This is a genomic window from Dawidia cretensis (genome assembly GCF_018598175.1).
Lineage (GTDB): Bacteria > Bacteroidota > Bacteroidia > Cytophagales > Cyclobacteriaceae > Ohtaekwangia > Ohtaekwangia cretensis.
On sequence record NZ_JAHESE010000013.1, the window covers coordinates 1 to 115,343 of the forward strand.

Consider the following 115,343-nt stretch of genomic DNA (forward strand, 5'->3'; position numbering starts at 1 on the left):
AGTCCATTCTTCTGCTTTATCAGCTCTCGCTTTCCGCATCCCCGCCGCTCTTCTAGCGATTGGGGATGCAAATGTAGTCCAGGTTTGATAAGATGCAAAACATGGTGCTGAGATTTTATCCACAATACACTTCCGACAACGGCTAAAGTCTGATTGTAAAGAAGTTACACTCCAGTAAATTTTTTCAATTTTTTGGTCGCTTGTAGAGTGGAACTGTACTACACGGCTCCCCAAACATTAAACTCGCCGCAAACGGTCTCAATTTGTTGGTCGCCTCCACGTATGCCGCAATGGGAACAGCCACTTTACTGCAGCCTTTTATCACGACTTTTGCATCTTTAAAAACCTGCCAATCGATTTGCGCCAGACGCTCCTGGTACAACGATACTTCCAGTGCTTCTACTGAACCAAAAAATACGTGCTTCGCATAGGGTTCTAAAGCAATGGCTAACAACATATACGCCCATGTCGGCACAATCGCATCGACAGAACACGTGACGGCTACATATGCGCCTTCATATTGTTTCCAATCGTGCGTTTTGATGTAATCACGGAAATCCTTTTCCTTCAGGATAAGTCCCTGAAAGAGCTGATCTTTTATGTCGATGAGCGCGCGCGGGCCGGGCTGATAATATTCTTCTAAGTCGAAGGTAATCAGGCCGCTGTTGGCGACGCGGTTTACAATTTGTTCTTGTGCTTCCATAGCGTTGTTAAAACATCAACATCACACCGTTTTGTTCGCCTCCGCGGCAACTTCCTGTTTCACCGGCGTTTTGATCATAAATTCTTTCAGGTAGAACGGCTCGAAGGTCACCAGGTCTTCGGTTCCGTTTCGCTGAAACTTTTCCCACGCCAGTTTGCCGACCGTATCGGCAGTAGGGTGAACATCCGCCAGGAAAAAAGCATTTTTATGTTGGATCACTCCTTGACATTTGGCGGCGCCATTTCCAAAAAACAATACCGGACCTGCTTCCAGTGCCTCGCGAAAGCTTTCTGTATCAATCACTTTGGCTTCGACGGGACCGACTATACCGTATTGCGCATCCAGTAATTGACAGTACACCTCCATGCGGCGCGCATCAATCATCGGACAAAGCAAGGCCTGCAACGTATTGAACGGTCCTGCCGCCCACGCCAACGAGTCCAATGCCCCCACCCCGATCAGCGGAATGTTGAGCGCATAACACAGGCCTTTCGCAGTAGACGTACCGATGCGAAGTCCGGTGTAGGAGCCCGGACCGGAGGAGACCGCCACCGCACTGAGCTGGGCCATTGTGACATCGGCCAGCTGCAATACCTGGTCTATGAGTACGGCCAGCTTCGAGGCGTGCGACTGCTCGCGATACGTCACCGCCGAGGCTAGCAACGTGCCGTCTGCATGCAGCGCCACCGAGCATACATGGGTAGAAGTTTCAAGACTAAGAATGATCGACATTACTTCGGAGAAAGAATTTTCTGGTAGGCCGCCGGATTGTTCAGAAGCTTTTGCGCTTCCAGTACCGCCTTGTCACGTGGCAGCGCATTTAGTGCCTGCCCCTCGTTTTGAGTGTAGTGAAAAGCAATCTGCTCTTCCAGCACCTGCATAATTTCTTTTTTAAAGCGAACAAGATCGGATTTTTTGCCGGTCTCGATCTTGGCGCGTAGCGTCGTTAACGGTCCTTCCAGCTCACTGAAGTAGCGTTCCTTCCGGGCGGTTTCGGCCAGGTGTTTCGCATTTTCTTCCAGCGGCATGTCGTAGACAAACTTAAACTCATTTAACAGAGCCGAAAACTGGGCATAATCATTTTCCGACAATCGGAATGTTTTCAGGTCGGGCATGTGCGGGTTGTACGCGCAATACCGTGACGCAAATTCAAAGACCAGCCCCGAGTTGATCAACGCGGCGGTTACACGCCCAAGGGGGTCGAATTCTACCTCCACGTCCGGGTCGAGTCCCGCGCCGTCGTATACTTTGCGTCCATTGCGGGTGGTGAACTCGCGCTTCAGCGAGTCGGCTACACGCGCTACGGTGCCGTCGTCTTTGCGGTGGGTGTAGTCCAGCGCCTGGATGCAACGGCCGCTGGGGATGTAATACTTGGCGGTCGTCACTTTCAGCTGGGCGTTGTAGGTCAGCGGGCGTGTGGTTTGCACCAGGCCTTTGCCAAAGGTTTTTTTGCCGATCAGTACGGCGCGGTCGTAGTCCTGTAATGAACCGGCCACGATCTCGGATGCCGAGGCGCTGCCGTCGCTTACCAGTACCACCATGGGTATTTCCGTATCCAGGGGATTATTGAGTGTGCGGTAGGTTTTGTTCCAGTCTTCCACTTTGCCTTTGGTGGACACCACTTCCTGTCCACGGGGGACAAAGAGGTTGACGATATTGACCGCTTCATGCAATAAGCCACCGGGGTTCTCGCGCAGGTCGAGAATAATCTTTTTGGCACCCTGTGCCTTGAGGGCGGTCAACGCCTCCCCTACCTCACGGCCGGCGCCCGGCGTAAAGTCATCCAGGCGGATGTACCCGATGCTGGGTTCCAGCATGCCGGTATAGGCCAGGTTGCTGACGGCAATTTTTTCACGGCGAATCTTAAATACCAGGTCGTCTTTCAGGCCATAGCGGTGCACGCGAATTTCTACTTCGGTTTTGGGCTTGCCTTTCATCCATGCGCTTACCTCAGACGTTGTTTTGCCTTTTACCAGGTGGCCGTCGACGGAAACGATCTCGTCGCCCACTTTCACGCCGGCGAGGTAGGCGGGAAAATCTTTATAGGGAAAAGTGATGATTGTTCTTTTATTAATAATGCCGATCAACGCGCCCACGCCGCCGTATTGGCCGGTGGTGGAGATGCGGAACGATTCGATTTCGTCTTCGGGGATGTAGTCGGTGTATGGATCCAGCGACTCGAGCATGCCGTCGATGCCTTTGCGGATCAGCTTTTGAGGCTCTACCTCATCAACATAGTAGGCGTTGACCTCTTTGAAGAGGGTGGCAAAAATATCCAGGCTTTTGGCAACATCAAAGTAACGCTCGGCGGGCTTGCGGAAGGCGACCAGCGCCATCACGGCCGTCGTAAGCAGGATCAACCACGAATATCTTCTCCACATAATCGGTAATATCTGAAATTGTACTGGCTGCTAGCCCAAGCCCGGCCGGCTTGCCGGGTGAATCATCTTTTAAATATACGCAAGGATGGGTGTCGCGGCAACCTCTTCTCGCTAGGGCGGGGAAAGAGCCATTTTGCCCAGTTTTACCAACGTTTGCCGCATTTTTCCCTGCAACTCGGCTGATAGCAGCGGTTGCTTGTGCGTATAAATAAAGGCCACGGATAACCGGGGCGCTGCCGGCAAGAGTTGCTGCTGCAGCCGGTAGGCCTCGCGCATGCGGCGTTTAATGAGGTTGCGGTCAACCGCCCGTTTAAAATTGCGCTTGGAGACAGAGATCAGGACCTGGTGCACCGGGCTTGCCGGGTCGGCCTGTGGCAAAAACAATACCTTGAACGGGAACAAATAAAAAGAGGAACCCTTGTCGAAGAGTTCCTGTATCTGTTTTTCTTTCGAGAGCCGTTCTTCCTTCCGGAATGTAAATTTCCCCATGAGATCAAATTACTCAATCTCTCCCAGGGAGTTTACTGACCCCAAAAGCGATTATTTATGCTTCAATGTCTTCTCGTCAGAAACAGTCAGTTTCTTACGACCTTTCCGGCGGCGTGAAGCCAATACACGACGACCATTGGCAGACGCCATTCTATCACGGAAACCGTGCTTGTTCTTTCTCTTTCTGCGGGAAGGCTGATATGTACGTTTCATAGTATATCCGTTTTTACCTTACTTTTTTAAGGGCTGCAAAGATGGCCACTATTTGTCAAATTTACAACTCGCCACCGCGATTTATGCCTCAACCTGTAATTCAAGCCCAAAAAGGCTGTTCTACAATTCCCGGGGCAGTTTACGCTGTCAATTCTTGTAAGACCTTTTGGGCCTGGGCCTCCTCCAGGCGAGGGCCCCATTGCGACACCACACGCGATGACGCCAGCGATGCCAGCTTACCTGCCTCCGCATAGCTGTGGCCATGCGTAATAGCATATAAAAAGGCTCCCGCGAACATGTCGCCTGCGCCGTTCGTATCGACAGCCGTCACTTTGTACGGTTCGATTTGAATAAATGTATCGCCGTCAAAGATCAGGGCGCCGTTGGCTCCCAGGGTAATCACAAACCGTTTGGCCACACCGCGCAGTTTTTCGCGTGCTTCGTTTACAGAACTGGTGCCGGTAAAGATCATCGCCTCCTCGTCGTTGCAGAACAACAGGTCTACGCTGGCGCCCACGACCTCAGTCATTTGTTGTGAGAAATATTTCACCATGCTCGGGTCGGAGAACGTCAGGGCAACGGGCACTTTGTGACGCTCGGCAATGCGCTTGGCTTCTTTCAGGGCTTCCAGGCCTTGCGGGCTGGGTACCAGGTAGCCTTCCAGGTAAACGTACGAAGAGTTTTTGATGGCGGTTTCGTCCAGGTGTGCCGGTGACAGCAGTGAGCTTACGCCCAGAAAAGTGTTCATGGTGCGTGAGGCATCGGGCGAGGTCATTACCAGGCAGCGACCCGAGTCGCCCGGAGGGCAGGTCTCGTGGCGCATATTCGTATCTACGCCGCTACGGCTCAGCTCATCCAGGAAAAACTTGCCCAGCTCGTCATTGGCAACCAGACATGAATAGAAGCTCTTTCCACCAAACTGGTTAATGGCCGTTACGGTGTTCCCCGCGGAGCCGCCCCCGGTAAGCTTGCTTTTTTTCATGTCAATGGCCTTCATCAGCTCTACCTGGCGTTTTTCATCCACCAGGGTCATGACCCCCTTCTCGATACCGTTCTTTTCAAAAAAGTCGTATTCAACTTCTGTTACAATATCCACAATGGCGTTGCCGATGCCATAAACGTCGTATTTCTTCATGCAGGGAAATTTTGGGCAAGGATACGGAATAGCCGGGGACCAAACAACTTACCCGGTGCACGTTGCGAATCTTAGGGATCCTCCTGGCTTTTATGACAGTATCTCATGAGGGGAGGTAAAAGGAGGATGTCTCCGTGTTGAGTCCGAGTATAGCCCGAGTATAGCCCGGGTTTACTCCGTGCTAAGGGACGGGGATACGACATGCTCATTCGTGTAAGTAAGTAGCCTTTGCCTCGAGGCTGTTTCTGACTGCTTCGGGCAGGGATGTTGTATGGTTGCCCAGGTTATGATTGTTACCGCTGGGCAGTCGGGAGACTGCTGACGCAGGTGCGCCGTACGCTTCGCTGGACGCTAACACCTGCCAGCAACCGTATTCGCAACTTTCATTTTACTATACTCACTATAAGGTTACTATAAGTCAACCATAGCTTTGGTATAAGTATGCTATAGGTATGGTAGTAGCTTTGGTATAAGCTCGCCTACTGTAGGCAGCATACCTTTTCCATACCCTTAGGATGCTGTTAGTATGCTTTAAGTACGCTATTGATACGGGTAATCCCCTCTTTCGACGGTGTGAATGGCTACTTTTTCTGTACGTTCATGCCCAATGTCATCTTGTACCGCCGGGCCCGGTCCGGGTAATCCGTAATAAATCCATCGACGCCCATGCCCTTCAGCGACAGCATGTCCGATGTCTCGTTCACGGTCCAGGGAATGACGCGGATCTTCCGTTTGTGCAGGACGTCCACTTTCTCCTTGGTGATCAATTTGAAGTACGGACTGTAAACAGCCGGGTTAAACCCAAGGTCGGCCAGGTTGGCGTCCACTGACTTTACGTTTTCCACCAACGCCGCCAGGCGGATCTCGGGATGCTTTTTACGCCAGTAGCGTAGCACCCGAAAGTCGAACGACTGGATCACCACCCGCTCCAGCGGAATGTATTCATCCAGCATGTCATAGACCAGGTCGGAATATTCTTCCACCGTGGGGTGAAGTTTTTTATCGCCATCGGGTGAGCTTTTGATCTCGATGTTATAATCGACTTCATACAACGTCACACCTTTAATGTGATCTTCCACCGCAATCAACACATCGCGCAGCAAGGGTTTGGTAACCGATATTTTCTGCTGTTCGGGAAACCGCTCGTTGACTTTCGAGCCGCAATCAAAGCGTGCGACCTGGGCATAGGTCATGTCGTAAATAGCGTAGCGCTTTTCATCCTTCGCTGTAAAGACGTTGCCGGTCGTGTCGAGGCAGATCTCCGACGACATCCACGGTTCGTGCGACAGTACCACCTGGCGGTCTTTGGTAATGACCACGTCCATTTCCAATGTCATCACGCCCGAGTCCAGGGCGGTGATGAAGGCAGGGATGGTATTCTCGGGCTTCAGGCCGCGGGCACCACGGTGACCCTGTACATCAAACTTCGGTGTGTAGATCTGCGCCACCAGCGGAGTGGACGACAACAAGCATGCAAGGAGGAAGTATCTAAGCATGCCGAAAGATAAAAGAAAAAAATACGAACATCCGCGAACAGCGCGAGGACCAGGCAAACCCCTCTAAAACTCCAGCCCGGCCCTGCGCTGTGCGCGGATGTCGTATGTAGTTAACTATCTCAAATTAGTGTGCTGCCTGGCTCATGTCTACTTTGCCTTTGTTAGGCTTCAGGATGAGTACGAACGGCACACATAGCAGGAAGAACACCCCAATGCCGAGGAACACGTCCATGTACGTCAGCAGCGCCGCTTGTTTCATGACCGCGCCTTCCATCGCCCGGGTTGCCATTTGCACGGCTTCACCCGCGCTGGCCCCGTGCGACATAAAGTTGCTTTCCAGGCCCGACATCCGCTGAGCAACGGCGGGGTCATACGGCGACACGTGGGTGATGAGGTCGGCGCGATGCTGTACATTCTGGCGGCTGATGTAGGTACTGATCAGCGCGATGCCAAACGAGCCCCCCAACTGGCGCACCATGCCGGTGAAGGCGGCGCCCTGCCCAATCTCTTTTCCTTTTAGCGACGAAAGCGCCAATGTCGTGGTGGGCACAAACAGGAAGCCCAGGCCCACGCCACGCAACATCAATATCCAGAAGAAGTCACCTTCGCCTGTAAACGGTGTAATAATCGTGTATGCCCACAGGCTGTAACCGAAGAACACCGAAAAACCTGCTGCAATGAGATACTTCTGCGAAAAGCCGCCTTGTATGGCCCTGCCCACGATCGGCATCATCATCGCGGTCGCGATCGAACTTGGCACCAGCATATTTCCCGATTGCAGGGCGGTCCATCCCAGCGAGTTTTGGGTAAACAGCGGGATGACAAACGTCGAGCCGTAAAGGCCAAACCCCAGGATAAACGATAGTACCGTACCGATGGCCAGGTTTTTGTCCTTTAAGACGCGTAAATCCACGGCCGGGTTTTCGGCTGTCAGCTCACGCCAGATGAACATGTATATACCTGAAGCGGCCATGACGGCGAAGATGATGATACTGGTGTCTTCGAACCAATCGTGCTCCTGTCCTTTCTCCAGTACAAGCTGGAGTGAGCCCACCGCCATGATCAAGAAAAGAATGCCCCACCAATCGACCTCGGAGAACGATTTTTTACCACCATAGTTCGGACTCTTGACGTATGACAACGTCAGCAGCGTAGCAATGACCCCAATCGGTATATTGATATAGAAGATATAGGGCCACGAGAAGTTATCGACAATATAGCCTCCCAGCGGGGGCCCGAGCGTTGGGCCGACGATCACGCCCATGCCGTACAGGGCTTGCGCCATGCCACGCTTTTCGGGCGGGTATACTTCGGTGATAATCGTCTGCGACGTTACCAGCAACGCGCCACCGCCGAGGCCTTGTATAAAGCGGAAGAACACAAGCTCCCAGATGGAGGTGGCGTTGCCACAAAGAAAAGACGCCACGGTAAAAATGACGATCGATACCGCAAAGTAATTACGGCGGCCGAACTGCTGTGAGAGCCAGCTCGTCAGCGGTACAACGATAACGTTGGCAATGGCATAGGCAGCGATCACCCAGCTGACGTCCGCGAGAGTGGCGCCGAGGTTACCCCGCATTTCGTTCAGCGCTACGTTGACGATGGTCGTGTCGATAATTTCCAGGAGCGCACACATGATCGCCGTGATGGTGATGATGACGCGGTTGAAACCGTATTCGACCAGTGATTCCTGCTGTAACATAAACTTTTATTAGTCCAGGTGTACGTCTACGATCACGTTCATACCGGCGCGCAACAGGGCTGCCTTTTCGGCTTTCTCCGTCAGCACGATTTTTACCGGCACGCGTTGGACGACTTTTACAAAGTTACCCGAAGCATTGTCGGCCGGCAGCAATGAAAATTTAGCACCGGTCGCAGGCGAGAGAGATTCTACTTTGCCTGAAAACACATCGCCGGGAAAGGCGTCTACCTTGATTTCCACTACCTGGCCGGCCTTCATTTTGTCGAGTTGGGTTTCTTTAAAGTTCGCCACTACCCACTTTTCTTTTTCGGTTACGAGGGCGAACAACGACTGGCCCGCCTGTACGTACTGACCGGGTTGTACGCTTTTGCGCGAGATCACGCCGGTAGCCGGAGCCAGTATATACGAGTATGACAGCTGAAGCCGGGCGAACTGAAGGTCCGCTTTACGTTCTTTCACCACGGTCTGCGCCAGGGCAATGTTGCGATCGCTTACCGTGCTTTGGGCTTTGCGCGCGGAAGTTTCCCGGGAAAGGGCTTCGCGTTGGCGCCTGGCCACGTCAAGTTGTTTCAAGGCCGCGTCTTTCTCGGCTTCTGCCTGCTCATATTGCTGTTGCGTAACCGAGTTGGTTTTGATCAGCTCCTGGTAGCGTTTGAAGTCTTGCTCCGCGCGCCTGGCACGCACTTGTGCAATTTCAATGCTCGCGTCGGCAGCTTCCGTATTCGAGCGTGAGGTCAACACGTTTTCCTGTGATGTAGCATAGCTGGCTTGCGAGGTGGCGAGGCTGGCTTTAGCATTTTCGAGGGCCGCTTCGGCCTGTATTACTTTCAGTGCCAGGTCACGGTCATCCAGTACGACCAGGGTATCGCCTTTTTTGACAATTTGGTTGTCTTCTACCGACAAGCGCGTTACATAGCCGGATACTTTCGGAATGATCGGATTGATGTCCGCTTCAACCTGCGCGTTATCCGTTTCTTCGTGGTGCTGGCCGTGGATATACTTCGTAATGCCAAACGTCGCGGCGGCGATTACCAGGCCCCCGAGCACGATGGCAAATGTTTTATTCTTCTTTTTCTTATTGGTTTCCATAAAGGATAAAGGTATTAGTTCTGATTATTGAAGGTTTCCGACTGATTCCTGAAGCTCGTAGTACGCTATCATGCTTTCTGCGCGTGTCGTTGCATAGTTGATGCGTGCCTGCAACAGCGTCAGGTCGGAGTCGAGATAATCCGACAGGATCACCAGACCCTGATTATATTTATTGTGTGTGATCTGATAGTTTTCTTCGGCCTGCTCGATGGCACGCTCGGTAATGGCAAGTCGTTCCACCGATTCCTGGCATTTCAGAAACTTCTGTCGTATGGTAACTTTTACTTCGTCGGTCGCTGCCTGGCGGGCCGCTTCGGCTTGCGCTTGTTGCGCCCTCGCTTCTTGCATGCCGTGGCTGGCGTGGAAGGCACCCGTCAGACTATATTTAACAGAGACCCCGGCGTTCATCGCGTTGGTGATGTTGGCGACATTGGGAATGTACGCATTTACATAGCCGGCGCTTAACCCTACCGTGGGCAGACGGCTGGCTTTGGCGGCACGGTAACCTGACTCGCCTGCTTTTACCTGGTACTCGGCTGCTTTCAGCTCGCTGCGGTTGGTCAGGCCGGCTTGCAGGTATTCGTTCCACGTGGTAAGCGGCATTTGGCCGAACATGTTTGTTGTGTCAAGCTCCAGTGTGGTGTCGTCGGGTAAGCCGAGTAACACTATGAGGTTATACTCTGCCAGCTGCACGTTGTTGTTCACTTCCGTCAGTGCCAGCTCGATGTTGTTGGCTTGTAACTCTGCTTTGAGCCGGTCGTTGCGCGCCAGCAAACCTTGTTTCTCTTTGTCCTGGAATTCTTTCACGCGCTGTTGTTCACGCTTCAGGCTTTCCTGGATGGTGCGCCGTGTTTCCAGCAGCTCATAGTATTGATAGACGGCCTTCTCGGTGTTCAGCATTACTTTGCTCTTCGCCGTTTGTTCGTCATACTTCGCCGCCTCTTCCAGGTATTCAGACATGAGACGGTTGTTCTTGATGCGGAAGCCGTTAAAGATCGGCATAGACGCCGACGCTTGTAGCAGCGCGATGTCGTGCAGATCTTCGAACATCGCCAGCGGTGAGCTGCCACTGGTTTCTCCATCGGCCGGCTTTGTTTTAATGTCTACGTTGGGAGTAGTGATGTGCAGGTAGGTGCCGCTTACTCCCACTTCGGGCCACACTTTGTCGCTTGCCTGGGCGGCCTTTGCCTGGGCTTGTTTTACTTTGGCCGACGATACGGCCAGTTCCTTGCTATTCGCTACGCCAAGATCGACCGCTTCCCGAAGGGTCAGCTTCCTGACGGACTGCGCCTGCAGGCTTCCTGCGAGTAGCAGCGCTGCCAGGGCCCACGTTATTCTTCTATACATGATAAAATTGGTTCTTGATTTATTTGATCAGGTACCCGGTCAGCAAATCGATCAGGTATTTTCGTGTGCGTTCTTTAAATGTAATGTCGTCTTCCCCCGGCCGGATCCAACGCTTTTTCAAAACAGCATGGGTAGCCTGGTACATCACGCCAAACAAGGTGGCATTCACCATGTCGACATCGGCTTCTTTCCTAAACTCTTTATTCTTTTGGCCGTCTTCCAGCAGCCTGCGCAGCTCCGCGCTGTTCTTATTGATGATCTTTGTGATGCCATCGACCAGTTCGGGCCGTTGTGTATCTGCCAGCTCCCGTTGGATAAAATGATAGCCGCGACAGTTGGTAAAGATCTTTTCCGTGTACATATCTATTACCTGGAGCAGCTTTTCCTTTGAGGGGATATCGGCATTGTTCAGGTTGTTCAGCTTCATGCGCGAGGTGGACACGGTATCTTCCAGTACCGAGAGAAATAAATTCTCCTTCGACTGAAAGTGGTAGTTGATCAGGGCCACGTTCACTCCTGCCTTGCCGGCGATCTCGCGCACGCTCACGGCATCAAAGCCACGCTCCATGAAGAGCTCGGCGGCAGCAGACAGTATTTTTTCGCTGGTCATAATTCGATGTATAAATTCACTCAGACAGGTCCGGGAGGGGTCATAGCCGGCGTCTAAAGTACTCTGGTGTCTTGTAACGGGCACAAAGTTAAACGGTTGTTTAATATTTAAACAAATGTTTAAGTGAAAGAAACTTGGACGGTATAAAAACCGATTCGCCACCGGGTTTCAAACGGTTGTGGACTTCAAAAAAAAATTATACACTTTTGACTTCGGGCGCCCACCGTCGTATCATGGGTAAAATTAATGATGCCAGTTCCGCTACCTACCGAAACCATCCTGCGCGCTGCCCGCGGCAATACGCAGGCGTTTCGCGAGGTTGTGGAGTGGCTTCAGCCTTTTGCCTACTCCGTTGCCTACCGTTTTACGGGGGATGCCGACGATGCTGAGGATATTGTCCAGGAGGCTTTTGTACGGCTATGGCGCCACTTGCCAAACTATAAGCCTGAGATTAAGCTCACCACCTGGCTGTATCGCATTGTCGTCAACCTGTGCTTTGATTTTTTGAAGTCACGCCACCGCCGACAGCAAAAGAACCGGGTTGGACTCGCCGATGGCCACGGCGTAGCCGATCTGAGCTCTCCCGAAAAAGACCTGCAGCAACGCGAGCTGCTGGACGCCATCCACCGGGCATGTGAAACCTTGCCTCCCCGACAACGGGCCGTCTTTATTCTTCGCGACCTCGAAGGGCTCTCTGCCCAAGAAGCGTGCGAAGCATTATCGATGGACCCCGGCACCTTAAAAAGCAATTTGTTTTATGCCCGCCGGCAGATGGGTGAAAAACTGCGAGCCTTGTATCAAGACAACACAAACCACTTCTCACTATGAGCTGTGAAAAATATTTACAGGACATCTATCTCTATGACGAGCTCTCTCCGCAAGCACAGGAGGTTATAGATGAGCACGTGCTTACATGTACGGACTGTCGAACATTGCTGGAGGAAGTACAACAGCAATCGGCGTGGGTGAGACATGCTTCCTTCGCACCTCCGGAAGCCAGGCATCCACAACAGCTTACTGACGCTATCCTTGCCCGCATTGAGCGGCCTGCGCGGCGCGCGACCCTTGTGACAATGCTTTTGGCGCCGATGGATTCGCTCTTTGTGCGGTATTCGCTGGCGGCAGTATCGGTGGGGTTGTTGGTGCTTTTTCTTTCAGAGCAGCAAAATGGTCCTGTCGTCGTTAAAACGATGCGTCGTCCGGCAGCATCGGCCACCCTAAATACAAATGATTTTCTACAGCCGTACACGCAGGAAAAAGAACAACGGCCACCGGCACCTCCTTCGTGGTATCAATGCCTGCGCGACGAGTCTTGTGTCGGTACATTCCTGGAAACTCGTAAACAACGAAAACTTTCTTCTCTATGAAATCCCGAATCAACATTATCATATTAACCCTATTCCTCCTGGCCCTACTTTCTGCTTGCGAGCATGACGTTGCTATGGAGACTACTGTTCATTCCGACGGATCTTTGGACAAAATGATTCACATCACCAGCGGCGGCTCATTTCAAAACATACAGGAGATACATAGAGAATCTGACAAAGCAACTATTATCACAGACAAAGACTCACCTCAAAACATTCTGGGGCTAAGCGTAGCGGATGGGTGGGCTCTAACCGCCCGGAAGACGCCCGTTGATTCCTCCGCAGAGGGCGATCCGAAGACGATTTACACGTTTCTGCGCCACTTCTCTTCTGCGGAAGAAGCGAATGCTGCGCTCGCAACGCCCAGCGATACTTTATTCCGTGTGACGAGCACGTTCGAGAAAAGATTTCGCTGGTTCTATACCTATATTTATTATGCCGATACCTACCATGCGATCAACCGGATGGGCTATCCCGTCACGAACTACACCACTGCAGAAGACTATGCCTTTATCGACCGTCTTCCCGGCGAAGGCAAAAAGATCACACTGGCCGATAGCCTCTACCTCGTGCGGCTCAACGAAAAGCTTTTCGATATCTATGGGGCCCGTGCATTGTATGAGGAGTACTACGACATTAACATCAAGCTGCTGCAACATCACCATGTCGAGCAGCAGTGGTTTGACACTTTACAGGCTCACAAGGAAAGTCTTTATACAGAGGTCATCAACAAGAAAGATATATTCGGAGATTATATGGCACACGTAATCGACAGCCTGGGGATCCCAATATCACATGAAGAAGCATTGAAATGGTTTATTCCCAAGCTCAAGCCGCTGGACGCAAAGTTCACATTCATCTCCGTGGCCAGCAATGCAAAATATCATCATCAAATCAACATGCCCTGGGATATTGTCCGAACCAATGCAGATTCCATATCGGGCAACCAGGTTTTCTGGAACCCGCCTTCCATCAAATTTTTGCTAAAGGATTATACCCTCTATGCCGAGTCGCGTCAGTTGAACTACTGGGCCGTTGCGATCTCCGGGATAGTGATTGCCCTAACGGTCTTCCTCTTCGTCCGGCGCCGACCAACATAATCGGCCACATGCGGCGGCATGCTTATTTACGGTTCTTCGTCCATAAACAAATACCGCTATGACCACACGAAGAACCTTTCTCTCTATGAGTCTTAAAGGAACCGCGGTAGCATCACTGATGCCAATCCTACCCGCACTCGCCGAAGATGCTGCCGCCGTTCCACAAAGCGCCACCAGCCGTAGCACCGCCGATAAATTTAAACCCAGCCTGCGTTATGGCCTCGGGGGTGTCGCCATCGGCAATGCGTTTCGCCCCACCACCGAAATTCAAGCGCAGCAAACACTGGAAGGTGCCTGGGATGCCGGCGTTCGTTACTTCGATACGTCACCCTGGTACGGCCTCGGCCTGAGTGAGCGACGCTTCGGGCACTTTCTACACACAAAAAAACGTGATGAGTATGTATTGTCGACGAAAATCGGCCGGATACTAACCGGGTCTAAGGATGTGCCCAAAACGATGTGGATCGAGCCCTCTCCATTCAAATACGCGTATGACTATAGCGCCGCTGGCACGCGTCGTTCCATTGAAGACAGTCTGCAACGGCTTGGCATCGAGAGCATCGACATTGTCTATATACACGACCTCTCGCCCGACAACGAAGACATGAAAGATAAATGGACAGAATACTTCAAGACCGCCCAAAACGGTGCCATGAAGGAGCTCACCAAGATGCGTGAGGAAGGTCTGATCAAAGCGTGGGGCCTCGGCGTAAATACCATTGATCCAATTTTGAAGACACTGGAAGTAGCAGACCCTGACATCTTCCTGTCGGCTACGCAATATTCGCTCATCTCGCATGAAGATGCTGTGAACCGGTTGTTCCCGGCAGTAGAGAAGAAAGGCGTTTCATTGGTCATGGGCGCGCCGTTGAACTCAGGCTTTCTGGCAGGCATAGATCGCTATAATTACAAAAGTGAAATACCGCCGGGCTTCCGCGAGAAACGCGAGCGGCTCAGTAAGTTGGCCGAACAACACGGCACCGACTTGCGCACCGCCGCCCTGCAGTTTGCCGCTGCCCCATCCGTTGTGGCTGCGGTCATACCGGGCACGCGGTCAGCAATACAGGCCCGGGAGAATGTAGAATCTATGAAAGTGAAGATACCGGCCGAGTTTTGGGCTGCGCTCAAAAAAGAGAAACTTATCGTCGCCAGCGCGCCGGTGCCCAAATAAAAGCGCACAAATAAAAAGGTCTCTGTGTTGAGAGACCCTTTTATATTCAGCTTACTGCTGAAGTGCTAAGATGACCCGATCAATGAATAATGACACGTTGCGTCCGCACCTCATTGCCTACTTCTAGTACAATGAAATATAAGCCCGCGGGTATTTGCTGCAGCGAGGCTGCGAACTCAAAGTCCGTTGCGTGGTGTATCTCGCGATTGACTAATGCTACCCCGCCAGAGAAGCTAAGCATCCGTACTGTACCAGAAGTTTCTTCCTGAAATGTAGCCCGTATGGTAAATGCTCCGTTGCTCGGGTTCGGGGATACCGTGAAAGCCGATACAATGGAGGCTGGTGCTCGGCCTGCTTCCACGGGGCGCTCGCCGAGGATGGTAATAGTCTTGGTATATTCGTCCAGGCATTCACCGAGGCCCGTGTTGATGGTCACATTAAAATCACCCGATTCCTTGAATACAAGCTCCGCATAGTCTTCGTGCTCCACCAGCATGATCGCTTCCGTCGGCAGGACCCACGAGATGCCTTCCGGCAGCGGCCAGCTTACATCGACTACCACTACCGTATCGCCCCGGTAAGCCTCGGCGGCCATCAGGAAGTCGGCTTGTAGCAGATCGTCGGAGGTCTTCAGTGTGAAGTTATCCGCACCAACGCAACCATTGGCTGTAACAACCTGTAAGGTATAGGTCGCTGGCTGTGACAACACCACTTCGCGTTGGTCGCTCGTAAAGCCTTCTGACGAAGACCAGGTATAAGTAGCATTATCTTCCTCTGCACGGACTGCCAGCTTCTGCCCCACGCAGATGGTGCGGTCACCTCCTGCATCTACGATAAACAACGGCGGATCGGCCACCGTGATCGGCGTGCCCAGGATACATCCGCGAGGATCTGTTACCGTTACATTGTAATCGCCGGCGCGTAGATCGCTCCGAAGCGTGCCGGTTTCATTGTTATCCCACAGGTAGCTATAGCCACCAGGGTTCCCACCAAACGCTACAATCGCAATGTTTCCGTTTTCATCGCCCAAACAAAGAGGCTGCGTCACCGTATAGTCGAGCGCCAGTTTTGCCGGGAAGGGTACATCGTATATTTCCATGCCGCCGCAACCACGCGCGTCACGTACTTCTACCCAGTGCTCGCCGCCGGTTACATTCACAATGTCGGTGGTCGTTTCCTGTGTATCCCACAATACCGTGTAGGGCGGCAGCCCCTGGTCGATCGAAATGCCGATGGCCCCATCATTACTTTCATAGCAGGTAAGCTCTTTCAGTAATGTATTAGTAATACGTGGGCCGTCCGAGTCGTTGATCGTAATCGTGATGTTTTTCTGACATCCATTGCCATCGGTAGCGAAGGCTTTATACCGGCCGTTTGCCAGCGAAGAGACCGTGGCGCCCTGCGCAATCTGTACGTTCTCGTTCTTCACATTGTACCAGGTATATAGAAAATCCGCTACGCCACCTTCGGCCTCCACTTCGGCCGAGCCATTGGCTTTTCCACACGAGGTATCGACCTTCCCTTTCGCCAACAATGTTATATCCCCGGGTTGTGTAAGCTTAGCCGGCACCGACGTTGTACAGCCGTTTGCATCACGCATTTGTACGGTATAGTCAGCTGCTTTGAGGCCGCCCACGACCGGACCAGCATTCCAGTTTGTATTGTTCACAGAATATTCATAGTCACCCACGCCACCTTTAGGCGTCAGCTCTATCGCGCCGGTGCTGCCGTCATAGCAAAGGATGTGGGTCAGCGTTTTTACTGTCACGCCTACAGCAGCCGGCTCGATTACTCGCAGATCGGTGGCCTCCACCGTGCAGTGGTGTTTGTCGGTCACCAACACCGAATATGTGCCGGGCGGCAGGTTGCTGACATCTTTCGTAGTCGCCGTGTTAGACCATGCGTATACAAAAGGCCCTGTGCCGCCGTTTACTGTCAGCGCAATGGCCCCGTCGGTTGAACCGGCACAGTTCACACCGGCGCCGTGGTATTCGGTTACGACCGGCGCAAGCGCCAGCTTACCGGGCTGCTGCAAGTGGCGGTCAAAAGTTTCGGAACACCCTTTGATATCTGTGATCGTCACGAAATACGTGCCGTCTCCTTTGCCACTAATGTCTTCTGTCGTTTCGCCCGATGACCACAGGAATGTAAGCGTGCCCGTGCCACCTCCGGGCGTGAGGTCCAGCGCACCGTCTGCTTCACCAAAACAACTGATGGGAGTTGCCACGCTGATCGGGCCGGTGATCGTTGGCCGGATGTCGACAAACGCCGGCCTGGTGACCACACAGTCGTTGGCATCGCGCGTATAGACCGTATAGCTTTTGGATTTCAGTCCACCGAAGATTACCGGATCTGTCTGAGGCCTGTAGGCCAGGCCGTCGACGGAATATTCCAGGGCGCCTGTTCCCCCGGTGGAAGGCGTAAGCGTGATTATACCGTCTAACTTGTCCACGCAGCTTTCGTCTACGACGGAAGGTGTAGCCATCATGATTTGAGGCTGTTGCGTAATCTCTACCGGTATCTGCGGCGCCTTGCAGCCATTGGCATCTTGAATCGTCACAGTATAGGTACCGGCAGTAAGTCCTCCGATTGCGTTGTTGGTGCTATAGTTCACGTCGTTAACAGAATACCGAAGCGGCGCTACACCACCTGTAGCATTTACAACCGTCAGCACACCCGTCGGGTTACCATAACACAGCACATGGGTAGGCTGAATGGCCCCGACCTGGATCTGGGCCGGCTGAACCAGCGTGATCGGTGCAACCGAGGTCGAACAGTTCAGGTTGTCTTTCACCACAAACGTGTAGGCTACCGTTGCCGAAAGCCCCTGGAATACAGGTTCCGTGGCCGTACCACCCGACGGCGTCACGGCGTTGCCGTTGAGCGTATAGGTCAGCGGCTGCGCGACGTTGGCTACCTGCAGGGTCACCTGGCCATTGGTGCCCCCGAAGCAGGTCACATCTGTAAAACCGTTTACTGTCGCGGTGACAGGGTCTGGCGGTTGGGTAAGCGCCATGGCGGATAGCGTGTTGTCGGTAGTACATCCGTTTGCGTCTTTTACCGACACGGTATACGACGCTGCCGTCAATGCAGTAAATGTATAGGGCGAAGCGGTGGGTGTACCCGCCGCACTGTTGATGGTAAAGGTATAGGGCGACTGGCCGTTGGTGGTGGCAACGGTAATGGCACCGTTGTTACCACCGTAGCAGTTGATGTGGTACCCTCTTATGGACACCGCATTGGCGGAAGCGCTGACGGTAAAGGGATCCGGTCCCGGAATGTCGACATATCCCGTATAATAACAGGGATTGTTGCCGCCCTGGTTTTCGACGATGACCTGGTATAAACCGGCGTTCAGGCCGGCAATAGTTTTGGCTTCCCCTGCGCCTGTTGCGTTGGCTACAGACGTACCGGGACAATAGTCGATGTTGTTGATCCTGATCCGTGTAGGACACGTAACACCGGCCCCGGGATCGTAGGGTACAAGCCTGGTAACAGAATAATTATAGGAACCTGTTCCGCCACTTACCGTGGGAATGGAAATAGCGCCGGTATTGGGTAACGCGGTACAAAACGGTTTAGTAGACGTCAGCGCGCCACTCACCTTCGGACCTTCGGGATAGAGGGTATACGGCGCCGACCATGGACTGGGCAATCCGTTCCAGGAAGAGCCACACGGCGACGCCCCGCCGGAAAGCCTGCCCTGAAAGACAATCTGCTTGCCCAGGTATGCACCCGCATTAGCACCCAATGCTGTTTTCAGGTTAAAGATGAGATCGGCCTGATAGGGAGCTGTTGTTCCATACGGTACCGACAGATAGCCGACGTTACGGACGTCCGAAACCCCTCCCGTTGCAGGATTCCAAACTGCTACATCGATATAATAGCTGGTGCCGCTGCCGGAGTAGTCCAATTTTTCAAACCGCAACGGACACACAATATCCTGATCCAGGCATTGCGGCGTATTCGAAAACACCGGGAGCGTACTCTCCATAGGCGTCAGGGTCACCTGGCAGTCTATTTGATGTCCGCCATTCACGCCCTGATCGTAACGATACCGTCCACCACATCCGTCAGGGTTTGTCAGGGTGACATTCACGGTGTACTGTCTCGTACCACTTTGCGAGCCTGAACAGGTGTACTTTCCACTCCAAACAATCGATGCCATGTTTGGCAATGTACCGGAAACGCTTTCATAGATCGTGGATGTATTCGCATTTACACCGTTAGGAATGTTGTAGGCAACGCCGCCAATGATAATCTTTGTATCCTGCATCGTAAGCGTATAGCACCAGTTTGTCGAGTTATTCCGGGCAAACCAGATATCAACCTTGTATTTTGTAACACGGGGTACTGTCTGCGCAAATGTCAGGCCGACCGCAAATGTTAGCAAGACAATAAGTAAGTAACGTTTAACCATAACTTTTCAATTTATAGTGATAACTGTTTCTGAACTGCACGTTTTAGAATCAATGAATGATGACACGTTGTGTACGCACCTCATCTCCTATTTCCAATACAATAAAATACAAACCCGCCGGTATTTGCCGCAGCGAAGCTGCAAACTCAAAGTCGGTTGCGCTGTGTATCTCCTGATTGATTAATGCCACCCCGCCAGAGAAGCTCAGCATCCGTACCGTGCCTGAAGTTTCTTCACGGAATGTAGCCCGTATGGTAAACGCCCCGTTGCTCGGGTTCGGGAAGACTCTGAAATCCGATACGATGGAGGCTGGCCCGCGGCCGGCTTCCACGGGACGTTCGCCGAGAATGGTAATGGTCTTGGTATATTCGTCCAGGCATTCACCGAGGCCGGTATGAAGGGTGACCGTAAAATCGCCCGATTCTTTGAACACAATCTCAGCATAGTCTTCGTGCTCCACCAGCATGATCACTTCGTCGGGCAGCGCCCACGAGATGCCTTCCGGCAATGGCCAGCTCACGTCCACCACCACCACGGTATCACCCCGGTAAGCCTCTGCGGCCATCAGGAAATCGGCCTGTAGCAGGTCGTTGGAAGTCTTCAGCGCAAAATTGTCCGCAGCAACGCAGCCTTTGGCTGTAACCACATGCAGCGTATACACAGCGGGTTGCGACAGCACCACTTCGCGTTGGTCGCTCGTAAAGCCTTCTGACGAAGACCAGGTATAGGTAGCATTATCTTCCTCTGCACGGATTGTCAGCTTCTGCCCCACGCAGATGGTGCGGTCACCTCCTGCGTCTACGACAAACAACGGCGGATCCGCCACCGTAATCGGCGTGCCCAGGAGACACCCGCGAGGATCTGTTACCGTTACATTGTAATCGCCGGCGCCCAGGTTGCTCCGAAGCGTGCCGGTTTCATTGTTATCCCACAGGTAGCTATAGCCACCAGAGTTCCCGCCGAACGCCACGATCGCAATGTTTCCATTTTCATCGCCCAGACAAAGCGGCTGCGTCACCGTATAGTCCAGCGCCAGTTTTGCGGGGAAGGGTACATCATATATTTCCTGGTTGCTACAGCCGCGCGCATCACGCACTTCCACCCCGTGCTCGCCGCCGGTTACATTCACAATGTCGGTGGTCGTTTCCTTGGTATCCCACAATACCGCGTAGGGCGGCAGCCCCCCGTCGATCGAAATGCCGATGGCCCCATCGTTGCTTTCATAGCAGGTAAGCTCTTTCAGTAATGTATTGGTTATCTGCGGGCCGTCCGAATCGCCGATGATAACAGTGATATTTTTCTGACAGCCGTTGCCATCGGTAGCGACGGCTTTATACCGGCCGTTTGCCAGCGAATAGGCCGTGGCGCCCTGCGCAATCTGTACGTTCTCGTTCTTCGTATTGTACCAGGTATATAGGAAATCCGCTACACCACCTTCGGCCTCCACTTCGGCCGAGCCATTGGCTTTTCCACACGAGGTATCGACCTTCCCTTTCGCCAACAATGTTATATCCCCAGGTTGTGTAAGCTTAGCCGGCACCGACGTTGTACAGCCGTTTGCGTCACGCATTTGTACGGTATAGTCAGCTGCCTTGAGGCCGCCCACGACCGGACCAGCATTCCAGTTTGTATTGTCCACAGAATATTCATAGTCGCCCACGCCACCTTCAGGCGTCAGCTCTATGGCGCCGGTGCTGCCGTCATAGCAAAGGATGTGGGTCAGCATTTTTACTGTCACGCCTACAGCAGCCGGCTCGATCACCCGCAGACCGGTAGCCTCCACGGTACAGTGGTGTTTGTCGATCACCACCACCGAATACGAGCCGGGTGGCAGGTTGCTGACATCTTTCGTAGTCGCCGTGTTAGACCATGCGTATACAAAAGGCTCTGTGCCGCCGTTTACTGTCAGCGCAATGGCCCCGTCGGTTGAGCCGGCACAGTTCACACCGGCGCCATGATACTCGGTTATGACCGGCGCAAGCGCCAGCTTACCGGGCGGCGGCAAGGGGCGGTCGAAAGTTTTAGAACATCCTTTGCTATCTGTGATCGTCACGAAATACGTGCCGTCTCCTTTGCCACTAATGTCTTCCGTCGTTTCACCCGATGACCACAAAAATGTCAGGGCACCGGTACCCCCACCGGGCGTGAGGTTTAATGCGCCGTCGGCGTCACCGTTGCAGCTGATGGGCTTCGCCACCTGGATAAGACCGGTAATCACCGGACGTATATTCACAAACGCCGGTTTGGTTACCTCGCAGGCATTGGCATCGCGCGTATAGACAATATAGTTTTTAGGTCCCAGAAGACCATCGAAAACTACGAGGTCCGATGCTACCTGCGGCTTGTAGACCACGCCGTCGATAGAATACTCCAGCGCTCCGGTTCCGCCGGAAGACGGCGCTAGCGTGATGGTCCCATCAATCTTTTCCGTACAGCTTTGGTCTGTCACCGTTGTCGTACCGAACACAATGGCGGGACGTTGCGTGATCTCCACCTGTGTCTGCGGCACTTTGCAACCATTCGCATCCTGAATGGTCACGGTATAGGTACCGGCTGTAAGCCCTCCGATCGCGTTGTTGGCGCTATAGCTTACATCGTTAACAGAATACCGAAGCGGCGCCACGCCGCCCGAAGCATTCTTCACTGTCAGTACCCCCGTTGGTTTACCGTTACACAGCACATGGGTCGGGTCAATGGACCCGACCTCGATCTTTGTGGGCTGGATTAACGTAATCGGGTCAACCGAGGAGCTGCAATTCAGATTGTCTTTTACTATAAACGTGTAGGCTTGTCCCGCTACCAGCCCTTGAAATAGAGGTTCTGTGACGGTTCCTCCCGACTGCGTAACGGCATTGCCGTTCAACGTATAGGTTAGCGGTTGCGCTACATTCGCCACCGTCAGGGTCACTTCTCCATTGGCACCGCCAAAACAGGTCACATCCTTATAGCCGTCTACCGCCGCCGAGATGGCGCCAGGGGGCTGGGAAAGAAAAATGCCGGTGAGCGGATTGTCCGTAGTACAACCATTCGCATCTTTTACCGATACCGTATACGTCGCGGATGTCAGGGACGGGAAGGTGTACGGTGAAGCAGTGGATGTACCCGATGTACCGTTGATGGTAAATGTATACGGCGCGAGGCCGTTGGTAGTGGTGACTGTAATGGCGCCGTTATCGCCACCGTAGCAGTTGATGTGATATCCTCTTACCGAGAGCGGATTCGGAGAAGCGCTGGCGGTAAATGGATCGGGCGGAGGAACCGTAACGTACCCTGTATAGTAACAGGGATTACCGCCACCCTGATTTTCGACGATAACCTGGTACAAACCGGCGCTCAACCCGATAATAGTTTTGGCTTCCCCTGCGCCGGTTGGGTTGGTCACAGAGGTACCCGGACAATACTCGACATTATCAACTTTGATCCGCGGCGCGGCGCATGTAACACCCGCAGCAGGATCGTAGCGTACAAGCGGAACAATGGAATAATTATAGGAACCTGTGCCCCCGGTTACGGCAGGAACAGTGATCGCGCCCGTATTAGGCAACGCGCTGCAAAATGGTTTGATTGGTACCAACGCCCCATTTACTACGGGACCGCCCGGGTAAATGGCATATGGCGCCGACCAGGCACTGGGCAATCCATCGAAGTAAAAATCGCCTCCACAACCAAGCGTCTCCCCCGACAACCTTGCGCGGAAAACAACCTGTTTATTGACATATAAATCTGTATTGGCTCCTAATGCCTGCTTCATATTAACAATAAAATCACCCTGATATGTTACTGGGGGGTCTTGCCAGCGTAAAAACATAGAGCCAATGTTGCGAATGTTGGAAATTCCCGTAGCCGGATCGTAAATAGCAGCATCCAAATAATACGAACCGCTTCCTCCGATCCGCACCGGACACACAATGTCCTGGTCCAGGCATTGCGGCGTGTTTGAAAATACCGGCTGCGAGAGCTCCATGGGAGTCATACGAACCTCACAAAACATCCCTTGCCCCGTATTGACACCTTGATCATAGTTAGTCTGTCCACCACACCCTGCCGTATTCGGCAGGGTGACATTTACCGTGTATTGTCTGGTACCGCCCTGACCGCCTGTGCACGTATATTTCCCACTCCAGATAATCGTTGCCGTATTCGGTAGTGGACCCGGTATATTTTCAAAGTAAGTCATGACATTATAGGCAGGGCCCTCAGGCATGCTGTAGGTAACGCCGCCAATGATAATCTTTGTCCCCTGTAGCGTAAGGGCGCCGCAATAGTAGCTGTTGCCGGAGATTCGGACGCCAACTTTGTACTTGATAACGTGGGGCGTGGTCTGCGAAAACGCCGCACCAACCAAAAGCAGCAGGAAGACAACGAATAAGTAACGTTTCATAACTTTGCTATTAATACTGAACAATTACTTCCGAGCTAAACGGCGTTTCTGTTCCATCTTTAAAAATTACTTTGATACGATAGGTGTACGACGAGTTGTTGTTCACGGAATTATCCGCAAACCCGCGCGCCGACGCGCCCAGGCTCTTGAACAGCGTAAGCCCCTCCCCGCCCTGACTTTTATACACATAAAACTTCTCGACATCGTTCCAGCCCGGGTAATCCCAGGCAAGCCGAATGTTCTTCGCTGTGCGGTCGGCCAGTGCCGTGAGCGTGTTGATCGGAACACGGTCATTCTTGCGAAGCGCAACAAGCCGTGCTTCCGGTGAAGGAACGGACGTGTTGCCGGCATCATCTATAGCCACCAGCTTGTAGGTATAGCTGGCTTTATAGATTACGCGGGTGTCGGTGTAGGACACAGAGTCCTTGGGAACCTCCGCATAGGATGTCCAGGCGCCAGCGCCTTCACGGCGGTATAGGATCACTTTTACAGCATCGGTGCTGCTGCTCTTTTTCCAGTTGAGCTTTACACCCTGCGCCGTATTCTGCACGGATGCAAAAACCGGAGGCACCGGAGGTACTACGTCGGGCCGTGTAAGCTGCAGGACAGTCGAGAAGGCCGACTCATTAAAGCGTGTATCGACCGCTGTTATTTTGTAGTAGATATATTCATCGAGCGCCTTCAAATTGATCGAGTCAATAAAAGCTGTCTTTTTCAGAAATGTCTTCGTGACCTGCGAAAACTCGTCGTTGCGGAAGTTGGCTTTATAGACACGATATCCCAATAGATCAGGTTCGTTGTTAGCGCCCCACTCCAGACGCACTACGCCGAGCGAGTCGATTGTGCCCTTCGGCACCGCTGGCATCGCCGGTGGAATACTGTCGATCAACTGTACCAGCACCGGGAAGGAGTGGATCTGATCTTTTTGTTTCGTCTCAGCCGTAACACGGTAGTAGGCCGTGGCGCGGGGTGACAGATCGGTATACACCGATACAGGAGGCTTGAGCTGATCTTTGACCACCTGGTAGGGGCCGTCTACGGCATTTGCCCGCCATACGCTGTAGTGCGAAATGCTATGCAGATTTTCTTCGGGCGTGGCCTTCCACTCCAGCTTTACCTGCTTGTTGTCGATCACTTCACTTTTGGTTATTTGCACCTGTACCGCATACCGGCTCACGCCCATGCCCGACACCGACTCCGAGGGTGGTCCCAGCTCGCCAAAAGGCGTACGCCCCCGCACACGGTATGTATAGATCTTGTCGTTCTCCGCCAGCGAGTCGACCTTGTAGGCGATCGGAACAGACTTATTTCCAGGCTCGGTCATCACAAACGGCAGCTTGTTCACCGGTTGAAAGGTTCTGCCGCCATCCGCCGACTTCTCCAATATATAGCTGTTATAGATCCGTTCGTGGTAATGTATGTCCCAGGTAAGGGCCGCCGCCCGATCTTTAAACTCTGCTTTTAAGTCCAGTGGCTGCGGCAGCGCCTCACGGTCATCCGAGCCGATGTATACAAACCCGGTATCGATCTTAATTGGCAGCGCAGTGGCTGGAAAAACTCGGTACAGGTATTTCTCACCGGGCTTTACGGTCTTGTCTTCCCACGCCAGGCCTGCCGCTTTGGCCACACTAAAAGATTGGTCGGCGGCAAAAAGCAGGAATGAAAAACGAAGCTCCATCTGCCGGCTGAGGTTCATGGTTTCGAGTACACTTCGATTGGGATTACGTGTCAGATCAAAATCCTCGCCATAGAGCGCTTGCGCAGCAATAGCGTGGTAGTCGCTGCTATCGACTAGCGTCTGCCAGGTTTTGGCGGGCGCCGGCAGCCACGGCCCCGGGGTAAGCATCACCTTTTCCGGCACCGGCAGCACGCGGCCATCGCGGATTACGGTTACACGCTGCACCTTCACACCACGCTTACGCAGGTATTCCCACGCCATGTCGTTGTCGGGTGCCCAACGCAGTAATATTCGCTTTTCCTGTGCCCGGCCCAGCACCTTGATCGACGCCGGACGGCTCTGCCCCCAGGCGGTGGTATGCAGGCCTGCCAGCAACAACACGATAGCAATCGGCAAAAAATGTTTCATGGAGGGCATTACGGTTTAACAGTATTGATGATTTGAATTTCCTGCTGAGAAGTCACGACATCTTTACCCGGCAGCACATAGCTTACCTTCACCCGGTAGTTGCCTTCGGCAATGGGCGAGAAAGACGCCGTGAGATACGACACCACGCCCGGGTTAGGCGAACCGGCACTGATGTACTTGTTCACCAGCTTGGACTGAATATCACGGAAATCGTATTCGATGTAGTGCATGATGTCGTACACAAAAGCTGCTTCGTTTGTAGCAAAGGTGAATCCATTCGCTTCGGCGACCTGGTCGGTCATCGAAATGTTAGACGGGTATTGACGGATATAGGTCGCGTTGCGCACCGGCGGCACACCCATGGCTTGCGGTGTACGCCATGTAATAACGCCACTCGCATCCAGCGGGTACTCGCGGTAAATTTCCGGTACAACAACATTCTCGAAGAAGGTATTGCCTGCCAGGACAGCTTCAAACCGCACAGTCGGCGAAATGCTACCCTTTCCAAAAATCTCCGACTCGCTAAACATTTCAGCGCCATTCAATGTCACACCCAGCTCATGCACGGCATTGCGGATCGGGCGGCGCCAGGCCGCGGACTGGTTCATCGCGGCAACCTTCGCTGCAAACGTGGGGTACTGGCTGCTCCGCACATAGCTCTGATAGAGGGCCTTCTCTTCAAGCATTTCCATGGTACCGGTTGCCTGCTTGGAGGCGATCTCGATGTCGAGCGATTGTCCTTCCGATTGTATCTTGTCGGTCTTGGCAGTGACGTTCTGATCGATGGACTTTTGCTTTTCCGCCGGTATATTTACCAGCTCCATCTGGTACATCTGGCCGGTGCGCAGGCCCGCAGGCAGGTCGAAGCTCACTTCGCTGTTGCCATATTGCACATCGAAGTATGCCTGGCTGTCGTCGGTTCCCACAAAGCGTCCTTTTTGAATAAAGCGTTTATCCTCGCCGAACAGGTACGGCTGGCCCTGCTTCAGCTTGATATATCCCTTGTTGTATTCCTGCGCATAGAAGTTCACCTGGTTTATCTCGGGGTAGCTATACGCTACGTTGCTCTGCGGGATATAGTCGGGGGCTTCGCCGCTGGTAAAGCTGATGCTTTCGGTTTGGATAACCTTCTTGCCATCGACGATCACCGGGCGCCAGTTGCCAAGCATAAATTCTTCAAAGCTGATCTGTACTTCGGCCTTCAGTTCTTTCTTTGACGGGAAGATATCCGTCGGGCGGAAGGCTACCACGTCGAGGGCATCGTTCCACTCCAGTGTAGCGGGCAGCTCACGCGTGCCATCTTTCACACGGAAATATTCCAGCTTCACGCGGAAGGTCTTCGGCTGCTCGTCCAGGTCTACCAGGCCGAACTCTCTACCCACGGCAAAGTTGAACAGGGTTTGCGGTGTCGTGAACACATCCACATCGGAGGTGCCGTTGTCCGGCGTCAGCTGTGCAATGACCTCCAGGTCCTCCACCACACTGCCTCCGCGCTCGATCTCGCATTTGTCACCCAGGGTGACCTGGAACTTGCAATCGCCTTTCACCAATCCACCCAACACGCTGAAGTGGCCGCCGACCGTCCCCTGCATCCAGATGGGGTTCGGCAGCTGCGCTTGTAGCAACACGGCCGCACCAATGCTCAGGATGCTGATGTTTCGTTTCATACCAAAGACCTTCACCCGTATACCCACGTCGCCGTCGAAATACGCATAGACCTGGCCGTTGGCATACCAACCGTTGATGCCCAGGGGGCCGGAGCCTTTACAGCTCACATTGCCATAGTCTTTCAGCATAATGTCGAAACCGAGGCCGGCTTCAAAGCGGGCGTAGAACATGAGGAAGCTCAGGTCGCCGGTATTGATGCTCAGGCCCGCGCCGAATGCAAAGCCTGCACCGGTACCCAGGGCGTTGAGGTCTTTCATGTAGTCGTAGTCGCCACCGCCCAGAATGCGGGTCACAGCTTCCGGCGGCGGCGGGCTACCCAATATCTTTGTGCCCACCATAAAGTAGCTGGTGGCCGTGGCGCGGATCGGTCCAACGCCCATGCTGATGCCACAACGGTCGTCGGGTGTACCGACGTATACATACCATTCCGACGGCGCAAAGTGCAATACCGACCAGCCGGCACGGCCATTCGGGCCTGCACCTTTAATAATGCCGCCGGCCACATTGATAAACACCTCAAAGTTTCCGTGGAGCACGCGGTTCTCGAAGTCGTAGTCGATCATCACCTTGGCCGAGATCTGACCTTTCTGCCCGGCTTTGTCGCCCACCTCACCAAAAATCTCGGTCATCGAGTTTTCGCTGCCGGCGCTTTTCACCAGACCGAGGGTCTTGTCGGCCATCGTGCTTTCCAGTTTTTTCACTACGCCGGTCATCTTGCTGGTAGCAGCCTTTAGCTTGTCCAGGTTTACGTCCAGCCCGGGCGTTACCAGGTAACCGTTGCCACCGAAGGCAATGTGCCGTACACCACCGGTCTTAAAGAAGGATATTTCAAAGGTCACGTCGGCGTTGAAGGCCTCGGGTTTCGGATACGAGCCGATGCTCACAATGGCCTTGAGGCCAAGCCCCGCTTTGGTGTCGGGTACATAGACCACGCCCGAAGCCGTTCTACCCAGGTCGCTGCCCACGCCCTGGTTGTCCATCTTCATGGCGTAATAGGCGCCACCGCCGAAGCCGTAGATGCCTACGCCAGCGAAGATGGGTATACCCGTCGGGAAGTTGACCATCGCGTCGGCATACCAATAACGCATCTGGTTGACATTACCAAAGATTGCCGTTGCCGTCACTTTCAGACCGGGCGTGAACTCGGCCTTGACATTGCCGTTGAAGCCGTCGCCATACATGACGTCGTTGCGGTAAAAGATCAGGTGCCCGTTGATCTTGAAGGCGCCACCGTCGATATCGACATTGATCTCATTTACCTGTATCGTCTTGAACTTCCACCGCTGCAGCCCCTGGCCTTTATCGAGGTTGCCCACCAGGGTCAGCCCCGCGTCGGCCGCAAAGGAACCCGAGCTCTCGCCCACCAGGTTGAGCTTGAGTGTAAAGTCAAGTCCTGTTTCCGTGTCAGATATACTCTTCAGACCAATGTCCTGGATGCTGATAGGAAAGCCCGCCATGCGCTGTTGCAGCGCTTCCGAGCCGAACGTGAAGTTTCCTACTTTCAGGTAAGGCTTGACCGACTGGATTTCGAGATTCTCGAACGTGATGTTAGCAAGCTCCACACCCTGGCCGCCTTCACTCAGCTTGGCGGCGATCGTCATCTGGCCGTGCAGGTTTGCCTTCGGCTGGAACTTGCCATTCTGGATTTTAATATCCAGGTAAGAAGCGTCGTAAATCACGACTTTACCCGCGCCCCAGAGGGGGAACGTCATATCCTCTGCCGGCGATACATTAAAAATATAGTTGCCGCCGGTGTTGATCAGCGCCGTATACTCAAAAGGCCGATCTTCTTTGCCGATCGGGATCACAATGCCGCCATTGAACTTCGCCTCCACCAGTTGGTTGGCTTCCAGCTCGACGCTGAGCTCTTGCAAGGAGAAGGCCCATCCGTTCATGTCGCCCTGCTCCATGGGAATCAGGTTACGGCCGGTAAACTTGCCACTCAAACCCAGGTTGTCGATCAATACATTTTCTGCGCTAAAGCTTGTGCGGCCGGTCGCTCCTTTCTTCTGAAACTCCGGGGGCAGGCTCACCGTCAGCTCACGCAGGAAGAAGCCGCGCCACAGGTTAGCATTCTCGGGTAGCATCTGCGTCGACTGGTAGCCCGCGGGGAATACCACGGCCGGTGCGTTGCGCACGTCGCTAAAATCAAATACAGCATCGCGCACGGCGAAACCTACACCATTCAAACCTGTTACCTGGAAGGGCGGCAGGTCGAGCTGTACCACCAGGTCATTCCAGCTGGTAAGCGTCGTTTTAAAGCCAGTTTGTACCTGGCCTTCAGCCACGGTGCCGTTAGCATTTTCAGGGCGGATCAGGTCGCGCGAGAATTTTACTTCCGCATCGAGCCCGAGCTCGCGGAAACCGTCGCAGTCCATGACTGCATAACAGCCCTGCCCGGAGCTGGTGCCTTTCAGCAACAGCTGCACTTTATTACCATTGAAGTTTATACCGTAGTCGCCCAGCAATTCCAGGCGTGCATCGCCCACGATACCTCCTTGCTTGGTAAATTTTATACCGCGGGCCATGAAGGTCAGCACCTGCTCGTTCTGCGGCACTTTGAACTGCAGAAACACATCCAGCTCGGCATGGGTGGGTTTCAGGCGCATTGCATGGATGGCGATTTCGTATTCGATGCCGCCGATCGAACGCGAGATGCCGACGGGCAGCTCAAACTGCGACGCATCGTGCAGGTCGGTAATGTAATTCTTTGCCGTGTGTACTTTGTCCATCACGGACCGCGCCAGGTCGATATACCGTTGAATGGAGTCGTTTTCCACCGGCATCATGCCTTCGGTCAGCACGTCGGGCGCCTCGCCTACATTCCAGGGAGCGACAGACGATGGCTGTAACATGAACACTGAGTCTTTATGGACCCGCAGGCTATCACCAGTAGCCGCGACGGCCCGAAGGCCCGGCACCAGGGCCACAACGAGTAAGGCAACTAAGTATAAACGTTTCTTCATCTTCATGATTTTATACATCCGACAAGCACTGAATTCAGTATTTGTTTTTATTCACTTTATAATCGGGGGTTGCTTTAAACCAGTCGCGTACGATCTGCAACGCCGCCACGTAGTCTTTTGCGTCGATGTCGCCACTGGCATCTACTTTCAGCGGATAGCCCTCGATGGCCGGCGCAAGCATCTCCATCACACGATAGCCACACGGTATGCGCGCAGGGTGCTCGGCATCGGCTGAGTTGCAATTGGCCTCGGTGCTGTTTAATACCGTTACCAGGTAGTCGATCAATTCTTTGTTTCGGGTATATACCAAGTCAGGAAAGACCTCGTAGACCACTTCATCGTTCACGGGCAGGCGGCGCAGGCGGCTCATGATATTCTCAAGAGAATAACCATCGCCCATACGCGCTAACGCCAGCATGGCTGACCAGCGGTCTTTCTTTGATGCGCTGCTTTCCTGGGCAATCGCGCGCAGGTCGTTCCGTATGGTGGCGACCTCCAGGTAGCCGACCAGCCGGGCAATTTTATCCAGGTGTGGGGCTCTTCTCTTCAGCAGTGCCACCAGCGAGTCCTGTGCTGACGGCGCAAAATCTTCGCGGAGAAATTCCGGCAGGTAGCCCATCGCAAGGCCGGCATTTCCGGCATTTGTATCGCGCGCGCCTTGCATCAGTTTCTGCACGGCATCCTGGCGCAGGTGTGCCTGCCGGGCATTGATTCCCGCGAGCTGCGCAATAGCATAGGCTTTGCCGCGCACCGCCACCGCCGTGTCCGTCAGAAAAGGCGTGAGCGCCGCGAGCGTAGCTTTGCTGTTTTCAGTAATAGAGAGCTGCTTGGGTATCGCCGGATATTTACCGGAGCGTACTTCGCCGAAATAGGCAGACAAGGTGCCCGCAATGTCCTGCGCATGGCAAACACCGGATACCATCAGGGCAGCAAAAAACAATACTCTTTTAACCATTCCTCTTTTTTTATTTTCTGCCAGAAGAAGCAATCCTAAAATCAAGCGGGCATTCTTTGATCTTTACTCCGGTCAGCTGGTTTGCTTCAATCGCATTTTTCACACGCTCCGTAATCAAGATTCCCCAGATATCCAGGTCATACATATCCAGCGTCTCAAACTCGGGATTCATGACAGCGTCTGCTATCGTAAATGTGCTATCAGGGAATTTTGCCTTCAGATCAGGCCATGAGTCGCCCTTCAGGGGAGGCTCATCACCAACTTTTCTTCCCAGGAAATCGCTTTTTTGAAAAGTCGACTCCTGAAAATTGATGTATTGAAGCTGCCAGGCGAGCAAATGCATCACATAAAATTCAGTTTCTTTCCCCTTCCATCCGATGCTGCCATTGTAAAAGGTCAACTCCGGCGTGTTAAAAGGAGCTAATACTTCTTTGAACCTGGGCGACACGGGAAACGTCAATCCGGTGGGGCGGATTCCGATCCAGCTGTGCATGTCACACAAAGCGTGTGGCTGTTCCGGCGCTCCTATTTCTTGCGCATAGGCCAGGCGCATACCTTTAAATGAATTACTGCCTTCCGGATAAAAATCGGCATAGTATTTTTTAACACGACTCAATGCCGATTGTGATTCTATTCCCGACGCATCAACATCCGGATATATATTATAGGATCCTTGACTGTCGAATGGATTATGTTCTAATATGTATCGTTTCATAGCCCTGAAAGTCCTGTAAGATTGTCAAGTTTTTTAGGAGTACCAATCAAAGTATTCGCAATATGGTCTTTGTATTGGTTTACCATATCCGTCATGCGTCGGTAGGCCTCGGCATGATCATCCAGATCGATCAAACGCTGCAAATTGTTTAAATGTGCCGCAAAGAGCTTATCATAAACATTGTGACCGTACGTTCCTGCTGTGTGATTGATATTACGCAAAAACATCAAGTTGTCAATATCATGGAAGAAGTCTGTCTTTCCGGCTTTAAGCGCCCACTCCATGATTTCCGTACACACGCTGTTGTTGTAAAGCATATTCACCGGGAGAATGTGGTGCGCATTAAAATCGTTCTTGAAAAGCGTTTCGATGGCCTTCTCCAGTTGCTCAGGTGGCAATTTCTTTAAGTCAGTCAGCTTCTTAAAAAGATCTTTATCCTCCGCGTACATATTAATAAATGCGTCCAGGTTGGCAGACTTCCCTTCATAAAGCTTCACAATGCTTTTTCGGAGATTATCCCGATAATTCGTCATTCCAATTAATTTGGATACGAGAGGATGTGTCTTCAAAAGTTCTGCTGCTTTTTTCGCACGCGTGTCCTGACCGACAATATCCATCAGCTCATCGCCAAACTTATTCTTGCAAGACAACAACAGATCGTAGTCATATCGTTTGATCGGAGCAAGATCGCCCAGTCGCTCAAAAGTCTTCAACAAGTCTACATCCAGGTCCTTGAGATGGTCTGCTAGGAAAGTAATATTCTCCCCAAGGGTTTTCTGACGTGCCAATAACCCTGTCAGGAATGTTTTCTGAAGATCGGAATTCCAACCAGCGATCAGCTCGAACACTTTTGCATCTGCGTTCTCCTTCAGCAGCGCCACCAGGTTGTTCCGCGGTGCCGCATCTTCCAGTGCACCGAACATGCCGACAAATTTGTCCGTAAGTGTTCTTACACGCGCCGGGTTAAACTTCCCGGCTTCGTCGCCGAATGAAACCATTCGTCCTATGACGGCAGCCATGTCAGCTTTGCTAAGCGTCGACATCTTACTGCCTTTCGCCATAGTCGCCCAGGCATCCATTGCCGCAAACTTCTTCGCCCCGTCAAGGTTCGCGAAAACGGTTTTCAGCGAAGCCTCAGCCTTTAAGTCGTCGGCAAGTTTGACCAGCAGCTTTTTATCCCAGCCGTCAACTTTACCAAAGAACGTCGCAATATCACTTTCTTTGATGCCCAGGGACACGAACGTATCCCACAGCGAGAGATCATATTTTCCGCTCGCAAAACCCTGGATAATCGATTCACGGTTACCAAAAGTAGCCAGGAATTTAGTTTGTCGCTCTTCGCCCAGGCCTTCCAGAAACTTGCCTATGTCATGGCAATCGTTGTGGGTCAGAATGGTCTGCTTGCCAACGTAGTAGGTATGGGTATTCTGAACGGTAAAATTATACACCGTGGCGATGGTGTCGACGCTGATGTTGCTTTTGATATCCGCATAGCCATCTGCCGTATGCAAGAGCATCGTCGTACTCAGCGCAGCCGCCGTTACCCAGCCTCTTGTCTTCTCGTAGAACCTGTGATCGGGTGTAGCCCAAAGGGTGTCACGCCCCGAAATAATACGCTGAAGCTTTTTGGCTTTTTTGCTGAAGACGTTCGTTACACGCTGCCATGCATTCTTGTGGCTTAATTCATCATAACTCTTGACCATATCCCCCGCGGCAATTTGCTGAATAGGTTTAATGCCTTGTTGTGTATGCACCGGAGTTCCGGCCACAAAGCAGTTGTTCCCGCTCACACATCTAATGACACCGTTGTCATCAAAGATTAAGATGTCATCTATTGTTTCACCGGTGGTACCTTTCGTGTAGTATGCTACATCGGCTACGTTCTCTTCCAACTTCGCGTTGTGGCTCAGATCACCCAGGTTAGTCAATTTCTCAAATATCAATTCGCCCCGGGCATCGATGTGGGCTACCTGAACGTTTCCTTTTGTGAGGAATTTGTTATCGGAGGTTTGCGTGAGCTTATCGCCCATCTTTTCAAATTTCTTCAGCATGTTTGCGAATACCGTCTTCAGCCTTTCCGTCTTAGAAATTGCCGCAACGCCGTTGGCGCCATTCTTATACGTACGCAGTTTCTCAATAGCATCTTCAAGCTTCTTCACCGCAGCCGAATTCTCTGCCGCGCCGGCGGCGCTCTTCTCCAGCTCCAGTATGTTCATCAACAGCTCCCGGTCTTTTTTACCCCCATTTAAAACCTCCACCAGATTTTTATCCTTGGGGTCCATGGCCGTGATACGGGCGCACAATTTGTTAACCTCCTCTAGGTGCTTTTCGGCGTCCATCAACCCGTCGGCGTAGTTAATTGCCTTGGCAGCCTGGTTAACATCTTGCAGCGCCTGCAACTTCTTAACATCGGGCACCGCCGCACCGCCTATAAGGTTTATACCACCCAGCACAGCAGAAGAAATTTGAAGAACCTGTGCCAGCTTGGGGTAATCATCGGTGGCGGCCGAACCCACGAGACTTGCCACCGAGCTAAGCTTGTCAGCATAGTTTAGCAGCTTCAACGCCAGGGTTACATTGCCGCCGGGAATGGCCAGGCTGATTACGTCAACGGCTGTACCAATACCTTCTGCAGTGGTTCTGGCATCTGCCTTCTTCTCAATAAAGTATAGGGTAATGGCCGGAACGAACATACCACCATCCTGTTTGCTGCTGGCATAGACGTCAATCAGCTTGGCTTTGTCGTCCAGGATAATGGGTTCGAGCGCACGCAACGGCAGCGGCGTACTTTCAGAAATCGTCGCAAAACCCATTGTGGCCTTGTTGGTGTACGCCAGTGTGCCGCTTGCTTCTTTGTATTCCACAACAGACTTGGTGTCTTGCGGCATAACATACCGGCAGCCTACGCACAACGATGCCAGCGCTTCCTTAAACAAGCGTTTGGTGAATCCTACGTAGTTATAGGTAATCATCTTCTTCTTGAGGATCGTCACTTTGGCCGGGTCCATATACGCGACTATCTTCGGCGTCAGCGTCGAAAACTCAACAATCTCTTTCTGACTTTCTTTGTCTTTTATCTCCCCCGGATTGGAAATGGCATAGTTCATGTAGTCGCCGTACGCGCGGATGATATAGTTCATGACCATGGTATTGAAATTCGCCCCCATGAACATCGTCTGATCATCGATGGCCCTCACCATCTTGCCGAGAATATACTCATTATCACTATCCGTCTCGCCCGCCAGCGACTGCAGGAACATCGCCTTCGCCTTGGGTTCCTCAGGGCACGTCCACATCAACTTGTAGATCGCGCGTTCCAGGCTATTGGATACAACACCGGCTTCCAGAATTGTACCCACCAGGTGCGCACGCGCGTCCGCGCAAATGAGCTTGAGGTCTTCTGTACTCATGGCCTCGATAGCATTTCTGATCTCAATCGGATCCAGCGAAGCGATAACTGCCTTCGCAGCGCAGTAATTCGAAGTTGCGATAAGCTGGATTGCCTTCTTATTGATCTCCTTCTGGTGATCAATCATCGCCCGGAATTCCTTCAGGAACTCCAGGAGCACAAGCTGTTTCTGTTCCGGTTTCCCGGACTCCAGGAACATACCTTTCTTCGCCAGGTGATACTCAAAATATCCTGCAGTGAGTTGCTCCTTCGGCAGATCGAAAATAGTGCGCATGAGATAAGGATCAACCAACAAATCGTTTGATATCGTCTTAACGCTTACGCTCATTTCTGACCAGTCACCAAAATTGACAGTCATCTTATTGAAGACGTCCGGATATACAATTCTGTATTCGTAGATTTTTGTTGTGAGCCAGTAGCTCATCTTCCTGTCATTATCCGACCCCAGTATGTCATACATACCGGCGTATTCAGGGCGGGGAGACGTTGCACTAACGTTGTATGCTATCTGATTGTCTTCATACGTAAACTTTTCCACGGTGGTCGATGAGCTGGCATTAATCTGGCAGGCGTCAACATTGTATAAATCAATGTAACTGTCGCCCGAGGGGTTGGTGGCCATATGCTCGTTGGGCAGGCCGGAGAAGCGCACCACGTCTACGCCTTTTGCGTGGTATGTCATGATAACAGCCACACCTGCGCCCTGGGTGACAGACTCTCCCTTCGGCAAGAGTGGCGCGGGTTCCTTCCGGGTTTTGGGGTCAGCGTAGTAACCCAGAAACTTACCACTCATCCAGGTGGCAAGGTATTTGGTCACAACAGCTTTTTCGTTGACCGTCTTTGTTATTTCAAAACCATCCAGCAGGCCGGCCGGCAGCATTTCATACTCTTTGGGTGTATACTCACCAATACCAAATGTAAAGTAGGCCTGCGTCGTCTCTGCCGGCAGTCTGACAAGCTTACCATTGGGAGCCATAAAACTCACCGTATTGTCAGGGTTGCGCCAGTCTTTCTTTATACCCGCGATGCTGATGCGAGCCTCACCTTCCTCATCGTCTTCAAACACATCCATCACAATGTCTTTGAAGCGCATTTTGTCCCACTGGTATTTATACAGCTTGTCGCCCATGGGGTAGTCCATCAAGTTGTCTGTATTGCCTTGTGTAATGGTGAAGTTAGGTTCCTGAAAGATGTGGTGCAGGTTGAATGCGCCATGTCCCAGCTCGTGCGCCATGGTACGAACTATAGCATCGGTATCAGCATGTTTGTCCATAAAGACGAAACCAGCCTGTTTGCTGCGGGGCATGTAGCCCAGGGCATCAAAGCTCTTGGGATTTCTTACCAGGAACAGGTAGAAGGTTTCATCTTGCAATTTGCCGAAGGCCTTGATCACGGCCTTCATGTCGCTGGTATAGTTAGAGAGTATGCCGCTCTCACCATCGTCAAACGGCGACGGCAGTGTATGCTGAATACGGTCGGCAATACTTACACGCCAGTTCACGACCGCTTGCCCGTAGATTTTGTTGAGCTCGGTCGAGATTTTCTGGGCCGTCAGGGCCTCCGGCACCGTCACATCGCCTACCGGCACAATGACCACCGATTTGACAATCTCGGCATACGTAGCCACGTTCAGCTTACCCAGCACCTGATCCTTGCCGGTGCTGTCAGCCGCCGGGTAGATGGCCAGCAGGCTTTGCGTGTCACCACTCGACTTACCGGCTACCGGCACCGTTGTTTCCTGGCTGGTAAAGGGCGGTGCAGACACTACGTCGCCCGCCAGCTCAAAGCGTATTTTGCTTTTGTCAAGCGATGTACTTTTCAAGGTGGCCACCACGGGGTCACTGCCCCCTACGGCCACAGCCTTCCACGCCACGCTGTAATTATCTTTCAGGTGCTCATAGTCTTTCTCCAGTGCCTTGTGCTTGTAAGGATCAAAACCGTTTTTGGCCAGCGGCGCCGGCCCGAAGTTGAGCTCGAGGTTGTACTCACGGCTTCCGGCTTTAGCGGCAACATCGGCCGTCGTCTTATGAATATTACCCTTGGAGTCGATGAGGTAGCCATTGCCCGCGTTATCTTTCACGGCATAGTTGCTGCCCGGCGGCAGTGTTTGTGTACTGCCGTTTTTGTCTACCACCACAACCGAGCCATCGTCATTCTTATAGACAGAATGGATCCCGTCTTTTACCGTAATCAGTGTATCCGCAACAAATCCATCGGGATCAAAATCTTTCGGCAGGTTCTCTTCGATAGTGGTCAGTGCCGAGTCGACGACATCGAGAACCTCCTCCAGCTTATCCAGGCCGTCCAGTAGCTCCTGCGGCACGATGTCCACACCGCCGCCGGTTACGTTCATCACACCGTTTACCATACGCATCTCCTTATTGACCGAGATGCTGGTGAACGACGTACGGATTTTCGCCTTGTTAAAGTAAGGAACTTCGACAACGCCCTCACCCGAGAACACGCCGTTCGAGCCGCTGATCTTTGTCAGCTTTACATTAAAGTCACCCGCGTCGATCACGTCACCCACCTTCAGCGAGCCGGTCAACTGTGCAGGGTCCAGGTCAAAGGTCTGCATCGGGTTGTTACAGGCATAGGCAGCTTCCGGTAGCTCCATCGTGGTTACTTTACCACCGGTGGCATACTGGCCGTCAAAGAAACCGCATGTAGCCGCTACCTGGTATTCGTAGGTGGTGCCGGGCTTCAGCGACGTTACCTGCAGCTCCGGAATGGCTACGTTGCTGTCATACCAGGCGGCCGTCCCGACCTCGCGATAGCGCACGCGAAAGGCGGTTTGGTTGAACGTCCCCTGCCAGGCGACTGTAAACTTGGTGGGGCTGACGGCGCTGACAGAAATACCCGTTGGCAGGTCGCAGGCGTCACCGTAGACGAAAGAATATACTTCGCTGTAGCCGTTGTTCTTGAAGAGATCGAGCTCATCTACGCCTGCAATGCTTTTTGCCTTGATGCGGAAGGCATAGCGGCGGCCGGGTTCCAGCGGCGTTTCGGCCGGACCGTAAATAAAGGTGGTATTGGCCGTGGTGGTTTGAAGAATCGGCGGCGACGTGAGAATGGCATCGTTCGGGTTGCGCGTCGAAGGCCAGACCTCCACCATCGTCACTTCGTATTCGGTCGTAAAGGCAGAGTTGGGCGACCCGGTGTGACGGGGCGTCCATTGTAAAAGAACATTCTGCGGACTTTGCGCCTTCAGCTTTTCATCGCGTCCCGGCAGGTTGATAAGGGGCGGATCGTTCAGGATCAACCAGGCAATGGCGCACGCGGTGTTGGAGATCTTGACGCCGCGATTGTACTCCAGCACTTCAAAGCAAAACTGGTAAACGCCTTCCGGCAGCTTACCCCGTTGCTCATATTCACGCCGGGTTATACCCTGGAAGTTGAGGTTGTTGACATTAAAATAGTCCGCCAGGTCTGTACTGATCAGACGCAACGGCACCCCGCCCTGAATAGATACCGGCGCGGGCCTGTATTCCTGTTTTGTCTCAATGGTAATGCCCTGCCCGACAATGCGCAGGCGGAAACGTACATCCAGCTGCGGCCGCGCAATATCGGCCAGGTATATGTTCAGCGCCAGTCGCTCCGAACCGGAAGCGACATAGTCCGCCAGGTATAGCGAGTACGGAGGCGAGAGCTGCGTCGTTGCCTGGACCGGAAACACCTGCGCCCATACGCTGGCAGCAGCCAGGAACAGGAGAAGGAAGAGAAGTGAAAACTTTTTCACAGTAACGTTTTGGTTCATACACATGCTTTAAAAAACAAACGGCTGGCCCTGCTTAGGCCCTGTCATCGCCCGAAACTATACCCATACCCCAGTGTGCCGGTAAACTCTGTAAAGTCCTGCGCAGCACCTTCCTGTTGCGAGCTGCGGTTTACTCCCACCATGCTCAGGTTGATGTTGTGCTTTTTCTGTACCGTCAGGCCACCGCCGACGCGTACGTTAATGATCGTATTGATCCGGCTGCTGTTGGCGTATGTTTCATTGTAGGACGACGATAGCGTCGCCCGTAACTTCTTTTCAAAAAAGGATTTGCTGACCGCCAGGGTCGGACCCAGCGTTTTGGTACTGGCACCCATGCCCTCCGTAATGGTGGCATTAAAGGCCGCTGAAAGCATCACGTTCTTCGGCACGATCGACAGCGCATAGGCGGCGTTTACATTGTAGAACTGACTGCCGGTATTCTGCTCTACATCTCCCTGCTTGTCGGCCGCGTCCTGGAATGTCAGGTTCACGTTGACCGATTGCCGCTTGTTGGGATTGGCGCCAAAGGTATACATGCTGCTAAGGGTGGCGTTTTGTGATACCTGCATGTAGTTCAGCGTATCCAGGTTGTCATACGGCGTAAGCTGATTGATATCCACGAACTTCGAGCGGATGTTCGTGTAGGTCTGGAAGTTCGAATAGGACGCAGTAAGATTGACTTTTTGCGATGGCGCATAGCCCACGTTGGCAGAGCCGACAAACCGGCGCATGGTGCTCACTTTCGAGCCGTCCAGGTTGTCGCGTTGTGTACCGGCGTTGACCGCCACGTTTACACGCCCGCTTGCCATGGCCACGGTACCATTGGCGGTAATGTTTTCCAGGTCGTTGTTAAAGTAATAGGAACCGAGCGTGCGGTACTGCGGGTCGATTCGCTCATACGCCACACCGACGGAGTAACCGTCGTCCTGGTAATTCAGCGAGGTCTTGAAAGCCTTATAATAGGAAGACGACAGCCGGGGCGTATACAAAAAACCCGTTTTGGCCAACGGGTGGCTCTGCGAGGTCTTCTCCGTTCGCGTGTCACGGCTCAACGCACTGGCCGACAGCTCAGCACGCAGCAGCAGATGCTCGGCAATGGCTTTTCCGCCGCCGATGCTCATGACCAGGTTTTCTTCCGGCAGGATGCCCTCGTCTTCCGGCACATACCGGATGGAGTGTATGTCGTCCTCGGCATGGAACATGATGATATCGACAAAGTCTTTCCCGTCGCCATAGGTAGCCTTCATGCCATAGCCCATACGCTGAAACGCCGGCGTTACCGGGTTTTCGGCCAGCGTGTCGGGCTCGACAGCTTTTAGAAAACGGCCGTACAGTCCACTGAACTTAAATTTTCCCTGTTGCGGGGCCACATCTACACCGGCGCCCAAAAAGATGTGTCCGTTCACGGTATAGGGTGAAAAGGACATGCTGTTATAGCCAAAATGCCCCGTAATAGACTTGTATGTCGGGTGCAGGCTATATTGATTAAAGGGCTGCTGAAACGATGTGTTCTGGTTGGAAACCGAAAAGCTGAGCGGCACATTCCATCCGTACAGGGAGAAGTTGATATTTCCCGACGCGTAATACGAGTAGGGGTCCCGTCGCGACTCGATGCCATCGACGGCGTACACAATCTGGCTGAGGGATACTCCGCCGGAAACGGTCAGCGCCTTCTCCTTACCGATGGCCTCCAGGTTCTGGGCCTGGGCACATACGGCGGAGCAACATACACCGACAATAAGGGTAAGCTTTCGTAACAACTTGGGTAAAGGTTAGATCAAATTCCAACTAGGGTTAAATCCGATGTGAAGATATACCGGAGTTATGCAATCATACCGTGTCATTTGCACACCCTTATTACATACCGGAATTATCCGGTGTGCGCCCGGGGTGATCGCCTTTTAACGACATAAAATACCATACAACGGACACGCGGAACTAGCTACATTGGTTCTTGCTCACAAAACATACATAACGCACGCCGGGCGCGGCAGACCGAAAAGTCCGGAAGCGCACCATGCACCGGCTCCTTCTTACTCGTATGAGTAGTACCGCCGGTAAAATAATGCGGCCGACAGTGCCGACACTGCCAGCATCATACACCAGATGCCGCCGGCCAGAATCACCAAAAACATAACTATAAAGCTGTAAAATGCCATCGTTACAAATTTTGCCATCGACAGGGGACGCCAATATAAATAGCTGCGGAGCAGCATAGCCATCGCGATGTTCAACATCAATAACCCACCGGCGATCACCCCACCGCCTTGAGTCGATAGCCAAACTATTTCAGGCAAAATCAAAAACAGATAGGCCAACAGCGCGTGTACATAACGCTTCCACCGCGGCCACGGCAGGTTCGGGAGAAAACGGAGGTACGTGTTCTCAAACTGCTGCCATTGGTACAAAACCACCAGGTGGCCCAACGCCAGCAATAACATAATCACTCCGCCCTTGCGCGCATCTGTCGTTAGAGTGCCGAACAGCAGCATACCACCCGTCAGAATCAACCAGGAAAACAGCTTCGTCATGGCCAGCGTAAGTTTCTGCCGATAGACGAGCTCGTACAAATACAAACTAAACAATGGCTTCTTCCACCGTCGGGTTAGTGTTGTCATCCACCAACGCGCGGCATCGCTGCCCAGGCGATTTGTATACCACACATACAACGCCCCGCTTACCAAAATCAGCAATGCCCCATAGGCCGCGAGTAAAACCGGAATCAGATAATAATGATAAATAAGCCCAACAACCCAACAGAACAGTGCATATACAAACACGGGGAGCGAGATTACACCTTGCACCAAACACCAGTTGGCAAACTGCCGCAGCTTCGAAGCAGCTGTAATGCTATATTTCAGAAATTGTTGCTCCGGTAGTTGTGTTTGTTTTAAAACAAAGCTCCAACTGCGGACTGAATAGATCGCCCATCCCGCAAACACCACGATGCCTATATGCGTTGACGACATAAATGAGATGGCAAAAATGAGATTGTATTTTATCCGGTCTGCGGGTGCGAGATGGGTTTCGTTCAGCACGTTCATAAAAAAGAAGGAGACCACGACTGTCACAAAAAGAAATAGGAATAGTCCGACATTGGCTTTATAGAAACGGTACGCAAAGACGCGTATCAATACGTGGGCTATCGATCGCATCACGCAGTGACGGTTACCGTGCAACGTTCTACCTGCAAGTATTGCGACGATAGTCCCTCCACCGCCAAAGGCTGATGCGAAGAGAGTAGAAATGTTATGCCTTGCCGGGTGTGCTGCTCGTCAATCCAATGATTCAGGACGTCCAGGGCTTGCACATCCAGAGTGATGGCGGGCTCGTCCAGCAAAATGAGCTGTGGTGTGCCCAAAAATGCCAGCACCAGTGAAAGTTTTTTCAGCATGCCGCTGGAGTATGTACCGATCGGTTGATGTATATACGCCTGCATCTGCATACTCTCTATATAGTATTCCTCCTGGCGCAATGCTCCGCCCTTTGCCGTGCGAAAAAGGTCAATCATTTCCATGCCCGTTAGGAACTCCGGGAACAGCGGTTCTGCTTCTGCAAAATTTACCACGCGTCGGTACGGCACGGTGTCTTTCTTCAGGCGAAGATTATTCCAGGTAATATCGCCGTGAAAATGCAGCACACCTGCCATCGAACGCAACAACGTGCTCTTACCGGAGCCGTTCGCGCCCTTCACCCAGTAAATACCCGTAGGTAATGTAAGCGCATCGATCTGTAAGATCGTAGTGGTGCCGTATTGTTTGGCAAAGTGGTCAAACTGTACCATAGCCGTTGCTTTTTACTTGTCTGCTGGCATAAGTCGCCCGCTTTCGTCAGGAATTACAGCACACCTGACTTACGTCAGGTCACACCCGGTCAAAGATCACCTTACCAGCAGACCTACGTCAGCGCTTGTGCACCGGGCGCACCCTACTTTAGCATCACATTAAAGGACAACGCTATGAACTCAAAACATCTGAATGCCACCCTCGTGGTATTGCTGGCGATCTTCCTGTATCATCCCCTGCACGCACAAAGTACACTTACGGTCAAGTCGGTGAAGGCTTCCATTCAAGGCTCGTCGACGTTACACGCCTGGGAGTCACAGATCACGCAAATAACCTGCCTCGGCGATTTTCAGTCGGACAACACGCTGCTAAAGAATATCGCGGACATCAGCGTCAAGATTCCCATCGCGGGGATTAAAAGCTCGGAGGGAAGGATGATGGATAACAAAACCTATGAAGCCTTTAAGTCCGAAGAGCATCCTTATATAACCTATACCGCATCGCGCGCGCAGATCACGACCGACGCCGCGAAGAATACAACCATTAAAGTGTCGGGCAACCTTACTATGGCAGGCACGACCAAACCCATCACGGTCGAGGCCACAGGCAAGTCATTACCCAACGGCGACATGGAGATCTCCATCACCCGCAAGCTTAAAATGACCGAGTTTAATATGAAACCACCCACCGCAATGATGGGTACTATCAAGGTAGGCGACGAAGTAACGGTTGTGGTGAGCCTCGTGCTCACACAGGCCGCATCCGCAGCCCGCTAATCATCTCTCACTATCCACTTAAACAAACTTCTTATGAAGACTGTCAGCCGCATCACCCTTCTGCGAATATTCCCCGGCTTTCTACTCCTTACATTCCTGGCACAGATCGTAGCAGCACAGGCACCTATTCAATACTTCCGCCAGTATGACCAGCGTGGTATCGGCGTCTTTGAAACTTCCAAGAACGACACCATACCTTTCAACGACCTTAAGCTGCGCGTAGGCGGTAACTTCACGCAAAGCTTTCAAACCCTCAGTCACAGCAACGACAGCGGTGTACCGCTCTACGACTTAGGCAATGGTTTCCCGCTGGCACATGCCAACCTCAACCTCGACTTCCAACTGGCCGACGGTGTACGCGTAAACCTCATCTCCTATATGTCGTCTCACCACCACAACGAAATGTGGGTAAAGGCGGGCTACTTCCAGATCGACAAAGTGTCGTTCCTCAACAGTGCGCTGCTGAACAGCCTCTGGAAAAATCTCACCCTGAAGATTGGCCACATGGAAATCAACTATGGCGATGCACACTTCCGCCGCAGCGACGGTGGTAACGCCTTCTGGAACCCTTTTATCGAGAACAACATCCTCGATGCCTACACCACCGAGATCGGCGCCGAGCTATACTGGCAAAAGAATGGCTTCTTGCTGATGGGCGGTATGACCAACGGTGAGATCCAGGGCAGCGTGACGGCCCCTGACAAACGAAGCCCGTCGGTATATGGTAAAGTCGGTTACGATAAAGTGCTGGCGGAAAGAACCCGCGTACGCCTGACCGGTTCGCTCCTGCGCAAGTCGTCGTCTGTCAACGGCACCTTGTTCCGCGGAGACCGTACCGGCTCCAACTACCAGTTCGTGATGGAACCTGCCAGTGCTACCGTAACAGCCAACGCTTTCTCTGGACGCATTAACCCGAATTTCTCCGATGATGTCACCACATTCGTGATCAACCCCTTCGTACAATTCCGCGGACTCGAATTATTCGGCACGGTAGAATTTGCCGAAGGCAACACGGCGGTAGAAAATGGCGAGGTGCAATATACCCCCGCAGCCAACGACGCCACGAAGTTCAACAAGCTGGAGAAACGTAAGTTTGACCAGCTCGCGGTAGACTTACTTTATCGCTTCGGCAAAGCTGACCGGTTCTATGTCGGTGCCCGCTATAATAAAGTGAGCGGTACACAGGCATTCCGCACCAGCACTACTGCTGCAACCGCCGGCGGTATCTCCCAGGGCGCACGCCTGGACGTATCGCAAGAACGGACGGCCTTCGGTGGTGGCTGGTTTATCACCCGCAACATCTTACTGAAAGGTGAATATGTAACACAGAAATTTAATGACTATCCCGCAGGGGATATATTACAGGGCGGTAAGTTCGATGGATTTGTGTTTCAGGGCACCATCGCCTTCTAACGCAGTTCAGGTTTGGGTTCTGGGTGTGGGAGTTGACTTTCCCACATCCTTTTTTATTACCAGCGCACCAGGATGTCACCGGTACTTCCCTGCATGTCGGCAGCCTTCACGGTCACGTGCAGATAGCCTGACGCCTCGTTGTATTGATATTGCACTACGGCCAGCGCGTGCTCCAGAGACTGTACCGTCAAAGGCTTTGGACACCTGATCTTTATTTCCTGCTCGCCATACACCCGCAGATTTGCCGAAAGCCCCTGACCCGATAGTTCCACCCAGTATACATTGAACGTGCCGTCGTTGTATACATGTACGGGCGTCGCTTGATTGCCTACAGCGTACCGCAGCGTATACACCTGGCGCTCGAGCGGTGGCAGATATAAAAATCCATAACCCTCGTCTTCGAAGGCCACCGCCAGCGGCGCGCCATCCAGATCCACGGAAGAAATATGCTGTCCGGGCGCGAGCTTGATCTTTAACACAAGATTGCCTAATCCTTTAAACGCATAAGCCTTCTCGGGCATTGCCGTATTGTCGATTGTTACAACGCCGGGCGTATGCTCGGTGACCACGGTGTGTTTGTTGTAGAGCCATTGCGCGTGCAACTGTTCCGTGTTCTTGGCAATGTACCGGTCCGGAAGTCGCTGCGCTGACTTGTAGTATTCAATCCATTGCGCGGTTACCGCCGGCTGGAGCGGGTCGTCCTGTGCCAGCCAGTTGGGCCAATGGCTTTCGATGATGTCGGTCTTTTGCGCTGCCAGTGGTACTTTGGGCAGCGTTGCCAACGAATACCATACGTTACCGTAGTTGATGCGATTGATGACGTGTGTGTTGAAATCAAAGCCTCCACCGTTCGGTTCCGTAGGCGGGCTCAACTCGGGGATCTCGCTGAAGTCGGTGTTGGCATATTTTACACCGGCTTCGCTCAACAGCTTGCCGAGGCTATAGCTGCCGGTGGGATTCCAAAAGTAACTATAAGCACAGGGCACAAAGCTCTCGGGGAAGGAATGTCCGTTCTCCGGACTGAAACCATACTGTGCCATGATGTCTTTAAAACATTGGATGTGCTCGCGCAGCGATGCCTCCGGCCACGGTTCCTTGTCGGCCAGGTTGTACCACTCGGCACGCTTCTGCGGTTGGCCCGGCGCCCAGTATTCATGCCCTGTACCGTGCAGGCCGAACTCCATATACGCGGACTGATCGCGCACAAACTGCATGATGATTTCTTGCTCCGCCGACACGCGGTGGCTATTGTCCCACTTCTCACGCAGGTGGGTGGTCGTGGGGAAACGAGCCAGCAGGTTGGTCCGGTCCATCTCACTCAGAATAAACAAACACTGAATCCGCGCACCCACTGCCTTGCCGACATCGATCATGTATTGGTAGTCACTCAACTCAAAGCGGCGCTTTACACCGGTGCGATACGGACCGGGTACCGCCTTTTCAGAAAGATCGGCACCGTCGACCCAGCCGAGATCATCAACGGCAAAAGCAAACGCACGCGGAAATATTATCTTCTCTGTCATAGACCTACTATTCTCAGATTCACTACCGCGGGTACGCTTCCAGCAGCAGGTGTTGGGTAAACGTCACCGCGAGCTTCGGACTTGCACGCGACACCTCGCCCAGCGTAACGTTGTTTACATAGTCGCGCACAGTATATATTTTATCTTCCAGGCCGCGCAGCTCCACGGCGCCATTCCATTGGTCGCTATAAAAGGCGTAGTGCAACGTATCGCCCTTCTGCACCACGTGTGTTTCCGGCAGGTCATAGCCCAACGTATAGAGCTCACCGCGATAGGGTTCTTTCGAGAGCATCTTACGGTGATACAACATAAACCATTTTTTCCAAAGTTGCTCTTTCTCCGGCGTCAACAGGTTATCTTCTGTTACCGCCGGGTTCTCTTTGGGCCAGGTAAACTTGGTCCCTAGCACGGCGCCAATGCCAAACGATGATGCAAAGTCCTTGCGGCCATCACTAAGCTCCACATGGTCGCCAAAGTAGGCGGTCTTGCCAATCAACGCTTTATACGCTCGTCCCTTCAACCGCACTTGCCAGCTGTTCAGTGGGTCAGACGCCACTGCCTGATTCATATAGGGCATATTAAAAACCGACATGCACGTGCCACACGGACAGTTTTGGATGAGCGCATGCGGATTGATCTGCTTTGCTTCTTTCCAAATGGTGTGGAAGAACTGAGGCAGGTCGCGCACGGCTTGCTCGGGTTCGGTGCCACCGAGGTGCGTATTGTAATCCGGCGGCACCGCATTCATGTGCTGGCCGTCCATCTTCAAGCCGTCAAAGCCCCACTGTCGCATAAACAGGTCGACAGTCTCCTTTGTGTGTTTTAATGTACCGGTATATCCCGGCGACAGATACCAGGCATCCCACCAGGTGATCTGCTGTGGTTTCCCTTCGGCGTTGATCAGGCGCAGGTCCGGTTGTGCTTGCATTAACTTACTGCTGCTATCGGCGGCCAGCGGCGCCCACCACAACATGGCCTTCATGCCTTGCGCGTGGATCTCGTCCACTAGCGCTTTCATCTGCGCATCGCCCCCGGGAAACTTGTTGGTATTTACATGCCAGTCTCCTTCAGCTTGCTGGAAGCCATCGTCGATGGTCACCCACTTTATACCCAATGATTTTACTTTCGGAAACGTGCCACGAATTTCGTCGAGCGTCACTTCGCGCATATAGCCCCACGCACACCACGAAGCTTCAAAAGCGCCTTCCTCCGGCTCGGGGAATGTCAGGCCACGCGCCTGCAACAAAGCACCGTATTGTTTCAGCGCGGTGTAATAATCGCCGTGGTGTATGAGCACGAATGTTTCGTCTGTGTGCAATGTATCACCCGGCGCCAGGGAGTAGGGTTGGTCATAGGTCTTGGATATTTCTACAGTCGTCTTACCGGCCGCATCGACTGACACCGGTAACGCTACCAGCCGCGGCGCAAGCTCCACATGCCCCACGGCCAGGCCCTGATCGGCATGCCATACATCCGTTATGGGAATGCCGCCACCATAATCGGAGTTGTTCATGCCCATATAGTTCCGTTGGTAGAAGCCCGGCTTCAATGGCAACACCCAGTCGCGCCGCTCACCGGTAGACTCGCCCTGGAAGGACCAGCCCACGACGGTATCTTGAACCGGTAAAAGTGTATAATGATGATTAACCCACTGCCGGATCGACACGGGCTTATCCGCTTCGTTTACGTACGCGGCTTGTAGCAACATCAGATCGGGAAAATCACTGTATACCCTGAGCGTAACAATCTTTCTGATCGTGTGACCTGTTGTATCGGCTACACCTTGAATAACCCACCGGGTACCGGCGCCAATCTTATCGGAAAAAGCTACTGATTCTTTTTTATCGATGCGAAAGTCCCGCAGCGTGTCCGTCGCCGTAACAAGATACTCTGTAGCGGCTGTTCCGGTCGTAAGGGGTTTGGACTGCGCGTCCGCGGATTGTACTGCTACGTGCAGGTTGTCATCCACCGATACCTGCAGGTTGCCATGCTGCCACGACAACGGCGTCTCACGGCAGGCGACCACGACCAGGCATACAAGAAAGGCTGCAACAGTACGGCAGGACATAAGCAGTAAAAGGTTTAGGTTAAGACTGTGCCTTATCGCGGCGACACGACCTCCAGCTTTTCTTCGATCAATTTCCTGACCGACGCTGTCGCCACGGGAAATACCTTGCGCAAATCAATCTCGTCGTTGTCACGCAACGTTGATTGCAAGGTTCTCATAAACATATTCTTGGTTTCGGTGGCCAGGTTCACTTTTGTGATCCCATTCTTCACCGCTTGCCTGAGCTGATCGTCCGGAATGCCCGAGCTGCCGTGCAGCACGAGTGCCGCGGGTGTGGCCTGGTGGATCGACAGTAACAAGTCCAGTTGTAGCTTCGGCGTCTCTTTGTAAAAACCGTGCGCAGAACCGATGGCGATCGCGAGCGCGCTGACCCCCGTCTCCTCCACAAACCGTCGGGCTTCGTCGGGCTGAGTATATTGGCTGGGCTGCTGTATTTGTCCCAATTTGGCAACATAGCCCAGCTCAGCCTCTACGTTGGCATTATACGAAGCTGCCAGCTTCACCACTTCACGGCTGATCTTTACGTTCTCATCAAACGACTTTTCGCTCGCATCGATCATCACCGAATCAAACCCGGCGTCCAGACACTGGTGCACAACGTCGCGCGCGCTGCCATGATCCAGGTGCAGCCAACCCTCCACGCCGTAAGCCTTCAGCGCTTCACGCGCCATCGTCGCCGCCAGGTTTATACCCAGGTATTGCAGCGAGCTTTCCGACAGCTGAAGGATGATCGATTTGTTCTGCGCCCTGGCCGCCTGCAATACACCCGACAAGGTTTCGAAGTTGTAAAAGTTGGTGGCCAGCAAAGCTTTTCCTTCGCGGCTATAGGTGCTGAGTTTTTCCTGTAAGGTCATGGTTAGAATGAATAGTTGAATGTTGTTGCGGCAATGGTCTTTACCAACGCCAGACTTTCAAAAGCGCCCGTGCCGCCGGGCCGCGTGGTATTGATCGCACCGGTCAGCGCACCAAACTCAAGACAGGCCTGGTCGCTGGCACCTGAAATAAACTTGTGTATAAAGCCCGAGTCAAAGCTGTCACCTGCCCCAATGCTATCGACTACATCTTTATTTAAGAACGCCGGTTGGTGTAGTAATTCCTTACCGTTCCATAGGTAGGCGCCTTCACTACCATGCTTCACCACCACGTTGCGGGCAAAGGGTTTGATAACATTCAGCGCCGCCGTGAGATCATCCTGGCGTGTAAAGGCTTTCAGCTCGTTGATGTTCGGCATAAACACATCGACATGGGGCAACAGCTGTTGCAGGTTCACATTCCACTGCTCGGCGGGGTCCCACTGCGGATCCAGGGATGTAGTCAGGCCTGCATCTTTCGCATTTTTAAACAGTGTAACAAGATCTTTCCTAAGCCCTGCTTGCAGAAACATCGAGCTGAGATGCAGGTGGCGTGCCTTTTGTAATGCATCGGCCGTGATGTCTGGCAGCGTGAGGTGATTCATGGCGCCGGGGTAGGTCACCATGGCACGATCTTCACTGAAGTTGAGGACGATGGTAGCACCCGTGTTATGTGTCGTCGCCCGTAGTATATGCGTGGTGTCAACACCACGTGCCTGCAAGCTTGATAGTATAAGGTCGCCAAAGTTGTCATGGCCCAACCGCCCGAGGAACGCCACACGCGAGCCCACCGTGCTCAGGTTGCTGGCGAAGATCGCCGAGCTGCTGCCCATCGTCAGGGTCATGTTATCGGCCAGTACTTCTTTGCCGACCTCGGGAAATTTATCGATCTGGTTGAGGATCAAATCAACATTCAGCTCTCCGACAACCAGCACATCAAAAGGTTTGCTCATGATACGTTAGCGGGTTCCGTTCAACGCATAGATTTGTACACCTTCCACCACGCGCGTAATCGCGCCTGTGGCCGACGGCGCATCGGGCTTCAAGCCCAGTTGCAGTGACTTAAAGAACCCCAGCAACTGTGCCGGCACGATGGCCGCTACCGTCAGGAACTCTTCACCGACACTCGCCGCCCCGTTCGACAAGGCGATCAGGTGATCGAGTGTTATACCTTCCGGTGCTGTTTCGGCAATGCCGATCTCGACGAGCGGAGGCGTGCCCTTCTTCATCGCGACCACCAGGTCTTTTTCATATTGCTGCGCGTGCGGGTTGTTGGAGAATGTATAGACCACCAGCGTTTGCGAATCGATCACCGCCTTCGGTCCATGCCGAAAGCCCAGGTATGAATCGTTTTTACAAATCACCTGACCGTCGGTCAGCTCTTGTAGCTTCAGGTGCCCTTCGGTCGCCGTGCCGTACAGCGGTCCACCGCCCAGGAACACCGCCCGCTGAAAGTCCAGCGCCGCGATCGCTTTCAACTCGGGTATATCTTTTGTGATTACCTTCTCGGCATAACGCACCAGTGTCACCACCGTAGCCTGCTGTTCCGCCACGGTCTCTATAGTCGCCAGCAGCTTACCCGCCAGCAACATACCGGAGTAGCTACTGGTCATCGCCAGGCTCTGATCGTTTGCCTCCGCCGGCAACGTATATACATATTTCGGATTGGGGGATGGGGACATCGCCAGTAATCCTTCCGGATTACAGGTGATCACCAAATGAAAACATTGCCGACAGATCTCGTCCGCCAACCGCACGGCGGCGGCACTCTCCGGACTATTGCCCGACCTGGCAAAAGATACCAGCAACGTAGGCACCTCCGGCAGCAGATAGTCCTGGGGATGCGACACGAGGTCGGTTGTCGAGATCGCCTCCGTTAAAATTCCCCGGCCGCGCTGAAATGCCCCGCGAAGCGACAGACCGATAAAGGCACTTGTGCCCGCACCAGTCAGAATGATACGGCGAACGGCCTTGGTTGCCTGAAAAAACTTTTCAATCTCCGGCCGACGGGCGTTCGCCTCTTCCCAGATCTTTAGCCAGAGGACAGGCTGTTGGGAAATTTCCCTGGCCGTGTGAATAGCCCCCAGGCGGGTCAATTCGTCAACGGGGAAATCCAAGTATTTCATAGCTTTTATTTAAAAGTGTTCGAGGTCAAAGGTAGAAGAAGTTAAATTAATATTCTTTCGTTTCGTTATTTTAATTTACAATAGTCTTTCTTTTTGTTACAATTCACAGAAGCAGATTAATTCCGAGGCTTTCCGGTAGACCGGCTACTTAATTTATTACTTTTATTTGTTTAAAAGACCCTTTTAATCGAAACCATAATGTCCAGAAACCAAGATTCCACAGTGTCCCGACGCAAGGAAATCCTTCATATCCTTTCAGATAAAGGCGAAGTATTTGTCGAGGACCTGGTCGAACGTTTTAAGGTGAGCGGCGTTACCGTCCGCAACGACCTGGACCAGCTCGAACAAAAGAATCTCCTCATCCGCGCGCGCGGCGGCGCCATCAAAATGGAAACCGGTGTTGCGATCGATCAGCGTGTCGTTGACAAGAACCGCATCAACTTCCAGGAGAAATCCCGCATCGGCCGCAAAGCCTCGCAGTTAGTAGTAGAATCCGACACCATCATTATCGACTCGGGCTCCACCACCGCCGAAATGGTACGCAACCTCCCCGAGCTGCAAGACCTGACCGTGATCACAAATGCGATGAACATCGCCAACCAATTGATTACACGCCCGAACATCAACGTCATCATTCCCGGTGGCTACCTGCGCAAAAACTCGCTCTCGCTCGTCGGGCCCCAGGCCGAAAAGAGCCTGCGCAACTTCAACGTCGACAAAGCCTTCCTCGGCGTCGACGGCTTCGACACCAAACACGGCATCTATACCCCCAACGTAGAAGAAGCACGCCTGAACGAGATCATGATTGAAATCTCCAAGGAAGTGATTTTATTAGCCGACTCCAGCAAATTCACCCGCCGCAGTTTTGCCTTTATCTGCTCCATCGACCAGATCAATAAGGTCATTACGGATAATGGCATTAAACCGGATGATAAGAAACGGTTGGAGGATGCCGGTGTTCAGGTGATCATCGTCTAAACGGTGGAGCAAGAAATAACTGCACCCTAAACACAGTTACTTCTTAACTCCTACCAACCAAATCTTAATCCATTAATCATTCTGCTCCGCCAGGGGATTCGCCAAACGCTCATCCTGCGGTATAAAATATATATTCCGGGCAGCGTCCCAATTCACCACCTCGTGCGGTTGCACTCCCGGGAAACTCCGATCCATTTGCAATTTATTCCGGAATAGATCAACGGTCCGGTGGCCCTCATATGCCAGTTCCATTTGCCGCTCTTGCAACACTGCGCCTAACACCGTCGAAGCTCCTTGCAGGTCGCCCAAGGTATACAGATCATCCGCTACGATTCCGGCGCGCGTACGAATGACATTGATGTCATCCAATGCCAGCTGATCCTGCCCCTTCTTCGCATACGCCTCCGCGCGGTTCAAATACATCTCTGCCAACCGCACTACATGCGGCGAGCTCAGCGTTACAATACCATCCTGGTACGAGAACTTCGTAATAAAGTATTTCGGAATCCCGTTGCGTTCAGCGACCGTCACACCGTCTTCTTCATACTGCGGCCTGATCAACGCGTTCCGAACATCGTCCGGATGCTGCTCGAGCAACAACCGCAGTGGTTCTGAAACATATACCTCTCCCCAGCCTTTGACGTCGGTCAGGTACATCGATCCAATAGATCCGTCACCCAGATCATCCTGCAACGCATGCTTTATCACGAAGATTGACTCTGAATACTTTGGTGTATTCCAAAACATGTCCACGTAATTTTCCTTCGGCGTCAGCGCCACCAGCGGCGAGGCAATAGTCTTAGTAGCATATTCAATCGCTTTATCATGTTGATCCATGTACAGGTACACACGCGACAGCAACGCCCAGGCCGCTTCTTTAGAAGCATACTCCACGCCGCGACGCTCGCCGCTCTCCATCAGCGCAGCAGCTTTCTCGAGGTCGGCCACCACCTGGTCATACGACTCGCCTACCGTGGCCCGCGGCATCTTGGCAGGGTCTGTACTGGCGAGACGCAGCACGACGCCGTTGTTACCGGTGCCGTGTGTATAGGGTTTCGCAAAAAGCCGCAGCAGGTCGGTATAAGCCATTGCCCGCAAGAAGTAGTTCTCTCCCAACAGATAGTCGTTGGCAGGATCCTGACCTTCCGTGACCGATTCGATATTCTGGTTCACCGAGTTGATGATCTTATATGCTACGTACCATACATACGTCGCATTTTCCATCCCCGGATAGTGCTGCCGGGTTGCCGATAGGAACAGCGGATCTTCGGTGGTGCCGCTTAACGTTACGTTATCGCTGGAGTACTCCAGCATCATGTGCAGGTTGCGCGCGTACGTACTGCGAAAGTCGAACGCTCCTTTATACTCCAACTGGTCCTTCATGAGGGAGTAGGCGCCGTCGGTGGCATACTTCAACGCATTGGGTACGTTGGGCAGGTTGTCTTTGGTAACGCCGTTGAAGGGATCGACCTGCAGGTCGCAGGCGCTGAGCGTCAGCAGCGCGGCAGCAAAATATAGTTTGAGTTTCATGTGGTGTCGGGGTTAGAAGCTGATCTGAATACCTACGAGATACTGTTTGCTGATGGGATACTTGAAATACGACAAGCCGGCCGTGATGCCACGGGCATTGTCAGAATAACCCGCCACCTCCGGGTCAAGCCCCGAGAATTTGGTGAAGGTAAATAGGTTGTCGCCCGAGACATAGATGTTGGCACCCGACAGTTTCAGCTTTGACAGCAGCGTTGTCGGCAGGTTGTAGTTGAGGGTGATGTTTCGAATACGCCAGAAACCCCCGTCCTCCAGGTAACGCGACGACGCTTTATTAGAGTTGTTATTACCACCAAACACGGGTTTAGGATGTGTGGCAATATCGCCGGGTTGCCGCCAACGCGACCAGCCGTCGTCGAGCTTCATCATATTAAAATTGAACATGGCACCATCGGCATCGACAAACTCACGGGTGCTGTGGTAAACGTCGTTGCCGTATTGATAGGACGACGATACGCTGAGCGTAAACGCTTGATACGTGAGCGTGGTACTGAGACCACCAAACACCTTGGGTGTAGCTGAACCAACAATCTGCAGGTTCTCCGACCGCGACGCTACATCGTATTGGTTGGTAACGCCGTAGCCTACGATGTTACCATCCGCATCGCGCTCGGTAGTCTGCCACTGCGGATCACCATTCTCCGGATTCACGCCTACCCACTTGGGCAGATACCAGGAGTTGACGTCTTCCCCTACTTGTATGACTTGTTTTACACCGTCGTTGCTGACGAAAATCTGTGTGACGCCATCATCGGCCAGTGCCTTCACCTCGTTGGCGGCAGTGCCGATGTTAAAGGCTACATTCCAGCGAAAGTCGCCCGCACGCACCACATCACCGTCAATGCCAAGCTCAATACCCCGGGTCTTCAGGCGACCAGCATTGCGCAACACGCGCGCAATACCTTGCGAAGGCGGCTGCTGCACCCACAACAAAAGGCGGTCGGTATCCTTCATATACCCATCGATCGCCACGTTGATCCTGTTAAACAATCCCACTTCGAGGCCGACATCATACGTCTTGGTCTGTTCCCACGCCAAAACCGGGTTGGGTATATTGACAGGATAGCCTGCCGTGCCGCCGTTGTATTGATATGAGAAGTCGTATACACCGACATCATTGTTGGGAGGAACGTTATCGTTCCCCACGATGCCATAGCTGCCGCGGAGCTTGGCGAACGTTACCTGATCTTTAAGGCCACTAAAGAAGTCTTCCCCGCTGATGATCCACGAGGCCGATACAGCGCCAAAAGATCCCCAGCGCTTATCGATCGCAAACACAGAAGCACCGTCGCGACGAAAAGAGCCTGTCAGAAAATATTTGTCTTTATAGTCATAATTGACCTCGGCCAGATACGACATCGCCCGACCTTCAGCATGCATGCCGTTGATATCTTGCGGCGTACCCACCGCCGAGGGGACTTTAATGCCTGACGGCACACCAATGCCATTACCGGCAGCATTTTCAGATTCTGAGTATTGTCCTTCAAAGCCGACGAAGCCACCGAGGTGGTGCTCGCCGAAATCGTGCTGCAGCCGGATGAGGTTTGTTGAAATGAGGCTGTACGAGTCGGATATGTCGTATGCCAGCGCTCCATTATAGGCAGCGCCTTCAATCGTCTTTACATCTTCATATGTGTCGCTGCGGTAGCTCGCATAGGCAAAGCGGTTCCGGGATTGCAATGTCAGCCACGGCGTAACATTAGCGGTCAGAACCGCATCACCGTTCAGGCTGAAGCTTTTACCGGTATAGTCGTTATACTGAGCGCTCTGTAAAATATTGTTTTTGTCACGCGACAGGAAGCCTGGTGTGGTACCATCGACATAGCGGATATTGCCATTCTCGTCGTATGGCGAATCGTACGGCAGGTATAAAAAGGGCTGATAGGGCCACCGCCAATGAGAGTTATTAGTCTTGTCGCGGGTGATGTTGAGATTCGTGGTGAGCTTTATTTTCTTGGACAATTCGAAATCAAGATTCGAACGGAAGTTAAACCGTTTATAACCTGTGGTAAGCAAGGTGCCTTCTTCGTCATAGAAGTCGCCCGCGAGATAGTATCCTACCTTGCCCGATTTGCCACGGGCCGAAATATTGTGGTTCTGCACAAAGGCATCCTTATAGGAAAGATCCACCCAGTCATAATCTCGCTCCAGCAGCGTCCGTGGGCGCAGTGCCAGGAACTGGGCTGAGCCGGGAAACATGGCACGCTCAGTTTCATAGAGCTCTTCGGTATTCATCATCTCAAAATTGCCGGTGGTAATCTTACGCGTACCCAGCGTGGTTTTGTATGTGATAACCGGCTTTTCAGATACCCCTTTTTTAGTGGTTATGATCAACACACCCGAGTTTGCGCGCGACCCATAGAGGGCCGTTGCACCGGCATCTTTCAGCAGCGTAATACTTTCCACATCGTTTGGGTTATACGCGCCGCCAACAATGCCGTCTACCACCACCAGCGCCCCACGGCTGGCGCCCATAGACGATGCGCCGCGGACCTGCACCTGTGGTATGCTTCCCGGCGCACCCGACAACGTCGACACCTGCACGCCCGCTACTTTTCCCTGGAGCAAGCTCTCGACGCTCGACGTGGTCACGCTCTTCAGCCGTTCCGCTGAAAGATTCACGACCGCCCCGGTGATCTCCTGCTTCGTTTTTTCTGAATAACCTACAACGATCACTTCCGTCAGCTCGTCCACGGATTGGGTCAACGCAATGTCTACTGCGGTTTGTTGCCCGACCGCGACCTCTTCCGACTGGTAGCCGATAAACGAAAAGGCCAACACATCGGCATCATTCCCTACCTCCAGCGAATAGGCGCCGTTGGCATCCGTAGTCGTTCCCTTTATCGTACCTTTTATCAGCACATTGACACCCGGCAAGGGACTGTTGTCGTCAATAGACCGGACAGTCCCCCGGACGGTCCTGACCTGAGCCTGCGCAGCAAACGCCGCCAGCAGGCAAAAGCAAAACACTCCCCAGGGAAGTTTTTTAAGTAAAAGAATAGGCATAGGTATTGGGTTTTGTAAGTTTAAGTAAATGTATAAACTTTCGAAATATTACAAAAACACAAATTAAAATTTCCTATTATTACCAATAACCTAATTTTCATTTTTAAAACCTTATGATTCTAAAACAACCCTGGTTTCGATATGCACTCGTCACTACCCTCTTTTGGGGCGTCTGGGGCGCCTTTATCGAGATCCCGGAAAAGGCCGGTTTTCCCGCCACGCTGGGCTATGTAGCCTGGGCCATCTCCATGATTCCCTGCGCTTTAGTGGCACTTTACATCATACGCTGGAAGCTCGAAACCGACGTGCGATCCATGGGTCTTGGCATGCTCATAGGCCTCTTGGGCGCAGGGGGCCAGCTGATCCTCTTCTTCGCCCTTCGCGAAGGCCCTGCTTATATTGTTTTTCCTTTCATTTCGTTATTTCCCATCGTTACGATCCTTCTTTCCACGCTGCTGCTACGCGAGCGCGGCAACACCCGTCAGTGGGCCGGCATCGCTATTGCCCTGGTCGCCATTTTCTTTCTTTCCTACTCACCCCAAGCCACCGGCACAGCCTCGGGCACCCGCTGGATCTGGCTGGCATTGATTGTTTTTAGTATGTGGGGAATACAGGCGTACGCCATGAAGTTCTCCAATGCCACCATGCAATCCGAAAGCATCTTCTTTTATATGACCATCAGCGCGCTGGTCCTCGTCCCTCTCGCCATCGGCATGACTGACCTTACCCAGCCGATCTATTGGGGCTGGAAGGGGCCGTACCTGGCCGGGGGGGTGCACGTATTAAATTCCATTGGGGCGCTGACGCTGGTGTATGCGTTGCGTTATGGCAAGGCGATCATTGTGGTGCCGCTCACGGGGTTGTCGCCTATCCTGACCGTGATCTTGTCGTTGATTATATATGCTGTGATTCCGGGGCCCAGTCTTATGGTTGGGATTGTGCTGGCGCTGGTTGCCATTTATCTTTTATCGGAATGAAAAGAAAAGGCCGCTCCAGGTAGGAACGGCCTTTCTTACTCCAAAGCCATCGTTAATAATCATCATTTCTTGCAAACTCATTTTTCCTGTACATCCACTGCCCCTGTGTAAAGTCCGGGATCTCCACCGTTTCACCGCCCAGGCGTATCGATGTCTCCGACAACGGCGTGATCGCGCTCCATGTCACCGCGTCGTAAACATCCTGCGGCGTATTGGTCTTCCGTTTCACGGCTTCGATAAACGCATTGATGACAAACCAATCCATGCCGCCGTGACCCGCACCCGAGGCATCATTACCATACTTCTTCCACAGCGGGTGGTCGTATTTATCCAGCCACGACTGTGCATCATCCCACTCGTGCGGTTTGCTTTTCCCTTCGACATAGATGGAGTTATTGACATCCATCCACAATCCATTTGTTCCTTGCACGCGGAAGCCTAAGGAGTACGGCCGTGGCAGGTTCGTATCGTGCTGCAGCAAGATCGTCTCGCCGCGCGCGCACTTGATCATCGTGGTAACAATATCCCCGAGCTTAAATCCTACCTTGGCATTGGGATGATTTTCGCCCGCGTTCTTTACAATATAGTCATGCAGTCCACGGCCCTTTGACGAATACGATACCAGCTCCGTCAGGCGGTTGCCGCGGTTGATGTCGATCATCATGGCTACCGGGCCCAGTCCGTGCGTAGGATATAGATCGCCGTCGCGCAGGACGGAGTGTTGCGTACGCCAGGAGGCTTCCGAGAAGGCCTTCTCGCCAAACTCAACACCGCCACCATACGGGTCCTTGCCATTATTAAACTTCACCGCGCGCAGGTCGTGTTGATAACCGCCCTGCAGGTGTACCACTTCTCCAAAGACATTCTGGCGCACCATGTTGAGCACCGCCATCACATCCCGGCGATAACATACGTTCTCCAGCATCATTAACGGCATGCCCGTGCGCTCGGAAGTATGCACCAATTCCCAGCACTCTTCAACAGTCATACCCGTAATCACTTCGCAGCCTACGTACTTTTTGGCGTTCATCGCATCCAGGCACATTACAGTGTGCCACTCCCACGGCGTCGCGATAATGACAGCGTCGATATCTTTGCGTTCCAATAGCTTTTTATAGCCATACGGTCCGTCAGAGAAGATCTGCGGCATCGGCTTACCCGACTTCGCGATGAGCTCCTTGCTCATGTCGATCATACGTTGTTGAATATCGCAGATCGCTACGACCTCCACGTCGGCACGGTGCAATGCCAATTCTAAATGTCCTTGTCCCCGCAAGCCTACACCAATAAATCCCAAACGTACTTTGGCCGGATCTTTCTCCTTCGACAGCAGTGCCGACGGCAGTAATGTCATTCCTGCTCCCGCCATCGCCGCCTGCCTGATAAAATTTCTACGCGACAAACTATTCATGCTCGAATCCCTGATTTCCTGAATATACTATAATCACTTCTTTATTTCGTCAGATCGACAAATTGCGTTTCGTTGCCGGCACCGGCAACCGGTACACTGCCCACCGAACCCCAGTTTAACAGGTCGTGGATGCCGTACGTAAAGCCGCTGGGAGACAAGCCCACGAGCGTCGATCGCATCATGGAAAACTCAATGGCTTTACCGCTGGCGATAACCTTCACGTCAGATGCCAACAAGAACCCCGATCCGACGTCTGCGGCGCCCAGCCATGCAAAAGTGTCGTTGTTGCCGGAACTATAATCGTAACCAAACAACGCCGCATCATGGTCCTTTGCTAAATCGCCTTCAATCAGGTATTCGGCGCCAATACCGTTCTGCCAGTCGCCTGTATTAAAGGCCGTACTAAAATCATTGTCGACGTTGAGGTATAGATCAAAAAAACCCTGCAGATCCGCTGTGCCTTCTACATAGAAATAAAGCTTTAACCCGTCGTAGTCTACTTTTACCCTGGTAATAGAACCTTCTGCCAGCTCCGTCGATACCGGTATATTGGCCCAGTCATCAAAATTGCCGTCGATCACAACATCCGAGCTTTTGGCCAGGATCATTTCGTCCGGCAAGGATAGCGTTTCACCACCCGAGCCGGTGGCCGTCAGGTAGGCTGTATAAACACCGAAGGCTGGGTACTCATGCACCGGGTTCTCTTCGGTAGAAGTCTCGCCGTCGCCAAAATCCCAATGGTAAGCAGTAGCACCTTTTGATAAATTGATAAAGGTGACGGTGCGCTCGTCCGACTCATAGATAAAGTCTGACTTCGGGGCGCCTTCGTCGTCATCGCCGCAAGCTCCCGCGACAAGCACCAGGCCGGCCAGCGACAAAGCCCTGCTCCACGCAGCGAAAGACGGAACAAATCGCAGTTTCATAGGTTTATTAGGGTTAGGATAGTCAATATTTACAAAAGGTTTTCTTTGTTGTTATAAAATTATTAAAACAATCAAATAAAAGAAATAATATTGTTTTTAATTTCGATTTACGATCAGTAAACAAGGAAAAGAAAGATTAAAACCAAATTATCCACTCCTAACCCAAAAAACACTGTTATGAAAATAGACCTGCTCTTTCTGGGCCTCCTGCTGGCCGCAGCATGCTCTTCCGATGACAAAGGCTCTCAGGACCAAGACGCGGACGATGAGCCCACCACCGTCACGTATGTCGCCAGCCAGGACGACTTCCCCAACCCCGAGCGCGGTTTCTATCACTACTCCGACACCCGCGCCAGCGACTATACTCCCCTGGATGCCGACGAGCTCGCCACCTATCGTACGCCACAGTCTGCCGACGGCGCCAGCTACTCCGTTGTTAGCACACTTGTCTTTCGTTATTTTATTCTCGACACGTATAATGCCGCGCCTTTGGGAGAATCGTTCCTCACCCAGGTACGCGCCGATTTCGCCGCGGCCCGCGAGGCAGGCGTCAAGCTGATCCCACGCTTTACCTATACGGTTACGGCCACTGCCGGCGACTGTCCCGAGTCTTTTATCTGTCCGCCGTACGGCGATGCCTCCAAAACCACGGTACTCGGTCACATTGGTCAGCTTAAACCCCTGTTACAGGAAAATGCCGATGTCATTGCCTGCGTACAGCTCGGCTTCTTTGGCACCTGGGGCGAGAATTATTATAGCGACTACTTCGGCGACGCCTCCAGCAACGACCAGGGCAAACTGCTCGACCAAAACTGGACCGACCGCATTGAAGTATTACAAGCGATGCTCGACGCCACCCCAAAAAACATCATGGTGCAAGTGCGCTACCCGCAATTCAAACAACGCCATAACGACGGCATCAATGCCCTTACCAACGTAGCACCGCTAACCGAAACAGAGGCCTTCAGCGAGACCGACAAAGCCCGCATCGGCTATCACAACGACTGCTTTCTGGCCAGCGACACCGACTTCGGCACGTTTGAGGACTATGGCAATTCCAGCTCACCGCGCACCAGTGCCACCTCGGTACTGCGCAAGTATTTTGCCGACGACAGCAAATATGTCGTCGTAGGCGGCGAGACATGCAGCGACGGCTACAGCCCGCAAAACGACTGCGCCCCCGCCGGCAAAGCCGAAAAAGAAATGAGTGATCTGCACTACAGCTATCTTAATATGGACTACAACAACGACGTCAATAACGACTGGGTTACCGGCGGTTGCATGGAAAATATCAAAAAGCGATTGGGCTACCGGTTCGCGCTCACGAGCGGCACATATTCCACCACCATAATGGAAGACGACGAGATCGCCATCAAGCTCATCCTGGAGAACAGCGGTTTCACCTCTCCCTTCAAAGCCCGTCCCGTACAGCTGATCTTAAAGAACACGACTACGGGTGAAGTTGTTGTCCGTACGCTGGCTACCGACGTTCGCCGCTGGTTCCCCGGGACGAATACAATTGAAGAAAGTCTGGAAGGTGGCTTGAGTGCCGGGACGTGGGCTTTGTATCTCAACTTGCCCGACGCTGGCACTGCCATCAATAAAAGGCCGGAGTATAGTATACGACTGGCGAACAACGGGACGTGGGAGGCTGCAACAGGATATAATTCATTGAATCACACCATTACCGTGGAATAAAAATGAAATAGCCCTGAAAGGGCGTAACAAATCGGACACGCGCCTGCCTCGAACTGTTACGCCATTCGGGGCTTGTGTATCATCTATATTGTCTATTTCCCAGGCCTGCGCTGCCGCTTCTGCCTGGGCTATTATATCCTGCCATTTCAGGGCTAGCTGACGCCAGAACCGCACTACTTCTTCTTCTTTTTCCGCTTCTTCCCGGCGTACTCGGTGGGCTTGTTATGATCGGCTATAAGCTTCCGCCAGTTAGTGTCTGCGGGTATCTCTTCGGAAGCGTCTACAATCCCCTGATAATCCGCTTTATTGATAGCCAGCTCTTCAATGGGCTTACCCAGATATTCCTGTATCTCTTCCAACACAGGCTTTTCCTCCGTACTACAAAATGATATAGCCTTCCCTTTCTGCACGCCTCGTCCCGTGCGGCCTACGCGGTGCACATAGTTCTCCGGCTCATCTGGCAAATCGTAATTAATTACGTAATCAACATTCGGTATATCGATACCCCGCGCGTTCACATCTGTTGTGATCAGTATTCTTACTTGACCTTTCTTAAACTCATCCATGACCGTAAGACGATCACCCTGTTCCTTTCCCCCATGCATGGTTAATGTAGCGATATTCACCCGCTGCATCGCTGCCGCCACACGCTCAGCCCGTACCTTGGTACGGACAAACACCAGCATCTTACTGCCTTCATGCTGGCGGACGAAACGCTCGAGAAAGAAGCGTTTGTCATCCATCTCGATAAAAGCCACCCCGTGGCTCACATTCTTTGAAACCGGGTCTTCGGGTGATATCTGTATCCGAATAGGATTACGCACAATCGAGTAGGCCGTTTCTTTAATCTTAGCATCTATCGTGGCCGAGAAAAACAACGTCTGGTGCCGGTGACCAATATGCTTTTGCACATCGCGGATATCTTTCAGGAAGCCCAGATCCAACATATGATCTGCTTCGTCGAGGATCAGGGTCTTCAGCGTGGCCAGATCGATCTTCTGCTGGTTGATCAGGTCGAACATCCGACCCGGCGTCGCGATCAGCACATCCGCTCCCTTTTCCAACTGCCGGATTTGCTCCTCCTGCTCTACTCCGCCGAATATACCGACAATGTTAACATCCAGGTTTTTACCAATGTCATGGAACACCTCGGCGATCTGTACCGCCAGCTCGCGCGTGGGCACCATGACAAGACACTTCACCTGGTACCTGCCAACACGGTAATGCTTACTCTCTACCAGTAGATGCAGCACGGGGATAACAAAGGCGGCCGTCTTACCGGTACCCGTCTGGGCAATGGCCAGCACATCGTCACCATTTAAAATAGGCGGTATTGCCTTGAACTGAATATCCGTCGGGCGTTTAAACCCAAGCTCAGCCAGCCGGCTCTTTATGGCGTCAGAAATGCGGTACTGCTCAAACTTCATGCGGCAAAGATACAGCATTTAGCGCTGGTTCAAGTCTTCCGACCAACGGGAGGGCGACTTGCGATAATCCCGATCTTATCGGGGGACCTACTCTGATGGCAGTCTTTAGACTGCCCAGGCACTTTGATGGCCTGTAATTAATCTTGCGCCAGCGCTAAACCCCCAAATTCTTCGGATCAATAAACCGATACAGATTCTCCCGATAATGCTCGCTAATCGGAATTTGCTCCTTTAATAAAGCAATCCTCCCCTTCCGAATCGAAGTGATCTTACTGATCGACACAATAAAAGACTTATGCACCCGCACAAACTGATCTCCCGGCAAAATATCCTCCAACGACTTCATGCTCATCCGCGTGATCACGGGCCGTGTCGCCGACATCATGTAGATCTTCACATAATCCTTTAACCCTTCAATATACGCCACCTCCGCAAAGTCAATGCGCACCAGGTTATATTCCGAGTTCACAAACATATACGCTGCCGAAGGCGGCGGTGGCGCAGGCATGCGACTCACCATAAACTTATCGTGTGCTTTGTTGACAGCTTTTAAGAAACGCTCGAATGACACCGGCTTCAACAAATAGTCGATTACATCCAACGAGTAACCCTCCAATGCATACTGCTCGTACGCTGTGATGAAGATCACCAGTGGTGGCGTTTTGGAAAGCCCCTGTAAAAATTGTATACCCGTCAGGCCTGGCATCTGAATGTCGAGAAACAACAGGTCTACCGGCTGCGACTGTAAAAATTCGTTGGCTTCAAGTGCGTTTGAGCACTTTTTCAAAAGCTTCAGGAAAGGGATCTTTTTGATGTTGTCCTCCAGCAGGTCCAACGCCAGGGGTTCATCATCGATTGCCAGGCAGGTCATCATGGTGACTGATGGTTAGTTCTGTAATAAACCAGTTTTCCTTTGTTGCGTAAATATTCAGGGTATAATGATCTTTGTACAAAAGATCCAACCGGCGCTTTACATTCTGCAGGCCGATGCCCGAGCTGGCATCCTTGATCTCCGAAGGCGATGCATTAAACTTATTCCGCACGGCAAAGTGTATGCTGTCGCCGTTGGCCTTGAGCATGATGATAATGACGGGGTCGGCCATCAACCCCACGCCATGTTTAAACGCATTTTCCACAAAGGGCACCAGCAGCATCGGTTCGATTACCACATCGCGTTGCACGATGTCCACGTGGAAACGCATCTCGACCGATGCGCCAAACCGCAGCTTCTGCAGCTCTATATAATTGCTGAGATACTCGGCCTCTTGCTCCAGCGTCACCTTTTTATCGGTGTGGTACAAGCTATACCGCATCAGTTGCGACAGCTGAATGATCGCGTCTTCCACCCGGTCCGACTTCTTCCGCGCCAGCGATGCCAGGCTGTTCAGCACGTTAAACATGAAGTGGGGGCTCACCTGCGAGCGCAGAAACGAAAGCTCCGACTTCAGTTTCTCGTTCTCCTGCTCTTTGCGGCCGGTTTCGAAATCCGATCGGTCCTGCATGATGCGCAGGGCGAGGCTAAGGCCAAATACCATTAGGAAATTGGGCATCCCCATAAACAACGGCGGGCCAAACCGGCGCACAAATATACCTTCCGGCATGATGTTGAGCCGAATCATATATCCCACGGCGATATAGATCGAAAATGCCAGTAGCACGCACAGCATATACGCCGGCCAACCGCGTCGTGTCAGCACCCTGGGCACCAGCACAAACATGTTGGTATAGAAGAAAATGGCGAGCAGGACGTTCGTCGTGATGGCTTCTACCTGAAACCACATCGGGTCGACGGCGATCGTTTGTGTATGAAAGGGGCCCGTTGGGATATTACTGGGCGTGGTAATGTGCAACTCGGGAACGCCTTCGCCCATGTGCGGCGCCGGCATGACGTGACCGTCTTCGAACACGTGATTGGTCATGCCCCGATCCTGCGCGCGCCGTATGAGCATGCGATACGGCAACATGAACAGCAACGCCCATCCAAAGACGTGCAACGCCACCACGAGGATCTTGTTGATGAGCTTTTTGTTCACGAAGTTTAAATATCGGTCTTTTTTAAGGCACTTCAAACAGCAACGGCCCCCACCCGAAAGCAGGGGCCATCACTGTTGTTCCCCCATTAATCTAATACTCTTCGTCATACTCTTTCTGCGGGAAGAACTCCCACACGTCGTCGAAGCGGCTGGAGCCGTTCAGGCCCGTGCCGACAAACAGACGACTATCGAGTACGTAGCCAACTGCCAGGCTGCGTGCAGAACCTTCCAGCGAGGTAAGATTGTCCCAGTTTAAGGTGGTAGCATCGAATTCATACACCGCCTTGTCCGTCGCCCCGCTCGATGCCACGCCTCCAACAAGGTAAGCCTTATTGCCCAGCGTCAACGCCACGGCATCGTACCGCGACATGGCACTTTGAAATTCATCATAGTCCGACTCGTCCGTGTCCGGCGTCCGCTTCGTCCACGTCGGCGTGCCACCGTCGGTGCCGGGCGCAAACTCCCAGAAGCCGGTGCTGAAGATGCCATTGTCCCGTCCCGTGCCGATATACGCTTTGTTGTTTAAGACAAAGGCCAATCCCGACTCCATCTTTTCACCGGGGTAGCTGACCACCTCTTTCCATTCACCTTCTTCCGGTACCGCACCCGGTGTAAATTCCCAGAAATCGCTAAAGGTATTGTCGCCGTCGGACCCCGTTCCTACATATCCTTTCGAACCAATGGCGAACGACACCGCGTTGTAGCGCAACCCGCCGCCAAAGTTTGCCAGCTGCGTCCACTGCTCGGTCGCGGGATCGTATTGCCAGAAATCATCCCATCCATCTTCCGCATCGTCGCGGTTATACCCCAGGCCTACGTAACCAATGCCGTTGATGCTAAAGGACACGCAACGCTCGCGCAGCGCGCCGGGGAACTGGGTGACAACTTCCCAATAGCCTTTGGTAACATCGAACTTATAGACATCCGACAAATAATCTTTACCGTCGTATCCCAGGCCTACATAGGCCGTTGTACCAATCGTGAACGTAAAGGCGCCCGAACGTTTTACGCCTTTAAAAGGTGTAGACTTGATCCAGTCGCCAAAAGTCGTATCGTCGTCGTCAGAGGAAGAGCAAGCCGCCATGACCATGATGCCCGCGAGCACAAAGAGCCGCGCGATCCGTTGCAGGTGTTTCATCAGTTTAGTTATTTAAAGTAGCGTAATAAATTCGCACACGGGTGTCGTAATCCCCACTGGCCGCCGCTGCGTATAAGCGATTGGCCGACACCGGAAAATTATCGGTAAGCGTAAACAGCAGTGCATTGTTGTTGAGCTCCACAGTTTCCATTTGTTGCTTCACAAAGCTGGTGACGTCCAGCACATAACGATTGTCGCGACCCAGGTCCAGGTCTTCGATCAGGACAGCGCCGATCTCAAACTGCCCAATGACAATGTTGTCGCGGTCTACCGGATATACTTTCAGTTGTGACGGCAATGCTGTGTAATCACCGCCTGAACGACGCACCGCGTATAGTTCGAGTGTCGCCTGCACGACATAGAAGTTCTCTACCTGTTTCAGCTCGCGCAGGTAGGGAATCTCTACCCGCAACGCCAGCCCGCCACCCGCCTGGATAAACGAGACGTCATCGGTCTCCACGGAACTTAAGTTGCTATATGTATCGGTAAGACCCGCCAGCGCGCTGGTGCCCCGGTCTTTCGTAACTTTCACCGAGCGCACGCCGCTGGCGGCAAAGTTGACATAGCGTTGCTTGACGGGCGTTACACTGCGGTCATTATAGTATAGACGCAATTCAGGTGTCGTGTTAAACCCAATAAGCGACGCCGACAGGGTGGAGTCCGGCAACAACGCCAGGCCGCGAAAATACTTGAGAAAGTCCTCCGGCGAGCTCACGTCTACATCTTCCGCCTTGGCCATGGCAAAAATCTCCTGCCCCAACGCGTCGGGCATACGGATTTCCAGCGAGTCACTGTTATGCGGGCGTGGCTTGAATGTGATCACGCCGAGCGGCTCCTCTTCAATCGTAAAGCTGTCGTTATTATACAGGTAGCCGTCGTCGTTCACCGCAATCTCCTCCGTGACGCGGTGCACGCGCAATGTCATTTCCTGGGTGGTATCATAGTAGCTGTAGCCGTCGTAATGTAGGGAGAGTGCCAGGTAGTCAAACGTCACGTCGTCGTCTTTCAACGTTACCGCGCCGCTGGGCATGACTTGAAAATACGCTGCCGACGTCAGGCGCCCGAGGCGTTCGTCGGCGTGACTGCCGATCAGCAGGCGGGCCGCGTCGTCCGTAGCAAGTTTATCATAACACACGGTCGCGAGCTTAACGGACGAGGTATCCGAGTAGGAATAATCCAACACCCCTTCGTTAAAAAAGCTTGTGCCCGTTTCCGTGGAGTCGACGCCGCAGGATGCTGCGACGATCAATAATATGCCAAATGTCAATTTCCGCATGGTTCAGTCTCACAATCCTGAGACAAAAGAACAGTGTCCCGGTGGCTTGGTGAAAAGGAGTAGATAAGGCGGGCGAATGTGTCTACCAGGTTTAGGGATTCAGGGATGTGCCGAATAATGTGCCATGTCAGACCCTTTTAGCAGAATATATACGTGCGACGAAAAAATCCAGACAATGTCTGCTCTCGTAGTTTAATTCTCCGGGGTGGTCGCAATTTCTTGTGTGGTGGTGGGCAGCACCCGTAGTTTGTCGCATGATGGAACCTGAGAAGAAGACAAAATCCCTCCTGCTCATCGCACTGCTGCTCACTACCGGCACCTGGACGGCGCAGGCCCAACAAGTATACAGCTCACCGTACTCTGTATATGGCCTGGGCATGATCAATCGCCGGACTGCCACTCTCAACCGCAGTATCGGCGGCACGGGCATCGGTGTTCAGGACGATTACAGCCTGAATCCTGCAAACCCCGCGTCCTACGCATCCATCGTATCGCCCGTCAGCCACATATACGAAATGGGCCTTTATATAGAGTCCAATCGCTATCAAACAACAAATCTGACCGAATCCAAAAGCACCGGCAGCATCACCAACCTGAACTACTGGTTCAAATTCTCCAAGTGGTGGGCGGCCACGGCGGGCTTAACGCCCTATAGCAATGTAGGGTATAAAATTTCCACCAACCGGCAACTGGGCGCCGCCGCCAACGTAGACTATACGTATGAAGGCTCCGGCAACATCAACCAATTATACCTGGGCAACGGCTTCAATATCACGCCCAATCTGTCGGCTGGATTTCACCTGGCCTATCTCTTCGGTAGCATCACTAAAACCGAAACGATCGCGCCCAACGGCGAGTCCAGCGCGCTGACCTATTCCAACCAGATTGTCGCCCGCAAGCTGGACCTTGACTTTGGCCTGCAGTATAAAATAAACTTTAAGAAACGTTCGCTCATCATCGGCGTGGTGGCCGACGACGGCATGACGCTGCACGGCAAACAGGAAGGAGCACTGTACGATGCTGCCGCCGACACGCTCGACAGCGGCAAAGGCGACCGCCTCACCTATACCCTACCCGCCAGCATCGGCGGAGGCCTCTCCCTGCGCTCCAAACGATCCACCCTCGCCACCGACCTCATCTTTGAAAATTGGAGCAAAGCCAAATACGACCAACAAGACCTCGTCTTCCAGGACACCTGGCGCTTCTCCGCCGGGTATATTTACCACGGCAACCCCAACGCCGAAAGCTATCTCGGTCTGGCCTCGCTCCGCGCAGGTTTCTACGTACAAGACTATGCGTTAAAGCTCTCCGGCAGAACATTGCCCGCATGGGGCCTGTCCGGCGGTATATCACTGCCTGTATTTGATGGCCGCTCCGCCGTGAACCTCACCTACAACTACGACAAACTCGGCACCACCGACCGCAGCCTGGTGCTACAGCGATCACAAAAGTTTATGATCGACTTAGTTATTCGTGATATGTGGGGGATAAAAAGGAAATTTGACTAACCGGCAGGCAGGATTTTCTGGTAAAACGGCGTAGCTACCGCGAGCGGAGCCCATCCAGTGCTGCGCCCACTTTTACCACGCAACAACGGTGTGCTACTTCTTCACGAAAATCTTCGCAGCCGGATCAATCAGATCGAACCGGTCTTCGTCCACCATCTGGATCGGCGCATCATAAAAGCCAACAATAAAAAGCCCGCCGGGATTGAGTGAATCATAAAACTTGGCAAGCAACTTCGCCTTCGCGGCGTTGTCGAAATAGATCATCACGTTACGACAGAGAATGATGTCGTGCGTCTGCGCCATCGGGTCCGTGATGAGATTGTGGTAGTTGAACGACACGTGGTTGATCAGGCCATGATCCATCGTCACCTCTTTTTCGGCCCTCTGGTAGTAACGCTCGAAATCACCATACGGATTATACTCCTTGTAGTTGTTCTCGTTCTCTACCATGCGAATCTTGTGGTACGTACCGGACTTCGCCGTCTCGATAGCATCCTGGTTAATATCCGTGGCCAGGGCGGTCGCCTTCCGTGCTATTTCCTTCAGCAAAATTCCCATGCTGTATACTTCTTCCCCTGTTGAACAGCCGGCGTGCCAGATGGAGATAGTATCACGGTTACCATACCGGTTCTGCAATTGGCTGCGCATGCTGCGCCACAGCACAGGGTCCCGGAACATAGAGGTCATGCCCACGCTCACGCCGTTCATAAAGGTATAGATAAACGTGGGATCGCGCAGAAACCTGATCCACAGGGCGTGCACCGACGTGAGGTTGTGTATGCTCAGAATGCGTATAATCCGCCGGCGTAACGACTTGGGCTCGTAACAGGTAAAATCAATACCGTACCGGATTAAGATACTTTGGGTGATCGATTTCACTTCTTCGTCGGTAACATCAACGGCGTCCGTCATACTTCGTATTACTAACTGGCGGCCATTACCGGCACCTTTTCCTGTACTTCTTTTACCAAGATCATGATCAATCGGGCGATCGTGCCGTCGGAGTTCTGTGCCACCGTTACCGACACTTCGAACGTCGTTACCTGTCCATCGCGTACCATCGGTAACAGGATCGAGGAGAAATCCTTCCCGACAATCTCCGTCCGGATGTGATCAAACATCGGGACGTAATGCGGCGCCAGGAAATCGTGCAGCGTTTTGGTCTTCAGGTTCATGCGCGTTACACCAAAGAGCTTCATGAACTTGTCGTTTGCCGTCTTACACGTAAAGGCTTCGTTAAACTCCACCACCGGCAACGTGGACTTGAGGGCGTTGACCATCACGCCCATATCGTTGATCTTTTCCTTTTCCTGCGTGGTAAACTGCGCAAACATCATGATCTTATCGGGACGGCCATTGCCTGTTACGATCGGGTTAAAGGTACCCGACAGCCACAGCTCTTTGCTGCCTTTGTCGCGCAGGCGAAACTCGCCGCTAAAGAACTTACCCTCGCGCAGGTTGTCCCACATCATACGCACCGAGGGGTCGTCTTTCATGATCTTGTTGTATTGCTGGCCGGCCAGGTCGGACGTGCTGTAGCCTGTTACTTTCAGAAAGATATCGTTGGCCGACACAAAATTACCCAGCAGGTCAAACTCCGCCGAAGCAATGGTATTGTTGATCGCCGACAGGTAACTATCCAGCTCGGCCTGTTTCCGGTTCATCTGCTCCTGAATGGCGGCCATTTCCTCGATGTTCTGTTGCATCTCTTCCTCGCGCTGCTGGAGCTCGTTTGTCAATGTCTTGGACTCGTCCAGTAGCTTTTGCGTATGGCGAAAGGTCTTGATAGACGAGATTTCCGACGCAATGTTCTCCGACACCTTCTTCAGGAACTCGATCTGGTGCGGCTCTAAAACACGGAAAAGTGCCAGCTCGATGGCGCCATAAAATTTCTCGTTCAGCATAAGCGGCACAACCACGAGGTTACGCGGCGTGGCGGCGCCCAGCCCGGAAGTGATTTGGGTATAGTTGGGCGGAACATCTTTCAGGAATAAAAACTCCTTCTCGTACATCACCTGCCCCAATATACCCTGGCCCAGGCGGATTTTTTTGTCCAGGTACTTGCGTTTGTCATAGGCATAACACGCGGCCATTTCGAGGTAGCGTCCGTCGTCATCGTCGTATTCAATAAACATCGCCGCCTGGTTGGCGTCAATGTATCGCACCAGGTTGCTGATAATCTGGTAGGCATATTCGTCAATCTCGGCTTTGTTGCGCAGAATCTCGCTAAACATGGCCAATCCCTGTGTGATCCAGTTGCGTTTATTCTCCTCCCCGCGCAGGTTGTGCATGTCGCTCCTGATCCGCAGCAGGGCTTCGCCGATCGTATCATTGCGCAGCATTTCGTCGATAGTATCCAGCGATTCGGGCTGGCCCAGTTTGGAAATGTATTGAGCTGACAGGGCAAACTTCTTTTTGATGGCCTCCTGGTCGCGTTCCAGGGTATCGATGTTATCAAACGACCAGGGAGAAATGCGTTGATCTTTTTTATTCAGCGCATCCGACGACCGGGCTACGAGCTTCGATACATACGACAGCCAAGCGCCCAGCATCGACGCCATGACCACGGTGGCGGCAACGGCCAGGGTCAGCTCGACCGTGCCCTTACCGGTAAAAGAAAGAAAAGACATCCCGATCAGGGTTGCCATTAATACCGTAAAAATAATGGCCAGCGAAACGATTCTTTTTTTCATAGCACCGATTATCATATAGACATTTTTTTCTGCTAGACGCTCAGCTTGTCCACGGGTATCATGTCAAACACCTGTGTGCTGATCTTCCAGATAAATTGGGGGGTTATATGTTGATGACCGTCGAAACAAAATGTAGTCCTGGTAAAGATCACGCTCGAAGGGTGTTCGTGATCCACATTTTTGCTCATGATGTCCTGAAGCGCCGATGCCGGCAGAATTTGCAGGGAAGGCACATCGCCATATACTTCTGCTGTCAGCGATTCGGCCAGCTCGGCAATGACCGAGGCGGAAATGATATTGTCGATCTCGAGCAACAGCGGCTCTTTCAACGAATCGCTCAGCCCCGGCTTATTTTTGCTCACGGCCTGAAACACACCCTCGCACTCCTCCTGGTTAAAGATCAGGTAGCTTTTGCCCGCAAACTCGCCGATGATCTGCGTGATCAGTACATATACATTACCCTTCTCCTCCGACACAAACGTAAAGTTATCGTCGTTACGCACCAGCACAAACTGCGTGTTTGTCATGGTTATCGGCACCTCGATGAATTGCGAGAACGACTGCGCGGCGCGCTCGAACCCTTTGTTCATGACATGTAAAATATAGTTTTCGCGGCTTTTCGTGGCGTTCATAAACGATCGTTAATTTAAAGTTATACCTTTTGCCGACCTTCCCTGAACGTAAAGGCCAAAAATAAATTGTAAAATGAACGGGATGTTGAGCACCAGGCAAACGTTACCGCTGCCCAGGATCGTCACCCCGCCAATAAACTTCACCCGGTCCACTGGTTTCATCAGCGGCTTTTCGACAATCTCCTTCTGTTGCAGCAATTTGTCCACCACAAAACCAACGGTACGGTTGTTAAATGTAACCACGACAATTTCAAGTTTTGCCTCGGGATGGATCTCGTCGAATGTTTTTTGTAACAAATTCGTGCCGATGTGTTTTTCCAGGTCCTGGTCAAATACGTCTTTCAAAAAGACAACCGCGATGTTCTTACCCAGGTGGTTAGCAATCAGCCCGCCAGCCGCCTTGTGAATATTTGCCTTGTACACGCTGATCACCGCCTCGGTAAACGACAACGGTATAGCATATACGTCCTTCTGCATTTCAAACAGCAGACACGACTTCACGGCCATCGACGCCGGCAGTGTCAGCCGAACCGTTGTGCCCGCCCCCGGCCGGGAGTCCACTTTGATCATGGCGCCGATCGAGTCGAGTGTTTTTTTCACCACGTCCATTCCCACCCCGCGGCCCGAAATAGCCGTCACCTGGTCGGCCGTCGAGAAGCCAGGCTCAAAGATCAACAGTCCGAGCTCATCCACCGGCATCCGGTCTGCTTCATCCTGCGTGATCAGGCCTTTGGACAACGCCTTGCATTTGATCTTCTCATAATCCAATCCCTTGCCATCATCGGTAATCTCAATCACCACGGAATCCGTTTCGCCCATCGCGCGCAGCGTAATAACACCGGCCGAGGGCTTGCCCAGGCGCTTGCGCTCTTCAGCACTTTCCACACCGTGGCCAATCGCGTTGCGAATCAAGTGAATGAGGGAGTCGCTAATTACCTGTAATACATTACGGTCTATTTCCGTATCCGTGCCTTCCAGCTTCAACGTTACATTTTTATTCTCTACCACGGCGGCATCCCGCACCACGCGGTGAAATTTATTAAACAGAAACCCAACCTGCACCATGCGTACATCCATGACCGAGTATTGCAAGTCAGCGCTGATGCGGCTTAGCCGCGCATATTCGTTCGTCCCGCGTGGGTGGCTTGCCGCCTGTGCCAGGATCCGGTCTTTTTCAATGATCAGCTCACCCACCAGGTTCAGCAGGTTGTCCAGCTTGCGCACCGGCACCTGCACCAGGTCGGAAAACGCTATCCTGGTTTCTTCCGTCTCGTCTGCCTCCCGCTCGTCTACCGCTGGCGTTGCTTCGGTATCGGCCATCACTTCCGGTGCCGCCTCGCCAACAGCCGCGCGGCCTTCTTCCGACTTGACGACGCCTTTGGTGCGGATGATGACCTCCAGTTTGGTCTTGATCCCTTTATATTTCACGTCGGCATTGTCACGCACGGCATTGATGAGCGCTCCCAGCACGTCTACGCCCCTAAAAACCGGCTCGAATACCTGGCGGTCCATGACAATGTTACCGTCACGTACCTCGCCAAAGAGGTCTTCCAGCACGTGCGCCAGCTCGGCAATGGCCGTAAAGCCCATGCCCGCGGCGTTGCCTTTCAGCGTATGGGTGATGCGGAACAACGCATGCAGCGTATTCTTTTCCGACGGTTGTTTTTCCAGCACCGTCAGCAACCGGTTTATTTCTTCAAAGTTTTCCAGCGACTCCGCCAGGAAGATCTCTTTGTACTCCTGATCTTTTTTCATGCTTCGTTCTGGGGTTATAAGCAACTAACAATGAAGCCCGGGATCTCGCGCAGCCGCACCGTCTGTCGCACGGCGCCAAATTCGACAGCTGCCTTCGGCATGCCGTACACCGCACACGAGTCTTCATCCTGGGCGATGGTAAACCCACCGCTTAATTTCATCCGCAACAACCCATCCGCGCCATCCTTGCCCATGCCGGTCAGAATGACGCCGATGCTTTTGGCGCCGTATACCTCTGCCACCGAGGCAAACAAACAGTTAATGGAAGGATTGTTGAAGTCAGTAAACTTTCGTTGTACCGCCGCGAATGCCACCCGGTTTTCAGCCGGAATACGGGTCAACCCCGTGTTATGCTCGCCGTTGACAATATAGATCCTGCCACCCTGCAACGTATCACCCGCACGCGCCACTGTGACCGGCAAATGATGGTGGGCGTTAAGACGCTCGGCAAACGATTCCAGGAAACGCGCCGGCATATGCTGCCCGATCACCACCGGTATCTGCAGGTTGGCAGGCAGGTTAAAAATGATACTCTCCACCGCGCTGGGCCCTCCCGTAGAAGCGCCAATGGCAATGATGGAGTAGTTCAGCGTAGCGTCAAAGGTGTGCGCTCCCGTGTTGGTCTTGCGAATGGTCTTTGACTTCAGCACGCTGATGTCGGCACGCGCGGCTTCTTTGATCAGCGCGCGCAGCCGGTAGTCGCGAATGCTGTTGGCATCGAGATCAACCGGCTTGTCTATAAAATCAAATGCCCCCGACTGCAGGGCGTCAAAGATTCGTGCGTTGGTCTTATCGAGCGAGCTGAGCAAAATGATCGGCACCGGGCGCTGGTCCATCACAGACCGCACCAGGTACGTGCCGTCGTATTCGGGCATGACCATATCGGTCACGACCACGTCGGGCTTCAGACTGATTGCCAATGCGCTGCCTTCGCGGCCATTGGCAGCAGTGCCCACCAGGTCGAGCTCAGCATCCGCGGTAATAATGTCGCCGATCACTTTGCGCATGAACGGCGAGTCGTCAATCAGCAACGTCCTGATCTTGTTTGCCATGAGAGTCGATTGGCGTACAATCAGGCTTTGGAAATTGCTTCAATCAATTGCTCCGATGTAAAAGGCTTGATAATATAGGCTTTCGCTCCCAGCCGCAACCCTTCGTTCACAACCGACTCCTGTCCCACGGCACTGATCATCACCACTTTCGACTTCAGGCCTTCCTCCTGGTATACTTTCAGGATGTCGATCCCAATCATATCCGGCAGAATGTTGTCCAGCGTGATAAAGTCAGGCTGCAGCTCAAACGCCAGGTCAATGGCTTCTTCGCCGTTGGCCGCCTGGCCTATCACTTTGTAACCGCCTACTTCCAGGGCATCCTTGATCAGCGTACGCATGTACAACGAGTCGTCTACAATTAAAACATTTTTTGACATGATAGTTGCGTTTAAGAGTTATGGTATAGAAGGTTTTGGTTTTTAAATGATCCGTCCCCCGGGGCGACCGGGATTCGTAATGTTCAGGTCGCCGGTATAGGTATGAAAGTTGACGGTACGACTTTCAAAGCCCCCCACATCGCTCGCGGCAATATACACGCCACGGCGGGTCAGGTGGTTCCGCGTCGACTCGGCGTTCAGCGCACCGACGTTATACATCGTCTGAATAACGTTGGCCCCGCCTGTAATCTTTGCACGAATGGCTTTCAGGCTACTGCCCTTTCGGGCAAACTGCTTCAGCAAATGATCAACGGCATCGGCAACATTGTAGAACTTCCCCGCGCACGCTTGCGACGAGGTCGTAGCTTCGGGCAGCATAATGTGTGCGCCGCCGGAAAGACCAAGCGTACGATCCTGCATAAACAACCCGATGCACGACCCCAGTCCGAAGCAGGTAAAGGTTGCCGCGCTGTCTACCGTCTGTGCATCCCCGATATTCAGTATTACCCGTTTCATGCTGCCGTATTTTTCCGCAGGGCGGCCATGACGTCCTGGCTGATCACCTTAAAGATGTCAATCAGAATAATGAGGCGGCCCTGTACCTTGATAATGCCCCGCACATAATTCGACTCGCTCGTAACATCGGTGATGATGTTCATCGACTCGTCGAAATCCGCCGCGGAGATCGTCAGGGTATTCGGCACCTCACGTACCAGCACACCCATTTTAAAATCTTCGCTTTCGACTACCAGCGTATAGTGATTACCGCTATGCTGGTCGGCCGTACGTTTAATATTGAACTTCTCCTCCAGGTCCAGAATGGCAATGATGTTACCCCGGATATTGGCAACCCCTTTTATATACGGCAATGTTTGCGGTATGCGGGTAATGGTGGGCGTAATCACCACTTCCTTGATCTGTTCAATGCTCAGCGCATACTCTTCATTGCCTTGCTTAAAGACAATGATCTGAAACGAGCCCGCTTTCCTGGCATCGGCCACCGTTTTATTTTGCTCTGTCGCTGTTTCCATAACGCTATATTTTTTGTTTGGGGATGGATTTAGCTGGCTTTGCGAAGCTTGAACTTATTGACACCGGTCTGCAGCTCGGCCGCTACACCCGACAGCTTATTGTTACCCTCCGTAATCTCGCCCATGGCTATATTCATCTGCTGCGACGAGCTCGCCGCCTGCTGCGTACCCGCTGCGGTCTCCTCCGCGACTACCACAATCTGCTCCATGTTTTTCACCACGACATCGATAGACGCCTTCTGACCCGAAGTAGCCTCTTGAATCTCTTTTGAGAAGGTAAAAGTCTGCTGGCTCGAATCGACAATCTCCTGAAAGATGCTTTCCGCCTCGTTGGTGGCTTTATTACCCTCCTTCACGCTTCCTTGCATCATGTCGATGGCCTTACCGGCGGCTTGAGTATCTTTCTGTACGTCGCTGATAATCTTTTCGATTTCCACCGCCGACTTGCGCGAGCCTTCCGCCAGCTTGCGGATCTCTTCCGCTACCACGGCAAAACCACGTCCGGCGTCACCCGCGCGCGCGGCTTCAATGGCAGCGTTCAGTGCTAGCAGGTTGGTCTGGCTGGCAATGTCGGTGATCACGTTCAGCGTGCGGCCGATCTCTTCGGCACGCAGCGTCAGGATATCGATCGACTTCGACGTCTGTTCGGCTGACTCTTTTATACCGGTCATGTTGCTGACCAGCGTCTTCATAATCTTCAACCCGTTCTCGCTGCTCTTCTGCCCTTTCTCCGCCGCCTTGTTGATGCTGTTGGCGCGCTTCTCCATTTCGGAAGAAGTAACCATGACTCTATCGACCAGCTTCGACGACTCGTCGGTACGTTGCGCCTGGTCTTGTGCGCCCTTGGCCATCTGCGAAATGGCGGTAGCCACTTCGTTGGTGTTGCGTTTCATGCCTTCCGTACGCTGCAGCATATTCATCGACGAGCTCGCCACGACGTCGGCATTGCGGCCGATGTTGTACAGCAGCTCGTTCAGGTTGTCAATCGCTTTGTTCAGCGACTGGCCCATATTCTTCACGTCGCCATTGGCAGCCATGGCAAACTTGTTGGTCAGGTCGCCGTTGGCCATCTGCATGATGATCTGGTTGAACTCCAGCATCGGCTCGGCAATAGATTGTAACAAGGCGTTGATGGAGTCCGTCAGCTGGCGCCAGGTGCCCGCGGCATCTTTTATGTTGAGCCGTGCCTGCAGGTTTCCCTCCTGGCCGGCCGTTTTCACAACGTCGTTTACTTTCGAGACAATCTCTCGCAGCGTGTCGCGCAGCGCCAGGTTGTCCTCGATCAGGCGGCCCACGTCACCCGTGGCCTGAATGTCCAGGCGCGCATCGAAATCGCCTTTGCGCAGGTGGCCGGCAAAGTCGCTCACGGCCTTCAGCGCGACCGTGAACTCGGTCATGTCCGTCGCAAACTTCACGACCTTGTACGGTTTGCCTTCGGCATCCAGAATTGGATTGTACGACGCCTGGATATATACCGGCCGGCCCGACTTGGAGACGCGCATGAAGTTGTCTATTAAAAAATCGCCACGGTTCAGGCGCGCCCAGAAGTCGGTATACTCGCGGCTGTTGGCGTATGTACTTTCCACAAAGATGCGGTGGTGCTTGCCTTTGATCTCTTGCAGTGTATACCCCACCACGCGTAAAAAATTATCGTTCGCATGGCGGATCGTGCCGTCCAGGTCGAATTCGATCACGGCGTTCGAGCGGTTTACCGCGTCGAGCTGGCCTTGGGTATCAGTGCTTTGAAGCTTTTGCTGTGTAATATCAGAAGCATACTTCACGATCTTCAGCGCGACGCCGTTGCGGTCGAAGATCGGATTGTACGAAGCTTGCAGCCATACCTCGCGGTCGTAACGGCCGCGGCGACGGAAATCGCCCGAAATATACTCTCCGCGATTCAACCTTGCCCAGAAGTCGTGGTATGCATTACTGCGTGCAAACTCGGGATCGACAAAAATGCTGTGGTGTTTGCCTTTGATCTCATCGAGCGCATACCCCACGGCATTGAGGAAATTCGGATTGGCAAACAGGATCGTGCCGTCCATGGCAAATTCAATCACGGCTTGCGACCGGCCGATGGCTTCTACCTGGGATTTGAACTCCAGGTTAGCTTGTTCCAATTCGGCAATACGATTCTGAAGCTCCTCGCATTCAGCGGCGGCGGCATCGTGTTTGGCAACAGCCGTCGCTGTGCCATTTCCGTTCTCCTGGTTATAGTTCCTGGGCATGTCTATGGTGTTAAAATTCGGTATCGTTACTTGTGAGAGAGAGTGTTTGCACTATGTCGTGAAGGGATCATCGGCTAATTAACGGATAGGTAAAACCGTATATTTTCAAAGCTTCTGACGTTGCGCACCACCTCGGCCGGGCTAGGGGCCTGCGTGTCACCCGTAACGGTATATAGCCGCAGTTTTTGCAGCTGCTCGTCTTCCAGGCGATGTACAAAGCGATACGTTAGCTTGCGCAAGCGCACGGCGTCGCGGCTACTTGGCTTGTTCATACGCAAAAGGAAACCTTTCAGGCTGTTGTCTTTTGTGCTCAGGCGACTCACCCAGTATGGCGCGAGGATGGGAGTGGTATAAAATTGGGCAAAGAGCGAAACAAACTCTTTTGCCTCCGCATGTACAATTTTGCGGGCCTCGTCATAGCTGTTGCGACACTGCGCGGCGGCGGGCAGTTGCTCGTAAAAGTTGTCGCGGTCAAAGAACTCGATCGAGTCGTATTGTGCCATCGCACGGTCGAAGTTCGGCGGCGCGCCGAAGTCCAGCACAAAGCGCTTCTGCAACGAAGGCTGCTGCGGTTTGGCGGCCGTCGGAAATATACTCACCGGGCGATCGGTGGCGCCGACGATAATATCGGCCTGCATAAAGTAATGCGCTACATTGCGAATGTGGCCCGCCTGCATGTGCATGCGCGCGGCCAGCATACCGGCCCGTTGCGCGTCCTGACTTACGATCGTCACGTGCTTACAGCCGTCGGCATACAGACGGTCCACCACGAGGCGGGCCATCTTACCGGTGCCGATCACCAGCACCTTCTTTTCCGTCAGCTCGCCCAGGCGCTGGCGCAGCATATCCAACCCCAGGTCTACCAGCGACACACAGTGCTGGTCAATACCGGTCTGCGTACGTACCTTGCGGCCGATCGCCACGGCCTCGCGCAGCAGACTGTCCAGCAACAAGCCAATGCTGCCGGTGTTCAAGCCTACCTGGTGCGCATGTTTCACTTGCGTGAGAATGTGCCGATCGCCTTTCACCTGCGAGCACAGGCCGCTGGCCGTCGCAAACAAATGGCCAACGGCGGCTTCGGTATTTTTATAAAACTGTACGTAGTGGAAAAGAATCGGATCGCGGAAAAAGAAGTTTATCAGCGGTGTTATATTCTGGCCTACACCGTAGATCACAAAGCGGCTCGACGTGGACACGATGCACACCTCATCAAGATCTTTCTTTAACTGTTGGATATACTGTTTCACACTCGCATCGTCTGTACCAAGCTTTTCACGAACATGCAACGGTGCATTTTCGTGACTGATCTCGGCGCCGAAAATATGTTTCGCCATGGGAGGGTCTTTTAGTATTACAAAGGTATTTTAAAGCCTCTCCAGGCCCCATCAGCGGAACTTAGTATTTTGATTTACACTGTTCTACGTGAAAAAGTCAGTAGAAGTACGTACTGTCTTTTTGAGGCAAAACACGCTTCCACATGTAAGAAAAAATGGGGAAAAAAGAGGTGTTTGATGGGTCCGGGAATCACCGGAGGCCCGGGGGGTATACTACGTACATTTCGGTCCTTACAACCTGCTAAAAATCGATGCAAGGATTTATTGACCAAGTTGCATTTTTCGGCTGATCAGCCGACCCTTCGGATCATTCGGCAGGACTACGCGGAACAGGCTGCCAAACCCGATTTCCGACTCGACTTGCACGTGGCCTTGCAACTTGTCCACGGCTTCTTTGACGATGTACAACCCCAGTCCGGCACCACGCGAGCGCTCGGAGGCTTTGAAGAACATGTTGAAGATATTGTGGTGATGCGCGGCCGCAATGCCGATACCGTTGTCGAGTATATCCATGCGTACATGCTGCCCTTCGCCCACCATCGTGATGCGTATACGTGAATGCGTCTTTGCGGGATCGTAGAAATGTATAGCGTTCGCGATGATGTTCTCCAGAATGATCTCCAACCGGTCGTAGTCGGCAAAGAAAGGAAACGCCTCGTCTGTCTGTACATCGAAGCGGATAGACCGGAACGCGGGTTCTGCCTTGTGTCGGTCGATGACATCCCACACCAGCTTCGTAAAATCGATCTTCTTGCTGTTGGGTCGTTGATAGGAAATACGAGTAAAGCCCACCAGGTCGCGCACAATTTTCTCCAGGCGCGCCGTGCTCTCGTCGATCTTCCCGATATAGCTCAGCAACATCGGCTCGTGCGTCTCCATGCGCATCAGGTTGGTCAGGCCCATGATGGATGTCAGCGGCGATCGTAGGTCATGCGACGCGCTGTATAAGAACTTCTCCATACGACGGTTCACTTTGGCAAGCTCGTCGTCCCGCTCCTGTAGCAGCTGTTCCAACTGGCTACGGCAATCGTCTCCGGTCTCTGTGTTTTCCGTCTCAAATGGTGCCGACATCGGCTTATCCTGGTTATCCATCGCCTCGTTTCTATCGTTTGATCAAAGGTCAGATAAGCATCAGCCCAATTCAATACCGGAAAGTTTGGAGATTGGATACGTAGAAGTACGTAACACTAAAATGCGTAATATTCCGTTGGTAAACACGTCGAGCTTGCGCTCCCCCTCTCTCGCGTCAGATCAGCTCCAGCTGCTGTACTTTTTTGACCAGCTCAATGGCATTTTTGACACCCACTTTCTTCATAAGGTTTGCACGGTGGGTCTCCACCGTACGGGGACTGATAAAAAGCTTGTCGGCCATTTGCTGGCTCGTCAGTCCTTCGGCAATCAACCGGATGATTTCAACCTCACGGGGCGTGAGGCGTATCAGCTCTTCGCGCTGTTTCTTTTTTGTCACAGCATGCGAGTATTTTTTGAAGATCACATCCTGTGCCTGACGACTAAAGTAATTTTTCCCTTGCAACACTGACTTGATGGCGTACTCCAGCTCGGAGCCACTTTCGTTTTTTACCACATAGCCTTTTACGCCGATCTCCAAGCAGCGGCTTACATACTCCTCGTCGTCGTACATGGAAAGAATGATGATGCTGGCCAGCGGATTTTTGTTGAGCACTTCGCGAGCCACTTCCATACCGTTCAAATCGGGCATGGAGATATCGAGGATCAGCAGGTCGGGCGCCAGTGTTTCGAACTGCTCGATGGCCTGCCGTCCATTGGAAGCTTCGCCGATAACCGTGTACTCTTTGTTTTGTCTGATTAGGTTTTTGACGCCGTCACGTACCATCGAGTGGTCGTCGGCAATGAGGATCTTATATCTGTGCATGCGTTAAAACGTTATTCACGGCCGGTGCTTCCGCAATGATTAAAGTGCCCCGGTCCGTATCCGATTCAATGGTTAATTGTCCACCCATAATTTCTGCGCGCTCGCGCATGTTGACCAGCCCGTGCTGGCTCGGCTTCTTTGGCGTAGCCGGTATCCCTCTGCCGTCGTCTTCGATTGTCAGGCGTATCCGGTCTTCATCCTCATGCAGCTGCACGCTGATGAACGAAGGCCGTGCATGCTTCACCGCATTGTTGATCGCCTCCTGTGCGATGCGGTATAAATTGATCTTCTGCGCCTGGTTCAGCCCGATACGACTACCCGACGACTCGAATGCCACCGTAATGGTCGACGAATCTTCAATCTGGTTACAGAGCGAATTGAGACACGTGGCCAAATCAAAATCGCGCAGCTTAGACGGCAACAGATTTTCGGAAATGCGCACCGACTCGTGAATGGCTTCGTCGATCATCTTATACAGCAGCGCAGCATTCTCGTTGCCCTTTACTTCGGCATTCACTTTCATCTTGATGGCATTCAACATCTGCCCCAGACCATCGTGCATGTCTTTGGCAATGCGGCTACGCTCCTTCTCCTGCCCTTCCAGCAACGCCGCCATGCGGCCATTCTCGAAATCTTTTATGAGGCGCTCGTGCTCGATGCGTTGCGAAATGTCTTTGAAGATGATGACCAACCCGGTAAACCGGCCCTTGCTATCGATCACGGGGCTCAGGCTCCCCTCGCCAATCGGCCGGTCGGTACCTTGCCGCGTGCGCAACACCAGGTTCTCGGGCATTGTGTTCACACGCCCGTTGCCCAACATGCACTGAATCGGATTAACGTGCAGCTCGCCGGTCTCCTGGTTTTGTAAGTTCAATACATCGTATAATAATTTACCCTGCGCTTCCGCCAGGGGCCACCCCGAGATCGCCTCGGCACTGGGATTCAGGTAACTGATCGCATAGTACTCATCAATGACCACCACGGCGTCGCTAATAGACCGTACCGTCGAGAAATAACGCTCTTCGCTCCGTTTTAGCCGCATCTCGATGTTGTGTTTATACAATGCCATCTCAATCACAGTAAAGATCTCGCGGTCTTCAAAAGGTTTGGTAAGATACCCGTACGGCTCCGTTACCTTTGCGCGCTGAATCGTTTTTTTATCCGTCAGCGCAGTAATGTAAATTACAGGCAGGTTGTATTTTAGTTTGATGATGCGGGCGGTCTCGATGCCATCGAGATCACCGTTTAGCATGATGTCCATCAACACCAGGTCCGGTCGCTGGCTTTCCATAAACTGCAACGCTCCTTCACCAGACGCTTGTGTGCCGAGCACAATGTATCCTTCGCTTTCCAACGTAGCCTGCAAATGGTAGGCAACGATGAACGAATCTTCGACGATCAGTATCCGCTCTTTTAGCAACATGATGGCTATACTACTCTTTGGTTGAATCGTATTAGGAATATAGTTCCTTTTCCGCGAATAATCTCCATTGCGCCACCCAATTGTTTGGCAAAAATCTGAATCAGCTGCATGCCAAAGGACCCTGCATGGCCCGGTACGATACTCTCGGGAAGTGTGGTGCCATCGTCTCGTACCTGAAGGATAAATGTATTTACATCCCTTTCCAGTGACACTAAAATCGTGCCCTCATCCCTATTTTTAAATGCGTGCTTCATAGCGTTTGTTACAAGCTCATTTACGATCAGCCCACAGTAAATAGCTGTATCGAGATCAAACACGGTTTTGGGGATTTCTGCTTTGATGGTCAACTGCATGCTCTGATTATCGTGAGCTGCCTGCAGGTCGTAAAGCATCTTGCCAAGATAGTCTGAGATCTCCACCTTGTCAAGGTTATTCGTCTGAAGAAGTCGCTCGTGGATGAGTGCAATTGAGTGGATTTTCTTACGCGTGTTTTCCAGGAAATCGCTCACGTCAGATTTCCCCAAAGCAAGTATCTTAATGTAAATGATGGAGGAAATCAACTGTAGATTATTTTTCACGCGGTGGTGGATCTCCTTGATGAGCACCTCCTTCTCCAGCACCGAGGCGATCAGCTTCTTCTCGGTAATCAATTTCTGTGTAATATCGGTTGCAATCGCTACAAACGAACGTCCTTCCAACAGCTGAATGAACGTGTCCACATCATAATACACACCGTTCTTGCGGCTGTGTTTGATCTGCAGTTGAACCCGGTCCGTCTCACCACGCCGCAGTGGACCCAGCAGCGCTTGCAGCGCAAATTCATCCGGATAATAGAACAAATCCGAGAATTTCATACGTGTAAGCTCCTCTATAGAGTATCCCACATTCTTCAGCGCCGAGGTATTGGCGAACTCAAAACGCAACGTATCGATGTTGAACAGGTATATTTCGTTGTAGCTCTCGCGCACAATTTTGTCCAATCGCGCCTGCTCCGCCTCGAGCTTTTTTCGGGCAGTAATGTCGTGACCAATGGACTGTATTTCGTACACTTCCCCCTGCTCATTCCGCAGCGGCACATCCAACCACTCCTGCCATTGGCGCGTGCCATCCCCTAAAATAACATCATGCTGTAACGGCAGCGACTTAGCCGTACCCGCTACAAGCCTTTCTAAAAATTCGAGACGCTCACCATGCATCCGTTCGGGAATAAAATTAAAAACGCTTTGTCCGATCAGGCGTGTGTGATCACTATTAAACATCCGCTCAAAAGCGCGATTCACAAACGTCATCCGCCAGTCAGGGGTAAAACGGCAGATCATTTCCGGCTGATCGTTGACGATCGAACGGTATCGCGCCTCTGACTTCGCCAGCGAATCGGCCGTATCGCGCAGGCGTTTTTCGCTTTCGTGGATTATAAACTCCGCGTGCTTACGATCCTGATCTGCGCGCAGCGCTTCTATGATATAGCCGATCACGATCACCAGCGGCTGCAGCTCCTGCCGGAAAGCATTGCCATACCCACCCGCCTTGTTGGCAAGCCCGATCACGCCTACCTGAATACCACTACGGAGTATGGGGATCCCGATAAACGACCGCAACGGCGGGTAGCCCGGCCGGGGGTCTTTGGAGGGCTTATTCGTAATGACCGTCTCGCCCAGGCGAATCACCCGGTCCAACGGAGAGCCCAGGCTAAAAAATTCTATGCCTGCGCCGGCATCTTCATCACGTTCGCGCGGAATCTCTCCTTCCTGCATATCAATCAGCGCGAACGTGCGCACATAGGGCTGCCCGTCGCGCGCCAATACTTCGCCAATGAAGCCAATCTCACTCTCGGTCAGCGCCAGGATGTTCTGAAGCGCCGTGTCAAAAAAGATGGTAGGCTTGATATCGCGTATAAATTGTAGTTGCGCCAGGTTGATGATCTCCAGCACCTGGTTCTGATTCCTGAGTGCCCGCCGCTTCTGGTAAAGCTCGACCTCGTTGCGTTTCCGCTCGGTGATGGAAAGGGCCACACCCGCCAACGCATACACCTGCCCATGCTCATCGCGCAGCGGGAATTTGATGGCCAGATAGGTCTCGCACTTGCCTTCGGTCACCACTTCCTGCTCGAACTCCTCCAACCGTCCGGTGCTCAACACTGTCTGGTCCGACGACGTAAACACCTCAGCTTGTGAAGGCTCGAACAGATCATTGTCGGTATAGAGCCCGTTCTTCGGCGGTGGCACCTTGATAAATTTATCTTCAAAGAGCTTGTTATAAAACGTATAACGCCCCTGCAAGTCTTTCATAAAGACGATCAGCGGCGCATGGTCGGTAATCTTGCGCAGCAGCTCCTCGCTCTTGAGCATCTCTTGTACCGCCATCTTCAGACTCGTAATGTCCGACTGAACGACCATAAACCCACGTGGCTCCTCGCCCTCGCCTACCAGCGGAATCACCTCGACATCGACCCAATACTTCGCGCCGTCCCTGGTATAATTAATGAGCTCCGTGCGAAACGTACGCCCCTGCCGCAGCATGTTTTCCATGTACGCCACCGTCTCGGGATTGGTCTCCGGCCCATGGAGAAAGCTGGGGACCCGCCCCACCACATCTTCCAGCGTATAGCCCGAGATGCGCTCGAAGCCCTGGTTCGCCCAGGTGATCTGCCCACGCGCATCGATCATCAGAATGCCGTTGCTCGTACGGTTGGCGATCATGCTCAGCGTCTGCAATTCCAGGTTGCGCTGCTTGCGTCGCGTCACATCACGAAACATGCCAATAGCGATGCCGTCGGGCATGAAGGTGCCCATCGCCTCGACGTCTTTGATGTTGCCTGCCGCCGTGATCATCCGAAACTCCACGTGCACCCGGTTCACCGGCTGCGCTGCATCATACATACCTTCTTTGATCTTGTCGTAGATGAGCGGCCGGTCGGGCGCCGCCACATACTTATCAATAAACGCTGCCAATGTCATGCGCAACGGTGCCGCCGGACCTTCTTCCAACAATTCGAGTAGCTCGGCGCTCAGCGTCAGCTCCCCCGTGCCCAGCATAAGCTCGGCAATCGCCGTCTTCGAAAAGCGCATGACCTCTTCCAGGCGGCTCGCCGCACGCTTGCTTTGCCCCGCATGGCCCGGCACAGCCGGATGCGCCGCCATCAGCCAGCAGTTTCTATCTTCATGCATCACCAATGCGGTATGCACTTCATAGGGACGCTCTTGCTCGCGCAGAATATCGTGCACGCAAATGCCGAGGGACTGCTGCCGGCTATATCCAAAGGCAGCCACGGCCGCCTGATTTACATCGAGGATGCGGGCGGTATGGGGTTCACAGATCCACGCGGGGAGCGGGTGGCCGTGAAAAAGATCAGTAGGCTTGTTCTCCACCATTAGAAATAGAAAAATAACGATTATTGGCAACGGTTTTTGTACGTAGAACTACGTAGTTATCAGTACGTATCGAAGAAACATTATATTTGTCAAGCGTACACCAACCTATGAAGACTATATACCGTGCCGTTATAAAACTGTTCGCGATCTGCCTGGTCCTTGCTGCCAGCACAACGCTCCTCTGCGCCCAAGCCACCACGCCGCTCGACAGCACCTACCTCGCTAACCTGGCGACCTTCTCCAAAAATGCGCACAGTCTGGCAAGTGAAATCTGGCCCGGCATGAAGATCGGCCCGTTCTGCATCTTCCGCGTCAACGGCCCCGCCTATATCATGAACCACCCGGCGCCGCCAGAAGCCCGCCTGCTCCACGACAGCATCTATAGCTTCAAACAATCCGACTACGCCCTGGCCGGCACCACTCAAACCCCCATCAACAACCACCTTACCGCCCACAACAACTACGGCCAGCCCATGTACGTCAGCGTAAATCAGTTCTATGCTGAGCTATTCCACGAGCTGCACCACGTGTATCAGCGTACGGCGATCAAACAGTTGAAGTTCGAAAACCTTGCAGACTTACTCACCTACCCGGAAGATCCCCACAATGACGCCTTGCGACAATACGAAAACGAAGCCCTGCTAGAAATGCTCCTCGGACCAGCGGAGAAATTCAATGAGAACCTCAACAGGTTTTACTCATGCCGCACGTTGCGCAAGGCCATCATCGGCGAGAAATATAGTAGCTACGAAAAGAGCGTCGAGTCTGCCGAAGGGCCTGCGACATACTGCGAGTATGCCTATATGAAAAAGTACAGCACCACGGCGACGGAGCAAGAATTTATTCACAAGCGCTTTTATTACTCGCTAACGGACCCTACATACGGTCGCGAAGGTCTGCGCAACAAGCACCTTCTAAGCGGCATGGCGCAATGCATTATCCTAACCCGCCGATTCAAGAACTGGCAAACAGAGTATTACAACTCTGGCATGCCGCTGAATGATTTCTTCTTCTCTAAGTTACCGGCTAAACAAGTGAAGCTACCCACGCTTGCATCCTACGAAGCCAAGGCCCAGTATTTTACCACACAGGAGAAAGAAAAACACGCCCAAAACCTGGCAGCCTTTAACAGTCAACCCGGACGGAAGATCACTTTGATCTTTAAAACACAGCCCGAATTCCGCGGCTTTGATCCGATGCACGCCGAGGCAGTCAACGACAGCTTGATCATTCACTCAACATTATTAAAGCTAGGCAAAGGCACCAACAGTTTTACAGCGATCAATCAAAGTGCGCTTACGCGGATTAACAAGCAGGTTTGGTCTGTGAAACGGGTCACTTTCTTTGTGCCCGACGGTGCCGTTAAGTATGAGAATCAAGTGTTTACCTGTACAGATAAGACTGTTTCTGTTCAATGGGAATACTCGAAACTTGAGGAATCGGGAAACGGGTATATTGTTATCACGACTGAGTAACTTAACTACTTCCAACAGCCATCAAAGCAAGAACTAGGTGATGCATCATCGTACAGGGTGCTTTTTCGTGTAGATGCCTGTCTAATACATTGTGGTGGGCTTCCAATTCTTGCGCTCTTCGAATGGCATCCTGAACACTATTCAAAATGGCCGGTTTAACTATAGGTATAAATCTTTTTTTTGGCTTTAAATGCTTTTTATAGGTAAAATCATCCCAATTCCTAATCCTGATCAGCTCCGGATTTTCAGTCGGTAGCGTTCGGAATATCTCCGTCAGTCTATTATAATATTCTTCACGAGATAGATTAGCTACATCATCGGGATTTACGTCCCTCAAATGAAGTAATATCCATAACTCAAACGCATCATTACTCCAGGCAACTCCTAATCCTCTCCTTTGCGCAATAAGAATAGACTGATCAAATGCGACATCAAGTTCATCGGCATCATTTTCATTTCTATCCCGATCAAATACGCACCAAACATGAACTCCATCCGCAGACAGCTTTTCATCGTCACCGGTGCCGCGAAAAAAATCGTGTCTTCTGCAGTGAGCAATCGCCTTGCTGACATTACGGAAATCACTCTTCTGTCCTCGTATTGGGTTAATTTTGACTCTTTCGTTCTCCAAGTGTTGCAAGTATTCGATCTCACTGTCTTCATCCTCACAAAAAATAACAAACGTAGCAACTTTATCCGGCGTCCTTGTGTCAACCTCTTTGATATTCCAGTCGGCCATCGCTTAAAAAGATTTATTTTGGGGCCTCTCCGGAATATCCACTCTATTCTCCAACGCCAACATGTCCTCCAGTTTAGGAACAGCACCGTAAAATCCGGCTAAATATTGTTTAGCAAAGTCAGCATCATTTCGAATCCCCTTTAAGTCGGCTAACGAATACAATCGCGTTGATTCGTCCTGCCGCTTCTCGGCAAAGTAAAACTGGTCTCTTCGCATGATCTCAGGAGACAATAGGTTTGTATCGTGGCTTGTAAACACAAGTTGTATATTCCCTTTATTCACATTAGGATTATTCATAAGCCGGATAATCCTCAATAACAGTGATGGATGAAAATGACTATCGATCTCGTCAATTATAATTAGACCAGCAAGCTTCATTCCAAAAGCCCGTAAGAAGACTCCAGCAAGGTCAAACAACTTCTGTGTTCCCTGCGACTCGTTATATTTTAAATTGAGGCGTATTCGACGAATATTATGATTCGCATCCTCATACTCTTTAATCAAAGTTATTTTCTCATGTGGTAATGCTTCAAAAGGTCCTTCTCCAGGATCTCGATCTATTTCAATATCGGAGTATTTCAAATTAAACTCAGACAAGAACTGCAAAAATTCATACGTTCTTTTCTCCAATTCAATCACACGTAGAGAATTCTTTCTAAAAGGCTCATACCCATCTGTGTAATTGCAAATAGCCCTAGCAGTTAAGTTTCTTCGTACAACAGCACATATCCCATCCGCATCAAAGGCACCTGCATATGTCAGGAATAAATTATGATCAACGGAAAGATCTGGTATCGCCTTGTTATTATCAAGTTTTTCCTTGTTGACAACACCTTTCTCACGCGTGAAAAGCTCAACCATATTCTTTTCTTTCTGTCCAAAGAGCCACTCACTAACAATTATCTCGCTACTTATAGATACCGAACCGGTATCATCGTTTATACGAACTATTATTCCAGGGTTTTTTTTGACAGTAAATCCATAACGATACTTTTTTTCTTCAATCATTAATACAATCTGAAAAAATGATTCCCGATCTATGGCATCATCCTCGTACAAAAATGGATCACATAGTAAACCCAATCTTGATTCATTACTAGTTTCGGTTCGGATCGCTTTCAGAAAATAATCAAGTGCCTGAATAATGTTGCTCTTGCCACTTCCGTTTGCGCCATAAATTCCAACGGTTTTTAGCAAACGCAAATCTCCTTCTTGAGCAATATTATTAACATCAACATTCTTGTATTCATCAGGGCTTTTGAGACCCGTTGCAACAAAGCTCAACGTCTGCAAATCCTTGATAGATCGGAAGTTTTTAACACTGAATTCGACAATCATTTTCGGAAATTTGTCTATTTTCCGCAAAATCACAAAAAAAAGCCTCATTATCAACAACATTTTCTTGAAATCCTCAATAACCTCAAGAATTTAGAACTATCGTGACACTGCCACTAGTTGTATTTTAAATTCGCCGCCCATCTTTCCGTACGGCGCCTGACCCTAGCTTGTGACCGCAGCCAGTAAGAGGTTAGCACCGATCGCAGAATCTAATTGTATAATCTCATTTAACACCAAATCTTTACTCCGCTCGCAAGAAATTTCAAAATTTATTTATCATTCCAGTCACTCGCGGTCGTTAGCAACAAGATCATTTCCGCCAGCATTCCCTTCTGTAAATGACTCGCGAGGGCAATTCTCAAATTTTCATGCATGTTTCCTGAATAAGACCTGAAAAATCCGGTATTGTTGCGGCCAGATTCCAGTATATTCAATAGATATCCAATAGTTTATCAAGCTCTAGTGAATAGATATTCAATAATTATATAGCTATTGAACATCTCTTTATAAAAATTTCTTCCCTAAAATTTAATATATTTTATATATTGACAGATGAGAGCCATTTCGTAAATTCGACCTGGACACCGTTGAAATTTAGGTCGTTGTCTAAAACCCTCTCGTTACCCTAAAACTAATCGATTATGCCTTTTCTTGAAGGACCATTCGCCTTTACCGGTAAGTTGGACATGTTGAGCGCGTATCGCATGCGTGGCTTTGACAAGATCATTGTTCGGCGTAAAGGCGGCCCTAGCCGCGAAAAAATTAAAAGCGATCCCAGCTTTAAAAACACGCGCCACACCATGTCGGAGTTTGGCGGTTGCTCGCGCCTAGGCAGCTATGTGCGGCTGGCGATGCACCACATCAAACAGCTATCAGACTATAATTTTGGCAGCGACATCAACAGCATCATGCGCCAGGTACAACTGCGCGATGGCACCGGCGAATGGGGCCGCCGAAAAATTACATTGTCAGCGCACGCACGTATCCTCGAAGGTTTTCTCACTACCAAGAAGGCCCCCAGCTTCGACTCCATCGTGCGCACACCCGTATACTATACGATGGACCGGGCCAATCGTTCGGTACGCGTGGAAATTCCGGAGCTGCTACGCGATATTAACTATTTCCCGCAGAATAACCATGCGATGTTTCGCCTGACGATTACGTTGGGGATTGTGCCCGACTTGAATTATGATATACCCGCAAAAGAATACCTGGCGGCGAATTGGTATGATCCTTCGTGTTATGCGACACTTGCTTCGACGGATTGGAATCCGTCGTTGAAAGGGATGGGAAGCACTGCACTGGAATTAGCCATGGAAACACTTCCGCCGGAGGATGGGTGGACGTTGATGCTGGCGATTGGAATTCAGTATGGGGCGTTTCGGGAGAATGGGAAGATTGAGGAAGTTAAGAGGTTTGGAGCGGCGAAGATTTTAGCGTTGCGTGGCAAGGATGAGGCGTCTGGGGATGGGGTTGACGATGATGGGCTTGAGGAAGATGAAGTGCCCCTGGTGAATGAGGCGGTGACGGAAGATATGCCTGCTGTGGAGCCTGAAGAAGAATTGGGGGAGTATCGGGAGCCTGACGTGCGGTATGTGTATACGATGAAGGCGGAGAAAATGGAAGCGCGGCAGGTTGAAACAGCTTACAGTTATGTTGTTCAGGTCGCTGCACAGGATCATGTCGACTATACGCTGGATATTGCGGAAGAACACAAGTCTAAACGCCCGTCTCAGAAATCAGTGATCGTCGATCCCATCGAAGTAAATCTCGGTAATGACGGTGTCATCATATTTGGCTCCTTTGTAAACTTCCAGGATTTCGAACTTGAGCGTCCAAGGAGGGAGGTTCTTAAAGTCGCTACTCAGTCGGTCGCCGTTGCCGATGGGTGGAAAAGGGAAGTGCTGAGTAGAACGTCTGTCTTCCAGGTTTAAGATAGCAAAGGGTTTGTTGTTGAGGTATACTTTCAACTTCTTAACACGGGCATTGTCGCGGTAGGCACGTTCGCTTTTGATGTACCCATTGGCAACAATGATTTCGGTGACTCGTGGGGCTGAAGCGGCAAAGGTGTATACTAAATATTCACCGATGCCTGGACCAGGTGCGCCTTCTGCCCAAGCGTTTTTATAGCTTAGGTCGTGGACGTTTTCAGCGGCGTATGTGTTCTCACCTTGTGCTTTTAGCTCAGAAGATGCTCGTACTTCTTTCGGGCCGCCGGCACAGTACCAGTTGCAGCCACCATCTACAGCATCCCAGTAGCCTTGATCCGGGCCCGAATCGTACATTGCGTCTACCTCCCGATAGATACGTTGATCATCAACGGAGAACGTTTGAAGTCCAAAATTTTCTTCTATCATCTTCTTCTGTATTACGGCGTAACGGTCTTCATCTTGTTGTCGTTTTAGCGCGCCTTCAGACGACAGGTTCAGCGGAAAGATCTCCCTCGGCGAATACTCTTTTACGGGTTGCTGCGCAAAGACGCAAGATGAGATAATTGACAGCGAAATAACAACGTATGGTTTCATGGAATTGCTTTATACAGGCACCAATACCGCTACGCACCAACTATAAACCGTCAACGTTCCAGACGTTTTAACGATCCGGTTACTTTACACTCGTCGAAAGTAATGGGGAGGCTGGCTTTGCCGGCGGGGTCGCTCCAGGAGCCTGAGAGGTATATTATGTCAGACTGATTGTAGTGTAGGTTATAAGCGCCCTTTTTATACTCGCGATCGATTTTTAACTCGAATTTACCCGTAGGGCGTTTGTTCACCGTTTCGGTCAGCGTGATCGTCTGAGGGGTGTAGCGGCCCGTGAGCGTTAGTGGCTGGAGTTTGTCGTCGTAGTAATAGTAGCCTGTGACTTTGTCCGAGCTTTTGTCCAGGTTGATGGCCATGGTGAAGGCATGCTGGCTGTCTATCTTTCCAAAAAGGAACAGGTTGGTAGGCAGCTCGCCTTTTACCTGCTGGTTATACAGACACTTATCGATACCGTACCTGGTGGTGTAAGCGTCGTCTAACAGGGCCTTCTTTCCCATCGGACTAAGGTATTGCCTGAGCGAATCCACGGGCATTGACCGCATGATGTCCGGAGCACAGGCTCTTGCCACGTGCGGGAAACAGTCGCCGGTGAGCGAGAAGTATAACCAGCCGTTCTTGATTTCGTACCAATCGATATCGTAATAGCTACAGTATGGGTCTATGTCGCCGGCGCATTCCATGGCCGTTTGGAAGGCCCCTTTGGCACTCGTTAGCCAATAGCGGTTTAAGAAATCGGTGTAGCCCACCAGTGTAAACAAGGCTTCGAAAGGGATGTTTTGATTTTGGATGTTGTCGCCCGTGCCAAGGTCGAAGAACATCTCTTCTTCTACGTTGGTCGGGTAGGCACCGTAGTATTCTCCGGCAAACGCAAGGAAGAGCCGGTTCTCTTTTATTTCGGATGTAAAGCTGACACCGTACCACCGGAACTCGGTGAGGTCCTTTTGATTGAAGCTGTTGATCATAAACCTGTCGAGCAGGAAGGAATTGATCTTTTCTACCGCCTTGCCATTGCGGCCCGACGTGTCGCGCACGCGGGGAAGCTGCGAGACGACGCTGTTGTCGATGGTTTCTGTTAGGGTGACCGTGTCGACAACAATCGCGTGTTGGGATTGTGCGCAAAAAGTTGCGAGTAAGAGCGTGAGAAAAAACAGGTAGCGCATGGCGATTTGGGGGCTGCGGTTGGTAAAGATACAAAAACGGCGGAGATGCAGCACAAAACAGTGTGAGTGTGAGAGCGGGAGCGAAACAGGGCAATCTGCCTTTTCTTCGCTCTCGCGCTCACACTCACGCTGTCTCCCCTTATGGCATTACTTCTTCAGAATCAGGTACTGGTACGGTGCCAGGGTCGCCGTGGTGCCAAGGGTAACGGCGGTGTTAGTCAATGAGTTGGTCCAGGTTGTGTTTTGGATGGTGGCGTCGGGGGTGTAGGTGATGGTGGTGTTGCGGGTGTTGACCAGGACCAGGTACTCGGAGGGGCCGTTTTTGCGTTTGAAGGCGGCGATGTCGTTGTGGGGATAGGAAGTCAGCGTGCCCGTGGTGAAGGCTGCCGAGGAATTATATACCGCAAACAGCTTTTCGTATTGTTGTTGCATGGACGGGTTGGCCGACCAGTCGATGGGCGTGCGCGTGAAGAAGGGCAGGTTGGCGTCCTGGCCAACTTCCTGGCTACTGTATAGTAAGGGCACGGCGCTGGTGAAGATCGTGATGACCGATGCGGACAGGGCGCCGGCGGCACCGTTGAAGAGGCCCATCGGGGTTTCTTCGTAAGCAGATACGTCGTGGTTGGTGGTGTAGCGCAGTTTGTGCGCGCCGGCGGGGATGCTGTTGTATTCGGCCTGGTGTGTGGTGAAGATGGACGTGGCAGCTTTGCCATCGCGGTATACTTGTTTGAGGTTGGTATAGAAGTCCCACGCATAGTTCATCTGGAAGCCGGCCGTGAAGTTTTCGGCTTTGCCACCTTCGGCCAGGAGAATGAGCTTGCGGTCTTTGATCGCTTTGAGCTCGTCCAGGGCTTGTTTCCAGAAGTCGGTCGGGACGAAGTCTACTGCGTCGCAGCGGAGGCCGTCGACGTTGGCTTCGAGCACCCAATACTTCATGGCGGCAATCATGGCTTTGCGCATGTCGGCGTTGTCGTAGTTCAGCTCGGCTACGTCGTTCCAGTTGGTGCCGGGCGGGATGATCACTTCGCCGGAGGCGTTTTGCGTGTACCACGATTTGTTTTGCATCCACGGGTTGTCCCACGCGGTGTGGTTGGCGACCCAGTCGATGATTACCGCCATGTTGCGGTCATGCGCTTTTTGCACCAGCTCGCGTAGTTTGTCGAGGTTGCCAAACTCGGTGTTTACCTCCAGGTAGTTCTTGACGGAATACGGCGAGCCCAGGCCGCCGGCGGAGCGTATTTGCCCCACCGGGAAGATCGGCATCAGCCAGAGGGTATTGATGCCCATGGCTTTGATCTTGTCAAGCCGGTCGATCACGCCCTGGAAGTTACCGGCCTGGCTAAACGCCCGCAGGTTCACTTCGTATAGCACGACGTTTTGCGGGTCGGGTACATGGGCAAAGGGTACACCGTATTGTTTCGGGCCGTCGTTGTCCGGTTTGGGTTGCGGGGCGCTGTCTTCGCTGCCGCAGGCCAGCAACATGCAGGCCATGAAGCAGATCTTCTTCATCATCATCAAAGTCATGATCAATTCAAAAAAGGCTTAAGGATTTTTAATTACGGTATAGGTATAGAGATACGGCGCCGTGGACCGCGTAAAGTCTACGCGCACGGTATAGCTACCCGGTTCGGAAATGCTGACTGCGGCATCGGTCGAGGTCAGGGTGCCTTGCAGCTGGTCGCTGGCAGGGCCGTAGTTGATGTCCCACCCGTTGTTGGCGCGGAACTTCAAGGCGCCGTTTACCAGGTTGACGGTCTTGCTCCAGGTTTTGCTGGTGGCATCGTAGGCCATCGGCGTGGAGCTGTCCCAGCTGCCCGGCGTGGCGGTGCCGATCAGGCCCCAGCTATCGATCTTGTCCAGCCGGTACGTTAGCGCCTCGATGTTTACCTGCACGCGGTAATAGCCTGCCAGGGGCACGTCGATCCCTGCCGCCGCACCGTCAACGCTTAGTGCGTTCTCGCCTGCGCTGCCATAATTAATATGACCCCAGTCGGGTGCCGAGGTGAACTTGATCCACGTTGGACCGGCTATGCTTACGTAGCCTTCAAAGATCTTGTCGTTGGTGCCGGGCAATGCATAAATCGTGAGCGCGTCGGATTGAGACGGGTCGCCGCCGGAAGCCTGGTAGCCACCCGGTATCCACAGGGTAGCGGGCGTGCCGATATCGGCGTTGCGGATTACTTGATACGTATAGTTGTAGGGCGCAGCACCGCGGTTGAAGTCGAGTACGATGGTATAGTTGGCGGGCTCGTTTATATTGATGGCCGCATCGGTCTGTGCAAGGGTGCCGGCGAGCTCGTCGCTGTTGGCGGGACCGTAGTTGAGGTCCCATGCGTTGTTGGCGCGGAACTTCAGGGCGCCGCTGTTCAGGTCGGTGGTCACGCGCCATGTGCGGGTGGCCTCATCGTAGGTCATTTCGGTAGAGCTGTTCCAGCCACCGGCTGTGGCGGTGCCGATCAGGCCCCAATCTGTTTTAGTCAGTTGATAGGTGAGACCGTTGATGTCTGTATTGACCTTGTAGTACCCTTCTTCGGCTACTGTAATGGCTGGTGCATTTTCCCCTGCGTCCAGCGTAGCGGCCAATGCGCCCTGACTATAGGTTGTGTTGGGACAGGTCGGGCTTTCGGCAAAGCGGAAAGATTGGTTGTTCTGCAGGTATACATAGCCTTCGTATTGATCGTCATCGGTGGTATAGATCCCTGGTGCATTTTCGCCACCCGCTAGCCACAATGCAAGGGGTTGCTCACTCCACGGTGTGATGGTGAACGTACGCACTTCGGATGTCTGCGGAAACTTGCCGTTGAGCGCCGACGTGATGCGCAGCTGTACGGTGGCCTCGCGGTGTGGCGCGAGCTTCAGGTCGCTGACGAGCCTGGCATTGAGCTCGGACAGCGTCATGGCAAATGTGTTGCGCGCGGTAGAGCCCAGCGCGACGGGTTGTGTAAAGTCGCGGCAGGCAGCGTCGACTTCCAGGGTATAGGTTACTTCGGTGGTGACACCGTATGCTGCTTCTTCCCAGCGGATGTCGAGCTGGTCGTCCAGGCTTTCGGCATTGATCGGTTGACTCAGCTCGGTTTCGCTGGTGGTAATAACGGCTGGGGTAGCGTCGGCTGTCAGTTGCACGCGGGTCTCGTCTTTTTCACAGGCTGCGAAGAGAAACAAGAGGCTATATAGAAGTATCGATAGTCGTTTCATGGCGTCGGCTTTAGTATTCAGGATTTTGGTCCAGGTTGGTGTTGATGGCACGGTCCACCAGCGGGATCGGGAAGAGGTTGACGTGCGCCGGTGTGGCAGCGCCTGCCTTGACGTTGCCTTTCCAGTCCCACAGGTAGTCGTCGCCGGTAAAGACGCCAAAGCGGATCAGGTCGGTGCGGCGTTGCGCCTCCCAGTGCAATTCGCGGCCGCGCTCATCGAGTATGAACGGCAGCGTCAGGTCGCCGTCGCCGATGTTGCCACTGTCGTCGCCATAGGCGCGGTGGCGCAGCAGGTTGATATACTGTACCGCGGTAGCGCGATCGCCGCCGGTGCCGTCGCGCAGCACGGCTTCCGCATACATGAGGTATACATCGGCCAGGCGGAACAACGGAAAGTCGGTGTCGACAAAGGTGTCGTTCTTGCCGCGCACGCCGGTAGACGTTACGTTGCGGAACTTGCGGCTGAGGTAGCCTTCGCGGAAGTTGGTGACGTTGGTGATGTCGAGCGTCTGGCCGTCGGTAAAGAACAAGGCACGACGATCGGTCTCGCCCGAAGGGTCGGCAAATTTGTGCACAAAGGTGTTGGTGAAGCGGCTACCCGCCCAACCACCGGATGCGGCAACGCCAATGTCGTTGACAAGATCCAGGTTACCGCCTGACGCGGCGTGTATAATAAACGTTACGCCGCCATAGCTCCGACCGTTGTCGCCGTCTTCGGCAATGGAAAAGATGATCTCCTCGCGAAGTCGGTCGTTGTCGGCCAGGAACAGTGCGCTATAATCATCGACCAGGGAGAAGGCTCCCGAGCGGATGATCTCCTGGCAATAATTGATCGCCTGCGTGTAGTGGTCGGTACCGGCGTTATCCAGGTAGGCACCGGCATTGAGGTGCAACCTCGCCAGCAGCATCCACGCCGCGGCGCGGTCGGCACGGGCATATTCATTTGTTCCCGGCGGCGCCAGTTCCGGCAGGATGGCCGTGAGCTCCTGATCGATGTAGGCGAAGAGGTCGGCCCGTTTGATTTGCCGCGGCAGGTAAGCTCCCGGGGCATCGTCTTCGGTTACAAAGGGCACGTTGCCCCAGAGGTCAAGTGCAAAGTAGTAATAGAGCGCACGCAGAAATTTAGCTTCGGCGATGTACTGTTTTACATCTTCGCGCAGGCCGGCTTCCAGACCATCCACACGCGACGATGCCGCGCGGATATACTCGTTGCAATACGCAATGTTGATAAAGACCCGCTGGTAAAGCAATTGCACATAGAAGTTTTGCTCAGACCAGTTGTGTGAATGGTATTCGATCAGCGACGCATCGCCCCAGGCAGAAACACATTCATCGGTGGTGATCTCCTGGGCGCTCCAATACATGCGCATGAACGACGTGGTGCCTTCGTCGGGCGCCGACAGCTCGGGCTGCCCATACTCACCACGCTGGCCCGTGAGGGTCATGGCGCCGTACAGTTTGGCGAGGAATTCTTTGTAGGACTCCGGATTTTTAAAGACCAGCGTGGCGGTCGACACGCGGGTATTCAGAGGCTCGGTGTCCAGGTCGCCCACGCAGGAGATCAGCAGGGCGGTGGTCAGCAGGGCTGCATAGGCCCGGAATATAGAGTGTTTCATAAGCGTGTGGTCTGAGGTTAGAACTGGCAATTCAGGTTCAGGAAATAGGACCGGGTACGGGGAAAGAAGTTGTTGTCCAATCCACCCGACACTTCGGGATCGAGGCCCGAATAGTTGGTGATGACGAATGCGTTCTGCACCCCCACCCCTACGCGCACGTTGAGTCGTTCGCGGTATACGTTCTCCCAGGTGTAGCCCAGGTTGATATTGTCCATGCGAAAGAAGGAGGCGTTCTCGATGTAGAAGTCAGAGAAGCGAGTCCTGAGACCCGTCGTAAACCGGGTTTTGTCCGCTTGTGTGCTGACGTTGGCCAGGAACTCCTGCGAATTAAACAGCGACTGGTATGTGCTGTTGGCGGCGACGTTGTTATAGACATAGTTGCCCAGATTGGCACGGCCCATGAAAGAAAAGTCCCAGTGTTTAATGTTGAGCCGCGAGTTGATACCCATATACACAATCGGGTCGGGCTGTTTATAGCTGTAAAGGTCGCTGGAGTTGACGGAACCGTCGCCGTTGCGGTCTACATAGACGTCTTCCACGGGACGGCCTTGCGCATCATATACCTGCTGGTATACATAGTAGGCCGAGCGCGGATAGCTTACGCGGTGCGCCTGAATCGTACCCGCGGTGGTCGCGCCTACGCCGCCCGTCGGCACAAAGTAGTCGGGGTCGTTGTTCAGCGTCAGCTTGGTTACTTCATTTTTATTATAGGTTATGTTGTAGCCCACGGTCCACTGCACGTCGTCGTTCGAGATCACGTCGGCGTTGATGTTTAGCTCCACTCCGCGGTTTACAATGCTGCCGACGTTGCTGATGACACTGCCTGTAAAGTTCGTGCCCGCCGCCGGGGCGATGTAAGAGATCAGGTCGGTGGATTCTTTGCGGTATACATCCAATGAACCGGTGATCTTGTTCTGCCACAGACCGTAGTCAACACCGGCGTTCCAGGTCCTGGCCGTCTCCCACTTGATCAGCTGGTTGTAGCCGTCGGGGCGCAGCGTATTGTAATACGTTGAGCCAAAGGGATAACGCGCGGCATTGTCGCTGCGGGTATAGGTAGCAATGTACGGGTAGTCGTTGCCGACAATGTCTTGTTGACCGGTGACACCATATCCCAGGCGCAGTTTCAGGTCAGACACGCTTTGGCTGTTTTTCAGGAAGTTTTCTTGGTTGATCTTCCAACCCAGGGCTATGGAAGGAAACAACCCCCAACGCACATCCTTGTCGAAGCGCGATGTAGCGTCATTACGCAGGGTAGCGGTGACCATATACTTATCGTGGAAAGTATAGTTGGCACGACCGAAGAAGGACAGCAGGTAATACTCGGTTTCGTAGACATTGACGCGGGTGGCGCCTTCGCCGGCGCGGGTCATGGTGGAGTCGGCACCTTCGCTGTAGAAGTGCGCCCAGGAATACCCGCCCATCACGTCGAGCTTGCCCGAGAGCGACGGCAGCTCTTTGCTGTAGTCTACATAGAAGTCGAGCAGTTGGTTTTTGGCGGTGGCTTCATACGGGTTCAGGCGGCCCTGTGCGACCGAGGGCAAGTATACCCACTGGGTGCTGTCGGCTACGTTGTTGTGGCCGGAGGTTTGTTGATAGTCATAGCCCAGGTTGAGCGTGGCGCGCAGGCCTTTTACAAAGGGGGCGCTGTATTCAAATTTCGCGCTCCCGATGCTGCGCTTGACGATCGATGTATTATTTGTCAGGGCGAGGCGTGCCACGGGGTTGCCAGGCGCCAGGTCGATGCTGGCGCCGTTGCGTGTCCAGGTGGTATATCCGCGCCAGCCGGGGCTGTAAACAGGTTTCGTGGGATCGTAGGCGATGGCATCGCCGATGGCGCCCTGGTCCGCAAAGTTGTTGGTATTGTACATTCCCTTTACGTTGATGGCAATCTTGAGCGCGCCATCGAGCAGGCTGGGGTCGAGCGCGATGGAGGCGGTGGTTCGCTCGAAGTTATAGGTCTTTAATATGCCATCGGTATTGTTATATCCTACCGATACGCGATACGGTATTTTATAGGCGGTGCCCGATACCGTCAGGTTGTGGTCCTGGCCGACGGCGGCATCTTTATAAATCTCGTCCTGCCAGTCGGTGTTGGCATCGCCGAGCAGGGAAAGCGCCAGCGGGTTGGATGCGTAGTGCTCGCGCACCCGCGAACGAAATTCGTCGGCACTATATACGTCTACCTTGCGCGGTGCGGTGGCAATAGTAGCCGTGGCGTTATACGACACCGAAAATGCACGACCGCCACGCTTGGTGGTAATGAGGATGACACCGTTGGATGCCCGCAAGCCATAGATGGCCGTGGCGGACGCATCTTTTAACACGGTGAAGGTTTCAATATCGTTCGGATTGATGGTGGACAGGATGTTGGGCGAGCCTCCCAGGTTGTTGTTGGTGATCGGAACGCCGTCGATGACAATGAGCGGGTCGTTGCTGGCGCTGAGGGATGAGCCGCCGCGGATGCGGATGGTCGAGGTGTTACCCGGCGCGCCACTGTTGGAGGTGATGGCCACGCCGGCCACTTTCCCCATGAGTAGCTCTTGCGGCGAGTTGACGACACCTTTATTAAAGGCGCGCGAGTCGACTACCGCCAGCGATCCCGTGGCGTCGGCTTTTTTTATGGTGCCATAACCCACCACGACCACTTCATTGAGGGTCGCTACGTCGGGGTCGAGGGTGATGCTGAGGTTGGTTTGGCCGGCGACGGCTACTTCGCGCGTGGCGTACCCCACGAACGTGATGACGAGCGTGGCCTGATCGTGCACGGTGATGCTGAACTTTCCCTGGGCGTCGGTGACAGTGCCGTTGACGGTGCCTTTTTCCAATACGTTTGCTCCGGGTATGGTGGCGCCGTCGTCGGAAGCCAATACAGTGCCCGTGACGGTGCGGGTCTGTGCCCAGGCGTGGGAGGCCAGCAGGCAGAGCAGCAGGAGCACTTTGCCTGTGAGCCGATAGATTCTGTTCATACGGTTTGGGTTAGATGGTTGTTTCGCATTGCGCAAGCGCCGATCGAAGGGGTGCGTTTCAAACGTTTGCGCGATGGAACAAAGAACGCGGCCCAAGGCGGGTCGCTTCAACTCTTCGGATCAAAATCTAGAAAAAAGATGGCGTGTAAGATCCTTAATTTACTGTCGTACAACCGTTTGCGAAACCCCTTGGTCGGGAAAAATCTCATCCTTTTAAAGGCATTCCAACGGGTTATAATGCGCGGATAGCCATGATCTGCCTGTCAAATCCCTCGTTGGGCAAGATGGACTTGTTGCGGAGACGCGTTTTGTAGGTGTAGATCGTCGTGACGGAATAGTCGAGGATGCGGGCGATCTTATCATGGTCGTGAATGCCCATGCGGATGAGTGCGAAGATTCGCAACTCGGTATTGAGCAACTGTCCCTCCTTTAATACAATGCGGTCTTCTTCTTTAAAGAGCGCGTTGAAGGCGTATACGAAGTCGGGGAAAAGTTTGAGGAAGACTTTATCGAAATTGTGGTAGAGGTCTTCCCGCTCTTTTTTTACGTTGATGCTTTCGATGGTAAAGCGCATGTCTTCCAGCTTTTTGGTCATGAGCTTTAGCTCCAGCGTTTTTTTTAGTGCATCCAGGCGCGTGATGTACTCGGCCGTGGTGGTGAAGTAATACCACACGTACTCTTCTTTGATCTTGTTGGCGTCGCGCAGCTGATGGTTCGTTTCGGTCAGTACATGGTTGGCATCGGAAATGGTCTTTTCCGCGGCCCGCAGTTTTTGAAATTGTTTGTAGATGATGATGGCAAAGCCGATCGTGACAACCGACAGCAGGGTGATGATGGTGGAATAGAACATCAGGATGCGCCGCCGCGATTCCACCAGGCTGAGCTGCTTGCCTTCGATGATGGGAAATACCGCGGCCACCTGCACCTTACGATGGCGTGCGCCGTAGTAGTTGGCGTCTTCCATGGCAATCTTGACATATTTATAGGCGCCGTGTACATCGCCTTCTTTGTACAGCATATCTGCCAGGTTGAGCGTGGCGAGCGTTTCTTTTGTCGACGCACGAATGTCGGCAATGGCCGCGCGGATCAGCATTTCTTTGGCCCTGATGGGCTCATTACTATAGAAGTAAATAAAGCTGAGCGTGCTGGCGGCCACGGCAAAGTCGGCATCGGCGAGATTGTGTTGTGCAATAAGCGATTCAAAGGCCTGGCGGGCTTCGGGCATTTCACGCAAGTGCAAATGTTTGAGTCCTTTCATGAGCCCATACAACGGCCGGTCCGGGCGTACAAGCGCCATGGCCGAGTCGATGTAGGCATTGCCTTGCCGTGTGTACTGCGTACTGTAGAAGTTATCGCGATTGAAATCCGACAGGTCGTAGCTGGTGCGGGCGCGGAGAAAATAGTACGCGGCGCGCAGGCTGTCCGTGAGGCCGGAGGGGTGCAATGTACGCAAGGTATCGAGGGCTTCGTTGAACAGTCCGGAAGAGACTAATATAAAGCCCAGGTTGATTCGCGCGGCGGCAATTTTGTTCGGGTCGCGCAGGTAGCGGGCCAGGTGTTGCAGCTTGCGGGCGTAGATGAAGGCCGAATCGTAGATAAAAGACTTATACTCTTCGTAGATGGCATTGTATACTGTGTACTGTTGCACAGAGTCTATCTTGCCCAGTTGCCGTTTATAGCCTTCAATGCGGGCGAGCTTTTCTTTTAAAAAGACGTCGCGCTTTTCGATGGTGTTGTTAAGCTGTTGCAACAGGCTATCAATGTCGGGGGCAGCCTTGGCACAGCCCAGCGACACAACGATACATAAGCCTACTGTCAGGAAAAACCGCATAAAGATTGGATAGAGTCTGGATCCACTGCGGTCCACCAACGGGTAAAACGGAGTAGCCCAGACAAGATAGAAAGCTTTGTCCAAAGGGACAAGCGGCGAGGCCGGGTGGCTACCTGCTAATTCACTCTTGCGACGGTATGCGGCGCATGGTGCAGAGGGGGATTTCTGCAGTATGTGCTTTGGGTGTAGGATGATGGGTGATGTAGAAGAGACCGTTAACGGTGGCGATATAGGTTAGGATGCAGACGGGGCATTTGGGAATTAGTAGGGCGAGTGGGAAGAGTAATGCGAGTGCTGCACGACGGGTGTGTTGTTTTTTTGGCTTTGAATGTTGGCAGCAGTTCATGTTGTAGGCTTCGGGCTTTAAATTTTTATACGCCAGTCTGAAGACTGGCACCAGGGTAGGCACAAGTCTCCGCCCCGAGACGGGGCTAAGACTTGCGCCAGATGCCGTGTAATTTCTTGCGGCCTTGGGGGTAAGGTATTGCGTTAGTGGCAGCAGTTACTTTTCACTGGGACGGCTTCGTATTTGTCGTGGTGGCGGACCCAGTCGGTGAGGTCTTTGTTGGGGCCGTTTTCGTTGCGACCCAGGGGGGTCATGTCTAAATAAGCGTAGGCGCCTACGAGGGACTCGTCGCCGCGACCGTAGGAGGAGTAGGTGTGGTATACGGTGCCTTGCTCGTCTTTGTAGAACACGCTGGTGCCGGGGAGCTCTTCGCTTTCGAATGGTATCATGTTATAGTTGTAGTATACCTTTCCGTTTGCGTCTGATTTGGGGAACGATACGTGGAAGTCGAAGTTGAAGTCGCTTTCGTAGGATGATACCCATTTGAATTTCCAGCCCATGCGTTTTTTAAAGGCCTCAATCTCGGGCAGCGTGGCGCGCGATACGGATACAAAGGTGACGTCGTGGTGCATGAGGTGCTGGTTGGCGCTGTCGGCGTGATCCGCTTTGAAGGAGCAGCCTACGCATCCTTCCTCCCAGCCCGGCCCAAACATGAAGTGCTGAATGATCAGCTGGCTGCGGCCGTCGAATAGCTGGCTGAGGGTTTCTTTACCGTGGGGACCCAGGAAGATATACTCCTTATCGACTTTTACCCAGGGCAGGGCGCGGCGCTGGCGGGCGAGCTCGTCCTGGAGGCGCATCATCTCTTTTTCCTTTTCGAGGTATTTCCGCCGGGCAGCAAGCCACTGCTCCTGGGATACGATCCGGGACTCCGGCTCTGATTGGTGTATGTGCATGGCTTTTTTTGTTTTCGTTTCTTCAAATTTCGGCTTGAATCGAAGAAAACGGGGTGCGTATAAATGCCGAATTCAAGGGGTTTTTGTGCCACGCGAAATCGTTTATATTTGTTAGTAGCGAAACCCGAATAACCCCTACCACCCAAAACGCCATGAAGAAGATATCCTTGTTGGTTTACGAAGATGCTATTTTATCGTGTGTCACCGGAACGCTGGACATGCTTGTGCGCACCAATCGCATGCTGGAGACTATGGGCAAGCCGCCGGCCTTTGAAGTGTCGCTGGTTTGCGAGAAGAAAGAGAACAATCCGCTGCTCATCACCGCTCCCGGTGTGCGCTGCAAAACTTTAAAAGAGATTACGCATACCGACCTTATCATTGCCCCCGCTTTTAACGGCATGCCCGATCCTATTCTGCAAAAGAACATGGCCCTGGTTCACTGGATCCAGGTCATGCACAACCGCGGTGTGGAAGTGGCCAGTCTCTGCTTCGGCAGCTATTTCCTCGCGGAGTCGGGCGTACTTGCCGGTAAGTCGTGCACGTCGCACTGGATGGCGCTGGACGATATGCGCGAGCGCTACCCGGATGTAAAGATACTTTCTGACATGGTGATCACCGACCAGGAGGGTATTTATACCAGCGGCGGTGCCTTCTCATCTCTCAACCTGGTGCTGTATATCATTGAAAAGTTTTGCGGCCGTGAAGTGGGCATTATGGTGAGCAAGATGTTCTCCATCGACATGGACCGCACCAGCCAGTCGCACTTTGCCGTGTTCCAGGGACAACGCAAACACGACGACGACGATATACGCCGCGCGCAGATGTTCATCGAAGAGAACTACCACCGCCAGATCTCGGTGGAGGAGATTGCCGAGCAATCGAACATGAGCAAGCGCAATTTCATACGTCGCTTTAAAAAGGCCACGCAGAACACACCGCTGGAATACCTGCAGCGCGTGAAGATCGAGTCAGCCAAGAAAGCACTGGAGCGAAGCTCCCAGGACATCAGCTCGCTGATGTATGACGTGGGCTACAACGACGTGAAGACGTTTCGCATGATCTTTAAACGTATCACCGGCCTGACGCCGCAGGAGTATCAACGCAAATACAACCGGGCGGCTGTGCTGGCCCAGGCGGTATGATCGATTTTCGTACGATAGATTACCTGCGCCATGGTACAACACGGCAGCAGGCAGTCTATACTTTATTGTCCGGTCCCGCGATCTTTCCGCCGCTGCGCGCCTACACCCCAGTGCTCGCGGGCACCATTCCGATCAACGTCGATCTCCCCTCAAGCGACCTCGACATCCTTTGCTGCTTTGACGATGCCGCATCGTTTTATTATGATGTCGAAAAAACCTTTGTTGGGTTTGACGAATTTGCTCTTCGCCGCATGAGGCTCCGCGGTGAGGACACGGTTGTCGCAAACTTTACCACGGCAGGTTTTGCCATCGAGGTATTCGGCCAACATATACCGGTTACACAGCAGACAGGATACCGGCACATGGTGATCGAGCATGTCATTTTACAAGAAAAGGGAGAAGCTTTTCGGCAACAGGTATTATCCTTAAAACACGAAGGGTATAAAACAGAACCTGCCTTTGCCAAACTTCTTGCGCTCGCAGGCGATCCGTACCAGGCATTGCTCGACTTTGGTACGGCTATTGTTTAATTTTTATTCCGAGATGTTCGGATTGTTGTTCCGGTCGGGTAGCAGCAAGTGAAAGGTGGTACCCTTGCCAACCTGCGATTCGACATAGATCGCGCCGCCGTGGTTGTTAACAATGCGGCGACAGAGTGCCAGGCCGATGCCCGAACCCGGGTATATTTCCCGGCCGTGCAGACGCTTGAAGACTTCGAAGATCTGTTCGGCGTATTTGTTTTCCAGGCCAATGCCGTTGTCGGCTACGGTAATGTGATAATACTTGGCAAACAGCAATGGGCTGGCGAGGTATGGTTGCAGTGACTCGTGATTCACACGCTCGCTGCGGATGTCGATGGTTGGGATCGTACCACTGGTGGTAAATTTTAACGCGTTGCTGATGAGGTTGTAGAACAATTGATTCATCTGCAGGTTTACCGCCTCTATGACCGGCAATGCGGCTACCCGGATGGCAGCTTTTTTTTCAGTAATGGTTAGCTCGAAGTCGGTTATAATGTCGGTCACAATCTTGTTCAGGTCTACGGGTACCATGCGCGACTCAGACTTGAGCAGGCGTGAAAAGTCCAGCAGCCCCTGGATGAGCAGCGACATTCGCTCGGACGACTGCTCGATCTTTGCTACTACACGGTGACTCTCGGGCGAGAGGCCGGGATGCGCATTCAGCATGCTACTAAACATCCGGATCTTGCGCAACGGCTCTTGCAGGTCATGGCTGGCGACGTAGGCATATTGCTCCAGTTCGGTGTTGGAGTGTACCAGGCTGCGGTTGGCGTCCTCCAACTCTTCGTTGGTCGAGGCCAGTTCTTCGTTGGTTGCCTGAAGCTCTTCGTTGCTGACGGCGAGCTCTTCAGTACGCTGTTGTATTTGTTGTTGAAGGTCTGATTGTAACGCACGCAGCTCGGCTGCCGTACGCTCCTGGAGTTGTTTTGCCTGTGTCTGTTCGGTTACGTCGGTGGCTACATCGAGTATGGCATATACCTGGCCCGCGGTATTGAACAGGGGCTGGTAGGTAAAGTTAAAATAGAACGTGCGCAGCACGCCGTCGACGACCAGGTTTGCCTGCGCTTCTTTGGAGTGATACGCGATGCCGGTGGTGTATACCTCGTCGAGCAGTTGTAAGAACGGCTGCCCTTCCAGCTCGGGCAGCGCATCGCGCAGCCGTTTGCCAACGATGGATTTCCCTTTACCCCAGAGCCGGATCATCGCATCATTGGAAAGGTCGATGACCAGGTCACGACCCACCAGGATGGCCATGGCCACCGGAGCGTCTTCGATCAATCCGCGAAAACGGGCTTCGCTGATGCGCAGCTCGTTGGAGGCGGTCGCCAGTTCGTGTATGTCCAAGCAATAGCCTGCATGTCCTGCATACTCGGCGTCGTGATAATACGGGGCGCCTACTGCGCGGCACCAGACTACGTCGCCGTTGGCCTTGCATAGCCGGAAGAGCACATCGTACTGCGTCCGTGCGTCCACGGCTTTCTGAAAGGCCTTTATACTAGCGTCCCGGTCGTCAGTCAACAGCGCAGTCAGCCAGCCATTACCCAACAATTCATTATAGGATAGGCCGGTCCACTCTGTCAGGATCTTGTTTACATAGATCAGCTTTCCCCCGGCATCGGAAAGCCAGAGGCCGGTGGGCGAGCTGTTGGTTACATTGCGAAAGAGCTCTTCGTATTGCTGAGTGATGTGCGCGGTGACTTCGTGGTCTTGTATAAAGTGGGTAATATCTTGCACAGTTCCCTGCAAGCACTGTGGGGTGCCGTCGATATCGAAGTATACTTTTATTCTGGATTGAATCCAGCGGATTTGTCCGTCGGGAAGCGGCACGCGGTACCGTATTTCGAAACGCCCCTTGGGCGTGGGTCGCAGCATGCGTTGGAGGGTCTCGTCGATAGCCTCGGCGTCGTCGACATGAAGCAAGGATAAAAAACGATCATAGGGAATGGTGTCGCCGTCATAGGCGAACAACACCTGGCAGCGGGCATCCCACGCAAGCACACTGCGACGCAGGTCGAGCTCCCAGGTACCGATGCCAGCCAGGGTAAGGGCTGTTTGTAAACGTTCTTGTCCGGTATGATCCAACGATGTATTACCGGCACTTATATCCTTCTCCATACTGAAGGAAGCGGTATTTAAAAGCATGCCATGGGGCCGGAATATGGTTCGGCAGCCCGGTGGATGCAAAGCTTTGCCGGCCGAATTACAGGTGAGTGGGTTGGTCGTGCGTATGGAAGAAGTCGCGGAGTACGTTGATGAGGTCGGGAATGTTAGGTTGCTTCCGGATGAAGGCGGAGACGTGTGCACCGCCCGCGCGGGCTTTATGGTCGGCGGGAATGGAGGTGGAATATATGGCGATGGGGATGCGCGCCAGGTGGGGAATTTTGCGAATCTCCTGCAAACATTCCCAGCCATTGAGCTGGGGCATGTTAATGTCTATAAAGATATAGTCGGGTACAAAATTCTCGCGCTTAAGCTTTTTGACGGCGGTACGGCTGTCGTTGCCGTAAATAAGCTGTACTCCGTTGTTGAGCTCGGTCAACGCCATTTCGAAAATGTCCTGCTCATCGATGTCGTCGTCGATGAGGTAGCATATTTTGTACTCCATTACGCCTTTGGATCCATTACACAATAAAGTCGAAAGGTAGGGAATCGTCCACAGTCGTTCAAGTGTTACCCCAACTCACGCGGGCGGCGGGCAGACTTGGGGTTGGTGCGCTTTTTTAATGCCTTATTTTTACTTATGAGCTACGATTTGATGGTATTCACAAAGGAGTCCGCGCCGAAGAGCCGGGCACAGTTCATGCAATGGTACGAAGAGCAGACTACGTGGGTGGAAAACCACGGCAACGTAGGATTGGCCCACGTATCGCGTTCCCTTCGGGGTTGGCTATCCGAAATGGTAAAGGTTTTTCCGGCGGCGAACGGTCCGTTTGCGCACGCCATGTACAACAACCTGGCGGATTATAGTATTGGTAAGGATATCATCTACGTCTCATTTTCGGAAGCTGCAGCCAAAGCCGCTTACACCACGGCCCTGGCACTGGCCGGTAAATACGAAGTTGGCTTTTTTGATGTCAGCACGGAGAACGCTGCCATTCTCTTTCCGGAAAAGGGCCGCCTGCTGGCACTGGCTGCCCGTAAAAAAGATACGGCCCCTCGCAAAGGCTGGCTGGGTGTCGGTTGGCTGAGCCCGGCCCGTACTCGCTAAAAAGATTCCCTTTATTCTTTTATAAACCTCAGATTGGTGGCGCGTGGAGCGGATAATATAAAGCCGTCCACGCGTCCCAGACTGTTACGCTGAAAGTCGATCGTGACGTTTTCTTGCCCGTGGTATGGGAAAGAGATGCGCTCGTATTTTTTCCACAACACCACTTTCATTTTTGGATTAGTGCCCACTACAAACCACAGTGCCCCGCCTTCTATAAAGAACGAATAGGTGGCCTGTTGCTCATGACTATAATACGTACCGGCAAACTCGCGTAGGGCTTCGCCCCCTACTACCGCCGAAGACGGCGTCATGCCCCCACTGGCCTCATCGACTGTCCTGGCTGCCGGCGCGGTGGTTGTCGCCGGGCGTTCGCCAAATACGTAGATGTCGGCTATGTCTTGTGTAAGTTTTTCCGGATCGATCGCATCGGTGTTTGTCAAACATATGATGGTGGTGCGTTTGGTGGGGAACCGAAGCATGTCGGCGCCGTAGCCCAGAAATGTACCGGGGTGGGTATGTACGGGCAGCCCCCGGTAGTGGCTGCGGATGATGCCTTTACCATAGGGCACCGCCGTACCATCGGTAAGTGCCCCGCGTAGTAGCAAGGCCTGACCCAGGCCCGTGGATAGTGTGTCGTAGAAGATGTGGTCCCACACGACCAGGTCGCTGAGCATGGTATAGAGTCCGCGGTCGCCCACAGCTTGCTTCCGGTCTCTGTATGGCAGGTAGCGCGCGCCGGGCTTTTTATAGCCTGGTGCCAGAGGTTTGTTACGCAACACGCGGGGCTCGCCCTCAAAGCCGCTGCCGGGCATGCCCAATGGGCCGAACACATTGCGGGCGGAATAGAGGAACAGCGTATTGCCCGTGACACGCTCGAGTATCTCGGCCAGCAAGACATAATTCGAATGGCTGTATACACACCGTTGGCCGGGCTCAAAGTCGAGCGATTCCTGGCGCACGATGGTCTTCAGCACTTCCTTGTTGGTGAAGGCTTCTTCCAGGTTCTTGCCGCTAATCCACATGAGCACGAGGTAGTCACGAATGCCGGAGGTATGATATAGTAAATGATTGATGGTGATGTTCTTTCCGTAGGACGGGAATTCCGGGATATACTTCTGCAGGCGGTCGTCGAGCGAGATCTTTTTCTGCTGCGCCAGGTGTACGATGGCCGCGGCGGTAAATTGCTTGCTGAGCGCAGGGGCCTTGTATATACGTGTGGGGCCGTTGGGCGTTTGCCTTTCCAGGTCGGCCATGCCGTAGCCTTTTTGAAATACCAGCTTGCCGTTTTGAATGATGCCCACCACGGCGCCCGGGCGGTTGGTGCCCATATGGTCCTTCAGCAGCAGGTCAATGTGGGCTTCGAGGGAGTCTTGCGTTTGCACACACGCGGCGGCGCGCCCCCGGATTGTAGACGAAAGGGCGACAACGGTAGCGATGGCGAGGCGTAATGTCAGTATGGGGTGGTTGCGAGGCATGCGGCGGTTGAAAGCTTTTAGTAATATACTAAAAAGCTTTTTAAAAAGTATGCCCATCCCGCGTTGCGGAATGGGCATGCCTTGTCGGGAGCTTGTCCTTATTTTTTAACCGCACTCACCACCTTGCCGGTGAGGTCGACATAACCCACTTCGTCAAGGTCTTCGCTCGAACGCGCCACGGCTAAACCTTCTGAGAACGATTCGAGGTCTGCGAATTTCAAGGGGATGCGAACGGCGCCTTTTGTATCAATCATACCCCACAGCCCGCCGTAGGCGTTGGGTTCGCCGGTCATTTCGTCGTAATACATTTCGCCGCCTTTGTTGCAACGAATGAGCTCCTGGCCGGTATAAGACTCTATCCAGCTATACTCGAAGCCGGTGATCATCACACCTTGATCATTGACGATGGCCCACTTGTCATTTTGGACGGCATAGAACATTCCACCCCGTTGCACTTTAACTTCGTTCAGCAGCGCACTCGAGATCAAAATTTTGCCGTGGCTGTTCATCACGGTGGATGTGCCCGCGGCGTCACCATTGGTGATGGCACACAGGCCGTCGATAAATCCTTCGTAGCTGTAGGTAATCGATGGATCGGCCTTCACGCGCGTAGCGCCTTTGCGATCGATGACAAATTCAGGTGCACCTTCTTCGCGCTGTACAATGGTTACGTCGCCCTGGAAGTCGCGCACAGCCGCATAAGTCGGCTCGATCACGTTGGTATTTGCCTTATCGATAAAACCCCAATGGCCATTGCTCATGACTGCCGCGAGGCCACCCGCGAAATTGCGCAAGCCTTCGTACTCGGCCGGGATGGCTACCGTACCGGCCTCGTCTACCGCGCCCCATTTGTCACCGGACTGTACGACTACGAGCCCCTCGGTGAATGGCGTTTCGGCCGCCTGATCTTTATATACCACGCCATCGTATTCAGGCTTTACCAGCCATTTTCCCGCCGTACTCAATACGCCTGACTTTTCGTTTTGCCAGGCGGTCGTAAAATGCGTGGTATACCAGGCGGGTATAAACCCGGCTTCCATTTCTTCGAGGCTAATCGAGAAAGAACCTTCGTTTACAGCCTCACCTGCGGCATTGAGCAAGCTGTACTGGCCTTCTTGTCCGGCCAGGAAGTTATCGCCAAAGGGGATGAGACGATCATATTTTGCTTCGATCACCACGCTGCCGGCTTCGTTTATCAGCCCCCATTTGCCACCTTCGCACGTGTAGTATACCATTTCTTCGCATTCGCCTTCGCAGAGCGAGTAGGTGGCCGTGCCGCCGATGTTTACCAGCGCGGTACCTTTGTGATAGGGCATGATCAACTCATAGGTGGCCGGCACGAGGTTCGTTCCTTTCTTATCAATCAGGCCCCACTTACCGCCGGTATATACATAGTTTTCTTCGTGGAAAGTAGCGCCCTGGTTTACCCGGGCTATTTTGCCTTCAAAGTCGGTTGCAAAGTCATATTCGTTGGGTACAGTCTTTCCACCGTCCTGATTTAAAAAGCTGAATTTGTTGTCGTGCGTGGCAACATAGGTATACTGATCGCCGTAATAGTACGGGCTTTCGTTGGCAGGCACCGTGCCCAGCTTGTGGCCGGTCTTGTCAATGTAAATCAGTTCATTCTTCCCTTCTACAATGGCCCGGCCTTTGGCAAATGGCCATGCGGTTGTAAACTGCGGCGGTACGACAAATTCTCCGCGCGCGTCGATATAACCGGCGGTGGCGCCCAGGTTGCGCAGGCGCAGCAGCGAGCCGACAAACTCAATACTGCTATACTCCGCAGGCACGATGTCTTTTTGTGTGGCCAGGGCGCGGGCGCCCATGCCTTTGCCTGATCTATAGAGGACGATTCCTTTTTCAACACTCTGAACGTCGAGGTTAGGCTTCAGCGCCCAATTACCTGTCTTATCGATAACACCCGTGCCCGCAGCGGTGGAGACGATGGCATATCCTTCTGCCGTGAAGTTGCTGACCGTCTTGAAACGGCCTTTGAACGCCGGCTTGCCCGTTTTATCAATATATTGGTATGTGTTTTCGGCGACCTGTACAGCAGCCAATCCGTTGCTGAAGGGGCGGCAATCGGGGGAAAAGTCTTCGTTTACCGGCACCACTTGCGAGTACACCCAGTTTCCTTGCTCGTCGATGTAGCCATATTGATTGCTTTTCCGGGCCGACGCAAGGCCTTCGGAGTAGGGAGCCAGCTCGTCGAACGAGGCTTCTACCACCCATTGCTCTTCCAGGTTGACCATGCCCACCTTGCCCGTTTCGGGATCGGAGGCCGGTGCGAGGGGACCGTCGTTAAAGGCAAAGACCGCCGTGGCCACGCGTTCCTGCAGGATCAACTTGCCATCATGCGCCAACACATAGCGCGGCGTTGCGTCATAGCTCGGGTCATCTTTTACCGTGGATACGCCATCCTTAAACGACTCTACACTGGCGAAGGTCTGGTCAAAGACAACGCCGGCCGGGTCGACAAACGTCCAGCCCCGGTTCAGGCTATAGCCGTCGAAGGTGACATCGGCTACCGTGGTGTCCGTCACATTTACACGCGCATAGCCGCCTTTAAAATCATCGGCATACGAGAAGGAGGGTTTGATCATTACCTCGCCATCGATATTAACATAGCCGTAGCGTCCTTTGTCTTTGATACGGCCGCGGCCTTCGGCAAAGTCCCACGCATAGTCGAAAGCGGGCGCCACAACGACCTTGCCACTGGCATCCATGTAGCCCCAGCGGGACTTTTCTTTGATGGGGAAGAGCCGGGCGTCGGACGTTGATTCATGGGAGTCGCATGCGATAATCACTACAGCCAGGCAGCAGATTGCCAGGAGTGTGTAAACGTTTTTTTGCATAGAGAATAAAAAGGGAATGTGCTGATAATGAACTGACAAGTCAGAAGGGGGTCTGAAGCACGCGCAAGATAAAAAAAGATGGAGAATCGACCATGCCAGCCGCAAAGCACGCCTGAAAAATGCCGAGTTTCACGGGCCCACCGGAGCTGTAATGGCCTTTTTCCGCGTTAAAAAGGTTTTGTATAGCTGTGTCAATGCCGTCAGGACTAGCGCAGCGCCAATGATCCGATTCAGCCATTCCTGGTACCGACCCAATAAATCTGTCAGGTAAAGGCCCGCTACGCCGTATACCATAAAAGCGAACGCCGTACCGACGCCAATGGCAATTACAAACGTGTTATAAGAGGATCGATTATCGTCCAATATCGACTTCGATCTCAGAACGGCCGTCCATCCCATCCAAAATGGCAAGTGAAGCGGATTGGCAACACTTAACAATAACCCGACGACTACCGGATGAAGGTTTCCTACCGGAACTTCGCCCTTAATCGGTTGCATCGTCTTTGCCGCAGCAAGCGTAGTAAGCCCAAATGCCAGCAATAGTAAACATGCCAGCACGCTAAACAGAATATGAAATCGCTTTAGTTTCGCTATTCTCGCCAGTGCCATAGGCGCAACTCTGA

At 52.7% G+C, this 115,343-nt stretch carries 78 protein-coding genes (1 of these 78 running past the window's edge); 14 read left to right on the plus strand and 64 right to left on the minus strand.

All coding sequences use genetic code 11. From position 1 onward, the window contains the following. Window positions 1–184 precede the first annotated feature (184 nt). The 11 genes from KK062_RS14185 to KK062_RS14235 all read right to left on the minus strand — a co-directional run bounded on the left by KK062_RS14185 (window position 185) and on the right by KK062_RS14235 (window position 11,165). On the minus strand, window positions 185–703 hold the full coding sequence (locus KK062_RS14185; RefSeq protein WP_254084969.1) for a DUF2480 family protein: 519 nt from the start codon (window positions 701–703) through the stop codon (window positions 185–187). 21 nt (window positions 704–724) lie between these two features. Beyond that, window positions 725–1,435: a tRNA (adenosine(37)-N6)-threonylcarbamoyltransferase complex dimerization subunit type 1 TsaB gene (gene tsaB, locus KK062_RS14190; RefSeq protein ID WP_254084970.1), complete on the minus strand. Its 711-nt coding sequence runs from the start codon at window positions 1,433–1,435 to the stop codon at window positions 725–727. After that, window positions 1,435–3,084, minus strand: a complete 1,650-nt coding sequence (locus tag KK062_RS14195) for a S41 family peptidase (protein WP_254084971.1) — start codon at window positions 3,082–3,084, stop codon at window positions 1,435–1,437. The genes tsaB and KK062_RS14195 overlap by 1 nt, the downstream gene beginning before the upstream one ends. 111 nt (window positions 3,085–3,195) lie before the next feature. Next, window positions 3,196–3,573 carry a ribonuclease P protein component gene (rnpA, locus tag KK062_RS14200; protein ID WP_254084972.1) on the minus strand — a complete coding sequence of 126 codons (378 nt, stop codon included), beginning with the start codon at window positions 3,571–3,573 and terminating at the stop codon, window positions 3,196–3,198. 51 nt (window positions 3,574–3,624) lie between these two features. After that, complete coding sequence (rpmH, locus tag KK062_RS14205) at window positions 3,625–3,786, minus strand: 50S ribosomal protein L34 (RefSeq protein ID WP_254084973.1); 162 nt, start codon at window positions 3,784–3,786, stop codon at window positions 3,625–3,627. A gap of 139 nt (window positions 3,787–3,925) precedes the next feature. Beyond that, a complete protein-coding gene (locus tag KK062_RS14210) occupies window positions 3,926–4,921 on the minus strand; it encodes an adenosine kinase (protein WP_254084974.1) in 996 nt (331 codons plus the stop codon). 581 nt (window positions 4,922–5,502) lie between these two features. After that, window positions 5,503–6,417 (minus strand): glycerophosphodiester phosphodiesterase, encoded by a 915-nt coding sequence (locus KK062_RS14215; protein ID WP_254084975.1) that lies wholly within the window; start codon window positions 6,415–6,417, stop codon window positions 5,503–5,505. Between the two features lie 124 nt (window positions 6,418–6,541). Beyond that, a complete protein-coding gene (locus tag KK062_RS14220) occupies window positions 6,542–8,119 on the minus strand; it encodes a DHA2 family efflux MFS transporter permease subunit (protein ID WP_254084976.1) in 1,578 nt (525 codons plus the stop codon). A 9-nt stretch (window positions 8,120–8,128) separates the two neighbouring features. Continuing rightward, complete coding sequence (locus KK062_RS14225; protein ID WP_254084977.1) at window positions 8,129–9,208, minus strand: HlyD family secretion protein; 1,080 nt, start codon at window positions 9,206–9,208, stop codon at window positions 8,129–8,131. A 24-nt stretch (window positions 9,209–9,232) separates the two neighbouring features. Then, entirely contained in the window at window positions 9,233–10,555 is a 1,323-nt protein-coding gene (locus tag KK062_RS14230; RefSeq protein WP_254084978.1) for a TolC family protein, read from the minus strand. A 19-nt stretch (window positions 10,556–10,574) separates the two neighbouring features. After that, window positions 10,575–11,165 carry a TetR family transcriptional regulator gene (locus KK062_RS14235; protein WP_254084979.1) on the minus strand — a complete coding sequence of 197 codons (591 nt, stop codon included), beginning with the start codon at window positions 11,163–11,165 and terminating at the stop codon, window positions 10,575–10,577. Between the two features lie 246 nt (window positions 11,166–11,411). Between KK062_RS14235 and KK062_RS14240 the strand changes: the two genes are divergently transcribed. Genes KK062_RS14240 through KK062_RS14255 form a run of 4 tightly spaced genes read left to right on the plus strand, consistent with a single transcriptional unit; the run spans window position 11,412 to window position 14,803 of the window. Beyond that, on the plus strand, window positions 11,412–11,993 hold the full coding sequence (locus tag KK062_RS14240) for an RNA polymerase sigma factor (protein WP_254084980.1): 582 nt from the start codon (window positions 11,412–11,414) through the stop codon (window positions 11,991–11,993). Next, window positions 11,990–12,532: an anti-sigma factor family protein gene (locus KK062_RS14245; protein ID WP_254084981.1), complete on the plus strand. Its 543-nt coding sequence runs from the start codon at window positions 11,990–11,992 to the stop codon at window positions 12,530–12,532. The genes KK062_RS14240 and KK062_RS14245 overlap by 4 nt, the downstream gene beginning before the upstream one ends. Continuing rightward, window positions 12,529–13,632: a hypothetical protein gene (locus KK062_RS14250; protein ID WP_254084982.1), complete on the plus strand. Its 1,104-nt coding sequence runs from the start codon at window positions 12,529–12,531 to the stop codon at window positions 13,630–13,632. The genes KK062_RS14245 and KK062_RS14250 overlap by 4 nt, the downstream gene beginning before the upstream one ends. A 58-nt stretch (window positions 13,633–13,690) precedes the next feature. Continuing rightward, window positions 13,691–14,803: an aldo/keto reductase gene (locus KK062_RS14255; protein WP_254084983.1), complete on the plus strand. Its 1,113-nt coding sequence runs from the start codon at window positions 13,691–13,693 to the stop codon at window positions 14,801–14,803. A 79-nt stretch (window positions 14,804–14,882) separates the two neighbouring features. Here the strand turns inward: KK062_RS14255 and KK062_RS14260 are convergent, their stop codons facing one another. From KK062_RS14260 to KK062_RS14305, 10 genes are all read right to left on the minus strand, one after another. After that, the gene (locus KK062_RS14260) at window positions 14,883–19,223 is read right to left on the minus strand and encodes a T9SS type A sorting domain-containing protein (RefSeq protein ID WP_254084984.1); all 4,341 of its coding nucleotides are present in this window, start codon (window positions 19,221–19,223) and stop codon (window positions 14,883–14,885) included. Window positions 19,224–19,272: 49 nt separating this feature from the next. Beyond that, on the minus strand, window positions 19,273–23,604 hold the full coding sequence (locus tag KK062_RS14265) for a T9SS type A sorting domain-containing protein (protein WP_254084985.1): 4,332 nt from the start codon (window positions 23,602–23,604) through the stop codon (window positions 19,273–19,275). 10 nt (window positions 23,605–23,614) lie between these two features. Further along, window positions 23,615–25,690, minus strand: a complete 2,076-nt coding sequence (locus KK062_RS14270; RefSeq protein ID WP_254084986.1) for a fibronectin type III domain-containing protein — start codon at window positions 25,688–25,690, stop codon at window positions 23,615–23,617. Between the two features lie 8 nt (window positions 25,691–25,698). Then, the gene (locus KK062_RS14275) at window positions 25,699–30,324 is read right to left on the minus strand and encodes a hypothetical protein (protein WP_254084987.1); all 4,626 of its coding nucleotides are present in this window, start codon (window positions 30,322–30,324) and stop codon (window positions 25,699–25,701) included. A gap of 34 nt (window positions 30,325–30,358) precedes the next feature. Further along, complete coding sequence (locus tag KK062_RS14280; protein ID WP_254084988.1) at window positions 30,359–31,279, minus strand: hypothetical protein; 921 nt, start codon at window positions 31,277–31,279, stop codon at window positions 30,359–30,361. Between the two features lie 10 nt (window positions 31,280–31,289). Further along, window positions 31,290–31,994 carry a hypothetical protein gene (locus tag KK062_RS14285; protein WP_254084989.1) on the minus strand — a complete coding sequence of 235 codons (705 nt, stop codon included), beginning with the start codon at window positions 31,992–31,994 and terminating at the stop codon, window positions 31,290–31,292. After that, the gene (locus KK062_RS14290; RefSeq protein ID WP_254084990.1) at window positions 31,991–39,142 is read right to left on the minus strand and encodes a fibronectin type III domain-containing protein; all 7,152 of its coding nucleotides are present in this window, start codon (window positions 39,140–39,142) and stop codon (window positions 31,991–31,993) included. The genes KK062_RS14285 and KK062_RS14290 overlap by 4 nt, the downstream gene beginning before the upstream one ends. 62 nt (window positions 39,143–39,204) lie before the next feature. Further along, a complete protein-coding gene (locus tag KK062_RS14295) occupies window positions 39,205–40,920 on the minus strand; it encodes a porin family protein (protein WP_254084991.1) in 1,716 nt (571 codons plus the stop codon). A gap of 273 nt (window positions 40,921–41,193) precedes the next feature. After that, complete coding sequence (locus KK062_RS14300) at window positions 41,194–42,318, minus strand: hypothetical protein (RefSeq protein WP_254084992.1); 1,125 nt, start codon at window positions 42,316–42,318, stop codon at window positions 41,194–41,196. After that, the gene (locus KK062_RS14305; protein WP_254084993.1) at window positions 42,315–42,944 is read right to left on the minus strand and encodes an ABC transporter ATP-binding protein; all 630 of its coding nucleotides are present in this window, start codon (window positions 42,942–42,944) and stop codon (window positions 42,315–42,317) included. Before KK062_RS14305 ends, KK062_RS14300 begins: the two co-directional genes overlap by 4 nt. A 174-nt stretch (window positions 42,945–43,118) precedes the next feature. Between KK062_RS14305 and KK062_RS14310 the strand changes: the two genes are divergently transcribed. Both KK062_RS14310 and KK062_RS14315 read left to right on the plus strand, forming a co-directional pair. Further along, on the plus strand, window positions 43,119–43,721 hold the full coding sequence (locus KK062_RS14310) for a YceI family protein (protein WP_254084994.1): 603 nt from the start codon (window positions 43,119–43,121) through the stop codon (window positions 43,719–43,721). 33 nt (window positions 43,722–43,754) lie between these two features. Next, window positions 43,755–45,134, plus strand: coding sequence for a hypothetical protein (locus KK062_RS14315; RefSeq protein WP_254084995.1), 1,380 nt, complete (start codon window positions 43,755–43,757; stop codon window positions 45,132–45,134). A gap of 56 nt (window positions 45,135–45,190) precedes the next feature. On the opposite strand, the gene KK062_RS14320 is transcribed toward KK062_RS14315, so the two are convergent. The 5 genes from KK062_RS14320 to KK062_RS14340 are packed head-to-tail and all read right to left on the minus strand — an operon-like array spanning window position 45,191 to window position 51,702. Next, complete coding sequence (locus tag KK062_RS14320) at window positions 45,191–46,657, minus strand: hypothetical protein (RefSeq protein WP_254084996.1); 1,467 nt, start codon at window positions 46,655–46,657, stop codon at window positions 45,191–45,193. A 22-nt stretch (window positions 46,658–46,679) separates the two neighbouring features. Continuing rightward, complete coding sequence (locus tag KK062_RS14325; protein ID WP_254084997.1) at window positions 46,680–48,725, minus strand: glycoside hydrolase family 36 protein; 2,046 nt, start codon at window positions 48,723–48,725, stop codon at window positions 46,680–46,682. A gap of 32 nt (window positions 48,726–48,757) precedes the next feature. Further along, window positions 48,758–49,579 (minus strand): class II fructose-bisphosphate aldolase, encoded by an 822-nt coding sequence (locus KK062_RS14330; protein WP_254084998.1) that lies wholly within the window; start codon window positions 49,577–49,579, stop codon window positions 48,758–48,760. Window positions 49,580–49,581: 2 nt separating this feature from the next. After that, entirely contained in the window at window positions 49,582–50,529 is a 948-nt protein-coding gene (locus tag KK062_RS14335; protein WP_254084999.1) for a carbohydrate kinase family protein, read from the minus strand. 6 nt (window positions 50,530–50,535) lie between these two features. Continuing rightward, window positions 50,536–51,702 (minus strand): SIS domain-containing protein, encoded by a 1,167-nt coding sequence (locus KK062_RS14340; protein ID WP_254085000.1) that lies wholly within the window; start codon window positions 51,700–51,702, stop codon window positions 50,536–50,538. Window positions 51,703–51,900: 198 nt separating this feature from the next. On the opposite strand from KK062_RS14340, the gene agaR reads away from it, so the two are divergent. Further along, a complete protein-coding gene (gene agaR / locus KK062_RS14345; RefSeq protein WP_254085001.1) occupies window positions 51,901–52,680 on the plus strand; it encodes a transcriptional repressor AgaR in 780 nt (259 codons plus the stop codon). Between the two features lie 72 nt (window positions 52,681–52,752). Here the strand turns inward: agaR and KK062_RS14350 are convergent, their stop codons facing one another. Both KK062_RS14350 and KK062_RS14355 read right to left on the minus strand, forming a co-directional pair. Then, window positions 52,753–54,210, minus strand: coding sequence for a RagB/SusD family nutrient uptake outer membrane protein (locus KK062_RS14350; RefSeq protein WP_254085002.1), 1,458 nt, complete (start codon window positions 54,208–54,210; stop codon window positions 52,753–52,755). 12 nt (window positions 54,211–54,222) lie between these two features. After that, window positions 54,223–57,234: a SusC/RagA family TonB-linked outer membrane protein gene (locus KK062_RS14355; RefSeq protein ID WP_254085003.1), complete on the minus strand. Its 3,012-nt coding sequence runs from the start codon at window positions 57,232–57,234 to the stop codon at window positions 54,223–54,225. Window positions 57,235–57,347: 113 nt separating this feature from the next. On the opposite strand from KK062_RS14355, the gene KK062_RS14360 reads away from it, so the two are divergent. Then, window positions 57,348–58,211 (plus strand): DMT family transporter, encoded by an 864-nt coding sequence (locus KK062_RS14360; protein WP_254085004.1) that lies wholly within the window; start codon window positions 57,348–57,350, stop codon window positions 58,209–58,211. 52 nt (window positions 58,212–58,263) lie between these two features. Here the strand turns inward: KK062_RS14360 and KK062_RS14365 are convergent, their stop codons facing one another. Together KK062_RS14365 and KK062_RS14370 are read right to left on the minus strand one after the other, a co-directional pair. Next, window positions 58,264–59,622, minus strand: a complete 1,359-nt coding sequence (locus KK062_RS14365) for a Gfo/Idh/MocA family protein (protein ID WP_254085005.1) — start codon at window positions 59,620–59,622, stop codon at window positions 58,264–58,266. 41 nt (window positions 59,623–59,663) lie between these two features. Then, complete coding sequence (locus KK062_RS14370; protein ID WP_254085006.1) at window positions 59,664–60,545, minus strand: PKD domain-containing protein; 882 nt, start codon at window positions 60,543–60,545, stop codon at window positions 59,664–59,666. Between the two features lie 177 nt (window positions 60,546–60,722). Here KK062_RS14370 and KK062_RS14375 point away from each other — a divergent pair, with 177 nt between their 5' ends. Further along, the gene (locus KK062_RS14375) at window positions 60,723–62,243 is read left to right on the plus strand and encodes a DUF4832 domain-containing protein (protein WP_254085007.1); all 1,521 of its coding nucleotides are present in this window, start codon (window positions 60,723–60,725) and stop codon (window positions 62,241–62,243) included. Window positions 62,244–62,416: 173 nt separating this feature from the next. Here KK062_RS14375 and KK062_RS14380 read toward each other — a convergent pair whose 3' ends face one another. From KK062_RS14380 to KK062_RS14400, 5 genes are all read right to left on the minus strand, one after another. Further along, window positions 62,417–63,670, minus strand: a complete 1,254-nt coding sequence (locus KK062_RS14380) for a DEAD/DEAH box helicase (protein ID WP_254085082.1) — start codon at window positions 63,668–63,670, stop codon at window positions 62,417–62,419. A 154-nt stretch (window positions 63,671–63,824) separates the two neighbouring features. Beyond that, window positions 63,825–64,544: a LytR/AlgR family response regulator transcription factor gene (locus KK062_RS14385; RefSeq protein WP_317195781.1), complete on the minus strand. Its 720-nt coding sequence runs from the start codon at window positions 64,542–64,544 to the stop codon at window positions 63,825–63,827. Beyond that, window positions 64,519–65,703: a sensor histidine kinase gene (locus tag KK062_RS30945; RefSeq protein ID WP_254085008.1), complete on the minus strand. Its 1,185-nt coding sequence runs from the start codon at window positions 65,701–65,703 to the stop codon at window positions 64,519–64,521. Before KK062_RS30945 ends, KK062_RS14385 begins: the two co-directional genes overlap by 26 nt. Before the next feature lie 91 nt (window positions 65,704–65,794). Next, window positions 65,795–66,841, minus strand: a complete 1,047-nt coding sequence (locus KK062_RS14395; RefSeq protein ID WP_254085009.1) for a Kelch repeat-containing protein — start codon at window positions 66,839–66,841, stop codon at window positions 65,795–65,797. Between the two features lie 4 nt (window positions 66,842–66,845). Beyond that, the gene (locus KK062_RS14400; RefSeq protein ID WP_254085010.1) at window positions 66,846–68,117 is read right to left on the minus strand and encodes a DUF4270 family protein; all 1,272 of its coding nucleotides are present in this window, start codon (window positions 68,115–68,117) and stop codon (window positions 66,846–66,848) included. A gap of 254 nt (window positions 68,118–68,371) precedes the next feature. On the opposite strand from KK062_RS14400, the gene bamG reads away from it, so the two are divergent. Continuing rightward, window positions 68,372–69,625: a BamG family beta-barrel-assembly machinery protein gene (bamG, locus tag KK062_RS14405; RefSeq protein ID WP_254085011.1), complete on the plus strand. Its 1,254-nt coding sequence runs from the start codon at window positions 68,372–68,374 to the stop codon at window positions 69,623–69,625. 93 nt (window positions 69,626–69,718) lie between these two features. Here bamG and KK062_RS14410 read toward each other — a convergent pair whose 3' ends face one another. From KK062_RS14410 to KK062_RS14475, 14 genes are all read right to left on the minus strand, one after another. Beyond that, on the minus strand, window positions 69,719–70,537 hold the full coding sequence (locus KK062_RS14410) for a CheR family methyltransferase (protein WP_254085012.1): 819 nt from the start codon (window positions 70,535–70,537) through the stop codon (window positions 69,719–69,721). Window positions 70,538–70,548: 11 nt separating this feature from the next. Next, window positions 70,549–72,318, minus strand: a complete 1,770-nt coding sequence (locus KK062_RS14415; protein ID WP_254085013.1) for a GAF and PAS domain-containing protein — start codon at window positions 72,316–72,318, stop codon at window positions 70,549–70,551. A 32-nt stretch (window positions 72,319–72,350) separates the two neighbouring features. Beyond that, the gene (locus KK062_RS14420; protein ID WP_254085014.1) at window positions 72,351–72,950 is read right to left on the minus strand and encodes a hypothetical protein; all 600 of its coding nucleotides are present in this window, start codon (window positions 72,948–72,950) and stop codon (window positions 72,351–72,353) included. Between the two features lie 9 nt (window positions 72,951–72,959). Next, a complete protein-coding gene (locus tag KK062_RS14425) occupies window positions 72,960–74,705 on the minus strand; it encodes a chemotaxis protein CheA (protein WP_254085015.1) in 1,746 nt (581 codons plus the stop codon). A 14-nt stretch (window positions 74,706–74,719) separates the two neighbouring features. Continuing rightward, complete coding sequence (cheB, locus tag KK062_RS14430) at window positions 74,720–75,757, minus strand: chemotaxis-specific protein-glutamate methyltransferase CheB (protein WP_254085016.1); 1,038 nt, start codon at window positions 75,755–75,757, stop codon at window positions 74,720–74,722. A gap of 20 nt (window positions 75,758–75,777) precedes the next feature. Further along, on the minus strand, window positions 75,778–76,134 hold the full coding sequence (locus KK062_RS14435) for a response regulator (protein WP_254085017.1): 357 nt from the start codon (window positions 76,132–76,134) through the stop codon (window positions 75,778–75,780). Window positions 76,135–76,176: 42 nt separating this feature from the next. Continuing rightward, window positions 76,177–76,650 (minus strand): chemotaxis protein CheD, encoded by a 474-nt coding sequence (locus KK062_RS14440; protein WP_254085018.1) that lies wholly within the window; start codon window positions 76,648–76,650, stop codon window positions 76,177–76,179. Then, a complete protein-coding gene (locus KK062_RS14445) occupies window positions 76,647–77,165 on the minus strand; it encodes a chemotaxis protein CheW (protein WP_254085019.1) in 519 nt (172 codons plus the stop codon). The genes KK062_RS14440 and KK062_RS14445 overlap by 4 nt, the downstream gene beginning before the upstream one ends. Window positions 77,166–77,194: 29 nt before the next feature. Further along, window positions 77,195–79,393 (minus strand): methyl-accepting chemotaxis protein, encoded by a 2,199-nt coding sequence (locus KK062_RS14450; RefSeq protein WP_254085020.1) that lies wholly within the window; start codon window positions 79,391–79,393, stop codon window positions 77,195–77,197. 74 nt (window positions 79,394–79,467) lie between these two features. Continuing rightward, window positions 79,468–80,727 carry an NAD(P)-dependent oxidoreductase gene (locus KK062_RS14455; RefSeq protein ID WP_254085021.1) on the minus strand — a complete coding sequence of 420 codons (1,260 nt, stop codon included), beginning with the start codon at window positions 80,725–80,727 and terminating at the stop codon, window positions 79,468–79,470. Window positions 80,728–80,988: 261 nt separating this feature from the next. After that, window positions 80,989–81,819, minus strand: coding sequence for a sensor histidine kinase (locus KK062_RS14460; protein ID WP_254085022.1), 831 nt, complete (start codon window positions 81,817–81,819; stop codon window positions 80,989–80,991). 154 nt (window positions 81,820–81,973) lie between these two features. After that, window positions 81,974–82,621, minus strand: a complete 648-nt coding sequence (locus KK062_RS14465; RefSeq protein WP_254085023.1) for a response regulator — start codon at window positions 82,619–82,621, stop codon at window positions 81,974–81,976. Then, window positions 82,608–84,044, minus strand: a complete 1,437-nt coding sequence (locus KK062_RS14470; RefSeq protein WP_254085024.1) for a response regulator — start codon at window positions 84,042–84,044, stop codon at window positions 82,608–82,610. Before KK062_RS14470 ends, KK062_RS14465 begins: the two co-directional genes overlap by 14 nt. Window positions 84,045–84,049: 5 nt before the next feature. Further along, window positions 84,050–87,445 carry a PAS domain S-box protein gene (locus tag KK062_RS14475; RefSeq protein WP_254085025.1) on the minus strand — a complete coding sequence of 1,132 codons (3,396 nt, stop codon included), beginning with the start codon at window positions 87,443–87,445 and terminating at the stop codon, window positions 84,050–84,052. A 77-nt stretch (window positions 87,446–87,522) separates the two neighbouring features. Between KK062_RS14475 and KK062_RS14480 the strand changes: the two genes are divergently transcribed. Continuing rightward, the gene (locus KK062_RS14480) at window positions 87,523–88,890 is read left to right on the plus strand and encodes a hypothetical protein (RefSeq protein ID WP_254085026.1); all 1,368 of its coding nucleotides are present in this window, start codon (window positions 87,523–87,525) and stop codon (window positions 88,888–88,890) included. Between the two features lies 1 nt (window position 88,891). Here KK062_RS14480 and KK062_RS14485 read toward each other — a convergent pair whose 3' ends face one another. The 10 genes from KK062_RS14485 to KK062_RS14530 all read right to left on the minus strand — a co-directional run bounded on the left by KK062_RS14485 (window position 88,892) and on the right by KK062_RS14530 (window position 105,519). Next, a complete protein-coding gene (locus KK062_RS14485; protein WP_254085027.1) occupies window positions 88,892–89,629 on the minus strand; it encodes an RloB family protein in 738 nt (245 codons plus the stop codon). 3 nt (window positions 89,630–89,632) lie between these two features. Beyond that, on the minus strand, window positions 89,633–90,967 hold the full coding sequence (locus KK062_RS14490; protein WP_254085028.1) for an AAA family ATPase: 1,335 nt from the start codon (window positions 90,965–90,967) through the stop codon (window positions 89,633–89,635). Between the two features lie 1,739 nt (window positions 90,968–92,706). Continuing rightward, window positions 92,707–93,492, minus strand: coding sequence for an NADase-type glycan-binding domain-containing protein (locus KK062_RS31240; protein ID WP_438835938.1), 786 nt, complete (start codon window positions 93,490–93,492; stop codon window positions 92,707–92,709). Between the two features lie 50 nt (window positions 93,493–93,542). Continuing rightward, window positions 93,543–94,667, minus strand: coding sequence for a hypothetical protein (locus KK062_RS14500; RefSeq protein WP_254085030.1), 1,125 nt, complete (start codon window positions 94,665–94,667; stop codon window positions 93,543–93,545). 147 nt (window positions 94,668–94,814) lie between these two features. Beyond that, window positions 94,815–96,191, minus strand: a complete 1,377-nt coding sequence (locus KK062_RS14505; protein WP_254085084.1) for an alpha-amylase family glycosyl hydrolase — start codon at window positions 96,189–96,191, stop codon at window positions 94,815–94,817. Between the two features lie 18 nt (window positions 96,192–96,209). Further along, window positions 96,210–97,862 (minus strand): SusE domain-containing protein, encoded by a 1,653-nt coding sequence (locus tag KK062_RS14510; protein WP_254085031.1) that lies wholly within the window; start codon window positions 97,860–97,862, stop codon window positions 96,210–96,212. 10 nt (window positions 97,863–97,872) lie between these two features. Beyond that, window positions 97,873–99,477, minus strand: coding sequence for a RagB/SusD family nutrient uptake outer membrane protein (locus KK062_RS14515; RefSeq protein ID WP_254085032.1), 1,605 nt, complete (start codon window positions 99,475–99,477; stop codon window positions 97,873–97,875). Window positions 99,478–99,494: 17 nt separating this feature from the next. Next, complete coding sequence (locus KK062_RS14520) at window positions 99,495–102,446, minus strand: SusC/RagA family TonB-linked outer membrane protein (protein ID WP_254085033.1); 2,952 nt, start codon at window positions 102,444–102,446, stop codon at window positions 99,495–99,497. A 232-nt stretch (window positions 102,447–102,678) separates the two neighbouring features. Further along, complete coding sequence (susR, locus tag KK062_RS14525; RefSeq protein WP_254085034.1) at window positions 102,679–104,277, minus strand: SusR family glycan utilization regulator; 1,599 nt, start codon at window positions 104,275–104,277, stop codon at window positions 102,679–102,681. Window positions 104,278–104,766: 489 nt separating this feature from the next. Then, window positions 104,767–105,519, minus strand: a complete 753-nt coding sequence (locus KK062_RS14530; RefSeq protein ID WP_254085035.1) for a DUF899 domain-containing protein — start codon at window positions 105,517–105,519, stop codon at window positions 104,767–104,769. Between the two features lie 152 nt (window positions 105,520–105,671). Between KK062_RS14530 and KK062_RS14535 the strand changes: the two genes are divergently transcribed. Further along, complete coding sequence (locus KK062_RS14535) at window positions 105,672–106,661, plus strand: GlxA family transcriptional regulator (protein WP_254085036.1); 990 nt, start codon at window positions 105,672–105,674, stop codon at window positions 106,659–106,661. Then, the gene (locus KK062_RS14540) at window positions 106,658–107,191 is read left to right on the plus strand and encodes a DUF4269 domain-containing protein (RefSeq protein WP_254085037.1); all 534 of its coding nucleotides are present in this window, start codon (window positions 106,658–106,660) and stop codon (window positions 107,189–107,191) included. Before KK062_RS14535 ends, KK062_RS14540 begins: the two co-directional genes overlap by 4 nt. Before the next feature lie 3 nt (window positions 107,192–107,194). Here the strand turns inward: KK062_RS14540 and KK062_RS14545 are convergent, their stop codons facing one another. Both KK062_RS14545 and KK062_RS14550 read right to left on the minus strand, forming a co-directional pair. Next, a complete protein-coding gene (locus tag KK062_RS14545; RefSeq protein WP_254085038.1) occupies window positions 107,195–109,297 on the minus strand; it encodes a PAS domain-containing sensor histidine kinase in 2,103 nt (700 codons plus the stop codon). A gap of 85 nt (window positions 109,298–109,382) precedes the next feature. Further along, window positions 109,383–109,787: a response regulator gene (locus KK062_RS14550; RefSeq protein ID WP_254085039.1), complete on the minus strand. Its 405-nt coding sequence runs from the start codon at window positions 109,785–109,787 to the stop codon at window positions 109,383–109,385. 135 nt (window positions 109,788–109,922) lie between these two features. Here KK062_RS14550 and KK062_RS14555 point away from each other — a divergent pair, with 135 nt between their 5' ends. After that, window positions 109,923–110,390 (plus strand): hypothetical protein, encoded by a 468-nt coding sequence (locus KK062_RS14555; RefSeq protein WP_254085040.1) that lies wholly within the window; start codon window positions 109,923–109,925, stop codon window positions 110,388–110,390. Between the two features lie 11 nt (window positions 110,391–110,401). Here KK062_RS14555 and KK062_RS14560 read toward each other — a convergent pair whose 3' ends face one another. The 3 genes from KK062_RS14560 to KK062_RS14570 all read right to left on the minus strand — a co-directional run. After that, the gene (locus tag KK062_RS14560) at window positions 110,402–111,865 is read right to left on the minus strand and encodes a serine hydrolase domain-containing protein (RefSeq protein WP_254085041.1); all 1,464 of its coding nucleotides are present in this window, start codon (window positions 111,863–111,865) and stop codon (window positions 110,402–110,404) included. Window positions 111,866–111,963: 98 nt separating this feature from the next. After that, entirely contained in the window at window positions 111,964–114,720 is a 2,757-nt protein-coding gene (locus KK062_RS14565) for a WG repeat-containing protein (protein ID WP_254085042.1), read from the minus strand. 129 nt (window positions 114,721–114,849) lie between these two features. Beyond that, window positions 114,850–115,343 carry the 3' portion of a LysE family transporter gene (locus tag KK062_RS14570; protein ID WP_254085043.1) on the minus strand. It continues 166 nt past the right edge of the window, so 494 of the gene's 660 nt are visible here — the last part of the coding sequence; its start codon lies beyond the right edge, outside the window — the gene reads right to left on this strand; the stop codon is at window positions 114,850–114,852.

Coding starts and splice junctions, on each gene's coding strand:
- KK062_RS14355 (WP_254085003.1), bottom strand. CDS start 57,234: ATGCCTATTCTTTTACTTAAAAAACTTCCCTGGGGAGTGTTTTGCTTT.
- KK062_RS14530 (WP_254085035.1), bottom strand. CDS start 105,519: ATGCACATACACCAATCAGAGCCGGAGTCCCGGATCGTATCCCAGGAG.
- KK062_RS14410 (WP_254085012.1), bottom strand. CDS start 70,537: ATGACGGACGCCGTTGATGTTACCGACGAAGAAGTGAAATCGATCACC.
- KK062_RS14260 (WP_254084984.1), bottom strand. CDS start 19,223: ATGGTTAAACGTTACTTACTTATTGTCTTGCTAACATTTGCGGTCGGC.
- KK062_RS14565 (WP_254085042.1), bottom strand. CDS start 114,720: ATGCAAAAAAACGTTTACACACTCCTGGCAATCTGCTGCCTGGCTGTA.
- KK062_RS14555 (WP_254085040.1), top strand. CDS start 109,923: ATGAGCTACGATTTGATGGTATTCACAAAGGAGTCCGCGCCGAAGAGC.
- KK062_RS14240 (WP_254084980.1), top strand. CDS start 11,412: ATGATGCCAGTTCCGCTACCTACCGAAACCATCCTGCGCGCTGCCCGC.
- KK062_RS14320 (WP_254084996.1), bottom strand. CDS start 46,657: ATGACAGAGAAGATAATATTTCCGCGTGCGTTTGCTTTTGCCGTTGAT.
- KK062_RS14230 (WP_254084978.1), bottom strand. CDS start 10,555: ATGTATAGAAGAATAACGTGGGCCCTGGCAGCGCTGCTACTCGCAGGA.
- KK062_RS14550 (WP_254085039.1), bottom strand. CDS start 109,787: ATGGAGTACAAAATATGCTACCTCATCGACGACGACATCGATGAGCAG.
- KK062_RS14350 (WP_254085002.1), bottom strand. CDS start 54,210: ATGAAACTCAAACTATATTTTGCTGCCGCGCTGCTGACGCTCAGCGCC.
- KK062_RS31240 (WP_438835938.1), bottom strand. CDS start 93,492: ATGAAACCATACGTTGTTATTTCGCTGTCAATTATCTCATCTTGCGTC.
- KK062_RS14505 (WP_254085084.1), bottom strand. CDS start 96,191: ATGACTTTGATGATGATGAAGAAGATCTGCTTCATGGCCTGCATGTTG.
- KK062_RS14330 (WP_254084998.1), bottom strand. CDS start 49,579: ATGACCTTACAGGAAAAACTCAGCACCTATAGCCGCGAAGGAAAAGCT.
- KK062_RS14540 (WP_254085037.1), top strand. CDS start 106,658: ATGATCGATTTTCGTACGATAGATTACCTGCGCCATGGTACAACACGG.
- KK062_RS14280 (WP_254084988.1), bottom strand. CDS start 31,279: ATGGTTAAAAGAGTATTGTTTTTTGCTGCCCTGATGGTATCCGGTGTT.
- KK062_RS14375 (WP_254085007.1), top strand. CDS start 60,723: ATGAAAATAGACCTGCTCTTTCTGGGCCTCCTGCTGGCCGCAGCATGC.
- KK062_RS14340 (WP_254085000.1), bottom strand. CDS start 51,702: ATGAAATACTTGGATTTCCCCGTTGACGAATTGACCCGCCTGGGGGCT.
- KK062_RS14285 (WP_254084989.1), bottom strand. CDS start 31,994: ATGAAACGATACATATTAGAACATAATCCATTCGACAGTCAAGGATCC.
- KK062_RS14510 (WP_254085031.1), bottom strand. CDS start 97,862: ATGAAACGACTATCGATACTTCTATATAGCCTCTTGTTTCTCTTCGCA.
- KK062_RS14485 (WP_254085027.1), bottom strand. CDS start 89,629: ATGGCCGACTGGAATATCAAAGAGGTTGACACAAGGACGCCGGATAAA.
- KK062_RS14460 (WP_254085022.1), bottom strand. CDS start 81,819: ATGGATAACCAGGATAAGCCGATGTCGGCACCATTTGAGACGGAAAAC.
- KK062_RS14445 (WP_254085019.1), bottom strand. CDS start 77,165: ATGGAAACAGCGACAGAGCAAAATAAAACGGTGGCCGATGCCAGGAAA.
- KK062_RS14435 (WP_254085017.1), bottom strand. CDS start 76,134: ATGTCAAAAAATGTTTTAATTGTAGACGACTCGTTGTACATGCGTACG.
- KK062_RS14245 (WP_254084981.1), top strand. CDS start 11,990: ATGAGCTGTGAAAAATATTTACAGGACATCTATCTCTATGACGAGCTC.
- KK062_RS14250 (WP_254084982.1), top strand. CDS start 12,529: ATGAAATCCCGAATCAACATTATCATATTAACCCTATTCCTCCTGGCC.
- KK062_RS14370 (WP_254085006.1), bottom strand. CDS start 60,545: ATGAAACTGCGATTTGTTCCGTCTTTCGCTGCGTGGAGCAGGGCTTTG.
- KK062_RS14210 (WP_254084974.1), bottom strand. CDS start 4,921: ATGAAGAAATACGACGTTTATGGCATCGGCAACGCCATTGTGGATATT.
- KK062_RS14275 (WP_254084987.1), bottom strand. CDS start 30,324: ATGAAGAAACGTTTATACTTAGTTGCCTTACTCGTTGTGGCCCTGGTG.
- KK062_RS14520 (WP_254085033.1), bottom strand. CDS start 102,446: ATGAACAGAATCTATCGGCTCACAGGCAAAGTGCTCCTGCTGCTCTGC.
- KK062_RS14455 (WP_254085021.1), bottom strand. CDS start 80,727: ATGGCGAAACATATTTTCGGCGCCGAGATCAGTCACGAAAATGCACCG.
- KK062_RS14465 (WP_254085023.1), bottom strand. CDS start 82,621: ATGCACAGATATAAGATCCTCATTGCCGACGACCACTCGATGGTACGT.
- rpmH (WP_254084973.1), bottom strand. CDS start 3,786: ATGAAACGTACATATCAGCCTTCCCGCAGAAAGAGAAAGAACAAGCAC.
- agaR (WP_254085001.1), top strand. CDS start 51,901: ATGTCCAGAAACCAAGATTCCACAGTGTCCCGACGCAAGGAAATCCTT.
- KK062_RS14365 (WP_254085005.1), bottom strand. CDS start 59,622: ATGAATAGTTTGTCGCGTAGAAATTTTATCAGGCAGGCGGCGATGGCG.
- KK062_RS14535 (WP_254085036.1), top strand. CDS start 105,672: ATGAAGAAGATATCCTTGTTGGTTTACGAAGATGCTATTTTATCGTGT.
- KK062_RS14220 (WP_254084976.1), bottom strand. CDS start 8,119: ATGTTACAGCAGGAATCACTGGTCGAATACGGTTTCAACCGCGTCATC.
- KK062_RS14415 (WP_254085013.1), bottom strand. CDS start 72,318: ATGAAAAAAAGAATCGTTTCGCTGGCCATTATTTTTACGGTATTAATG.
- susR (WP_254085034.1), bottom strand. CDS start 104,277: ATGCGGTTTTTCCTGACAGTAGGCTTATGTATCGTTGTGTCGCTGGGC.
- tsaB (WP_254084970.1), bottom strand. CDS start 1,435: ATGTCGATCATTCTTAGTCTTGAAACTTCTACCCATGTATGCTCGGTG.
- KK062_RS14255 (WP_254084983.1), top strand. CDS start 13,691: ATGACCACACGAAGAACCTTTCTCTCTATGAGTCTTAAAGGAACCGCG.
- KK062_RS14545 (WP_254085038.1), bottom strand. CDS start 109,297: ATGGAGAAGGATATAAGTGCCGGTAATACATCGTTGGATCATACCGGA.
- KK062_RS14395 (WP_254085009.1), bottom strand. CDS start 66,841: ATGAAACACCTGCAACGGATCGCGCGGCTCTTTGTGCTCGCGGGCATC.
- KK062_RS14380 (WP_254085082.1), bottom strand. CDS start 63,670: ATGAAGTTTGAGCAGTACCGCATTTCTGACGCCATAAAGAGCCGGCTG.
- KK062_RS14490 (WP_254085028.1), bottom strand. CDS start 90,967: ATGATTGTCGAATTCAGTGTTAAAAACTTCCGATCTATCAAGGATTTG.
- KK062_RS14315 (WP_254084995.1), top strand. CDS start 43,755: ATGAAGACTGTCAGCCGCATCACCCTTCTGCGAATATTCCCCGGCTTT.
- KK062_RS14305 (WP_254084993.1), bottom strand. CDS start 42,944: ATGGTACAGTTTGACCACTTTGCCAAACAATACGGCACCACTACGATC.
- KK062_RS14440 (WP_254085018.1), bottom strand. CDS start 76,650: ATGAAACGGGTAATACTGAATATCGGGGATGCACAGACGGTAGACAGC.
- KK062_RS14225 (WP_254084977.1), bottom strand. CDS start 9,208: ATGGAAACCAATAAGAAAAAGAAGAATAAAACATTTGCCATCGTGCTC.
- KK062_RS14325 (WP_254084997.1), bottom strand. CDS start 48,725: ATGTCCTGCCGTACTGTTGCAGCCTTTCTTGTATGCCTGGTCGTGGTC.
- KK062_RS14515 (WP_254085032.1), bottom strand. CDS start 99,477: ATGAAACACTCTATATTCCGGGCCTATGCAGCCCTGCTGACCACCGCC.
- KK062_RS14270 (WP_254084986.1), bottom strand. CDS start 25,690: ATGAAACATTTTTTGCCGATTGCTATCGTGTTGTTGCTGGCAGGCCTG.
- KK062_RS14235 (WP_254084979.1), bottom strand. CDS start 11,165: ATGACCAGCGAAAAAATACTGTCTGCTGCCGCCGAGCTCTTCATGGAG.
- KK062_RS14360 (WP_254085004.1), top strand. CDS start 57,348: ATGATTCTAAAACAACCCTGGTTTCGATATGCACTCGTCACTACCCTC.
- KK062_RS14310 (WP_254084994.1), top strand. CDS start 43,119: ATGAACTCAAAACATCTGAATGCCACCCTCGTGGTATTGCTGGCGATC.
- KK062_RS14425 (WP_254085015.1), bottom strand. CDS start 74,705: ATGAAAAAAGATCAGGAGTACAAAGAGATCTTCCTGGCGGAGTCGCTG.
- KK062_RS14195 (WP_254084971.1), bottom strand. CDS start 3,084: ATGTGGAGAAGATATTCGTGGTTGATCCTGCTTACGACGGCCGTGATG.
- KK062_RS14450 (WP_254085020.1), bottom strand. CDS start 79,393: ATGCCCAGGAACTATAACCAGGAGAACGGAAATGGCACAGCGACGGCT.
- KK062_RS14420 (WP_254085014.1), bottom strand. CDS start 72,950: ATGAACGCCACGAAAAGCCGCGAAAACTATATTTTACATGTCATGAAC.
- KK062_RS14560 (WP_254085041.1), bottom strand. CDS start 111,865: ATGCCTCGCAACCACCCCATACTGACATTACGCCTCGCCATCGCTACC.
- KK062_RS14480 (WP_254085026.1), top strand. CDS start 87,523: ATGAAGACTATATACCGTGCCGTTATAAAACTGTTCGCGATCTGCCTG.
- KK062_RS14265 (WP_254084985.1), bottom strand. CDS start 23,604: ATGAAACGTTACTTATTCGTTGTCTTCCTGCTGCTTTTGGTTGGTGCG.
- bamG (WP_254085011.1), top strand. CDS start 68,372: ATGATGGAACCTGAGAAGAAGACAAAATCCCTCCTGCTCATCGCACTG.
- KK062_RS14185 (WP_254084969.1), bottom strand. CDS start 703: ATGGAAGCACAAGAACAAATTGTAAACCGCGTCGCCAACAGCGGCCTG.
- cheB (WP_254085016.1), bottom strand. CDS start 75,757: ATGGCAAACAAGATCAGGACGTTGCTGATTGACGACTCGCCGTTCATG.
- KK062_RS14500 (WP_254085030.1), bottom strand. CDS start 94,667: ATGCGCTACCTGTTTTTTCTCACGCTCTTACTCGCAACTTTTTGCGCA.
- KK062_RS14400 (WP_254085010.1), bottom strand. CDS start 68,117: ATGCGGAAATTGACATTTGGCATATTATTGATCGTCGCAGCATCCTGC.
- KK062_RS14335 (WP_254084999.1), bottom strand. CDS start 50,529: ATGAGCAAACCTTTTGATGTGCTGGTTGTCGGAGAGCTGAATGTTGAT.
- KK062_RS14470 (WP_254085024.1), bottom strand. CDS start 84,044: ATGTTGCTAAAAGAGCGGATACTGATCGTCGAAGATTCGTTCATCGTT.
- rnpA (WP_254084972.1), bottom strand. CDS start 3,573: ATGGGGAAATTTACATTCCGGAAGGAAGAACGGCTCTCGAAAGAAAAA.
- KK062_RS14215 (WP_254084975.1), bottom strand. CDS start 6,417: ATGCTTAGATACTTCCTCCTTGCATGCTTGTTGTCGTCCACTCCGCTG.
- KK062_RS14385 (WP_317195781.1), bottom strand. CDS start 64,544: ATGATGACCTGCCTGGCAATCGATGATGAACCCCTGGCGTTGGACCTG.